Below are 113,695 nucleotides of genomic sequence, written 5' to 3'. Positions count from 1 at the left end.
CACCGGGGGCGAGGGTGTCGACGTCGCACTCGACGGCCTCGCCGCCGATCGTCACCGACGGGTCCGTCAGCGTGACGTTGCCGTCGTTGCGGACGGTGGCCTTCACGTGGAGGACGTCGTCGGCGGAGTCGACGTCGCCGGCGATGGCGGTCGTGGTGCTGCCGGCGGGGGCAGCGCTGATCTCGAGCGTCGCCGACGCTTCGGGGAACGTGAAGGACTTCCCTTTCGGCGTTGTCGCCGTCGCAGTGACCGTCGTGGACACCTCTCCGCGGTCGATGTCCTCCTGACTGAGGGTCTGAGGACCCGACTCACAGGTGATGCGAGCCGCGGACTCGATCACATCGTGATCACAGGTCGTCTCCAAGCCGTTGCCGAGCGTGAGTTGAAGGTTGCGTAGGCGGACGTTGCCCGAGTTCTCGACGGTCGTCGACCATGTCACGGTGTCTCCAGCCGACTTGTCGCCATTGCCGTCGTCATCGGCGAAGCGCGCGATCAACTCTGCTGCCCCTGCCGGCTCCTCTGGAATGGAGAACAGGGTCTTCGGAGACGTTGAAAGCAGATCGAGGATCGTGCCGTCGCCGTTCCCCAGGTATCGACCGTTCGTGGCGGCGGTCGGATGTTCCACTTGGAAAGTGAAGAACCCCTCGGACGTAACCACGGAGCGGAACCGGAGACATGCTGACCCGTCGCCCATCGAGATGCCTGTGATCGTGCTGCTCGTCGTCGACTGGGCGATGGGAACGCACGTACCGTCGATCGAGACGATGCCCGTCCTCCCCGGCGTCGGATACGTCACAGCTCCTGGGGCATCAGACTCCTCCGACCAGTAGCCACTCTTGATGCCGACGAAGGTCTTCTTGGTGGAGTTCTGCAATGGACCGGTGACGAAGCCGTCCTCAGCAGGTCGGACCGGGTTCGACTGGGGGGCTGCGACCGCCGCATCGCCGACGACGAGCAGACCCGCGAGGACCGCGGCTCCGGTGGTGGACAACAGGGTGCGTCTGCGCGTGCGGCGCATGCGGGACCTCCGACGGATCGACAACAAAACATCAGTATTCTACATCACACATGCATGTTCCATCACCGTGCCTGAATCAGCAGCGGAGGGCGCGGTGTTGGTTGGTCCCATGACCGTTCCGAACATCACGCTCAACGACGGACGCACGATCCCCCAGCTCGGCTTCGGCGTCTTCCAGATCGACCCCTCCGAGACGAAGGCCGCCACGCTCACGGCACTCGAGGTCGGCTACCGCCACATCGACACCGCAGAGATGTACGGCAACGAGAAGGAGGTCGGTGAGGCGATCGCCGAGTCGGGCATCCCCCGCGAGGAGGTCTTCGTCACCTCGAAGCTCAACAACGGCTTCCACGCCCCGCAGGCCGCGGCCGAGAACGGCAAGAAGTCGGCCGACCTGCTCGGTGGCTACACGGACCTGTTCCTCATCCACTGGCCGCTCCCGACCGTGAGCGACTTCGTCCCGACGTGGAAGGCGCTCGAGGAGCTCTACCACGCGGGAACCGCGCGGTCGATCGGGGTCAGCAACTTCCAGGCGCACCACCTGAACCGTCTCGCGGCGGAGACCACGATCACCCCGGCCGTCAACCAGATCGAGGTGCACCCGTACCTCGTGCAGGAGGACCTCCGCGCGTACGGGCAGGAGCACGGCATCGCCACCGAGGCCTGGTCCCCCATCGCACAGGGCCTCGTGCTCGACGACGAGACCATCACGCGCATCGCCCGCACCACCGGCAAGACCCCGGCGCAGGTCGTGCTGCGCTGGCACATCCAGCGGGGTGACATCGTCTTCCCGAAGTCGGTCACCCGCTCCCGTGTCGAGGAGAACTTCCAGATCTTCGACTTCGAGCTGTCCGACGAGGACATGACGGACATCACGACCCTCGACAAGGGCCACCGCACCGGTCCGGACCCGGACACGTTCGACTACGTCCCCGCCTGATCGATCGCACCGCGGAACAGCCCCGGCCCGTCGGCCGGGGCTGTTCCGCGTCCGGGCGCCGGCACGGGCGCCCCGTCCGGGGTGACACCGGACTGGAGGCCCGTCCCGGCTCCGAGATCAGGCTCGCACCCATGATGATTTCGTACTCCGCATGCGATATTCCCATCTGCTCGTGCGTCCCGCACGGGCAGGAAGGGAACCATGCCAACGATCAACCGAGCCACAGCAGGGGCCGCCTTCGGCCTCGTGCTGGCAACCGGCTTCGTCCCGGCGGCCGCGTCAGCCACGACGGCAGCGCCGGACGTCCCGTCGATCCCGGGTGCCACCGCTGCGCGCCCCATCGTCGACAGCCGCACGAACGTCTTCAGGGTCCAGGGCGCCACAGCTGCCGGTGAACGGGGCGGCAACCGCCTGTTCGTCACCGGCCAGGCGACCCCGGAGGCCGAGGTCACGAGCTCCGTCACCGGCGGCACCCTGGAGATCGTCGACGCGGAGGGCCACGTCCTGTGCACCGGCACCGCGACGACTGCGCGCCCGAACCTGTACTCCTGCGCGTTCGAGCCGCTGGTCTCCGGCCCGCAGACGATCACGGCCGCCGTCGTCGAGGAGAACGGCACGTTCAGCACCCCGGCCCAGGCCGAGCTCGATGCCCACGCCGCCACCCCGACCATCGACGCGGTCGAGCGCGACGGTGACGACCTCGTGGTCGCGGGCACCACGAACCGCCGCGCCGCGGTCCAGGCGTCCACCGACCGCTCGTCGGTCCTGCCACCACCGAGACCGGGTCGGACGGCGGCTTCCGGATCCGGGTCCCCGGCGGGGCGAGCACGGAGCGCGCCTTCTTCCGCACGGTGAACGACGCGATCCCGGCGAGCACGCCCGACCACGACCACTTCGCGGTGAGCGGCTGGGCGCTGGCGCAGACCGGCGACGACTCCGGCTCCGGTGGAGGCACGGGCTCGGGCTCGGGCTCGGGGAAGCCGGACCCGGGCGAGGCGACCGAGCCGGTCTACGACGTGACGAGCCCGTCGGACGGCGCGACGGTCGACACCGCGCAGCCGACCTTCACCGGGCACGGCCGTCCGCACGGTCGGGTCAGCGTCCTCGCCATGGGCGTCGAGCCTCTCGGCAGCACCACCGCGGACGCCGACGGCAACTGGTCGGTGAAGATCGGAGGGGCGCTGCACCTCGGTGACAACGGCATCGTCGTGGCGTTCGAGCAGCCGGACGGCACCTGGCAGAAGCGGGTCTTCCAGAGCGTCACCTGGGCTCCCGAGGCCACCGGGTTCAGCATCACCGCACCCGCCGACGGCGCCACCGTCTCCCGGTCGCGTCCGACCATCGAGGGGTCGACCGTCGGCTCGTACCGGCAGATCCTCGTCACGGACGAGACCAACTCGAGCGTCGCTTCCGGCGCGACGGACGCTGACGGTCACTTCCGCATCCCGTTCTCCGAAGACCTGACCGAAGGGCTGAACGAGTTCACCGTGCGGTACCAGGACGAGTCCGGACACTGGACGTCCACCCCGTACTCCCTCCGCTACGACTCCGGCGGAGGCGAGACGCCGGACCCCGGCGAGGGCGACGGCAGCGGGACCACCGAACCGGGCGAAAGCCCGGGCGCACCCGGTCCCGGCGAGGGTGACGGATCGGAGGACCCGGGCCCCGGCGACGGCTCCGGCTCCGGCTCCGGCTCCGGCTCCGGCTCCGGCGAGGAGACCCCCGCTCCGGCCGAGGTCGCCGTCAGCACCAGCCGACTCAGCGCGGGTGAGATCGTGGCCCACGTCTCCGGCGCCGCCGGCACCGAGGTGACGGCCACCGCGAACGGCGTCACGAAGCACGCCTCGATCGGTGACGACGGTACGGCGAGCGTCGTCCTGCCGGCACCCCGGGCGCTGACGACGACGGTGTACGTGACCTCGACGAACGGCGACCGCACGGCAGAACAGGACGTCGTCGTCGGCAACGGCGGCCACCCGTCCGACCAGCTCGCGGCCACGGTCGGGAACACGTCGGCCCTCGTCGGCAGCGCCGAGATCGACGTCTGGGGACTCCCCACGGGCATCGGCGGCCTGCAGGCGAGGGACGCGGACGGCTCGGTCCTCGCCTACAGCGCGATCCACGAGGACGGCACCGGCCACCTCACGGTCACCGGGCTGACGACCGGCGCCCACGTGGTCACCATCGCCGCGGGCGACCGCTCCACGAAGGTCACGGTCACGATCTGATCGACGCGGTCCGACGCCTCGTCACGGCGTTCTGACCGGACGACCCCGCTCCACCTGGTGGGAGCGGGGTCGTCCGCGTCCCGGCATGACGAGGCCGGGTGACTGCTCAGCGCGGGGCGACCGATGCCGTCACGGTGAACTTCGCCGTCCGCGTCACCTGACGAGTGGGACCCACCATGCGTTCGAGCACCGGGCGGTACCGCAGGTGCGAGTTCCACACGGTCCAGAGTTCGCCGCCCGGGCGCAACACCGAGGCCGCGTTCCGGAACATCGCCTCGGCTGCGTCCGTCGAGACGGTCGTGTCCGCGTGGAAGGGTGGATTGCACAGCACCAGGTCGGCGCTGTCCTCGTCGAGCTCGTCGCCAGCGTCGCTCCGCACGGTCCGGACGCGGTCCCCGACCCCGTTGACCGCAGCGGTCAGGCGGGTCGAGGCGATCGCCGCCGCAGACACGTCCGTGGCCACGACGCGCACCCGAGGGCGGGCGCGCGCGACGACGGTCGCGACCACCCCGTTGCCGCACCCGAGGTCGACGACGACCCGGGCCTCCGGCATCGCCGCTTCCGCGGCCTCCAGCAGGACCCGCGTCCCGATGTCGAGGGACGTGCCCGCGAAGACGCCGCCGTGGGCGGCGATCGTGATGTCGAGCTCGTCCTGGCGCACCTGACGCGGCCACGGGTCCGTGACCGCAGCGCGTTCGGCGGCCGCCCGCAGCGGGTCGGACGCGATGAGCAGGCGGGACTTGCCGCGCCCGCGGCTGGCGACGACCTCGCCGAACGACCGCCGGAGCACGTCGTTCTGCGTCAGCGTCATGTACTTGGTGCGTCCGCCGCAGAGCAGGACGACGTCCGGGGCCGCGAAGCGCGCGACCGCACGGGCGACCTCGTCGAGACGGTCGTGCGACTTGCTGAGCCGGAGGACGACGAGTCGGGCGTCGCGGAACGCCTCCTCGAAGTCCTCCGGGTGGTGGAACCCGCGGCGGCCGAAGGTGCCGGCGCTGGCCTCGAGGGCACGCTCGCCGACGAGCGAGTCCTGGACGACACGGACGTCGGAAGCGCCGTGCAGGGCGAGCACCCCGAGGGTCAACACCCCGTACCGGTCGTCCACCACCGTGACGGCGCCCGGGTGCCGGAGCGCATCGCCGTGCACGTGCGGGGCCTCGTCGAGGAGGAACCGGTCGGTCCCGTCGATCGCGATGAGGTCCGGGCCCTGCTCGCGGGCATGGCGCCGGAAGTGGTCGGCGAAGTCGAAGGACGGCACGGACCGAGAGTAGCTGCGATGCACTGGCAGTCCCGTTCCACGACCAGCGCCGAACGTGTCATCCGCCGATATACCACACGCGACAGCGCGGGGCCGGAGTCGTACGCTCGGAACACGCCCGGACCGCCCGGGCTCCGCAGCAGCGCGAGAGGGGCCGATGTTCGTAGCGCGACCCACCCCCGGGACGAAGACCCTGCTCCGTGACGTGGCACGCGAGCGTCTCCGTGCGGAGATCATCAGCGGGCGGCTCCGTCCCGGCGAGCGACTCGACGACGACGAACTCGCGGTACAGCTCGGCTGCTCGCGGACCCCGGTGCGCGAGGCCCTCGCGGACCTGGACCGACTCGGCCTCGTCGAACTGCGGGCGAACCGGTACACCCGGGTGGCCGTCCCGCGGGACGAGGACGTGCTCCCTGCACTGCAGGCACTCGGTCTGCTGCTCGGCGGGGTCGTGCGCCTCGCGGTCCCGACCCTGAGCGAACGGTCACGCTCCACGCTCTTCGACCGGCTCGGGGTCCTCCTCGACTGCATGCAGGAGCCGGGCTGGATGCCGACGGCGGACGCTGCGACGCCGGTCTACCGGACCTTCATCAGCGAATGCCACAACCCGATGCTGTCGGCGGCGCTGCTCGGCTCACTCGACGGTCTGACCTTCCGGCTGCGGAACGACCGGTTGCACGAGGCACTGCCCTGGGAGCACATCCGCAACGGCGTGGTCGCCCTGCGCATCGCCGTGGACGGGCGGGACGGGCGACTCGCGGAGCGTGCGACCTGGGCGGTGCACCTGCTGCCGGATCCGGACCGTGTGGAGCCTGCCGATGCCGAGGACGGATCCGTCCGCGGACCCGCGGAGCGCTGAGCATGTGCCAGGAGTGCATCCGTCAGGTCATCCGCACGATCCGCTCACGGCGTCGAGTTGCCGACCGGTGCATGCCCCGGGACGAGCACCCCACCGGCTCCGGTCAGTGCAGTGCGGCGCACAGCGCTGTCCGATCGCTCCGCGACACCACCCTTGACTGCTGACGCGGGTCGCCGGGAACGTGTCGATGTGTGGAGAGGGTTCGCGGCGGCGACTCGAGGACGTCAGGACGAGCGCTGCCCCGGCTCGGGTGGTCGCGCATGACGACCGACAGGGGACGGGTCCGTCACCGCCGTGCGAGGTCGAGCGCCGGCCTGCGGCGGCGCTCCCGCGCGAGGCAGTCGGTCCCGGTCAACGCTGCGGGCGGTAGAGCACGACCGCCGTGTTGCGCTGCGGACGCATGCCGGCTCGCAGGGGCACAGCGGCACCGGTGGTCGTCGCAGCGAACACCCGGGCACCGGGTCGACTGATGAGCTGGTCGGCGAGGGCACGCTCGAGCTCCCGCACCCGGGTCCGCAGCTGCGCGTTCTCGTTCTCGAGGTCGAGCACCCGGCGGATGCCCTCGAGGGACACGCCCTCGGACCCGAGCCGCGCGATCTCGCGGAGCTGCGTGATGTCGCGCATCGAGTACCGGCGGGACCCGCCGCGGGTGCGCCCCGGCACGACAAGCCCGAGCCGGTCGTACTGCCGCAGGGTCTGCGGGTGCATCTCGGCGAGTTCCGCCGCGACCGCGATCGCGAAGACGGGCGAGTTCTCGTCCATGTCGGTCATCGAGCGCTCCTTCCGTCGTGCCTGTCGTGTGGGACCGGGTGCGTGCCCGCGCCGCCGGTTCGGGCGGCGACACGGGATCACCCTGCCGGTCTGGAGGCTCGGTGCGGGTCCCTGACGGAGCCGGACCGAGCCTCCTGGCCGATCGTGCGCTGCGGTGCGCGGCTAGCCGCGCGCCCTGGCGAGGAGGTCCTCGCGGGGGTCCTCGTCCGGCAGGGCGTCCGCGAGGGCGTCGAGCGCCGCGCGTGCCTTGTCGGACAGGTGGGACGGGACGGCGACCTGCACGGTGGCGAGGAGGTCACCGGTGCCGTTCTTGCCCGGGACCCCACGACCCTTGACCCGGAGGACCCGACCCGAGGGCGTCCCCGGTGCGACCCGCAGCTTGACGGGCTCGCCGCCGAGGGTGGGCACCTGGATCGTCGCACCGAGCGCTGCCTCGATGAACGTCACGGGGACGTCCACGCGGAGGTTCTGCCCGTCGCGTTCGAACACCGGGTGCTTGCGGACGGAGACGGTGACCACCAGGTCGCCGGCCTCGCCGCCGTCGGGGCTCTGTTCCCCCCGACCGCGCAACCGGATCTTCTGCCCGTCGGCGACGCCCGCGGGGATGCGGACGTTCACCGGTCGGCCGTTGCCCTGGGCGAGCTTGACGGTGTCGCCGGCGATCGCGGTGGCGAAGTCGAGCGTGGTCGTCGCGGTGACGTCGCGCCCCTTCGTCGGTCCGCCGAAGCCCCGGAAGCCGCCGGTGTTCTGGCCGAAGCCACCGCCGCCGAACATGCCGCCGAGGATGTCCTCGAAGCCGCCGGCACCGCCGGAGCCGCCCTGCCCGAAACGGACGCGCTGTCCGCCACCGCCTCCGCCGAACATGCCGCCGAAGACGTCCTCGAAGCCGCCCTGACCGCCCGGCCCACCCGATGTGAACCGAGCTCCGGAGCCCATCGCACGGACCTGGTCGTACTCCTTGCGCTGCTCCTTGTCGGAGAGCACCGAGTACGCCTCGCTGATCTCCTTGAACTTCGACTCGGCAGCAGCGTCACCCGGGTTGGAGTCCGGGTGGTACTGCCGCGCGAGCTTCCGGTACGTCTTCTTCAGGTCAGCCTCGGAAGCGTCCTTGGACACCCCGAGCACTGCGTAGAAGTCCTTGTCGAACCAGTCCTGACTGGCCACGGCTCACCTCCCTTCCACCGTCGCCGACCCTCAGGCCGGCACCGCCACGGCGACCTTGGCCGCACGGAGCACGCGGTCACCGAGCTTGTAGCCCGGCTCCACGACGTCCGCCACGGTCTGGCCGGTCGCTCCCGGCGTGGGCAGCTGGACGATCGCCTCGTGCACGTTGGGGTCGAAGGTCTCGCCCTTCTCGCCGATCCGCACGAGCCCGAACTTGTCGAACCCGCTGCGGAGCTTCTGGGCGATGACCTGCATCGGTCCCTCGGCGAGGTCGCCGTGGGACTCGGCGCGGTTCAGGTCGTCGAGGGCCGGGAGCAGTGCACGCACGACCTCGGCGATGACGGCTTCGCGGTTGGCGTCCCGGTCACGCTCGACGCGCTTCCGGAAGTTCACGAGCTCGGCCTGGGCGCGGAGCATGTCCGTCCGCATCTCGCCGACGAGGTCGCGGTCGGACGGCGAGAGCCGGTCCTCGGCGATGCCGGTCGCTGCGTCGGCCAGGAGCGCCTCGTCCTCGGGGCTGAGGTCGTTCACCGGCGGGGCGTCCGTCGACACCTCGACGTCCGGACCCTCGGCCTCGATGAGGTCCTCGGCGCCGTCGACGTCAGCCGTCGCGCCGTCCTCGGAGCCCTCGGCCGGGTTGCCCTGCGCCTGGCCGCCCTGTGCCTGCCCACCCTGGGGGGCGGACCCGGCGGGCCCGGCGGAACCATCCGCCGGGCCGGAACCGGTCTGCCCACCGTCAGCCGAGCCTCCAGGCAGGTCGGCGCCGTCGTGCTGCGGGTCCTGCGGGTTCTCGTTGCTGGTGGTCATGTGTCCTACTTCTTGTCGTTGTCGTCGTCGTCCACGACCTCGGCGTCGACGATGTCCTCGTCGTCACCGGTGGTCTGGCCCTCGGCACCGGCGCCCGCACCCGCATCACCGGCGGCGTCAGCTGCCTGGCTCTGCGCGTAGATCGCCTGTCCGAGCTTGCCCTGCGACTCGTTGAGCTTGTCGAACGCGGTCTTCACGGCCTCGTCGTCCTCACCCGCGAGCGCGGACTTGAGACCGTCGACGTCGCCCTGGACCTCGGACTTGACGTCCGCGGGGAGCTTGTCGTCGTTCTCCTTGATGAGCTTCTCGATCGAGTAGACGAGCTGCTCGGCCTGGTTACGACGCTCGCTCGCCTCACGGCGGGCCTTGTCCTCGGCGGCGTGCTCCTCGGCCTCGCGGACCATGCGCTCGATGTCTTCCTTCGGCAGCGACGAGCCGCCGGAGATGACCATCGACTGCTCCTTGCCGGTGCCCTTGTCCTTCGCGGACACGTGCACGATGCCGTTGGCGTCGATGTCGAACGTGACCTCGATCTGCGGGATGCCCGCGGGTGCCGGCGCGATGCCGGTGAGCTCGAAGGTGCCGAGCGGCTTGTTGTCGCGGGTGAACTCACGCTCGCCCTGGAAGACCTGGATCGCGACCGACGGCTGGTTCGAGTCGGCGGTGGTGAAGGTCTCGCTGCGCTTGGTCGGGATCGCGGTGTTGCGGTCGATGAGCTTCGTCATCAGGCCACCCTTGGTCTCGATGCCGAGCGAGAGCGGGGTGACGTCGATGAGCAGGACGTCCTTGCGCTCGCCCTTCAGCACGCCGGCCTGCAGCGCCGCACCGACGGCGACGACCTCGTCCGGGTTCACACCCTGGTTCGGCGACTTGCCGCCGGTCAGCGACTTGACGACCTCGGCCACGGCGGGCATGCGGGTCGAACCACCGACGAGGACGACGTGCGCGATGTCGTTGACGCTGACACCCGCCTCCTTGATGACGTCGTTGAACGGCTTCTTCGTGCGGTCGAGCAGGTCGGAGGTCATCTGCTCGAACTGTGCGCGCGAGATGGTCTCGTCGAGGTTGAGCGGGCCGTCGGCGGTGAGCGTCAGGTACGGGAGCTGGATGCTCGCGCTGAGCTGGCTCGACAGCTCCTTCTTCGCCTGCTCGGCGGCCTCCTTGAGGCGCTGCTTCGCGATCTTGTCGGTCGACAGGTCGACGCCGTGCTCGTCCTTGAACTTCTTGACGAGGTGGTCGACGATCCGCTGGTCCCAGTCGTCGCCGCCGAGGCGGTTGTCACCGGAGGTCGCGCGGACCTGGATGGTGGAGAAGTCCTCGTCCTTGCCCACCTCGAGCAGGGAGACGTCGAACGTGCCACCGCCGAGGTCGAAGACCAGGATGAGCTCGTCTTCCTTGCCCTTGTCGAGGCCGTACGCGAGTGCCGCGGCGGTCGGCTCGTTGATGATGCGGAGGACGTTGAGGCCGGCGATCTCACCGGCGTCCTTCGTGGCCTGGCGCTCGGCGTCGTTGAAGTACGCCGGGACGGTGATGACCGCGTCGGTCACGTCCTCGCCGAGGTACTGCTCGGCGTCGCGCTTGAGCTTGCCGAGGGTACGGGCCGAGATCTCCTGCGGCGTGTAGCTCTTGCCGTCGATGTCGACCTTCCAGTCGGTACCGATGTGGCGCTTCACGCTCGCGATGGTGCGGTCGACGTTCGTGACGGCCTGGCGCTTCGCGGTCTCGCCGACGAGCACCTCGCCGTCCTTCGTGAACGCCACGATCGAGGGCGTCGTGCGGAGCCCCTCGGCGTTGGCGATGACGGTGGGCTCGCCGCCCTCGAGAACGGAGACGACGGAGTTGGTGGTTCCGAGGTCGATGCCTACTGCACGTCCCATGTGTTGGTGCTCCTTCGATCGGGTGTGGTCTCACTGAAGCCTGTCCGGACTTGCGTCCGCTGCGCTCAACTTTACTCCGACGTGCCTGGACGTCAAGTCGTCCGCACCGGAGTTGCGCCAAGAAGACTCAACCTTCGACCTGTGGAATTGATGTCTGACATGTGAGATAGCGCTACAGTGCTGTGAAACGACCGGTCCGTGCCGTGGACCGGCTGCCGAAGGAGGGGGCAACGTTGCCGAAGACCACCACCCGTCCCAGTCGCACGCTGTGCGCCGCCGTGCTCGCCGCGCTCGTCGCCGTGGGTCCGCTCACCACCGGCATGAGCGCGGCGAGCGCTGCAGAGGACGCGCCCGGAGCCGTGCCGGACGTCCCGCCCGGCACCAGGGTGCCGGAGACCCGGTCGTTGCTCAGCCTCGCGCCGCCGACGTCCGTCCAGGTGACCACGTCGCAGGCCGGCTTCACCGTGTACGCAGACGGCATCTGTTCGTTCGACTTCGCCTCCTGCCGCACGTGGTTCCAGGTGCTCGCAGCAGGCGTCGACAAGCGGAACGTCGCGACGAAGAACGGGTACTTCGTCCCCTGGCCGTCCGACTGGGCGCCGGGCACGACCCTCACCGGCTCCATCAGGTCGTACGGGGTCTCCATCCTCGGGTTCGGCTACTACAGCACCGGGACGACGTCCCTCGGGGACATCACGCGGCCGTACCCGGAGAAGGACATCACCGCTCGCGTGGCGAGCACGGACGACAGTGCACGGCGAGCCCGGATCACGGGCACCGCGACGCCCCTCGCCGAGATCCGTCGCGGCGGACAGCGGGTCGCGACGGCGGACGCCGACGGGAACTGGGAGGAGACCGTCGACGGTCTCCCCGTCGGCGACAGCACGTTCACGTACGAGCAGTACGTCGGCGGTTCCCGCCGTGACCAGACGACCGTGACGGTCCACATCGGTCAGCCGCAGCTCCCCGACGGCGGGGTGGCCGCGACGTCCTCGGCCGTGACCGAGATCGCCCGCGGGACCACCGAACGGGTGCCGTTCGCCGTCCGCGCGACCGGGACGATCACGCAGTACCGCACCGACGTCACACTCACCGCGCCCGAGGGCACCCACTTCGAAGCCGGCCAGGCGGTCACCGGACAGGCGCGATCGGGCACCGGTGCAGCCTGGGACACCGACCCCGATCTCGCCCTCGTCGACGTGCGGGTGACGAACAGCGGCCGGACACTCACCGGCCGCTTCGACAGCAGCGCCGTCCGCGGGTACCGGCGCACCGAGGGCAACCAGCAGCGGTGGCTCGCCGCGGTGACGGCGGACCGTGACGCCCCGCTCGGCGACGGGGCACTCGCGTACGCGCTCGACGGGACGACCGACCGCGGCACCACCGACATCCGGTCGTCGTCCCCCGTGCGGGTCGTCGGTCCGGAGGTGGTGGCCGGCCCGACGGTGCAGGGCCACTTCCCGGCGGACCTCTCCGCCTGGGCCTACCTGGACGGCACGGCGACCCCCGGCGCCGCCGTCATCGTGCGCCGGGGCACCGAGGAGATCGCCAGGACGACCGCCGCAGCCGGGACCGGGGCCTTCACCGTCGCCATCGACCCGGCGCGGGTCGGGTACGGAGCGGTCGGGCTGAGCGTGACCCAGGTCGTCGACGGTGCGGAGTCGGCAGCGACTCCGGTCACGCTCGACTACGGCCAGAACACGCCGACCTTCACCTCCCCGCTCGACCACGGCACGGTGCCGGCCGGCCGACTCCGCTTCACCGGCACGGGCAACGCCGGTGGACGCGTGCAGGTCGTCGGCACGGACTTCACCGACGACACCGCGATCGGCTCCGCCGCCGTCGTCGACGGCGCCTGGACCATCGAGAGCGACCTGCGGTTGCCCGCCGGCGACTACCAGTTCTGGGCGAACCAGCGGACGAGGGGCGGCAAGGTCGAGCTCGTCGGCATCAACGTGAAGGTGGAGCAGGGGCGACCGGCGGCACCGACCGCCGTCGGGCAGTTCCCGGACGACATCGCTCGATGGGCGTTCATCACCGGCCGTGCCGAGCCCGGCGCGACCGTCATCGTGCGCGACGCCGCCGGCCGGGAGGTCGGTCGGACACCCGTCGGGCCGTCCGGCTACTACACGCTCGGCATCGACCCGTCCGAGGTCGGTCACGGCACCGTCGTGCTCACCGTCACCCAGGAGGTCGGCTCCGTCGAGTCGGACGGCATCGACGTCTCGCTCGACTACGGCGACCTCGTGGCGCCGACCATCACGAGTCCCGCGGACGGTGCGACCGTGTCCGGCGCGAAAGGTCTCGTGATCCGTGGCACGGCGCTGCCCGGCTCGACGGTCGTCGTCACGGGCACCGACCAGTCGAACGACGCGCTGTTCGGGAGCACGGTCGCGACCGGAGGGACGTGGCAGGTGCAGTCGTCGATCGACCTCCCCGCCGGCCCGTACCAGTTCTGGGCCAGCCAGCGGACGAAGGGCGGGCGAGCGACGTTGACCGCGGTGAACGTCACAGTCACCCGCTGACCGGAGCGGGCGGGGCGTCGTCACCGCCCCGCCCGCTCTCCTGCTCCCTCGGACCGGAAGGACCCTCATGACCAGCATCCATCGCGCCCGCGCGGCCGTCGTCGCCACGGGCGTCGCGCTCCTCCTCGCCGGATGCTCGGCGGGCGGCCACGATGCACCCGCTCCGTCCGGCACCTCGTCGCCCCCGGCGCGCTCGTCGCCACCGCACACGCCGTCGTCCACGGCGTCCACCGGGCCGAGCAGCGCACCCGCCAGCGCCCCCTCCGATCGCGCCACGACGCCGCTCCCCCGGCCGGAGGTCGAGCGCGCAGAGGTGCCCTGCACGGACGGCCGCGCAGTCATCGCGGACCGGAACAACACCGAGCTGACGGTCGGCGACTGCGCGGACGTGGTCATCACGAGCAGCAACACCCTCGTGCACCTCGGCAGGGTCGAGCACCTGACGATCACCGGCGCGATCAACGGCGTCGACGTCGAGCGGGTGGCCCGGGTCACGATCACCGGCGACGGCAACGCCGTCCGGACGGGTTCACGGCCCCGTGTCGACGACTCCGGCGCGCACAACTCAGTCGAGCGGTGACCGTCAACGGCCCAGGCGGCCGGGATCCTCGCCGCGGGACGCCGGGGGTGTCGGCCGAGGACCGCTCCCGCTCCTGGGACGCTGCTGGAGGGGCCGACGACGCCGACGGGCCGCCCGGGCCGGGAGTGGCGGGACGGGCGGCGAGCCGCGGAGCGGTCGTCGGCGCAGCCACGACCTGGACACGGTTCGCCGTGCAGTTCGTCTCGCTCGCGGTGGTCGCCCGTCTCATCGGGCCCAGCGCCTACGGTTCGGCGGTGACCGCTCTCGTCGCGGTCACCGGAGCCGAGTTGATCCGATCCGGCGGCGTGACGTGGCTCATCGGTCGCACGCCACAGCTGACGGCCGGCACGACGCGGACGTTCCATCGTCTGTCCGTCGTCCTCGGTGTCGTGGCCGCAGGCGTCACGCTCGGCCTCGCAGTCGTCGTCCCGGCGTCCGCGCTGCCCGCCGGGGCCGTGACGCTGCCGCTCCTGGCCGTCGTGTTCCTCTGCGCGGGCTCGAGCGCCGTCCCCACCGCCCTGCTCGCCCGTGGGCAACGGTTCGGGACGATCGGGGGTGCCGAGGTCGGCGCAGCGGTGCTCTCCTGCGGTGTCGCGGTCACCGTGGCCCTCCGCGGCGGTGGTGCGTCGGCCCCGCTGCTCCAAGCCGCGGTCTACGCCGTCGTCCTGTGCGTGGCGATCCTCCTCCGTGCGCCGATCCCGGCGGCGCCGCGCGTGCCGCTCCGCGACCTGCGGGACGAACTCGGGTTCGCCGCCAACGCCACGGCCGTGCAGGCGATGGAGTGGCTGGCGCGGAGCGTGGACCGCGTGCTCGTCGCCGCGGCCTTCGGTCCGGTCGCCGCCGGTGTGTACGCGCAAGCGACGCAGCTCGTCCTGCTCCCGGTCGAGCAGGTCAACGGTCCCCTGCGGCGGGCAGCGATCCCCGCCCTCGCGCGACTCCTGCACGACCCGGCCCGTTTCCGCACCGGGTTCCGCACGGTCCTCACCGCTGCGTGCGTGACGATCTGGCCGGTGGTCGGCGTCCTCGCGGTGCTCGCGGAACCGCTGGTCGTGACGGTGTTCGGCGACGGATGGCGGGCATCGGCCGCGGCCTTCCGCCTGATGGTGCCGATGGCGATGGCACTCACCGTGACCAGCGTCACCACGTTCGCGGTCCTCGCCGGGGGCTCCGCCGCACGACTGACCGTGTGGGAGTGCGCCGTCAGCCGACCGACGACCGTCGTCGCGTACCTTCTCGGGGCGCGGTGGGGCGTGCACGGGGTCGCGGTCGCGGCGTCGATCGCCGGGCTGGTACTCGTCACCCCCGGGTTCCTCGTCGTCACCCGGACGACGGGGCTCCGCCTGGCGGACCTGGTCCGCCCGCTCCTCGAGCCGACGACCACGGCGCTGGTGTGCGGTGTGGCGGCGGTCGCAGTGCGGTGCCTCGTGCACGACGACCGGGCTGCGCTCGCCGTCGGGGCGGTGACGGCGGCGTGCACCTGGGTCGTGTGCGTCGCGGCCCTGCCCCGGACGCGGGGTCTGCTCCGGGACGTCGGGAGCGTGGTGCGCGCTCCGCGGTCGCGTGACCCTTGCGGCCTGGACGACCGGGCCGCTTGACGCCGGGAACGGCGTGGTCCGGGCACACGGTTCGAGACCGGTAGTCGCCCGGCGTCTCGCCGCGGCACGGCGCCCGAGTCCCGGCGGGCAGGAGGTCGCTCGGTCTCGCCGCGGCACGGCGCCCGAGTCCCGGCGGGCAGGAGGTCGCTCGGTCTCACGCGCGGCGGGGCTCGGTCAGCGGCAGTTGCGGACGTCCGGCCGTTCGGATGCAGCTCTCGGTGGGAGGGCCCCGAGCAGCACGGTCTCGAGCGCGTCCACGACCCGGTCGATGTCGTACCGCTGCGCGGTCTCCCGGCCAGCGGCAGCGAGTCGCGCTCGGAGGCCCGGATCGGACGCGACGCGGGTCATCGCGGCGGCGAGGGTGTCGGGGTCGCCGGGAACGACCAGGAGACCGTCGACGCCGTCCGACACCAGCTCGGCGGGTCCCCCGGCAGCGGTCGCGATGACGGGGCACGACGACGCCATCGCCTCGACGACGACCTGGGCGAAACCCTCGGGCTCGACACTCGCGTGCAACGCTGCGGTCGCCCTCGCGAGCTCCGCGGCGACGTCGTCGACCTGACCGACGAACTCGACGACGTCCTCCAGGTCGAGTCGCGTGACGAGGTCGCGGAGCTCGCCCTCGTGGGCGACGTCGTCGGGGAAGAGCGCCGAGCCGACCAGACGCACGCACGCGCCGTCCAGACCGCCTGTCGCCCGGCCCCGCGCGAGGGCTCGCAGGACGACGTCCTGGCCCTTCCCGCGCGCGATGCGCCCGACGAGGACGAACACCGGCCGGTGCGGCGCAGACCGGCGAGGAGCGTCGTCCACGGGGCGCGGCAGGGCGACGGGGCACGGCACGATCGACACGGGCCGGGACGCCGGAGGGCGGACGGACCGGGCGGTGGCCGCGGAGTTCGCCACGAGGCCGTGCGGGAGGACACGGAGTGCAGCCCGCAGCAGGCGCGCGTTCCGTCCCGCGTCCCGGCGTGTGCCCACCACGCTGTGCACGTGCGCGAGCACCGGCGTCCGGGCGAGACGGGCCGCGAGCGCACCGTAGACGTGGGCCTTCGCCGAGTGCGTCGTGACGAGTCCGACACCACGTCGACGCAAGAGCATGGCGACCCGGACCGCGACGGCGATCACGTCGACCACGTGCCGGGCGAGGGTGAGCACACCGGGGCGGCTCCTGCCGGTGTGCGCCCGGACGCCGCTCGTCAGGGGCACGACGACCGTGTCGACCCCGGCGGCCCGGAGGTCGCGTTCGAGGGGGCCGTGCTCGCCGAGCACGACCAGTGGACGGACACGTTCGACCGCACGGACGACCCGGAGCACGAACAGCTCGGCGCCGGACGGTTGCGCCGAGTGCGTCACGAACGCGACGACCGGCCGCACGTCACGGTCGTCATGACAGACCCGCTCCCTGCGGACCAGCCGGGAGGGACCGCCGGTCACGTTGCCGTCCACGAGGCGACCTCGGACCGGAAGTGGGCCACGTCGAACCGTTCGGCGTCGCGTCGACAGTCCGAAGGGTCCAGGCGCACCGCCCGCTCGACCGCGTCCGCGAGGGAGTCCGGGTCATGTCCGGGCAGGCACGCCCCGCTCCGCTCGGACGTCGACTCGCGCGCTCCACCCCGTGCGGCCACCACGACCGGGGTCCCCAGGGCCAGCGCCTCGACCGGCACGATGCCGAAGTCCTCGATCCCCGGGAACACGAGGACCGCAGCACGGTCGAACAAGCAGGCGAGCAGACGGTCGGACGGCGCGATGACGAAGTGGACCTCGACCGGAGCCGCAGTGGCGAGGGCGCGGAGTCGGTCCTCGTCCGGGCCGCAGCCGGCCACGACGACCGGTCGTCCCGTCGCTGCGCCGGCCGCGATCACGACGTCGAGTCGCTTGTAGGGCACGAACCGGGACGCTCCGAGGAGCGCGTCGGTCGGCACCGAGTCGAGCAGCGCCTGCTCGTCCTCGGTGAGGGACGATCGAGCGGCAGCTGCGGCGCGGATCCGCTGCAGGTCGACCGGCGGATGGAGCACCCGCGCGTCCACACCCCAGGCACGTCGGACCCGTTCCCGCACGAAGGCGCTGTTCACGGCCACCTCGATCAGGTCCGCACCGCGGCGCCGGTCGACGGCGCGGAACAGCGGCGCCACGGCCCGGACCGCCGGGGAAGCCCCACGGGCGTCGAGCTCCGGTGCCCACAGGTAGCGCGCCGGCGTGTGGACGTAGGCGAAGTGCCGTTCCGGCGGGACACCACGCACGCGGACGTGGTGGGCGAACAGGTGGGAACTGATGAGCGCCCAGTCGTACGCACCGTGCCGGCGGCCCTCGTACCGCCAGAGCGCCGGCATGAGCGGCAGCGCGGCGGCCTTCCGCCCGCGGAGCGGGGTCCGGGCGACAGCGCTCTCCCGCACACGTCCGGGTTCGTACCGGTCCGGGTGGTCGTTCCAGAGCGCGAGGATGTCGGCGCTCGGGTGGGTGGCGGCGAACGCGTCGAGTACCCGCTCGGCACCACCGGTCCGCTCGATCCACTCGTGCACGATCAGGCCGCGCCCGCTCATCCTGCTGCTCCCGTCGGCCCGGCCGGGACGGAGCGCAGGAGCAGGACGAGGCCGTCGACCGCGGTGTCAAGGGTGCGCGCCATGCGCCGGAAGGTCTCGGCGTCGCCGCCGACCGGGTCCGGTACGTCGTCGTCGGATCGCGCAGGCGACTCCGGTCGGCCACGCGCCAGGAGTTCGTGGACGGCGAGCGCGGGATCGATCCGTGATGCGTCGTCGCGGAGCCGGGCGGTCATGCGGATGACCTCGGCGACGGTGAAGACGCGCTGGAGCACGGCGGGCGCGACGTCGAGGACCGCGGACCGCTGTGCTCGTGTCATCGTCACCACAAGGTGCTGTCGTCGGAGCGCGTCCGCGGCGATCGGGTGCGCCCGGTGTCGTTCGAGCGCGGCGAGGTCGTCCGGGCGCACGAGTGCGCGGAGCATCGGGTCCGCCGGTGCACCCGGTGACGCATGGGTCCCGGCACTCGAGACCTCCACCCCGGGGTGTCGGGACCCGTGGCACCGCGACCGGAGGGTGAGCGCCGCGTACGGCGACCGGCAGACGTTCCCCTCGCAGACGAAGGTGATGCGCCACGTCGTCACGACCCCGCCCCCCGGTCGTCGTCCGGGCGCGAGCGTCGGGACCGCCGCGGGCTCTCGCTCATCGGGACGCTCGGTCGGTAGCCGCCGTAGCTCGCCGGACGGCCTCGTACCGGGACGCGGTTCGCGACGACCCCGAGCACGCGTGCGCCGACCGTGTCGAGGGTCGCGACCGCCTGCGCCATCTGCCCGTTCGTCACCCGCCCGTCGACCGACCCGACCAGGACGACCCCCGTCGCCATCGCGGCGAGGACGGCCGGGTCGGTGACCGGCAGGAGGGGTGGCGCGTCGATGACGACGTGCTCGTACTGCTCCCGCACGGTGGCCATGAGCAGTTCCATCTGCCGTGATGCGAGGAGTTCACTCGGGTTCGGTGGGACCCGTCCGGACGCGAGCACGCGCAGTCCGTGCTCGCCGACCGTCTGCACGGCGTCCTCGAGCTCGACCTGGTGGGCGAGCACCGTCGAGAGCCCGACCCGGCTCTCGATCCCGAGCTGGTCGGCCGTCGTCGGGCGTCGCAGGTCGGCGTCGACGAGGAGCACGTCGAGCCCGTTCTGCGCCATCACCAGCGCCAGGTTCACCGCGGTGGACGACTTGCCCTCCCCCGGGACGGCACTCGTGACGACGATGCTCTGCTGCCCGCCGTCGACGTTCGTGAAGGTCAGGTGCGTCCGCAGCTGCCGGAACGCCTCGGCCCGTTCGGAGTACCGGTTGCCGAGGTCGATGAGCGGCGACCGGGTCATGTCGTCGTCGACGGGGATCTCGGCGAGGACGGTCGTCGGTGCAGCGCGGCGGAGGGCGTCCACCGACCGGATCTTCGTGTCCACGGACCCCCGCAGGAGCGCGGTGCCGATGCCGGCCACGAGCCCGGCGAGGACCCCGAGGACGACGGCCACCGCCAACCGTGGGGAACTCGGGTCGTTCGGCGGTTCGGCGCGCTGGAAGAGCGCGAGGTGCACGAGCGGCGAGGCACCACGACCGGCGCGCTCGACCTCCGTGACCGCGTCGATGGTCTCCTGCGCGACGGCGTTCGCGAGCAAGGCGGCCGCGCGCGGGCGGTTCCGCGTCGCCGTGATGGTGAGGATGACGGTGTCGGCGTCCGCGACCGCGGAGACGGACCCGGCGAGGTCGCGGACGGAGGACGTGAGGCCGGCACGACGAGCGGCCGCGCGGAGCACACGCGGCGAGGTCGCGAGCTGTGCGTACGAGGTGACCCGGGCCTCCGAGAAGGTGCCGCCCTGGTTGAGGTCACTGACGGTCGCCCCGCCGACCGACACGAAGACCTTCGCCTGCGCCCGGTACTGCGGCGGTTGCAGCACCGCGGCGGCCACGCCGCAGGCGGCGCCGAGCACCACGAGCAGGACGACCCACCAGACGTACCGACGCACGACGTCGATGAACTGCGCAAGCGTCATGGACCCGCCCTCCGTAGGATGTGACGCCAACATACCCACCATCACACTCCACAGGTGTACATGTGACATTCGTAATCGGACTGCCGGTCGTCCTGCTCGCCGCCGTCGGGGCGGTGCGTGACCATCCGCGGGCGGTCGCGACGGCCCTCGGCGTCGGTGCGGGCCTCCCGGCCACCGCCGGAGCGGTCCTCGCCGGGCTCCCCGTCCCGCTCTTCACCTGCGTCACCCTCGTGGCGGTGGTCGCCGCCTGGCGACGGCCGGCCGTCCGTCCGGTCCCGGCGGCGCTGTGGGTCCTCGTGGCGTTCGCCGCCTGGTCGACGGTGATGACGGTCGTGGGTCCGTGGGCGTTCCACGGCACCCCGGTCCTGTTGCCGCGCGGCGGGGTCGACGAGCAGGTCCGCGCACCGTCGCCACTCACCTACACGACGAGCAACCTCGCACAGACGGTGTACCTGCTGACCGCCCTCGTCGCGAGCACCTTCCTCGCGCGGACGGGCACGGCCACCACCGCCCTCCGCACGGCGGCGTGGACCGGCGCGGGTGGCAGCGCGGTCCGCAGCACATTCGAGGCGGTCGGGATCGACCCGCTCGCGCCCGTCCTCGACACCCTCGCGGTGGACTACAGCCCGGCCGGTGACACCCGGTGGCGCGGGGTGTTCGCCGAGCCGAGCGAACTCGCGGCGTTCTCGATGGGTGTCAGCGCGTTCGCGATCGTCACTGCCGCACGTACCCGCGGCACCGAGCGCGTCGCCGCGGTGGCGCTGTCCGGCGTCGGGCTCTGCGACCTGCTCGCGTCGGCCTCCGGCACCGCGGTCGCCGCGAGCGCGATCGTCGGGCTCGCGGCCGTCGTGGTCGTCGTCGCACGCTTCCTCGCCTCCGGGGGCCGTGGAGCGCCGGCGATCGCGCTCGGGACCCTCGTGGTCGTCGGCGTCGCCGTGGCGGCAGGGGACCGGCTCCTCGGTCCGGTGCGGTCGCTCGTCGTCGACAAGGTCGGCAGCCAGTCCTTCGATGCGCGGTCCGCCGCCGACGCGATCGGCCTGCGGGTCGCGGTGGACAGCCTCGGGTTCGGCGTCGGGCTCGGTTCGGACCGCTCGTCGTCCTTCGTGGTGACGCTCCTGGCGACGACCGGGGTCGTCGGCCTCGGGCTCTTCGCCAGCGCGGTCACGGTCCTGCTCCGGAGCGCCCTGCGGGCCGGCTGTGGAGACACGCCGTGCGTCCCACCGGCCCGGTCACCCTGGTCGCGTCCCCCGACGCCCGGCCCGGTGGTCGCCGGTCTGCTCGCCCTGCTCGCGGCGAAGGCGGTCTCGACGCCGGACCTGTCGACCCCGCTCCTGTGGCTGCTGATCGCGGGGTGCCTCGGCGTCGGCCGACCACACGGAGCGGAGCACGGGATACGACATACGGATTCCGTGACACCGGAGCGCCCGATCGGCACGGTGTCGGGATGAGCACGGAGAAGTCGGCGGACGCCCCCGCGACCGGGACACCGGAACGCGGACGGGTGGCGACCGCTCCGGTGTTCCACGGCATCCAGGCCCTGCGGTTCGTGGCCGCGCTCCTGGTCGTCCTCGCGCACGTGCCCTCCTACCTACGCCACCAGCTCGGCGTCGCGGTCCCGGACGTCCCACTCGGCGCCGTCGGCGTGACCGTGTTCTTCGTCATCAGCGGCTTCGTCGCCACGGTCGTCACGAGTCGCCGGCCGCCGGTCGACTGGCGCGCGTTCCTCTGGCGGCGGGTGGTCCGCATCGTGCCCCTCGCGTGGACGATGACGACAGTCAAGCTCGCGGTCGCGGTGCTCGACCCCGACCAGCTCCAGCGGGCGACGCTCACACCGGCCTACGTCGTGCTGTCGTACGCGTTCCTGCCCGCCCGGGGCTCGGACGGCATCGTCCAGCCGCTGTGGACCGTGGCGTGGACGCTCTCGTTCGAGCTCCTCTTCTACCTGCTCGTCGCCGTCGCGCTCGCCTGGCGCACGGCGCCCCTCCGGGTCGTCACCCCGGTGTGCGTCGCCCTGGCGGTGGCGGGCGCGCTCCGGTCACCCACGGACTGGCCGGCGTGGCAGTTCCACGCGGACCCGATCGTCCTGTGCTTCCCGATCGGGATGGTCGTCGGCCGGTGGGCGACGGGTCGGGCGCAGCGCTCGGACGCCGGCGTCGTCGCCGGGCTCATGGTGTCGTGGGTCCTGACGGAGTGGGGACACGGGTCGTCGCTCGGCACGGTCCTGCTCCTGCCCGCGGCCGCAGTCGTCGTCGCCGGGGTCGCCGCCTCGGAACGCCGGACCGCGGCGGTGGTCGGCCGCGGCGTCCTGACACTGGGGGACGCGTCCTACGCGCTGTACCTGACCCATCCGCTCGTCGTCCCGGTCGCGGTCGCCGCCGTGGGGAGGGTGCTCGGTGACCGGGCCCTCGAGTGGCCGCGCATCGCGGTCGTCGCGCTCGTCGCGGTCGTCGCGGTGACGGCCGCGACCGTCGCCTCCGTCCTCGTGTGGTGGACCGTCGACCGTCCGGTCTTGCGCGCCCTGCGGCGGCTGCGGGCTCCCGCGCCGCCGGGACGACGCTCGGCCCGCTCCGGCAGTGGCGGGGGCCCGTCGTCCTGACGCGACGCTCGGGCTGCATCGACGGCCCGAGCGGACCCACTGCCGCACCGGGTGGTTCACCCGCGGTGCAGGTCGGCAGGACCGACGGGTGGCGCCTCCCGCCGGACGCCCCACCTGCGGAGCGCTCGCAGTCGCGCACCCCGAGCGCTCCGCGCGGCCCGATCGCGTTCGAGCGCCATCCCCAGCGTCGTGACGACGAGGAGTTCCACCCGCTGGACCAGGCTGACGAGGTGCCCGCGGTGCACGGCCGTGACCCGGACCGCGGCGTCGGCCCGGGCGAACTCGACGAGCGCGGCATGCGAGCGCGCGCTCGCACTGCCGACGTGGTGGACCTCGGCGCAGACCACCCGGAGCACCTCGATGCCGGCCCGGCGGGCGCGGCGGGAGAGGTCGGCGTCCTCCGCGTACAGGAAGAACCGCTCGTCGAACGGTCCGAGTCTGCGGAGCAGTCCGGCGTCGGCTGCGAGCGCGCCGCCACTGGCCTTGGCGACCGGGACCACGGCGGCACCCTGCGCCGCACCGGACACCGACTCCCGCACACGGTGTCGGGAGACCCAGCGCCGCACCAGTCGCTCGACGCTGGAGTCCCAGTCGATCACGGCGTCCGGGTCGAGTCGGCCGTCCGTCAGCACGGTGCCGGCGAGCAGCGCACGCGGGTGACGCTCCGCGGCACGGAGGAACGCGCGCAGCGCATCCGGCGTGAGTTCGGCATCGGGGTTGAGCAGGAGGACCCGGCCGGCCCGGACGACCTCCATCGCGGCGTTCACCGCGCGCCCGAAACCGACGTTCCGCCCGGTGCCGGTCCGCACGACCCCCGGGCCGGACGGCCCGAGCGGCGGGACCGACGGCACCGGACCGCCGTTGTCGACGAGCACGAGGCGGACGACGACCGCGGCACGGGACGCGGCCGTCACGACTGAGCCGACGCACCGCCGGAACAGCTCGGGATCGGCGTGGAAGAGGACGACGACCACGTCGAGGTCGGGCGTTCGGTGGTCCGTGGTGGCGTTCGACACCCGAGCAGGATACGCCGTGATGTACCACATGCCACCAACCGGTCGACGGCGGGTGGGTATCGTCGGCTCGTGCGATGGAGTCACGTCAACTGGCCGAGCGTCGGCTACGTGTCCCTCGAGGACGTCGACGGCTACCGCGACCACCTCGCCCGTCTCGTGCTGGACGCCCCGCCCACGGTCGCTGCCCTCGCCTCGGTGCAGTGGCGTGAGGCGGAGTTCGTCGCCTGGGAGCCGGAGGGGGACACGCTCCGCGCCGTGCTCGTGACCCGCAACGACGAGGTCCTCGACACCCCGGAGGGCCTCTGGCGCCGGTGGAACCACGCTCGGGTGACGCTCCGCTTCGGCGGTGTCGCGCTCGACCCGCCGGACACGGAGCCGCTTGACCTGCTGGCCGGCGACGTGCACGTCCTCCGCGGCGAACTCGCACACGTCGGCGACGCCGGGTGGGAGCTCCGACTCCTCGTCTCCCCCACCGGCGAGGTGGTGATCGTATTCGTCGACGTCGCCGTCGAGGTGCGGAGCGTCGACGAGTCCGTCCGCACCGACCTGGAGGCCCGACCCGCCCACGGCTGGCACGGCCCGTTGGCCGACGGCTGGCTCGAGTGGGCGACACCCGCGGTGCGCGCCGCGGGACACGGTGACGTCGGCGGGCTGGCGATGGCGCTCGACGGGTTCGCATGCGAGCCGGCCGACGTCGACGAGGTCGACCAGCGGTGGGGGTTCGCCCCGCTGCACGCGGCGGCCTGGTTCGACCGCGCCGACGCCGCAGCGGTCCTCCTCACCCGGGGCGCGCGGCCCGACCTGGCCGACGCCGAGGGCCGGACACCTCTGGTGCTCGCGGAGGAGCGCGGTGCGCGCCAGGTGGCGGCGCTCCTCGCGGATGCGGCCGACGGGCCGTCGCACGACCGCGACGACGGGACCACGGACGAGGGCCCCTGAACCGCAGGCGGGCCTCCCGGCCGGGACCCACCCGTCCCGTGGTCAGAGCGCGTTCGCGCGAGCCACTGCCCCGTACCAGTGCGCCGACGGCTTCGGCGTCCGCGCGAACGTCTTGCGGTCCCAGGCGACGAGCCCGAAGGTCGGGCGGTAGCCGGAGGCCCACTCGTAGTTGTCGAGCAGGGACCAGTGCTGGTAGCCGAGGACCTCGATGCCGTCCTCGATGCAGCGGTGGATGCCCTCGAGTGCGCCCTGTGTGTAGGCGACCCGGCGGGTGTCGTCCGCGGTGGCGATGCCGTTCTCGGTGATCATCAGCGGGACGTGGCCGGAGAGCTCCCACGCGCTGCGCAGGCCGTCGGCGGACGCCTCGGGGTAGAATTCCCACCCGGTCAGGGTCGTCTCGACGTCGTCGGCGACGGGCAGCGGACCCGAGGGGCCGATGAAGGTGCGGGTGTACGCCTGCACGCCGAGGAAGTCGTCGCCGGCGGCCTGCTCGAGGTACCAGTCGTCGCGCGGGTACCCGTACTCGCGGAGCATCTCCTCGGAGCCGGGCTCGCCGTTCGCGCGGAACGCCTGGGTCGCGATGGTCCAGCCGGACTGGATGCCGGGCACCTGGGACAGGACCTCGCGGGAGCGCTTGTGCGACGCGAGCAGTGCGTCGGCGACCCCGAGGTCGGGGTTCGGCAGGCCGTACGCGACGAGGTTCGAGGCGTCCTCTCCCCCGGCGAGCATCGCGGCGATGTTCGGCTCGTTGATCGTGCAGACGTAGCGCACGCCGTCCTGCACGACGGGGAGCGCGGCCTCGGTGTAGCGGGCGAACAGGTCGGCGGCGTCGTCCGCGCGCCAGAAGCCGTCGCGCTCGAACCAGCGCGGCACGGTGAAGTGCATGAGCGTGACGATCGGTTCGATGCCGGCCTCGTGACAGGCCTCGACCATGCGGCGGTAGTGGTCGATCTCGGCGCGGGACACGTGGCCGCGTTCGGGCTCGATGCGTGCCCACTCGATGCTGAACCGGTAGGAGTTCAGGCCGAGGTCGGCGGCGATGCGGATGTCCTCGCGGTAGCGGTGGTAGCTGTCCGCGGCGTCGCCGGAGGGTTCGACGATGGTGGTGTCGGGCTCGTGCTCGTGCATCCACCAGTTGCTGTTGACGTTGTTGCCCTCGATCTGGTGGGCGGCGGTGGCGGCACCCCAGAGGAAGCCGTCGGGGAACTGCAGCGTGGTGATGATGGGTCCTTTCAGGTGCGAGCCGGCGCGTGCCGGCCGAGGAAGTCGTCGAAGGCGGCGATGGTCGCGGCGGGGTTCTCGACGTGGGGGCCGTGGTAGCTGGTCGGGATGACCTCGTAGGAGGCGCCGGTGTCCTCCGCCATCTGCCGCTGCCACGGGATCGGCCATGCGCCGTCCCACTCGCCGTGCGCCACGAGGACCGGGAGCCCCGTGGCGCGGAGCTCGCCGGACGAGTCGGTGTGGTCCTCGAGGACGTGCCCGCCGGCGACGACGCTCAGCGGGCTCGTCGCGTCGAAGCGGTCGCGGACCATGCGGACGTCGTCGGGCAGCTCCTCGTCGGGGCGGTACGCCCAGAGCGGGTTCGTCGCGTCGAACAGCGTGCGGAGGTTGCCGCCGGTGTCGTGCAGGATCGTCAGCTCGGTGACCTTCCGGTACGGCCAGCCGTACGGACCGGAGCAGAACTGCACCACCGACCGGAACGACTGCGGCGACGCGATCGCGGCCTCGCGGGCGATCACCCCACCGAGCGAGTGTCCGATCAGGTGGACGGGTGCGCCGTCGTCGAGCAGTGCCGCGACCCGGACGACGTCGGCCGCTTCCTCGTCCAACGAGTAGTCGGACGGTGCGGTCGGTGCCACCGAGTCCGCCTGGCCGCGGCGGCTGATCGCGACAGCGGTCCAGCCGGCGTCACGCAGGAGCGGCATGAAGGTGCGCCAGTCCTCCTTCGAGCCGGTGTACCCGGGGACGACGAGCACGACGCCCTTCGACGGCCCGGAGGGGACGACGCGGTAGGCGGTCAGCCGGCCGACGGGCAGGTCGATGCCGACGACGTCGACGCCCTCGGGCGTGGGCAGGTGGCCGAACGGCGGGACGGACGGGAAGTCGAGCAACGTGGTCATGCGAGCAGTGTCCGCCGCGGGTTCGGCACCGCGTCCAGCAGCGCCACGGTGTAGTCGTCCTGCGGGTGCTGCAGCACCTCGGCCGTCCGGCCCCGCTCGACCACAGCGCCGTCGTGCAGCACCATGATGTCGTCGGTGATGAGCCGCGCGCTCAGCAGGTCGTGCGTGATGTAGAGGAGCGAGACGCCCCACTGCTCGCGCAGGTCCTCGAGCAGCGCGAGCACGCCGGCACGCAGCGTCACGTCGAGCATCGAGACGGGCTCGTCGGCGATGATCACCTGCGGGTCGCTCGCGAGCGCCCGGGCGATGACCACGCGCTGCCGCTGCCCGCCGGAGAGCTGGTGCGGGAGCTTCTGCGCGAACTGCTCGACCGGCGTCAGACCAACGGTCTCGAGGATCTCGAGCATCCGGCGACGAGCATCACGCCCGCGGAGTCCGGTGTAGTTCGCGATCGGCCGGGACAGGATGTACTCGACGGTGTGCAGCGGGTTGAGCGCCGCGTACGGGTCCTGGAACACCATCTGCACCTCGGAGCGCAGGTCCTTCAGGCCCCGTCGCCCGAGCTTCGCCACGTCGGTGTCGCCGAAGCACACCGTGCCGCTCGTCGGCGGCTCGACGCCGGTCAGCATCTTCGCGATGGTCGACTTGCCCGAGCCGGACTGCCCGACGAGGGCGAGCGACTGTCCGGGCTCGAGGGTGAACGAGACGTCGCGGACGGCCTGCACGGGCTGCTCGCCGCGGCGGGGTGCGGGATAGGTCTTGACGAGGTGGTCGACGACGATCGGGTTCTTCGCGGCGGAGCGCTCGCGGGAGCCGACGGTGGCGAACGACGACGTCGTCTCCTGACGGGAGACCGAGCGCTGCGAGCGGTCCGGGAACCCCGGCAGCGAGACGACCTCCGCGCGCGGGTCAGCGTAGTGCGACAGCAGCATCTTCGTGTAGTCGTCCTGGGGGTCGCGGAGGACCTCGAGCGACCGGCCGTCCTCGACGATCCGCCCCTCGTGCATGACGAGGACGCGCTCGGTCGCCTCGAGCACGATGCCGAGGTCGTGGCTGATGAGGATCGCCGTGAAGCCCTCAGAGCGCTGCAGCGCGATGATCGTGTCCATCACGGCGTGCTGCACGAGCACGTCGAGGGCCGTCGTCGGCTCGTCGAAGACCATGAGCTGCGGTTCGAGCGACAGCGCCAGCGCGATCGACACGCGCTGCCGCATGCCGCCGGAGAGCTCCCCCGGGTAGCGCGCGAGCATCGTCTCGGGCAGCTTCACCTTGCCGATCAGCTCGCGCATCCGGCCGTCCCACCGCTCGCGCGGCACGTGCCCGTGCGCTTTGAAGACGTCGATGAAGTGGTTGCGGATGGTGCGCACCGGGTTGAGCGCGTTCATCCCGGACTGCAGCACCATCGCGAAGCCGCCCTGGCGCTGCTGGCGGAGTGCTTCGTCGTCGAGGTCGCGGATGTCCGCTCCACCGAAGACGATGCTGCCCCCGTTGGTGCGCGCCGGCGGCTTCTGCAGCCGGGTGAGCGCGTAGCCGAGCGTCGACTTGCCGGATCCGGACTCGCCGACCAGACCCACGAACTCGCCCTTGCGCAGCGAGAAGGAGACGTGGTCGACGGCCTGGACGGCCGTCTGGCCGGCCGACTCGTAGACGACGGACAGGTCGCGGACGTCGAGCAGGACGTCCTGCTGGGTGGTGTCGGACGGGAGGCGCGTGGCGGCGCCGCCCCGCGCCTCCAGTCCGTCGGTGGTTGCGCCGCTCATGCGGTGACCTCCTTGCGCTTGCGGCGCGCGCCCTCGCGCAGCCGCGGGTTGGACACGGCGTCGACGCCGAAGTTGATGAGGGTGAGGCTCATCGCCAGGAGGGCGATGCAGAGACCCGGGGCGAACAGCAGGATCCACTGGCCCGTCAGGAGCGCGTTCGAGTTCTGCGCCCAGTAGAGGATCGTGCCCCAGCTGACGATCGACGAGTCCCCGAGTCCGAGGAACTCGAGCCCGGCCTCGGCGAGGATCGCGCTCGTCGCGGCACCGAAGAAGCTGCCGACGATCAAGCTCGTCATGTTCGGCAGGATCTCGCGGAAGACGATGCGCGTCGCACCGTCGCCGGAGAACTGCGCGGCGGTGACGAAGTCGCGGCTCCGCAGGGACTGCGTCTGACTGCGCAGGACGCGGGCGCCCCACGCCCAGCCGGTGACGACGATCACGGCGATGATCACCGCGATGCCGCCGTTCTGCAGGTACGCCGCGATGACGATCATGAGCGGCAGGCCGGGGATGACGAGGAAGAGGTTCACGATGAACCCGATGACCTCGGCGACCCAGCCGCGGATGTAGCCCCAGCTCAGGCCGATCGCGACGGCGACGAGCGTGGACAGGAAGCCCGCGACCGCGCCGACGAGCACGGAGACCCGGGCGCCGTAGATGAGCTGGGAGAGGACGTCCTCGCCGGCGGCGGTGGTGCCCATCCAGTGCGCCCACGTGGCGTCGGCGTTGCGCTCGAAGCCGTTCTGGCTCGCGCCGTACGGGGCGAGGAGCGGGGCGGCGATCGCCACGAGGACGAAGAAGCCGAGGATGCACAGGCCGATGCGGGCCTTGGTGTTGCTCCAGACGACGCCGAACTGGCGGGCGGCGGCGCGCCACTTGGACGGTGCCGTGGATGCTTCTCGTGTTCGAACTGCGACAGTGGTCATCGGCGCGTCCTCGGGTCCAGGACGCCGTACAGGACGTCCACGATGAAGTTGGCGATGAGCACCGACACGGTGATCATCAGGAAGAGGGCCTGCATGAGCGGGTAGTCCTGCCCGATCACGGCGTTGAACAGCAGGTAGCCGATGCCCGGGTAGCCGAACACCTGCTCGACCAGCACCGAGCCGCCGACCACGCCACCGAGCGCCAGGCCGAAGCCGGTCAGGTTCGGCAGGATCGCGTTGCGTGCGGCATACCGGACGGCGACCGTGCGACCACGGAGGCCGTTCGCCTCGGCGAAGGTGACGTAGTCGTCGCCGAGGGTGTTGATCATCGCGTTGCGCATGCCGATGATCCAGCCGCCCAGGCTCGTCACGAGGATCGTCACCGCCGGCAGGACCGCGTGCCGCAGGACGTCGCCGATGTACTCGCCGTTCCAGCCCGGGACGCTCGTCGCGGACGAGGCCCCGGTGGTCGGGAACCAGTGCAGCACGTAGCCGAGGAAGAACAGCAGCAGGAGCGCCGTCCAGAAGTACGGGAACGTCGACATGAAGGAGCCGGACAGGGTCGGGAGCGAGTCGAGCCAGGTGCCGCGCTTCCAGGCCGCGGCGACGCCGATCAGCGTGCCGATCACGAACGCCAGGATCGTGACGGTGCCGACGAGCACGAGCGTGTAGGGCAGGGCGCGGCCGACCAGCTCGCCGACGGGCTGCGGGTAGAACGTGTAGCTCGTCCCGAAGTCGAGGGTGACGACCTGGTGCAGGTAACTGACGTACTGGTCCCAGAGGTTGCCGCTGGGGACGCCGAGCTGGGCCTCGATGGCCTTCTTCGTGGCGTCGGTGACCGGGCCGTTCTGGCTGAGCTTGGCGAGCGCCGCGTCGGACGGGCTGCCCGGCATGAGACGCGGGAGCAGGAAGTTCAGCGTGACCGCGGCCCAGAGGGTCAGGACGAAGAGGACGAGTTTCTGGAGGACGTACTTCACTTGGCCTGCTCCTCCAGGATCGCCTTGCCTGCTGCACTGTCACGGAGCCGGAGCTTCGTGAAGATGAGCAGCGGTGCGGAGTCGTAGTTCTGTGGTGCCATGTACGGGTCCTCCGCGCTCGGCCAGCCGACGAACTTGCCGGTGTTGAACAGGCCCCAGAGCCCGCCGTGGTACATGCCGATCACGGGCAGGTCGTCGTACACGATCGCCTGCAGCTGGTTCAGGATCTGCTGCTGCTCGGCGCGGTCGGTCGTGCCGCGGTACTCGTCGAGCAGCTTCTGGGTGTCCGCGTTCTTGTACCGCTCGAAGTTGTTCACCGTCGACTTGCCGACCGGCTGGTAGAAGTCGCTCGACAGCAGCGAGTTGTAGGCCTGGAAGACGTCGCCGTTCCCCATGCCGCCCATCGCCATGTCGAACGTGCCGTTGTTGATGTTCTGCTGGTACCCGGCGGGCTGCGGCGCTTGGATCTGCACCTTCACGCCGATCTTCCCGAGGTCGCGCTGCACCTGCTGCGCGGCGCGGAGCCAGTCCGAGTACCCGTTCGCGGTCATCAGGTTGATCTCGAGCTGCTTGCCGTCCTTGACGAGCTTGCCGCCCTGCTGCTCGTACCCGGACTTCGCGAACTCGGCGAGGGCGCGATCGGCGTCCTGCGTGATCATGCCCTTGTCCGGGATTGACGGGTCGAGGTACCGCTCCTGGTTCGGCAGGATCAGGCCGGTCTGGCCGGCGGCGCTGAGGTTGCCCTCGGAGGCGGTCTCGGCGATGCCGTCCCGGTCGAGCGCGTACGAGATGCCCTTGCGCACGTTGACGTCGTCGTACGGCGCCTTCGTCAGGTTGGGGATGAGCCCGATCACGCCACCGGCCGGGAACCACCACGTGTTGTCGGGCGACGCGGCACCCCAGGTGCCCTTGACGTCCGAGATGAACGAGTACGCCCAGTCGTAGCCGCGCGTGACGGTGTCGAGCTGCGTGTTCGTCGCGGGGAGCACGAGGTGCTTGATCGCGATCTCGTCGGCCTGCCAGTACGTGGGGTTCTTGTCCATCGAGTACTGCTGGTCGGAGTAGTTGCCGAGCACGAACGGGCCGGTGCCGACCGGGTTCGGGTCGCGCCACGTGACCGGGTCCTTCACCCCGCCGTAGTGGTGCTCGGGGAGGATGTAGGTCGCGCCGATGATGTTGAGGCTCGGCACGTCCTCGCCCTTGAGGTGGAAGACGAGATGGTCGCCGTCCCGCTCGATGCGGTCGATGTGCTGCCAGGCACCCTTGACGTCCATCGCGGGGAACTTCTTGAGCAGGTCGAACGTGAAGACGACGTCCTCGGGGGTGAAGGGCGTTCCGTCGGACCACTCGACGCCCTTACGGATCGTCATGTCGATCGTCCGCGCGTCCGGCAGCTCCCACGAGCTCGCGAGCCACGGGGTGCCCGTGCCGTCGAGGGGGTTGATCTCGATGAGCGGCTCGTACATCCACTTGCTCGCGGTGCGGGCGTTCGGGATGTACGGGTTGAAGTTGCGGTCGAACAGCGGGTTGCCGCGGTCCGCGTTGATGAGCATCGTGTCCTTGCCGATGCTCGGATCCGGCTGGGAGCGGACCTGGATGCTGCAGCCGGTGGCCACGAGGGCCACGACGGCGAGGCCGGCGATGGCGGCGGCGATGCGGCCGCGGCGGCGGGTCGGTGTGCGCTGGCTGCGCGGTCCGTCCGGGCGCGGGTCGCGGGGCCCGCGCGTGCGCTGTGGGGGAAGCGTCATTGCTCGGTCGACCTCCGTGTCGAGTGTGTGCTGCGCTCAATGTATGCGCTTACATCACGCCGCGCAAGTACGCCGTTCCCACTCGGGGTGCCACATCCACACCGATCTGGCCGGTCAGAGCGACGGCGGGCAGCTCTCACGGAGGAGCACCTCGACCGGCAGCCGGACGGCCCGCGGCGGCCCCTCACGCGAGTCCAACCGGTCGACGATCGCCCGGACGGCGGCCCGCCCGAGGTCGCCCATCGGCTGGTGCACCGTCGTCAGGCGCGGTGAGGAGAACCGACCGGCGTCGATCCCGTCGAACCCGGTCACGACCACGTCGTCCGGCACCCGCAGCCCACGCGCGAGCACGGCGTCGAGCACGCCGAGCGCCGACTGGTCGTTCGAGCACACGATCGCCCGCGGCACCCGCTCGTCGAGCAGGGTCCGGGCGAGTTCGCGGGCCCGGACCCGTCCGAAGTCCCCGTGCACGGTGCGGACCGCGGTCGGGTCGAGTCCGTGGTCCTCGAGCGCGCGGCGGAACCCGGCCGTCCGCTCCTGGTCGTCCGGGGAGTCGACCGGCCCGGCCACGTAGGCGATCGACCGGATGCCGAGGCGCCCGATCACGTGGGCGCCGAGGGTCCGCATGCCGGCGGCGTTGTCGACGCTGATCGAGTCGAACCCCCGTGAACGCCGGTCGTCCGCCAGCACCACGACGGGGATGCGGCGGGCGACGTGCTCGAGCAGTTCGTCGGGCACCGTCTGCGCGAGGACCGCCAGGCCGTCCACACGCCCGGCGACGTCGTTGACGATGACGTCCCGGGACGGCCCACGACCGGCCGCGACCATGAGCGCCAGACCACGCTGCCACGCCTCGGTCTCGGCACCGCGGAGCACCTCGTCGAAGTACAGGTTCGAGGACGTCGGCTGGGTCACGTGCCGCCGGTCGTCGACCACCCGCACGCCACCGTCGGTGACGACGTCCGGCCGCTCGTCGGGGACGACGTCGAAGCCGGGCAACAGCAGGCCCACCACCCCGGTCCGGCGACCGGCCAGCGCGCGGGCGTTCCCCGACGGCACGTACCCGAGCGACCGGATCGCCGCCTGCACCCGGTCGCGCGTGCCCTCGCGGACGGCGTCCGGGGTGCGGAGGACCCGGGAGACGGTCGCGATCGAGACACCGGCCGCGGAGGCGACGTCGTAGACCGTGGGAGGTGCGGTGCGCTGCGGGCCCACGCCGGTCCTCCCTCGCGATCGGAGCCGTGGGCGAGCCGCCCGACGACGCCGACCATCCTAGGCAGCCCGGCTTCCTCCGGACGTGCCGGAAGGGTCTTGCGGACGGAGGCGGGCAGGACGACACTGGCCCGACCATCCGGAGAAGGGACGAGCAGATGTCACAGTCGACACCGTCCGGGCGCAGGGACGCGCACCGGCTCTCCAGCGACGAGGCCGAGGTGCGGGAAGCCCTCCTCGAGCACGACGCCGACCCGCACCTGTCGTGGGTGACCGCGCAGCTCGACGGGACGGAGGAGCGCCCGCTCGTCGAGTGACGGCTGCCGTCGGGACGGGCCGCGTCAGGCCCGTCCCGCTCCCGCGTCGAGCCGCTCCGGCGCGCCGACGATCGCCATGCCGGCACCACGGAGGCGTCGTCCCTCCTGGGCGATGAAGCCCAGCAGGCGGTCGTTCGTGCCGGCCACGTGCGCTGCGACGAGGTCCGCCGCGCGGTCGGCGTCGCCCCGCTGCACCGCGTCGAGGATGTCGCTGTGCTCCTGCCAGGCGGCGTCGCGCGCCTCCGGGGTCCGGACCTCGATCCACCGGGTGCGTTCGAGCCGGGTGAGGGCGTCCGCGACGGCGTCCGTGATGAACCGGTTGCCGCCGAGGGCCGCGAGGTCGAGGTGGAACGTCGAGCCCATCCGGATGCCGGCCTGCTGGTCCGGCGTCGGGCGGAGGGCGTCGAGGTGTGCGCGGACGGCGTCGAGGGCGTCCGGCTGGGCGCGGGCGACCGCGAGGCGCGCCGCGGCGGGCTCGAGCACCCCGCGGAGTTCGGCGAGCGAGGCGATCTCGCCGAGGTCGATCGGCGTGACCGTCCACGAGCGGCCCTCGTGCAGGATGAGCCCCTCCCGCTCGAGCCGCGACAGCGCTGCCCGCACCGGGGTGCGCGAGGCGTGGAAGCGCGCTTCGAGGCCGCGCTCCGAGATCCGCTCCCCCGGCGCGATGTCGAGCGTCAGGATCGCGGCGCGGAGGTTGTCGTAGAGCTGGGCCGTCTGCGACACGGGCGCTGCGTCGGTCGGTTCGGTCACGGGCACCCAGCGTAGTGGCCTCGTGCGCGTTGGTATACCGTTCCGGTACACCAGCCGAGACGGAGGCCACGTGACCCGCACCCCCGCCCGAGCGTGGACGATGCTCGGGCTCGGCGTCGCCGCGCAGGCCGCCGGCACGCTCGTCGTGACCGCACCCGCCCTCCTCATCCCGCACCTGCACGCGCAGGGGCTGTCCCTGACCCAGGCCGGTCTGCTGGCCGCCGCTCCCACCGCGGGCATGGTCCTCACGCTCATCGCCTGGGGAGCGGTCACCGACCGCACCGGCGAGCGCGTCGTCATCGCGGGCGGCCTCGTCCTCACCACCCTCGCGGTCGCCGGGGCATGGGTCGCCGGGGACGACCCGGCACTGCTCGGGGTCGCGTTCCTGCTCGCCGGCATGACGAGCGCCTCGACCAACGCGGCGAGCGGCCGGGTGGTGGTCGGCTGGTTCCCGAAGGACCGGCGCGGCCTCGCGATGGGGATCCGGCAGATGTCGCAGCCGCTCGGCGTGACGCTGGCCGCGGTCACGGTGCCGACGCTCGCCGAGGCGTCCGGCGTCCGGGCCGCGCTCGTCCTGCCGGTCGTGCTGTGCGCGGTGCTCGCGGTGGCCTGCACGCTCGGGATCGTCGATCCACCTCGCCCGCCTGCGGCAGCCGCCGGCCCGGCCGCCGAGAACCCCTACCGGTCGACGGGGTTCCTCTGGCGCATCCACGCGGTGTCGGTCCTGCTCGTGGTGCCGCAGTTCACGCTGTCCACGTACGGCCTGGTGTGGCTCGTGACGCTCGGGTGGTCGACGGCTGCTGCGGGCCTCCTGGTCGGCGCGTCCCAGTTCGTCGGGGCGGTCGGTCGGATCCTGGTCGGGGTGTGGAGCGACCGCGTCGGCTCCCGTGTCGGCCCGTTGCGCGTCGTGGCCGTCTCGGCGGCGGCGGTGATGGCGGTCCTCGCGCTCGTCGACGTGGCGCACCTGCCGGCCGCCGCGGTCGTCCTCGTCGTGGCGACGAGCGTCACGGTGGCCGACAACGGGCTCGCGTACACGTCGGTCGCCGAGGCCGCCGGTCCCCGGTGGTCTGGCCGGGCCCTCGGCGCGCAGAACACCGGGCAGTTCATCGCGGCGAGCGCCGTCGGCCCGGGCATCGGCGCCCTGGTCGGACTGGTCGGGTTCGCGGGGTCGTTCCTGCTGGTCGCGGCGCTGCCGGTGTTGGCCCTCCCGCTCGTGCCGCGGGTGGACCGCTCGCACGACTGACGTCCCGCGCCGGTCGTGTGACGGGGTGGCGGACGGACGGGAGGCTCGTGGCGGCGCCGCCACGAGCCTCCCGTCCGTCGCCGCGGCCGGTCAGGCCCCGGGGACCTCCGGTCCGGTGCGCCAACGCAGCAGCGCGGCGGTCGGGCCACCGCCGGGCAGCGCCGCGGCGTTGGCGTACACGACCTCGGCGTCGGTGAGCAGTGCGGCGCGGACGAGCCCGACCGCCGCCGGGACGGGTCCGAGCACCGCTGCACCGAGCGCCTGCTCCGGGGCGGTCGCGATCCAGGGCGCGGCGTCGAGGGCCAGGACCGTGCGGTCGGCGAACCCGGCGGGGTCGAGGACGACGACGGACGGCTGCGCCTGCTGGAGCGCCTCGACGACCGGGCCGAGCCCCGCGGCGACCTCGCCGTCACCGCGTCCCTCGTGGGTGCGGAGGAGGTCCTCGACGTCGTGTCGGCGCTGGGCGACGACCCGGGCGAGCGCGATGTCGACGTGCTCGCGGACGCCGTCCTCCGACGCGTCCGACGCCCGCGGGTCGATCGGCACCTCGGAGAGCAGCGGCGCGGTCGCCTTGGTCTTCGACAGCTCGGCGATGAGCAGCTGGCGCGCCCGGATGTCCCCGGCGACGACGATCAGGCGTGGTGCCAGCCGGTCGACGGCGTCCTGCACGGCGGCGGCCACCTCGGACTCGTTCTGTCGCCAGAGTTCCTCGGTGTGGTGCTGCCAGCGCAGGTGCGACCAGCCGCCGCCCTGGAACTTGTGGAGCGTGTCGGTGCGGCCCTCGACCTCCTGCTCCTCGCGCTGGTCGGGGTGGTCGACGTGCCCGAGCCGGTAGGCGCGGTAGCCGCCGCCACCACGGCCGACCTCGACGACGAGGAACGGGACGTCGAGCGGGCGGTGCGCCAGGAGCGGCACGAGGTCGGGCACGGCGCCGTGGCCGACGGACTCGGGTCCGTGCATGTGCCCGGGCAGCAGGTCACTGAGCACGAGCTCGCCGTCGTGCACCAGGACGTAGCGGCTGACCGGCGCAGGCACCCCGGGCGTCTCCTCGAGCTCGGCCATCACGGTGTCGATGACGTCGGCGTCGGCACCCGCGGCGCGGAGGGCGTCCTCGGCCTTCCGGCGCTGCAGGGCGGCGAGGTGCTGCGGGTCCTCGCGGTCCCCGGAGGCGTCGACGTACGCCCAGGTCCACGTGCCGCCGGTGGCGAGCCGCGTGCCGAGCGAACGTCCCTCGTCGGTGGCCTCGTTCGCGGTGACGGGCACGGTCAGGCCTCCTCGTCCGTGTTCGGCAGGTCCGCGGTGTCGCTCCCGCCGTCGGCCGCCGAGGCGTTCGACGACGTGACGTCGGCCGACGCGCCGGGGTCGGCCTCCGAGGACGTCGTGTACACCGTCGCATCGGCGCCGTCTCCGCCGCCGTCCGGCTGCTCGGCGGCGACGCCGTCCGGGTCGTCGGCGGCGTCGACGTCGGTCGAGTCGTCGACGAGCGCGCCCTCCAGGTCGCCGTCGTAGCCCGATGCCCGGACGGTCTCGGCGTCGTCGGTGTCGTCCGGGACCGGCTCGGACTGGCGGAACTCCTCGACGTGGGCGTTGCTGCCGTGTCCCTGGACGATGCTCTGCGCCTCGTGCGCGAGCTGGTCGTCGAGCTCCGGGTTGTGGGTGGTGTTCCCGCGTTCGCTCATCGTTGCTCCTCTCGTGGGCGTCCCACGCTCCGCGACCGCACCTGACCCCGGTCCCAGGTGCGTGCCGCGTCCTGTGGTTGGCTTGTCGCTGCACCCGATCGACGACGCACCGGGACGACGGCATCGATGCCGTCCCGGCCGCCGCCGCTCGCCACACCCGTCCCGAGCGCCCCGAGCGCGGGGCACCACGGAAGGACTGGTCGAGGTTGACCGACGCCGCACTCGACGACCTGCACGCGACGACGCCGGGTTCGGCGACACGACTGGCGCCGCGCGCCTGGCTGCACACGGACGCGCCGTCCCTGTCGCTCGCCGGGGAGTGGGACTTCCGCTGGTCGCCCGTCGCCGACGCCCCCGCCTTCGACGACCCGGACGGGTGGGGCACCCTCCCGGTGCCGTCGCACTGGGTCCTGCACGGCCACGGGTCGCCGAGCTACACGAACGTGCAGTACCCCTTCCCCATCGATGCCCCGCACCCGCCGGACGAGAACCCGACCGGTGACCACCGCCGGACCTTCACCGTGCCGGGCTCCTTCGACGGCGCCGCGCGGGTGCTCCTCCGTTTCGACGGTGTCGAGTCGCACTTCCGGGTGTGGCTCAACGGGCAGGAGGTCGGGTGGTCGACGGGCTCCCGGCTCGCGACGGAGTTCGACGTCACCGAGCTGCTCGTGCCCGGGGACAACGAGCTCCGGGTCCGCGTGCACCAGTGGTCGGCGGCGTCGTACCTGGAGGACCAGGACCAGTGGTGGCTCCCCGGGATCTTCCGTGACGTCACCCTGCTCGCGCGCCCGGTGGCACCGATCGACGACGTGTTCGTGCGCGCCGACTGGTCCGCCGTCCTCGGTGACCGGGCGAGCGCCGGGACCACCGGGTCCGGCCGCCCCGCGACGGGCACCGGGACGATCACGGTGCCGAGCATCGAGGCGACGTTCCCGGTGCGCTTCCGGGTGCCCGAGCTCGACGTCGACGTCACCTGGGCCTCCGCCGAGGACGTCGCACCGGTGACCGTCGAGGGCGTCGAGCCGTGGAGCGCCGAGGTCCCCCGCCTGTACGACGCCACGATGTCGACCGCGGGTGAGACGATCGCGCTCCGGCTCGGCTTCCGCACCGTGCAGATCGTCGGCGACCGCTTCCTCGTCAACGGCGAGCGGGTCGTCTTCCACGGTGTGAACCGGCACGAGACGCACCCCGAGCGCGGGCGGGTGTTCGACGAGGCCCACGCCCGCGCGGACTTGGCGCTCATGAAGCGCAGCAACGTCAACGCGATCCGCACCTCGCACTACCCGCCGCACCCGCGTGTGCTCGACCTCGCCGACGAGCTCGGGTTCTGGGTCGTCCTGGAGTGCGACCTCGAGACGCACGGCTTCGAGTTCCTCGGCTGGCAGGGCAACCCGTCGGACGACCCCGCGTGGGAGGACGCGTACCTCGACCGCATCGCCCGGACCGTCGAGCGGGACAAGAACCACCCGTCGATCGTGATGTGGTCGCTCGGCAACGAGTCCGGCACGGGCCGCAACCTCGCCGCCATGTCGCGATGGGTGCACGCCCGCGACGCCGAACGCCCCGTGCACTACGAGGGCGACTACACGGGCGCGTACACCGACGTGTACTCGCGGATGTACCCGACGCTGCAGGAGACCGAGTCGATCGGCGGCGGCCCGGCCACGCCCCTGCTCGGCTGCGGACCCGCCGAGGCGGCACGCCAGCGGTCGAAGCCCTTCATCCACTGCGAGTACGTGCACGCGATGGGCAACGGCCCGGGCCAGATCGCCGAGTACGAGGCCCTGGTCGACCGGTACCCACGCCTGCACGGCGGCTTCGTGTGGGAGTGGCGTGACCACGGGCTCCTCGCGCACACCGCCGACGGCACCCCCTACTACGCCTACGGCGGCGACCACCACGAGGTCGTGCACGACGGCAACTTCGTGATGGACGGCCTCGTGCTGCCGGACGACACCCCCACGCCAGGCCTCGCCGAGTTCGCGGCCGTGGTCGCGCCGGTGCGGCTGTCCGTCTCCCCGCTCGGCGGTGGGACGGCCGCGGGCGGCGGCACCGTGCTCGTCGAGAACCGGTACCACTCCGCGTCCACCGCGGGTCTCCGGTTCACCTGGACGCTGTCGCGGAACGGCGTCGTCGAGGCGTCCGGGAGGCTCGCCCCCGGTGTCGTCGCCGCGCGGGGGTCCGCCACGGTGCCGGTCCCGGCGGAGGTGCTCGCCGCGGCTGCCGCGGGCGCGACGCCGACGCACGCACCCGACGCGGGCGCGTCGGAAGTGGCCTCGCTCGCCGCCGGGGACGAGCTGTGGTTCGAGGTGGTGGCGGAGCTCGCCGGGCCGACGGCCTGGGCGGACACCGGCCACATCGTCGCACGCACCCAGACGCTCGTGGCGACCGGTCCCGACCGGGTGGTCCGACCCTCCCGCACGGGCTGGGAGGGCGACCGTCTCGGGGACGCGACCTTCACCGCTCGTGGCGACCTCGCCTCCCTCAAGGGGCACGCCGTCGCCGGCCCGCGCCTCGAACTGTGGCGCGCACCCACGGACAACGACCGCGGCGCCTCCCAGGGTGGGTACGAGACGGCGGACCCGGTGCTCACCGGCGGGGTCGGCGATCCCGATGCGCCCTCCTCTGCGTCCCGGTGGGAGGCCCGCGGGCTCGACCGTCTGACGCACCGACTCGTGTCCGTGGCACGGACCGACGACGGCCTCGTGCAGCGGGTCCGCGTCGCGGCGGCGAACAGCGGGGCCGGCGTCGAGGTGACGCACCGGTGGACCCTGACCGACGCCGGACTGCTCCTGCGGACCGATGCGGTGCCGTTCGGCGGGTGGGACGTCACCTGGCCGCGGGTCGGGGTCCGCATCGACCTGCCGGTGGAGCTGCTGTCCGAGACCGCGACGTGGTTCGGCACCGGGCCGGACGAGTCGTACGCGGACTCCTCGCACGCCGCGCGCGTCGGACGCTTCGAGGCGCCCGTGTCCGCGATGACGACGCGGTACTCGATGCCGCAGGAGACCGGGCACCGGCCGGAACTGCGGACGCTGACGGTCGGTCCGTTCACGGTGTCGACCGTGCCGGACCCGGCGACGGGGCACCGCGCCGGGTTCACCCTGACGCCGTGGACCGCGCAGCAGGTCGGGCGTGCCGGGCACCCGCACGAGTTGCCGACGCCGGACGCGCTGTACCTGTACCTCGACGACGCGCAGCACGGCCTCGGCAGCCGCGCGTGCGGGCTCGACGTGCTGCCGGAGCACCAGCTGTGGCCGAGCGCCCGGAGCTGGAGCGTGCTGCTGGCGTAGGCCGGCCGGCCGGCCGGGCCGGGCCGGCCCGGCGCCCCGCGGCGCCGGCCGTACCAGCCCAACAGGAACCCGTCCGAACCAGGGGATCCCCTGGTTCGGACGGGTTCCTGTTGTGCGCAGCCGAACGGCACCGCGCAGCCGCCGCGCGTGCGGGGCCGCCGCGCCACGGCGCAGCCGCTGCGCGCCGCGGCTCAGCCGCGCGCGAGCGCCTCGGCGGCCGCGGGGTCCGCGCCGTCGAGGAACTGCGTCAGGCGCTCGGGCTCGCCGGGTTCGTCGATCGCCTCGGCCGCGCGGCGCAGGGCGAACAGGGACCGCAGGACGCCCCGGTTCGGCTCGTGCGACCACGGCACCGGCCCGGCACCACGCCAGCCGGCCTTCCGGAGCGCGTCGAGGCCGCGGTGGTAGCCGACCCGGGCGTACGCGTAGGACTCGAGCGTGGCGCCGCGCTCCCACGCCTCGTCGGCGAGCAGCGCCCACGCCAGGCTCGACGACGGGTGCGACACCACCACCGAGGAGACGGGCGCGTTCGACCGGAGGAGCGCGTCCACCTCGGGTTCGGCGGGCAGCAGGGTCTCGGGGTTCGTCGAGGGGTTCGGGAGCAGGTTGTCCGGCATGCCCGCCACGCTACTTGAGCCGTCGCCTACTTCAGCGGGTCGTTGCCCCAGTTCATGAGCGAGTAGCGCCACTTGGTGTCGGTCGCGTCGCCCGAGGGCCGCTGCTCCGAGTGCCGGGCGACGTACCCGACGACCTTGCGCATGTGTGCGTAGTCCTCGTCGGTGAGGTCGCCCTGCTTCTTCTGCAGGATCGCCACGATGTGCCGGCCGGACTCGTGCCCGGTGGACTCGGTCGCGCCGTCCTTCTTCTGCCCGACGGACTTCGACTCGTCGGTGTCCAGCCACTTCTCGAGCTGGGACGCGGTCATGTTCACCGCGTCGTGGAAGTCGTCCCGCGTCTGCTTCTCGTCGTCAGCCATGCCGGACATCTTGCGCGCGCCGACTGCACGGCCGTACGGTGAGGCGTACCCCGTCATCGCTCCGGGGTCGCGGTGCGGGACGACCGGCCGACGGCACGGGCGACGGCCACGGGGATCCCCGACGGAAACGGTGCGGCATTGCGCGAGATCACCGGCACTGCGCCGCAGCAGCAGCTGTCCCTGCGCTGACACCGTGACCTCGCCCGCCCACCGGTGGGACCGCCGCCCGAGCGGCTGACGGTGTCGTGCGCCCGCACGATCTCCGGAGGCATCCGCATGCCCATCAGTCCGTCCGTCGTCCTGCACGACGTCTCCTTCGCGTGGCCCGACGGCACCGTCGCGCTCGACCGCATCACCGCCGCGTTCGGTCGCGGCCGCACCGGTCTGGTCGGCCGGAACGGAGCCGGCAAGTCGACCCTCGTCCGCCTCGTCACCGGTCAGCTCGTCCCCACCGCCGGTTCCGTCGAGACGACGGGGGCCGTGGACCACCTGCCGCAGCGGCTCGTCGGAGCCGCACCGCACCTCCCGTCCGGAGCAGGCACCGCCGTGCCGTCCGGTCTGGAGGCCCGTCCCGGCCCTCCGCGGACCGTCGCGGACCTGCTCGGGGTCGGTGCGCAGGTCACGGCGCTCCGTGCCGTCCTCGCCGGGAACGCGACGCCGGACGACTTCGAGGTGGTCGGCGAGGACTGGGACGTCGAGGACCGGGCCGGAGCGGCCTTGGCCGCCCTCGACCTCGGTCCGCGAGCGACTCTCGGCGCTGCCGACCTCGACCGCCCCGTCGGGACGCTGTCGGGCGGTCAGGCGGTGCTCGTCGCGGTCGCGGGGATCCGTCTCCGCGCGCGTCCGATCGCGTTCCTCGACGAGCCGACGAACAACCTCGACCGCCGAGCGCGGGCGGCCCTGCTCGCGCTGATCGACGACTGGCGCGGCACACTCGTCGTCGTGAGCCACGACCGGGAACTCCTGGAGCACGTCGACGAGGTCGTCGAGCTCCGCGACGGCGCTCTGACCGTGTTCGGCGGCACGTTCTCGGCGTACGAGGAGCACCTCGCCGTGCAGCAGGCCGCCGTCGAACGGGAGGTCCGGGTCGCCGAGCAGCGGTACCGTGCCGAGAAGCGGCAGCGGATCGAGGCCGAGACCTCCATCGCGCGACGTGCGAAGGCAGGGGCCGCGTCCGCCACGTCCATGCCGAAGATCCTGGCGAACGAGCGGCGGAAGCAGGCTGAGGCGACCGCCGGGCGGCTCCGGTCCGGACATGCGTCGGCCGAGGCGGTGGCGTCCGCGACGGTACGGGAGGCCGGCCGCCGGGTCCGACAGGACGAGACACTGCACGTCGAGTTGCCCGACCCCGGCGTGGCCGCGTCGCGGCGGATCGCGACGATCACCGTGCGCGGTCGGGACGCGGTCGTGCAGGGACCCGAGCGCCTCGCCCTCGTCGGCGACAACGGCGTCGGCAAGACGACCCTGTTGGAACAGCTCGTCGGGCTCACGACGGCACGGGAACACCCGCTCCCCGACACCGGCGCGGTCGCCCACACCGACCGGGTCGGGTACCTCCCGCAGCAGAAGGACACCCTCGACGACGACGCGACGGTCCTCGAGAACGTGCAACGCGCAGCGCCGGCCGTCCCGGTGCCAGAGCTGCGGAACCGGCTCGCGAGGCTGCTCGTCCGCGGGGACACCGTCGACCGGCCGGCGGGATCGTTGTCCGGCGGGGAGCGCTTCCGGGTCGCACTGGCCGGTCTCGTCCTCGCGGATCCGCCGCCGCACCTGCTCGTGCTCGACGAGCCGACGAACGACCTCGACCTGTCGAGCGTCGACCAGCTCGTCGCGGCCCTCCGGTCGTTCCGCGGTGCGCTCGTCGTGGTGAGTCACGACGAGCGGTTCCTCGGGGGACTCGGGCTGACGTCGCGGATCGAACTCGGCTGAGGCTCGACCGGCGGACCGGGCGGGCCGGCCTCGGCCACGCGGCGTCGCGGGACGCTCGCGTGGCCGAGGCTCGTCGTGGCAGCGCCGTCAGCGTCGCCGCGACGGCCGGATCGACAGCATCTCGACCGTGCCACGCTCCGGCAGCTCGACCACGGTGCGGACCGCGTCGGCGACGTCCTCCGGCGCGAGGTAGTAGTCCGTGTCGTACTCCTCACCGAGCTTCTCGGTGAGGGCCCGCTGCATGTCCGAGTCGGTGCGGCCCGGGTGCACGCTCGACACCCGCACGCCGTTCGCGCGTTCCTCCTCGCGCAGGGCGTCCGTGAAGGCCCGGAGCGCGAACTTCGACGCCGCGTAGACCCCGCCGCCCGGACCGGCCGTGAAGCCGGCGCCGCTGTTGATCGTCACGACGAGACCGCGGGCGGCACGGAGGCCGGGCATCGCCACGCGGGTCAGTTCCGCGACCGCGAAGACGTTCGTGGCGAAGACGGCCTCCCAGGTGTCCCGCGGGGTGTCCGCGATGCGGGTGCCCTGCTCGACGCCGGCGGAGTGCACGAGCACGTCGATCCAGCTCGGCACGGCCGGCAGGTCCCCGGCGCCCAAGTCGCCGACGAAGGGCTCCGCGCTCGGCAGCTCGGCGACGACGGCGGCGACCGCGTCGGCGTCGCGCCCGCCGACGAGCACGTGGTGCGTCCGGCCCAGGTCGGCCGCGATCGCACGGCCGATGCCGCGGGTCGCTCCGGTGACGAGCGCGACCGGACGGTCGTTCGCGGCGGTGGGGACGGAGACGGGAGGCTCGGTGTCGGTCACGCAGGCAAGCCTACGGAACCGTCACCGAGCCTCCCGGACAGGACGCGCTCGCGCGCTGTGCTCACTCGTCCTTGGTCTCGCCGGCGCTCTGCCGGATGCGGATGCCCTGGAGGACGTCCTCGGCGCGCTTCTCGTCCTGCTTCTCGGTCTGTCGGGTGTCGCGCTCGGGGAGCTGGATGTCCTCCTCCGCCTTGATGCCGGCCTGCAGCTCGCGGCCGCGCTCGATCTCGGCGTCGAACTCGGCTCCGAAGAGCAGTGCGTTGTTCGTGATCCAGATCCAGAGGAGGAAGACGATCACACCACCGAGCGAGCCGTACGTGGCGTTGTAGTTCGAGAAGTTCCCGACGTAGAACCCGAAGCCGACGCTCGCGATGATCCAGATGAGCAGCGCGAGGACCGACCCGCCGCTGACCCACGTGAACTTCGGCTGCTTGACGTTCGGCGACCAGTAGTAGAGCACCGCGACGATGACGATCGCGATGACGAGCAGGATCGGCCACTGCACGATGGACAGCACCAGCGCTGCGGCGTCGCCGAGTCCGATGAGGTCGCCGAAGCTGCGGGCGAGCGGCCCGGACACGAGGGCCAGCAGACCGATGACGAGCAGGACCACGGTTGTCAGCGTGACGCCGAGCATGGTCGGACGGAGCTTCCAGATCGGGCGGCCCTCACGCACGTTGTAGATGCGGTTCATCGCGCGGCCGAACGCGCCGACGTAGCCGGAGGCCGACCACAGGGCGCCGAGGAGACCGACGATGAACGTGACCGGCGCCGCGGGCGAACGGACCAGGCCCTCGACGGGGCCCTGCAGGAGGTTCGCGACGTCCTGGGAGCCGATGTTGCCGATGACCTGCAGGAGGGTCTTGATGGTCGCCTGCGGGTCGCCGAACAGACCGAGGATGGACACGACCGCCAGCAGTCCCGGGAAGAGCGCGAGCACGGAGTAGTACGTCAGGCCGGCCGCGAGGTCCGTGCACTGGTCGCTGGTGAACTCCCGGAGGGTCTTCTTCAGCGTGTAGACGAACGTCGGCTTCGTCAGGTCGGTGGGTGAGTCCGGCTTGCGCGGGTCGTCCGCCGCCGGCTTCTCTGCTTCCTTCGCCATGGTCAGCCCTTCGCCGCCTTCTTCATCCGCTTGATCGACTTCCCCGCCCACTTCGCGTCCTTCTTCCGACGCTTCTCCGCGGCTTCGCGCTCCTGGTACACCGGGTTGCCCGTCGGGTCCTTGCGTGCGAAGACGGGGACGCCCTTCGACTTGCCGTCCTTGCCGACCTTCACCGGCTTGAACACCGGCACGGGGGCGGGCTCGCGGAGCGCCGCGAGGCGACCGGCGGGGGTGTTCCCGATCCGGACGCCCACGACGATCGCCGCGACACCGGCCGCGGCCGTCATCGCGACCGCGACGAGGGGCGTCGGGTCGTGGTGCCAGCGCTGCTTGGTCTTCGCGACGGCCAGGCGCGTGCGCGCGGGCACGTCCGCCTTCTGCCGGATGCGGTCCACCGTCTCGGTGATCCGCTCCCGGGTGCGCACGTTCGCGAGCTCGAGCTCGGGGAGGGAGTCGTTGGGCATGCATCCTGAGTACACGCTCCGGACCGAGCGCACTCGCGGAACGCGCTCCGGTGGAGTCGTCGATCCGTCGATCCGTCGATCGCAGCCGCCGCCCGCCCGCCAGCACGTCCGGCAACGCGTCCAGCAGAACCGGCCTACCGTCCCCGTCATGCTGTTCCGGGACGTCGCAGAGGGCATCCACCGCCTCGAGCTCGCACACACCAACACCTACCTGGTCGAGACCGGGGACCGACTGCTCGTCGTCGACGCCGGGCTGCCCGCGGTCTGGCCGCACCTGCAGCTCGCCGTGCACGACCTCGGGTACGCCCCCGACCGGGTGGAGGCCCTGCTGCTCACGCACGGGCACTTCGACCACGTCGGCACGGCCGCCCGGATGCACCGCGACTGGGGCACCCCCGTGTACGTCCACCCGGGCGACCGGGACCTCGCCGCGCACCCGTACTCGTACCGGCCGGCGGTGAACCGGTTCGGCTTCGTCCTGACGCACCCGGGCGGACTGCGGCCCCTCGGACGGATGCTGCTGGCGGGTGCCGCGACGGTCGACGGCATCGACGAGGTCGAGCTCATGGAGTCCCGCGCCGAGACCCCGGGGAACCCCTGGATCATCGAGACGCCCGGTCACACGGACGGACACGTCGCGCTGCACTTCGCCGACCGGGACGCCGTCATCGTCGGGGATGCCCTCGTCACGCTCGACCCCTACACCGGCGGCATCGGTCCGCGGATCGTCGCGCCGGCGGCCACGGCGGACGTCGACACCGCGGTGGCGTCGCTCGACCTGCTCGTCGACACCGAGGCGCGGCACGTCCTGCCCGGGCACGGGCCGTCGTGGTCCCGCGGTGTCCGCGCGGCCGTCGAGCAGGCGCGCCGGGTGGCCGGCGCGGCCTGACGCGCGCGGGTCAGTGCGTGAAGGCGAACCCGATCAGGGCCATCGTCACGACGGCACCCGCGACGTAGTTGATCCAGAGGAACCGCTTCCACCCCGCGTTCGCTGCCTCGGCCCCGGCATCGGTGACGTTCCACCACGGCAGCACGTTGAGCGCGTACGGCACGACGACGACCGCCGCGATCGGCCCCGGGAACGCCGAGAACAGCAGCGCGACGCCGGCGACGAGGTACGCCACGAAGGCCAGCCGCACGGTCGCCCGGGCCCCGATGACGGTCGCCACGGACCCGATCCCCGCGGCCCGGTCGGCGAGCACGTCCTGCACCGCTCCGAACGCGTGCGAGGCCACGCCCCACAGGAAGAACGCGACGCACACGGCGACGAGCTGCCCGGTCCAGTGCGGCCCGGCGAGCGCGAGTCCGAACACGGCGGGTGAGACGAAGTGTGTGGACGAGGTGAGCGAGTCGAGGAACGGCTTCTCCTTGAACCGCAGCCCCGGTGCCGAGTAGGCGACGACCGCGAACACGCTCACCGCGAGGACGAGCCACGACCACGGTCCGTTCCCACTGGCGGCCCCGAGCAGCGCGAGCGCGACGAGGAACGGCACGTTCGTGACCACGACGGCCCACAGCGTGGCTCGGTGCACGCTCCGGTCGAGCAGCGCGCCCTCGACCCCGCCCTTGCGCGGGTTGCGCAGGTCGGACTCGTAGTCGAACACGTCGTTGATGCCGTACATCGCCAGGTTGTACGGCACGAGGAAGTACACGACCCCGACGAGGAACGCGACGAGCGAGAACCCGCCCCCGCCCGCGATGCCGACGCCGCTGCCGAGCAGGTAGGCGGCCCCGAACGGGTACGCGGTGTTCACCCAGCTGATCGGGCGCGACGAGACGAACAGGGCGCGGAGGGTGGACGGCCTGGAGGCGCTGCTCGCGGTCATGGGGTGTCCTCCGGGGAGCGGGACGGCTGGGACGGGCGTTCCGACCGTACCGGTCGGTCGAGCAGGACCCAGCAGCTCGGCAGCAGCAGGACCGCCCCGATCGCGTAGGCGAGGTCCTCGACGGGGAACAGCCCCACCCGTGCACCGAGGACGAGCGCCGGGTCGTAGGCGACGATGCCCAGCCCGACGATCACGTTGTTGAAGACGCAGGTCATGACGATCAGCGCGACACCGGCCACGACGGCGCTGACCACCGCGGCGCGACGACCGCGCGACCCGGACGGTGCGCCCGTGCCGTCACCGGCGGCCGCCCGCACCGACCGGGTGCCGCCCCGGGTCCGGCGTGCGGTCACCACTCCCGCGACGACCGCGACGAGCACCGCGGTCCCGAGGAACGGCACCGCGAGGAGCGCGTACGTGCCGGCCCCGGTCACGCCGGATCCCCCGTCCGGCGGCGGCCGGTGGTGGCCCCGCGCCCGGTGTCCTCCGGGCCGACGGCCTCGCGACCGGCGGCACCGCGACGCTCGTCCGGGTCGCCCGGCCCGGCGCGTCGCGTCGCGAGCCGGTCGACGACGGGCCGCACGGCACCGAACAGGTCCATCGTCGTCCAGCACAGCAGGACCAGGAAGAAGAACTCCTCGAGCGGGACCTCCGGGGCGAGGAGCACGCCCGTCAGCACCGGCGTCGTGCCGATGAAGAAGATCCCGAGGTGCACGCCGGCGACGTCCCACACCATGAAGAACACGAGCCCGATCGCCATGACCACGGCGGCGCGCAGCGGGGCATGCCAGAAGAACAGCCGGTGGCGGGCGTCGAGCACCGCGACCCCGGCGATCGAGACGAGCAGGCCGGCCAGGTACAGCCCCGGCATCAGCCCGTCGTCCGGAGCGGCGGTGCGTCGGCGGACCGCGGGAGCGGGGTCGGCAACGGCTCGGTCGAGGTGTCCCCGTGGATCCGCTTGAGCAGGACCTCGGCGCTGATGAGGCACATCGGCAGGCCGATGCCCGGGATCGTCGAGGCGCCGACGTAGTAGAGCCCGCCGACCTTCGTGGACGCGTTCTTCTCGCGGAAGAACGCACTCTGCGTCAGGGTGTGGGCCGGGCCGAGCATCGAGCCGTTCCAGGCGTTGAGGTCGTCGGCGAAGTCCTGCGGCCCGATCGTCCGGCGGACGAGGATCCGGTCGCGCAGGTCCGCGACACCGGACCGTTCGGCGATGACGTCGATCGCGCGGTCTGCGATGGCCTCGACCTCGGCGTCCCCCGCGCCGTCGATCCCGCCCTTGCCGATGGAGACGTCGGCGGGCAGCGGCACGAGGACGAACAGGTTGCTCTGCCCCTCGGGCGCGACCGAGTCGTCGGTGAGCGAGGGCGCACAGACGTAGATCGAGGCCGGGTCCGGGACGTGCCGGTCCGCCCCGAAGATCGCGCCGAAGTTCGCCTTCCAGTCCGCGGTGAACACCAGCGTGTGGTGCAGCAGCCCGGGGACCTCGCCCTCGACGCCGAGGTAGACGAGGACGGCCGAGGGACCGGGGTCGCGCTTCTGCCAGTGCTCCGCGTCGTGCGTCCGGTGCTCCTGCTCGAGGAGCTCCATCTCGGTGTGCCGGAGGTCCGCCGCGCTGACGACGAGGTCGGCGTGCTCGACGTGCTCCGCGCCGTCCTGGTCGTGCCATGCGACGCCGGTGGCCTGGCCGTCGTCGACCACGATGCGGGACACGGTGGCGCCGGTGGTGATCGTCGCGCCCTCGGCGCGTGCGACCCGCTCGACGGCGGAGATGAGCGCGCTGATGCCGCCCTTCGGGTAGAGCACACCGTCGGCGAGGTCGAGGTGGCTCATCAGGTGGTACATGCTCGGCGCCGCGTAGGGGCTCGTGCCGAGGAACACCGCCGGGTACCCGAGGATCTGCCACAGCCGTCGGTCCCGTACGGCGGACGCGGCGAACGAGGACAGCGGCTGGACGAGCAGGCGGGCGAGCTTGCCCACCCGCTTCAGGACGTCGGGGGCCGCGAGCTTCGTGAGGTCCTGGAACGTGCCGTACAGGAACCGGCGGACGGCCATCTCGTACGTGTCGGCCGCGGAGTCGAGGTACTTCGCCATCCTGGCGCCGGCACCGGGCTCGATCGACTCGAACAGCGCGATGTTCTCCTCGCGCGAGGCCCGCAGGTCGATCGGCTCGTCGTGCCCCTCGGTGTAGACGCGGTACCCGGGGTCCAGCACCTGGAGGTCGAGCTGCTCGTCGGCACTCGTGTCGAGCAGCCGGAAGAAGTGGTCGAAGACCTCGGGCATGAGGTACCAGCTCGGGCCGGTGTCGAACCGGAAGCCGTCCTGCTCCCACGAGCCGGCACGACCGCCGAGCTGGGTGCGCTGCTCGAGGACGGTCACGGCGAAACCGTCCCGGGCGAGCAGGGCGGCGGCGGCGAGGCCGCTGATCCCGCCGCCGATGACGACGGCCCGGCGGACGGGCACGGCCCGTCCCGGAGTCGGTCCGGTCGTCGGACGGGAGGCGGTGGTCGGGCTCATGACGAGCCTCCAGTCTGCGGGGCGGGTGATGCGGTGACGGGCGGTGCGGTCCGGGCGGACAGCGTGCCCCGCCGGGCGAGGACGCGCGCGGCGAGGCGGGCCTTGACGGGGTTCGGGACGCGGACGCGCGAGGTGACGAGCCGGTCCGCCGGGGTGGCGGCGATGCGGTCGTTGAGTTCCTGGAACAGGGCGTGGGCGAGGGCGACCGCGGGGCGGGCGTCCTTCGGCAGGAGCGGCACGGTGCGGGCGGCGCGGTCGAGGTCGGCCTGGACGTCGGCGACGAGCCGGTCCTTCGTGGCCTCGTCGAAGCTGCGGACGTCGACGCCGGGGAAGTACGAGCGGCCGAGCACCTCGAAGTCGGCGTGCAGGTCGCGGAGGAAGTTGACCTTCTGGAACGCGGCCCCGAGGGCGCGGGCCCCGTCGACGAGCACGGCGTCGTCGAAGGTCGGTCGTCCGGCCCGGTACACGAAGGCGCGGAGGCACATCAGCCCGACGACCTCGGCCGAGCCGTACACGTAGGTGTCCAAGGACGCCTGGTCGTGCTCGGTCTGCTCGAGGTCCATCCGCATCGACGCGAAGAACGGCCGGGTGAGTTCCGGCCCGAAGCCGGTCGTCCGGGCGGTCCGCGCGAAGGCGTGGACGACGGGGTTGACCGAGAAGCCGAGGTCCATCGCCCGCTCGGTGTCCTGCTCGAGTTCGTCGAGGACCGTCCGCGCGAGCGCAGGTGCGAGTCCGGCCTCGGTCGCGGGGCCGTCCACGACCTCGTCGGCGACCCGGACGAGGGCGTAGACGTTCCGGATGTGCTCGCGGGTGTCCTTCGTGAGCAGTCGGCTGGCGAGGCCGAACGACGTCGAGTACCGGCTGATGACGACGCTCGAGGCGGCCTCGGCGGTGGCGTCGTAGAGCGGGAGGCGGTCCGGGGTGGTGCTCGACGTCACCGGACGCGCTCCACGAGCTCGGTGACGAGCCCCGCGAGTCGCGCGCCGAGCTCGTCCGGCAGTGCGGCCAGCTCGGCGCGGGCCAGTGCGGTGTGCTCGCGGATGTGGTCGAGGGCCGCGTCGCGCGCGCCGCACTCGACGAGGAGGGCGCGGAGCCCCGCGGCCCGCTCCTCGGTGAGGTCGGGGTCGCCGAGGTAGGGCGCCAGCTCCGGCCAGCAGTCGGTCGTCGCCGCGTAGGCGATGAGCATGGTGCGCTTGCCCTCGCGGAGGTCCCCGATCGCGGTCTTGCCGGTCGAGCCCTCGTTGCCGAAGACCCCGAGCAGGTCGTCGACGATCTGGTACGCGATGCCGATCTCGCGGCCGAACGCCCCGAGCGAGGCGACGACGATCTCGGGCGCCCCGGCGAGCACGGCGCCGGACTGCAGCGGCGCCTCGAAGCTGTACACACTCGTCTTCGCGCGTTCCATCTGGAGCACCTCGGCAACGGTCGGCATGACGCCGAGCGCGAGGTCGACGTCGGCCATCTCCCCCGCGGCGCTGGCGAACACGGCGTCGTCGAACAGGTCGAGCAGCCGGGAGCGTCGGGCACCGGTGACGCCGCTCGCCTCGATGAAGCGCGGGGCGGCCGCGAGCGCGAGGTCACCGGCGATGACGGCAGCGCTCGTCCCGCGGTGCTCGGCGGTCGGCAGCGGGAGCCCGCCGGTCGTCGCGGTGTCGCGGAACGACCCGGCCACGTTCGGCCGACCGCGGCGGGACCAGTCGCGGTCGATGACGTCGTCGTGCACGACGAGCGCGGTGTGCAGCAACTCGTACGCGGCGGCGACCTGCGCGGCAGCGCGGATGTCATCACCCCCGAGGGCCGTGTACGAGGTGAGCACCATGCGCGGCCGGAAGCGCTTGCCGCCCATGCTCGCCTTGCGGAGGACGCGCCACAGTTCCTCGGACGGACGGCCGAACGCGGCGGCCCGGGCGCTCGACGCCGTGAAGAAGTGCTCCAGGCACTCGTCCACCAGCGCGAGGTCGATGTGCGCCACGGTGGCCGCTTCCTCGGTCATTGGCCTAATCTATCGAGGCAGATGAGCCTTTTCCCGGAAACCGTTGTCCTGCTCGACGAAGACCGTACCCCGATCGGTACTGCCGACAAGTTCACGGTGCACACAGACCACACGCCCCTCCACCTCGCGTTCAGCTGCCACGTGCAGAACGCGGCCGGTGACGTGCTCGTCACGCGTCGCGCCCTCGTCAAGAAGACGTGGCCGGGCGTGTGGACGAACTCGTTCTGCGGGCACCCCGGCCCGGACGAGTCCTTCGAGGACGCCATCGCCCGGCGCGCCGACCGGGAACTCGGGCTCGCGGTGCACAGCGTCGAGCTGGTGCTGCCGGACTTCCGCTACCGCGCGGTCGACGCCTCCGGGATCGTCGAGAACGAGGTCTGCCCGGTGTTCCGTGCCGTGGCCGACGCCGATCCGCAGCCAGCGGACGACGAGGTGTCCGAGTGGGTGTGGCTGTCGGAGGAGAAGCTCCGCCAGGCCGTCACCGCCGCGCCCTTCGCGTTCAGCCCGTGGCTCGGGTGGCAGCTCGCCGAACTGCCGCTCGACGCACTCGCCCGGCGGTAGCCCAGACCCGGACGACCGGTCCGACCCGGACGACCCGTCCGGCCCGCACGGCGGTGTCGTCGGCCCCACCGGCACGGACACCGCGTCGCCGCGCGCCCCGCGACGGCGCAGCGGCGCGGTGACACCCCGTGCCGACGACCCACCATGAGCGCGCCTGACCCGCGGACCGACGCCGAGCCGGCCGGGAGGCGCGGGTCGGCACCGCCACGCGCCTCCCGGCCAGGGCCGCCGCACCCCTCAGCTGGCACGCACCCGGGAGCCGTGCATAATGATCTGGCTCGGGATGTGAACGTGCACATGGGCGTGCTGCGGGCCCGAGCGGGAGAGAGCAACGATGGCGACCACGCGGGCAGAGCAGCCGCGGTCCCCCAGCATCCGTGACGTCGCGCGGGTGGCTGGCGTCTCGCACCAGACCGTCTCGCGGGTGCTGAACAACTCTGACGCGATCCGGGCCGAGACCCGTGACCGGGTCGTGGCCGCCATGGAGGAGCTGCAGTACCGGCCGAACCGTGCCGCCCGCGCCCTCGTCACGAGCCGGACGCGGACGATCGGCGTCCTCACCGCGCAGCGGTCGCACTACGGCCCGACCGTGACCCTGCAGGCCATCGAGGACGCGGCGGTGCTCCGCGGGTACTCCGTGACGACCGCGAACATCGCCGAACCGACCGACGCGGCCGTCCGCGACGGGCTCGGGCACCTCCTCGACCAGGACGTCGAGGGCATCGTCGTCATCGCCCCGCAGCAGCGGGTGTTCGACCTCATCGAGGAACTCGGCGTCCGCACCCCGTACGTGACGATGCGCTCGAGCGTCGGCGAGGACCCGACGGCGCTCTGGGTCGACCAGATGGAGGGCGCCCGACTCGCCACCGCCCACCTCCTCGACCTGGGCCATGAGTACGTCCGGCACATCGCGGGACCCCAGGACTGGATCGAGGCGGACGCGCGGATGCAGGGCTTCCTGCGCGAGATGTCCGATCGCGACAAGCCCGTCCAGCCCCCGGTCCTCGGCGACTGGACGGCGGACTTCGGCTACCACGCGGGCCGCGAACTGCTCCGGTACCGGGACTGCACCGCGGTGTTCTGCTCGAACGACGCGATGGCGCTCGGCGTGATGCACGCCGCTCGTTCGTACGGGCTCGACGTCCCCGGCGACCTGTCCGTGGTCGGCTACGACGACATCCCGGAGGCGAAGCACTTCTGGCCGCCGCTGACCACCGTGCAGGTCGACTTCGCCGAGCTCGGACGCCGGAGCGTGGACATCCTGCTGCCGAGCGCGGACGACCTGCTCCGCCCGATCGACATCGTCCCGCAGCTCGTCGTCCGCGGCTCGACTGGGGCACCACGGCACCGCTGAACCGATCGGTCTGTCCCCAGCCCGAGGGGCGTCCGAGCCGCTGCGCGCGGAAGTGCCCGCAGCGTTACCGAATCGCGACCGGTCCGAATTGACAGCCCGGGCGCGCCTGTGCGTAGGATTACCTCCGTTCCTCGATGTGACCGTTCACATGGCCCGTCACACGGGGGACACCCGGACGCGACAACGAAGTCCGCACGCACCCTCGTGCCCTTCGGATGCCGCAGCTGTTCCACCGAAGGACTGCCGCATCGCAGCGGCAGAAGGAGATGCACCGTGGCGTCAACCCCACAGGGTCACGACCCGATCGCGAGCGGGTTCGAGACCCGTTCGATCACCGCTCCCGAGACGATCCTCGAGATGCGTTCCATCACCAAGGAGTTCCCTGGTGTGAAGGCGCTGTCCGACGTCTCGCTGAGCGTCCGCGCCGGCGAGATCCACGCGATCTGCGGCGAGAACGGCGCTGGCAAGTCCACGCTGATGAAGGTGCTGTCGGGCGTCTACCCGTACGGCACGTACGAGGGCGAGATCGTCTACGAGGGCGAGGAAGTCCGCTTCTCGAACATCAAGCAGTCCGAGCAGGCCGGCATCGTCATCATCCACCAGGAGCTGGCGCTCATCCCGGAGCTCTCCATCACGGAGAACCTGTTCCTCGGCAACGAGCCGGGCCGCTTCGGTCGGATCGACTGGACCGCCGCGCAGCTCCGCGCGCAGGACCTGCTCGCTCGCGTCGGCCTGGCGGACGACCCGGACACGCAGATCAAGAACATCGGTGTCGGCAAGCAGCAGCTCGTCGAGATCGCCAAGGCCCTGCACAAGGACGTCAAGCTCCTCATCCTCGACGAGCCGACCGCCGCGCTGAACGAGAACGACTCCCAGCACCTCCTCGACCTCATCGTCGGGTTGAAGGCCAAGGGCATCTCGAGCATCATCATCAGCCACAAGCTCAACGAGATCGAGCAGATCGCCGACGAGATCACGATCATCCGTGACGGCAAGACCATCGAGACGCTCAACGTCAAGGCGGACGGCGTCAACGAGGACCGCATCATCCGCGGCATGGTCGGCCGGTCGCTCGAGTCCCGCTTCCCGGACCGCACCCCGAAGATCGGCGAGACGTTCTTCGAGGTCCGCAACTGGACCGTGCAGCACCCGCTCGACTCGTCGCGCCTGGTCTGCAAGGGCTCGAACTTCCACGTCCGCCGGGGCGAGATCGTCGGCTTCGCGGGCCTGATGGGCGCCGGTCGCACCGAGCTCGCGATGAGCCTGTTCGGTCGCTCGTACGGCACCTGGCTCGACGGCCAGATCATCAAGGACGGCCGCGAGATCAAGGTCACGAACGTCCAGCAGGCGATCGACAACGGCCTCGGCTACGTGTCGGAGGACCGCAAGGCCCTCGGCCTGAACCTGCTCGACACCGTGAAGCGCTCGACGGTGGCCGCCGACCTGAAGAAGATCTCCAAGGGCGGGGTCGTCGACTCCCTCGAGGAGTACTCGGTCGCCGAGAAGTACCGGAAGATGCTCCGCACGAAGGTGCCCTCGGTCGAGGACAACGTCGGCAAGCTCTCCGGCGGCAACCAGCAGAAGGTCGTCCTGTCGAAGTGGATGTTCACCGACCCCGACCTGCTCATCCTCGACGAGCCCACCCGCGGCATCGACGTCGGTGCGAAGTTCGAGATCTACGGGATCATCCAGCAGCTCGCGGCCGAGGGGAAGGGCATCATCCTCATCTCGTCCGAGCTCCCCGAACTCCTCGGTCTCTCCGACCGGATCTACACCATCTTCGAGGGCCAGATCACCGCTGACCTCCCGGCCGAACAGGCCGATCCAGAAACGCTCATGCGCAGCATGACGTCCGCGCGGAAGGGCGCCACCGTCTCATGAACAACCTGAAGCTGCTCTTCGGCAAGGGCAACAGCATCGGCCAGTACGGCATGGTCATCGCGCTCATCGCGATCCTGGTCTTCTTCTCGGTCACGACGAACGGGCTCATCCTCGAGCCGACGAACGTGATCAACCTGTTCCTGCAGTACTCCTACATCCTCATCCTGGCGCTGGGGATGGTCATGGTGATCATCGCCGGCCACATCGACCTGTCGGTCGGTTCGGTCGCGGCGGTCGTCGGCATCGTCGTGGCGCAGTCCATGGCGGTCTGGAACTTCCCGGTCTGGGCGGCGATCATCCTCGGCCTCGCCGTCGGTGCACTCATCGGTGCCTGGCAGGGCTTCTGGGTGGCGTTCGTGAAGGTCCCGGCCTTCATCGTGACCCTCGCGGGCCAGCTCATCTTCCGCGGTGCGAACCAGATCATCGGCTCGTCCACCTCGGTCCCCGTCCCGGACGCGTACACGCCGATCGGTGCCGGCTTCCTCGGTGACTTCGGTCCCGACTTCGGCTTCAGCAACGGCACGCTCCTGATCGGGCTCGCCACGATCATCGCGCTCATCGTCATCGAGGCCCGCGGCCGTGCCCGCCGCAAGAAGATGCACGCCGACGTCCCGCCGCTGTGGGTCTCGATCACCCGCACGGGCATCCTCGTCGCCGTCACGCTCTTCGCGACCTACCTGTTCGCCGCCGGCCCGGTCGGCACCTCGGTCCCGATCGTCGCGATCATCCTCGGTGTCCTGACGATCGTCTACGGCTTCGTCACGAAGAACACGATCTTCGGCCGCCAGGTCTACGCCGTCGGTGGCAACGCCAACGCCGCCGTCCTGTCCGGTGTCTCCGCGAAGAAGGTCAACTTCTTCGTCATGATGAACATGTCGGTCCTCGCCGCGATCGCCGGCATGGTCTTCGTCGGCTACTCGGGCGCCTCGGGCCCCGCGGACGGCACCGGCTGGGAGCTCGACGCGATCGCGGCCGTGTTCGTCGGTGGTGCCGCCGTCGCCGGTGGTGTCGGCACGATCTCCGGCTCGATCATCGGTGGTCTCGTGATGGCGCTGCTGTCCAACGGCCTGCAGCTCATGGGCCTCGAGTCGAACAAGGTCCAGATCATCCGCGGTCTCGTCCTGCTCGTCGCCGTCGCCTTCGACGTCTACTCGAAGTCGCAGGGCCGCCCGTCGCTGATCGGCGGCATGATGCGGCAGTTCCAGCGCAAGGACACCGAAGAGAACACGGTCGGTGCGCAGCAGCCGCGCTCGATCGAGGACCAGCCTGACAAGGTCACCCTCCCCTAGCTCGGGACGCCCGGCGGTCGGGTGACCGACCGCCGGGCCCCCGGTACGACCCATCCACCACAGCGGGGCCCCGGCCCCACCTCCTCAACGAAGAGAAAGCAATCACATGCGCAACAAGATCGTCGCCGGCGTCAGCCTGGCGCTCATCGCAGGCCTCGCCCTCAGCGGCTGCTCGGCCCGTGGCGGTTCCGACTCGGGCGACTCGGGCTCCGGCTCCGGCTCGAGCTCGACCATCAAGAAGGGCGACCTCATCGGCGTCGCCCTCCCGGCGAAGACCTCGCAGAACTGGGTCCTCGCGGGCGCCGCGTTCAAGAAGTCGATCGAGGAAGCCGGCTTCAAGGCCGACATCCAGTACGCGAACGCCGGCAGCCCGGTCCCGGACCAGCAGTCGCAGATCTCGGGCATGGTCACCAAGGGTGCCAAGGCCGTCATCATCGGCGCCGCGGACGGTTCGCAGCTCGGCTCGCAGGTCAAGGCCGCCAAGGCCGCCGGTGCGACCGTCATCGCCTGGGACCGCAACATCCTGAACACCGAGAACGTCGACTACTACGTCGCGTTCAACAACTTCAAGGTCGGCCAGCTCCAGGCGCAGGCGCTCCTCAAGGGCCTCGAGGAGAAGAAGGGCGACAAGCCGTACAACGTCGAGCTCTTCGCCGGCTCCGCGGACGACGCCAACGCCACCGTGTTCTTCAACGGCGCGATGGACGTCCTGCAGCCGAAGATCGACGACGGCACGCTCAAGGTCACGTCGGGTCAGACCACGTTCGCCAAGGTGAACACGCAGGGCTGGCTCGCGCAGAAGGCCCAGTCGCGCATGACGGACCTCCTGGCGCAGTACTACACCGGTGACACGGAGCTCGACGGCGTCCTCTCCCCGAACGACACCCTGGCCCGCGCCATCCTCACCGCGACGAAGGCCGCCGGCAAGGACAACCCCGTCGTGACCGGTCAGGACTCCGAGACCGCGTCGATCCCGCTCATCATGCAGGGCACGCAGTACTCGACCATCTACAAGAACACCACCGACGAGGCCCAGGCCGCGATCGATCTGGTGTCCGACCTGGCCGACGGCAAGAAGCCGGAGACCGTGAAGGACAAGAACAACGACAACGGCAAGAAGATCGTCCCCACCGTCGAGCTGACCCCGGTCCTCGTCACCAAGGACAACGCCGTCGAGGCCTACAAGAACGACGCGACGCTCTCCGAGCTCGCCAAGAAGGGCTGAGCCTCCCCGGTTCCAGCAGAAGGGCCCCGTCGCGTCAGCGACGGGGCCCTTCCTCGTTCCCGCCCGCGCCACCGCGTTCCCGTGCGCCGGCCTGGAGGTCCGCCCCGCGCCTCCAGGCCGGTCCGGCTCGGTGTGCCCGTGCGCCGGTAGCGTGTCCCCGTGGCCGAGCGTGAGGTGATGGAGGTGCGGGCGGTCCTCGCGCTCCTCGAACCGGTGTTCCGCGAGATGCTCCGTGCGGACGAGCTGCGCTCGACCCGCTTCCACCTCGCCCCCATCGACGATCCGTGGGGGCACGCCCTCCAGCCCGACGACCTGGTCGAGACGAACAGCGCGGTGGTGTGGTGGCGGATCGTCGGCGAGCGCGGAGCGTCCGGTGGGCTCCGGCTCGACGACGGACCCGAGATGACGGCCCGCTGCGTGCAGAGTGACCTGCAGGACTTCATCGCCGAGAGCCGCTTCGGCTGCGGCGAGTTCCGCGGGCCGCGCGACCTCCCCTGAATGCTCGCCCGCATAGCCCTGGAGGCCCGCCCCGCGCCTCCAGGACAGGGCCCCGGTCCGACGCTCGGCGCGTCGGTCAGCGGACGGCGAGCAGCGCCCCATGCGGGCGCGGGCGGGCCGTCCCGGCTGTCCGGGTGTGGAGCTCGACGACCGTGAACCCGGCGGCGCGCACCTCGTCGGCCAGCGTGTCCGGCGGCCAGCGGTACGCGGTCGTCACCGCGTGGTCGAACGGCTCCACGCGGTCCCCGGTGAAGAAGCCCACGAGCAACCCGCCACCCGGCCGGAGGACCCGCGCCGCCTCCGCCAACGGCCGACCGATGCCCGCCGGGCCGTGGTGGACGAGCGAGTACCAGGCGAGCACGCCGGCGAAGTGCTCGTCCTCGTACGGCAGCTCGTCGATGCTCCCCCGGTCGTAGCGAGCGCTCGGGTAGGTCCGTCGTGCGTGCTCGACGAACGCCGGCACCTGGTCCAGGCCGACGACGTCGACTCCGCGGCCGGCGAGGTGGACGGTCCAGTGGCCGGGGCCGCACCCGGCGTCGAGGACCGGGCCACCGAGTCCCGCCGCCCACGTGGTGACGAGGTGGACGTCGGCGGGGTGCACCGATGCCATCGTGCCGAGCTGCTCGGTGTACTCAGCCGCGCGACGGCCGTACGCGTCCCGGACGGAGCCGGTGTCGGCCTCCGAGCCGTTGGCCATGCTCAGTCGCGCCGCTGCATCGCCGACAGGCGCTCGTTGTACGCGTCGAGCTCGGCGTCGCCGTCCCGTTCGGCCTGGCGGTCCTTCCGCTTCGCGGTGCGCTCGTCCGACCGCACCCAGTTGCGTACGACGATGAGCACGACGAACACCATCGGCAGCTCGGAGGCACCCCACGCGATGCCGCCGCCGGTGTGCTGGTCGTCGAGCAGTGCTGCGTCGTCCGTCTGCCCGAGGGCGTGGAACCAGTCGATCGCGTACACCGACTGCGAGGTCATCACCGCGACGCCGAAGAACGCGTGGAAGGCCAGGGTCGCGAGCAGGGCGATGATGAGGATCGGGTACTGCGGGCGCTGCGGGCCCGGGTCGATGCCGACGAACACCCAGAAGAACAGGTAGCCGCTCAGGACGAAGTGCACGATCATCACGATGTGCCACTCGTGGGACTGCATGGCGTACTCGAACGCCGGCGTGAAGTAGAACACCACGAGGGACCCGGCGAAGACCACACCGGCCACGGCGGGCTTCGCGAGGAACTGCATCCACCGCGAGTGCACGAACAGCATGAGCCACTCGCGTGCGCCGCGGGACCCGTCGTTCCGTACCGGCAGGGTCCGCAGCGCGAGGAGCACCGGACCGCCGAGCACGAGCGGCAGCGGGACGAACATCATGAGCAGCATGTGCTGCACCATGTGCGACGAGAAGTGGATCATGCCGTAGACGGCCGGTCCCCCGGAGGTCGTCCAGATGAACACGGCGCAGCCGACGAGCCAGGCGATGGTCCGGCCGACCGGCCAGGAGTCACCGCGCTGCTTGAGCTTGCGGACGCTCCACAGGTACCAGCCGGCGCCGACCAGGGCGAGCGCGAGCCACATCCAGTCGATGTGCCAGTGCGACAGGTAGGTCTGCATCGTCTGCTCGGGCGGGTACGGGTACCCGATGAGCCCGGAGCGGGTGTCGGCCCCGGTCTCCGGCGTCTGCGGGATCGGCGGCTGGCTGCGGGCGACGGCGACCGAGACGCCGATCGCGACGGCCATGAACACGATCTCGGCCAGGGCGAAGCGGACGAACAGCCGGCGGTCGGTCGGGGCGCGGAGCAGCCCGGGCACGAGCTTGCGGCGCTGCACGACCCCGGCGATCCCGAGGAGCACGAGGATCGCGGCCTTCGTCGTGATGAGCCAGCCGTAGGGCGTCGTGACGAGGTCGAGCGGCCCGGTCAGCCGGAGCTGCGCGTTGACGATGCCGGAGAACGCCACGGCGGCGAACGCCCACCCGGCGAGCGTGGAGTACCGGGCGACGACCCGTCCGGTGGCGCCCTTCGTCCGGACGCGCAGGAGCACGACGGCGACGAGTCCACCGGCCCAGACGCACACGCCGAGCAGGTGCACGGCGAGCGAGTTGACGGCGTTGGCGTGCTCGAGCGACCCGGCGGCGTGGCCGGACAGCGCGAGCGGCAGCAGGGCGAACAACGACGCGACCGTGGCGACGGCGAGGGTCGTGGCCCGGGTGGCGAACGCGGCGACGAGCGTGGCGATGAGCACGGCCGCGGCGGACACCACGAGCGACTGCCCGATCTCGACCTGGAACGCGAAGAGCAGGAAGTTACGGGCGAAGACGGGGCTCGTCAGCGGGACGCCGAGGGTGTTCGCCCCGGTCAGGACGATCCCGGCGACGGCGGCGAGGAACCAGACCGACCCGGAGATCGCCGCCCACCGAGCGGCCCGGTGCTGCACGGAGGACATCGCCCCGTGGTCGGCCTTCTGCGCGGGCAGCGCGAACGCGGCGACGATGAGGAGCCCGACGGTCAGCGCCGCGACCCCGTCGTGCACACCGCGGGCGGCGACGAGACCGAACTGCACGACGTCGCCGGCGGAGACGAGCTGCTGGTTCGCGGTGAACGCACCGGTGATCGTCATCCCGAGGAGCGCGCACGCCACGATGAGTGGAACGGCGATCACGAGGACGGTCGCGACGGTGGACGTGCGGGTGGTGACGGGCGCGGCGTCCGGTGCCGGGCCTCCCGGTCGGGAGGCGGTGTCCGGACGACCTGCGGCGTCGGGGTGGGGCTGGGGTGACGTGACGGCCATACCTGTCTCGGGTCGGTTCCGTCCGCGGTCCGCGGACCCTCCATCGTAGGCGCGCGGGTCTGGACGCGCGAGGGCAGGATGCTGCGCGGCGTCCCGGGGCCACCCCCGTACGCTCGGGCGGGTGACGACGACGACAGAGTTCGACGACCAGGACCGGTTCGACCACGTGCTCGGCGCGGTCGCCGCCGTGCTGGACCCGTCGCTCGACGTCCTCGACGCCATGACCCGGGCGGTCGACGCATGCGTGCGGTGGACCGGGTCCGCCGAGGCGGGGATCGTCCTGGCCGACCGGTCCGGCGTCCTGCACGTGATCGCCTCGACGAGCGAGCGGGGCATCGACGCCGAGGAAGCCCAGCTCGGCACGACCGAGGGGTCGTGTCTGGACTGCTACCGGACTGGCGGGACGATCGACGTCCCGGACGTCTCCACGAAGGCCGCGGAATGGCCGACCTTCGTGCAGACCATGAGCGACCGCGGACTGATCGGCACCTTCGCCGAGCCCATCCGGCTGCGGACCGCGACCATCGGGTGCCTGTGCGTCTTCGCGGACCACGACCGGGGACACGACGACCAGGACGTCGTGATGATCCAGTTGCTCGCCGACGCGGCCTCCGCGGCTCTGGCACGCCACCGCGCGCAGGGGACGCAACGGACGCTCGACGAGCAGATCGCGGACGCCCTGGAGGCCCGGGTGCTGCTCGAACAGGCCAAGGGCGCGTTGGCGTACCGACGGGACGTCCAGATCGACGAGGCCTTCCGCGTCCTCCGGGACGGTGCCGGACGCACCGGCCGCGGTCTGCGCGACGTCGCCGCGGACGTCATCCAGCACGGGGCCGACCTGCGCGAGCTCGCCTGACGGTCAGCCCCGGTCCCCCTCAGATCGAGACGGTCCGCTCGACGACCTGCCGCGCGGTCTCCGCGAGCGGCACCTGGTGGGACCGCGCGTAGGACCGGAGCAGCCCGAACGCCTGGTCCATGTCGACCTCGTGCGTCTGCGCGAGGAACCCCTTCGCCTGCTCGATGACCACCCGGCTGTCGAGCGCCCGCTGGAGCTGGTCGCGCGCGATGGTGGCCCGCTCGAGTCCGCGCTGCTGCAGGATGCTGATGGTCGCGACGTCCGTCAGCGCCTGCGCGGCGACGATGTCGTCGTCGCCCAGCGCACCCGGCCGCTCGCGGTAGAGGTTCATCGAGCCGAGCGTCTCGTCCCGCAGGCGGAGCGGGATGGCGTGCACCGACGCGTACCCGAACCGCTCCGACGCCGCTGCGAACGTGGGCCACCGTCTGCGCAACTCGGCGGAACTGCCCACGGTGACGACCCGCCGGGTGCGGTAGGCCTCGACGCAGGGACCTTCGCCGGCGTCGAGCTGCATGACGCCGACGAGGTTGCTCCGCTCGCTGGTCGACGCGACCAACTCGAGTTCGTCGGTCCGGGTCGCGAGCATGATGCCGGCCGCGGTGACGTCGAAGAGTTCCGCTGCCTTCCCCACCAGCATCTGGAGCAGTTCGATGACGTCGTAGTCGTCGACGAGGGTGTCGGCGAGGGTGACGAACGTGTCGACGAGGCGTTGCTCTCTGCTCTGCGTCATCAGCGGTCTTCTTTCCGTGCGGGGTCGGTTGTGCGTGGGTCTCGGAAGTCGATGCGCCGCTCGATGACAGCTTCGGCGATGGCGCGGAGGTGCTGCCCGTCCGCGAACGCGCGTGCACGGAGGACCAGCAGCGCGTTCTCCGGAGTGAGGCCCAGCTGGGCGACCACCATGCCGGTCGCCTGGTGCACGTGACGCCCGGACGAATGTGTGACGGAGACGGCAGAGGTAGCGATTCCGCCTTCGAGGTCACGCGTCGTCGTGTACAGGACACGGAGCGCGGCCAGCCCGGCGAGCAGCTTCGCCTCGGAGAGCTCGGCGGGTGCGAGCGGCTGGGTCTCGAGTCGGTACAGCGTCACGGCGCCGATGTCGAAGGTGCCGACGGAGAGCGGGAACGAGAGCAACCCGGCCCATCCCGTCGCCCGCAGGGCCGCACGGGTGGACGGCCATTCGTCGTCGGTCGTCTCGCTCAGGTCGTAGGCGAGGACGGGAGCCCCACTCCGCAGCGCCGACCAGCCCGGGCCCTCTCCGAGGAGCACCTGCTGTTCGTCCGACTCCGCGGCTCGCGGATCAGAGGCGGCGATCACGGCGCTGCCGAAGGGCCGACCGAGCGTGGAGAGCGCGGCGCCGGCCACCGGGAGGACGTCGACGAACGCACCCGCCAGGGCGTCGTCGTCGCCGCCCTGGAGGCGACGGGCCGCGTCGGTGAAGGAACTCATCGTCGGCCCCGGGCGAGGGAGCCCGTGGGTGTGGTGGTGGTGGTCATGGGTATCAGCGCTCCTGCGAGAAGTGGCTGCAGCGCGGGGGCTGGGTGCTGAAGCGGACACCTTCAGCCTAGTCGCGCGGACTCCACCCACTCCGAGGTGCGCTCGGTTAGCGTTCCGGTAGCCCCAGACCCCGGCCGCTCGATCCACCAGATCCATGGCGAACAGCTGGAGCATCCTGTGCGCACATCACGTCGTCCCCCGTCCGCCGCGCGTCCCGTCGTCCGGCGCGCGAGCCTCCGTCGCACCGGCCGTGCTCGCCTGCGCCGCGTCGCCGTCCGCCTGGTCGGGTCGGTCGTCGGCCGTCGTGGGACCGCATCGGACCAGGACCGCTGCCCGCGGATGCTGCACGGGCACCGCTGCCAGCTCCGTGAGGGCCACCCCGACTTCCACGCGGTCGACGACGGCTCGATCCGGATGCGCTGGCACGACCGCACCCTGCCCACCGACGACTGGGTCCTCGACGCCTTCGAGTCCTGACGGGGCACGGGCCGACCACTAGGCTTCCAGCGTGCTGCTCTCCGACCGCGACATCGCCGCCCAGCTCGACCAGGGCCGGATCGGCCTCGACCCGTACGACGCCTCGCTCGTGCAGCCGTCGAGCATCGACGTGCGGCTCGACAAGTACTTCCGGCTGTTCGACAACCACAAGTACCCCCACATCGACCCTGCCGAGGACCAGCCCGAGCTCACCCGCCTGGTCGAGACCGACCCGGACGAGGCGTTCGTCCTGCACCCGGGTGAGTTCGTGCTCGGGTCGACCTTCGAGGTGGTCTCGCTGCCGGACGACATCGCCGCACGACTCGAGGGCAAGAGCTCGCTCGGCCGTCTGGGGCTCCTCACGCACTCGACGGCGGGCTTCATCGACCCGGGGTTCTCCGGACACGTGACCCTCGAGCTCTCGAACGTGGCGACGCTGCCCATCAAGCTGTGGCCCGGCATGAAGATCGGGCAGCTCTGCTTCTTCCAGCTGTCGAGCCCGGCCGAGAAGCCGTACGGATCCGCCGAGTACCAGTCGCGGTACCAGGGACAGCGCGGGCCGACTCCGTCCCGGTCGGCTCTGAACTTCCACCGCGCGGACGTCTCGGCGCGCCCTTAGTTCGCACTACACAACTCTCCGCGGGATCTTCCTTCCGGCTGCGCTCTGACAGCCATATGCTGAGCAAGATTCGGAACAGCCGAGTCGACTTGGGGAGGGCCCGGCAATGCAAGTCCGCACGCTGCGTGTAAGAAACTTTCGAGGCGCCCGACAGGGCCATGTTGACTTTTCCGGCGATGCGCTATTAGTTGGCGGGAATGCGGCAGGCAAGTCGACGATCTGCGAAGCTCTGGACCTCGCTCTGGGCGCGGAGAGACTCATGCGCCGACCGCCAATCGACGAACACGATTTCTACGCCTCCGCATACTTGGATGACGACGGGGTACCAACCGAGATCGAGGTACATGTAGTTCTGACGAATCTCAGCCCGGAAGCGGAGCGTAGGTTCGCGAACCATTTGCGTAAGTGGAATCCGGAAACCTCAGAATTCGCCGACGAGACCGCAGACGCCGACGGAGGACTAACAGACGAGCAACTAACAAGCCTCCCGTGGGCACTTCCCGTCCTCTTTGTCGGTCGCTACAACCTGGACGAGGACGACTTCGAAGGAGCAACGTTCTTCTCACATCCCATCCGCCCCGGGCGTGAGGATGAATTGGGCGGTGGCCGTCGGTCGTTCACGCGCGAAGACAAACGCTATTGTGGATTTCTGTATCTTCGACCCAATCGCACCGGCCGGAAAGCCCTGAGCTTCGAGCGCGGCTCGCTCCTCGACACGATATTCCGGCTCGAAGACAGTAGTCAGCTTTCCCTCTGGGAAACCCTACGAGCTTCACTCTCCGCGATCGAGGTCGCAGACGAATCTAAACTCGGAGGAATAGTAAAATCGGTGCACGAGCGTCTAGCAAATTTTGTCGCTTTAACGCCCGGCAACGCCGCCGTTACTGCCCGCGCCTCAGATTTAACTCGTGCGAACATTAGAGAGACCATGCGACTCTTCATGGCCACCGCACCCGGGGACATTCCAGTGCCATTCGATCGACTCAGCACTGGCACGTTGAACCTGATCGTCTTTGGACTACTGACTTACATCGCCGAACTGCGCGGCAATGAATCCGTTATCTTCGCACTTGAAGAGCCCGAGATAGCTATTCCCCCGCACTCTCAGAGACGTCTCGTCGATTTTGTGAAACGCCGCATGGGGCAAGCTATTATCACTTCCCACTCTCCGTACGTGATCGAGCGCTTCGACCCTGATCAGATTCTCGTACTGACTCGTGATACCGGCGGACACCTACTGGGCAGTTCAATCGCCCTACCCCCCGATTTCAAAGAGAAACGTTATCGCGAGAATCGTCGACAGTTCGCCGAAGCGATCCTAGCCGCAGGCGTCCTCGTAGTCGAAGGTTCCACCGAAGCCTCGGTCTTTCCAGTTGTTGCAGATGTGATGGACGCTGATCCATCTGAGGATTTTGTACATCCGGACCTACTCGGCCTTTCGATACTCGATGCCAACAACGACGTCTCCGTACCGCTCTATGCACCCGTCTTCAAGGGCATGGGTAAGCGCGTTTACGGAATCCACGATAGGCCGACAGAGCCGCTGAGCGAAGACCTGATGACGAAGACCGAACAATTCGACGAATACCAGGAAATCGACCAATCAGGAGTCGAGGATCTCCTCATCGCAGAGCTTCCGACCGAGGTAAAGCTGAGGTTCCTGTTGAAAGCGCAGGAATTCGCCGACTACCCGTCGGGCTCAGCTTTGGACGCCGACAGCACAGCTTCAACGGTAGACAAGACCCTGCGAAAGGTCTTGAAGAGCCGCAAGGGGGCGAACTATGGGTACGCGGCTCGACTGGTGAGTGAAGCTACGAAAGTCAGTGAGTTGCCTCAGTCGTATGTTGAGTTGCTGCGTCTCATTCACCAGGACCTCACTCAGGCAGGCAACGGAGCGCAGATTGAATTCGCACGTGACGCCAGTTCTGATAACCGGAACGTTGATGACCCCACCGTCGATGACCGAGAACAACAAATCTCTCGGACGCCGGATGTTGCGTCGCGCAGTTCCGTAGAGCGCCCTGATAGTGGCGCACCTGATGCCGATGCCGATGCCGATGCCGATGCTTGACCTTGATGAAAGCCGCGAGCGAATCCTTGCCTCCGACGGCCACATCGTAATTCAAGGTGGGCCTGGATGCGGCAAGACCACCATTGCGCTACTCAAGGCTAGCAATAGCGCTTCGCTCCTGCCCCTAGAATCGTATGTTTTGTTCCTCAGCTTCTCTCGCGCGGCGGTCCGACAAGTGCAGGATCGGATGAAGGATCTCGTGATTGACGACGTTGCCGCCCATCTCGAGATCCGAACATTCCACTCGATCTTCATCGAAATCGTCCTAGCTCATGCGCGCCTGATCAACGGTAAGGAGCCTCGCATTGTCTGGCCGGACGAGGAAAAGCGCGAGCAATCTATATGGGGCAAAGATTGGCCGTCGCGGATAGGACTACTACGGCAGGACGGAACGCTTTTTTTCTCAGATCTTGCCGCCACTGTCGCAACCATATTCGAACGGTTTCCCGGCATCGCCGCGTTATACAGCGCCAGATACCCCTTCGTGTTCGTTGACGAGTTTCAAGACACAGATGAGGGGCAGTGGCGCGTGATCCTGGCTCTCAGTAAGGCGAGTACCGTCGTTTGTTTAGCTGATCCCGACCAGCGGATATTTGACTATATTCCCGGCGTGGATGAAAGCCGTCTTCCCCTCGCCATCGATGCACTAGGAGCCGAAGTCTTCGACTTAGGTGGCGACAACCACCGAAGCCCTAACAGCCAAATCCTGCACTTTGCAAACTCCGTTTTGAAGAATCTTCCTTGTGCGTATTCGGACGACGTCAAGGAAGTGCTTTACTACAGCGGTACGCCGGACGCGTCGATTCACCTCCAAGTTCAACAACTGTTGAACTCCGGAAATGAAACAGTGGCGGTGCTTACAAGAACGAACTCTGGTGCAGTTTCTGCCTCAGACGCCATTGCAAGTTTGCGTACTGTAAGCAACACGCTAACCCTGCCGCCAATCGAGCACCAGCTGTACTGGGATCCAGCCCTCGCCGCAGCTGCAGGACTGGTGGTGGCTTCGATATTAGAGTGGCCACTCCTTGAGCGTGCCACGGGAATCGACGCTACATTGCGGCTGGTGGGTGACTATTTCCGCATCAAAGCAGCCGGTGGCAATTTGGGGGCGGCAAAAACTGTTCCCAAGGTTGAAAGAGCTCGGGACGCGATCGCGAGTGGGAGACGTCCTCGCTCCGGGCTGGGATCCCGCCTCTGGGAAAACTACTCATTCGTCACGGCGTATGGTGGTGTCGCAACAGTCGACTGGCAAGTAGCGCTTGCTCAGTTGATCGGCGCGGCAGAGTTGTTGGAGGTTCAGCGACAGGCCCGCTTAGTGAAATTACTCAAAGCCACCGACGCGCTCTCTTGGATTCTTGCTGAAGTCTGGGATGGAGAGCGGGGCTATCGCCGTGCAGCAGAAACGCTAGCGGAGACTTTCGCCGATGATGTCGTTTCCGACTCGGACCCCAATCAATCTGCCGTTAGTGTCATGACAATGCACAAGTCGAAGGGAAAGGAGTTCGACGCCACTATCATCGTGGAGGGCAGGTATTCCAGGCCCCTCGTCAAGATCGGGGATAAGGACGAGAGCGCAGATCGTCGCCTGCTTCGAGTGGCAATTACACGGGCGAAGCGGCAAGTCATTTTCGTTCGCCCCGCAGGCACCCCCTCCTTCGTGCCCGACTCACTCTAAGTCCAGCAACGTGCGGCATGGCGGGCCTGTCCACAACGCCGAACCTACTCGGAAGCGCTCAAGCCAGACGCGGCGATGGTGCTTGGCCTCAACAGGGGGACCACCACAGCAGGTTCTCCACAGGGTGACTGGTCCCACTCGTAAGGCTTTGGCACCCATGAGACCATCTGATCATGGAACGTTCGTGGGATTTTGGTGACGTCAACTGTTTTTGCCTTGAGCGCATGGACGCACACGGCGATCATTTAGTTTGCCTCAACTGTGGATTTATTCTGCTGCCCGAAGCGGTAGAGCAATATGTTGATCGTGTTTTCTACACGCATCACCCGCGACGTTAGCTCAGCCTACGCGATCTCGAAACGCCGATCGTGCCGCTGGACCCAAGGAGCCTTTCCATGTCCGGTGTGCCTCACACTATCTGGCAATATCCGAGATAACCTAGTTGCGTGCTTCTCGAATCCAGTCTAATTCTTCACGAGACGTCGGAACCAGGTATGGAATAGCAATGGATGTATGTCGCCGAACACGAGTAACATTTGTGTTCAACCAAAGAAAGAGGTCCGTGAGCGGTCTACCAGGATGAACGAGCCCCCACCCTTCGACGTCGCTGCCATCCGATTCGAGCAAATGGATACTGCCACCGTCCATTACGAACATAGCCGTCATGCGCCTGTCGAGGACCACGAGCATATCTAATGAAGGCAGCCTTCTCCCTGAATCTGTTGCACCAGCTGGCAGGAGGGGAGCATCCGCAAGTCGCTTTAGGATTGACTCGGTACTGATGTCGCTTTCGATTGCGATAGCGAAGTACGGTAGTGACATCACGTATCTATCGATATCTACTGGATTACCGTATACCTCGTCACCCTGCAGCGGCCGGGGCCGTATCTGACGTATCTGTTGGCCTTTCGTAAGAATGTCTTGCAGCGAAGCGCTGTTCAGTTTGGACTTAACTTCCCCTACCGCCGATACCCCCTCAGCTAAATAAAGACCAGAGGCGTCGATCGGGTACGCAAATGGCTGGTCGCTATTTGACACGACGACATCGAGTTGTGGACTGCGGTGACCGAATTGATCGATGACCTCCCCAGTCCCTACGTCGAAGACCCGCTGGAGGTGCCCACGTAGGAATGTTCTAACAGCCCCTTCAACCACATCCCCTTTGATTCCACGATGGTCGAAACTTGCACGCGCTTCGTCCAAGGCAAGACGCAGTTTTTGCTCGTTCACGTCGAATAGTGCGCCAAGTCGTTCCCTTTGGCTTAAAGCGTCAGCGCTCTGCCTAGTCATACGCTGATCCTTTCATGTCGGAGGGTGGGGAGGGTGACCGTGCTTCCTCTTCACTTCGCTTGAACGGGAGATCGTTGAGTGGAAACGCTCAGGCAGCGTCTCGTACATCATGAGGGGCGTGCTAGTCCCGGACAAGGGCGGGCTCTGCGGAACGAGGAACGGCAGGCACTCGGCCGACCGTCGCTCGGGTCAAATCCGTTTGTTTGGATAGCCGCCGCCGGGAGAGTTTCGGCCCCTCTATCGGTGAGTTGCTGGTATTCGGGTCGTCAGTCCCCGTGCACGATGCACACCGCATCGAGGTCGAGCGACGCCTCGAGGGCCGCGGTGACCCCGGCCTCACCGTCTGCGCCGAGCGGTGTGACGGTGTCGACCCACCACAGCGGGACGGACATCGCCGGGGCGTCCGGCAGGAGTCGGGTGACCTCGTCCAGGGAATCCACCCGACGGACCCCGAGCACCGTGATCACCGGGTGCGTCGCGTCACGGCAGACCTGCGTCATCGGGCCGTCGTCGAGTGCACGGACGCCCCAGGAGTCGTCGTGCAGGAGCAGGGCTTCGGCCACGTCGCGGACCTCGACCGGGCCGCGACACAGCAGGGTCACCTCACGCGGCACCCTGCGACCCCTGCCCGCCGTGCTGCATGGCGTGCGCCCCGAGTGCACCGTCGTCGTGGGCCGGGTCCAGCGGAGCCCCGCCGACGAGCTGCAGGAAGCGGTCCTCGTCGATGCGGTCGAGGAACGACTCGAGTGCGGTCCAGCCGTCCTCGAAGCGGACGACGAGGCCTTCGCCGACCTCGCCGGCGAAGGTCTCGGTCGTGGTGCGGACCGGCGGCCATTCGCCGCGGCGGTCGAGGAATCGGGTGGCCTCGGGGCCGACGATCACCGCGAGCGGCTCCGGCTCGCCGTACGAGACCGCGCGGACCAGGTGGTCGGCGTCCCCGCGGCGCTGCATGACGACGCCGAACACCGGCTCGACGTCGCTCGCGACCCGGCGCACGGCGTCCAGCAGGCGGCCGGCGAGACCGGGGTCGGTGCCACCCTCGGGCACCGTGAGCACCGCGGACATCGTCTCGACGACGACCCCGTCGGTCAGGTGCGCCGTCATCGTGGCGGAGATGCCGTCGCCGACGGCGTAGGACGTGCTGATGCCCGGCGACTCGTGCTTCGCGTACTGCGTGACGACCCAACGGTCCCAGGCAGAGGTGAGCGGCTCGGAGGTACCCCACCGTGTCGGGCAGGTGTCGACGGCGGCGCAGAGTGCCTCGATCGCGGAACCGATGTCCACCGACCGCTCGTCGTGGTGGCGGAGGGTGAGGTCGATGCTGATCTGCCGGACCGAGCCCAGGGCATCCCGGTGCTCCGGTGACGGGTCGCCGAGCAGTTCCGGTCCGTGCTCCGCGAAGTCCTCGATGCCGGCGGCGCGCACGCCGGTCCGCGCGTCGCGGAGTTCGCCGTCGGACCCCCGGACCGCCCATGCGGCACCGTGGGTGCCGAGCGCGTGCCGGAGGGCGGGGGTGAGCGCAGCCTCCGGGCCGGTCCGCAGGACCACCGTGCGCCCGGAGGCGGACGCACGACGCAGCAGCGAGTCGAAGGACTCGGTGAGCCACACCACCGGGGCGCTCGAATCCACGACGATGGCCGGTCCGACGACATCGTCGATGAGGGGATGCCTGACCATCCGGTTCCTCCTCGGGTCGGTCGTGCTGGACGCGTTCGATCTCCCTGGACGGTACACACGGCGTCCCGGAGTGTCCGTCGGGAACGGCGGCTCACAGCGGAGAGACAGGGGCAGACGGGAGGCCCGGATCGCGCCCGCCCCGCGGCTCGCGGGAGCGCTCGGCTGGCATCCAGCGGATCATCCGCTAGGCTGGTGCGGTCCCGTTCGACGGGATGCGCGAGTGTAGTTCAATGGTAGAACTCCAGCTTCCCAAGCTGGTAGCGCGGGTTCGATTCCCGTCACTCGCTCCAGTTCTCCCTCACGGTCTCCCTGGCCCCGATCCTCCTGCGAGTCGGCCGGGTGCCCGCCCCGTGATCGCTGTCATGCGGTCGCATGAGTACCGCGTCTGTGGCACGGTCAGGGGGGCTCGGAGGGTGCGCGTGCAGGAACAACGACGGACGATCGTCATCACCGCGGTGGTCACCGCCGCGGTCTTCCTCGGATCGTTCGGGGTGCAGCAGGTGTTCGCGAACGAGTCGGTGTACGGCACGTGCAACCTGATCACCTCGAGCTGCAGGGACGTCCCGTTGGACACGCTCGAGCTCGTCGCCGGCTACCGCTGGACGGCGTCGTCCACCGACGTGGTCGAGTCCTCCGCGAACCTCCGCGACGCGTTCAACACGGTCGAGCGCGTCACGGGCGTCATCGAGTTCCAGGGCGGCAGCGAGGGCGTGAGTCTCGGTGAGGGCTCGTCATGGCCAGCACACGACGAGCCCGCACGGAGTCCTGCGGACGGAGTGGCCACGCTGAAGCGGCTCGGGGCGACCCACATCGAGACGATGCGCAACCGCGACCACCTGGTCGTCCTGCGCGGGACGACCGGGCATTCGCAGCTCGTGTACGTGGACGGCATCGTCGACGAGTGATCGCCGAAGGGCGCTCAGGCGCTGCGAGGACGCAGTGCCAGGCTGCTCGAAGCCGACGTCGCGGGCTGTCCCGGACCAGCTCCGATCGACCGGTGGTCTCCGACCCGGGTCCGGTCACGCCGCCCGGGGACACCGGCGATGCGGACAGACTCCCGATCGGACGGCGGGCGCTCCGGAAGGTCTCGGGGCGATGTGAGCCCTAGCCTGATCGCATGGCCGTCCACGTACCTGGCTCCCCGGACCACGTCGTCATCGGCGGCGGTGTCGTCGGTGCGGCCACAGCCCGGACGCTCGCCTCCCGCGGCGAGCGCGTCCTGCTCGTGGAACAACACGACCGCGGGCACGAGCACGGCTCCTCACACGGAGCGACGCGGATCTTCCGGATGGGCTACACCGAGCCGGACTACGTCACCCTCACGCAGCGCGCCTGGGACGCCTGGGCAGCGCTCGAAGCAGCGTCCGGTCGGACCCTGCTCGACCGCACCGGGGCCGTCGACCACGGTCGGCCCGAGGTCATCGACGCGATCGCGCACGCACTCGAGCGTGCTGGCGTTCCGTTCGAACGGCTCGACCTCGACGAGGCCGCGGCTCGCTGGCCGGGACTGGCGTTCGAGGGTCATGTGCTCGCGCACGGCACCGCCGGCCGGATCCGGTCTGCCGAGACGGTCGAGGCGTTGCTCGACCTGGCCGCGTCCGACGGAGCGGCCCTCCGCTTCGGGGTCCGGGTGACGGGGCTGGACGACCACGGCGACACCGTGACCGTCCACCTCGACGACGGCACTGCGGTGACGACACCGAGCGTCGTGGCGGCCGTCGGTTCCTGGGCGCCCACGCTGGTCGGCGAGTTGTTCGCCGGACGTGGGGCGGGCCTCCCGGCCATCCGCGTGACGCAGGAGCAGCCCGCCCACTTCCCCAGCCACCTGCCGGACGAGGCGTGGCCGTCCTTCGTCCACTACCCGCTCGACGGCGGGGACGTGTACGGCCTGCTGACGCCGGGCGAGGGCGTGAAGGTCGGGTTCCACGGCATCGGACCGGTGGTCGACCCGGACGCTCGCGACCGGACACCGGTCGCCGCCGAGGTCGAGCGGCTGCAGGCGTACGTGGCCCGGTTCGTCCCGGGCGTCGATGCCTCGGCTCCCGCGCTGATCAGCTGCCTGTACGACAACTCGCCGAGCGACGACTTCGTGATGGACCGCCGCGGACCGCTGACCGTCGCGACCGGGTTCTCCGGGCATGGGTTCAAGTTCGCGCCGGTGCTCGGGGAGATGCTCGCGGACCTGGCGACCGGTGGGGTGCCGCACCCGCGGTTCGCGCTCTGAGCCGTCTGCTCGGGTACCGCCGTGCGTCAGCTCTGCTCGTGGTCCGCGCGCTCCGGGTCGTCCTGGGAGTCGTGGCGCCGGTCCTGCATGAGCTCCTTCGTGCGGAGCAGCCGGAGCGCCGTCACGAGCACCAGGCCGCCGAGGACGTTGAACAGCAGCGTGTAGCCGAACCACCCGAGCCATTGCCCGTAGGTGATGTCCTCCCCGGCCTGGATCGCCCCGAACACCATCAACGAGTCCAGGATCGAGTGGAAGAGCTGGAGGCCGGCGAGCAGGAACCCGCCCGCGACGGCGGCCACGAGCTTCGCCGGGACCGAGTCCGTGCCCTGCTGCATGCGCGTCATCAGGGTGATGGTGCTGCCGCCGAGGACGGCGAGCACGATGCTCTGCAGGCCGAACGGCGCGTCGATGAAGTGTCGGGCCGACTCCGCCAGGGTGACGTGCCACTGCGGGAACGCCTGCACGACGAGCCACATGAAGACCCAGCCGCCCGCCAGGTTCGCCAGGAGGGTGCCGCCCCAGAGCCTCACGAGCTGCATCACGGTCCCCTCACGGGCGACCACGGCGGCGACCGGCATGAGGAAGTTCTCGGTGAAGAGCTCGCTGTGTGCCAGGTGCAGGGCGATGAAGCCGATGCCGAACGCGAGTCCGGCGAGCAGGTGACTGTCGGTCTCGGTGAGGACCGCCAGGTACGCCATGACGCCGAGGCCGACCTCGAGGCCGCCGAAGAAGCCCGTGATGAGGACGGCGCGGGTCGTCCGCTGGAGCCGTTCGGCGCCCTCCTCGATGGTCGCGTCGAAGGACTCGGCGAGTTCGTCCTCCACGGGGGCGTCGGTGGAGCCGAGTTCGCGGCGTCGGTCGTCGGTCATGACGGCAACGGTAGGCGGAGGGTGATGTGCGCGGTGCCGAGGGGTACGCGGATCATCACATGCACGGTTCTCCACAAGTCCCCTGGCGAGCTCGTGTGGGCAACTACCGTTCGGGGATGCGGGTGGGACTCTACGTCGACGGCTTCAACCTCTACTACGGCGGTAGGGGCCTCTGCGGACGCGCTTCAACCGGGTGGAGGTGGCTCGACCTCCGCTCCTTCGGTGAACGGCTCGTGGCCCGATCTGGATGGCGCGGTGCGGTTCTGGAGCGCGTGGTCTTCTGCACAGCGCGTATCAGCGGTGTCGGGAACGTCAGCGGGCAGCGTGATCAAGACACCTACCTCAGGGCCCTTGCTGCGGCGCGGAGCGTCGACGAGCTTGCTTTCGGGAACTTCGTGACCCGCGTGACAGCAGCGCCACTCGCCGTTCCGGACCGCCGTGGCCGCCCGACACTCGCCCGCTCGGACTGGCCCGTACAAGTGAAGGACGCAGACGGGGCGGACGTCCCAGGCGCATCGTTCATCGTGTCGGTCGCCCGGCGTGAGGAGAAGGGGTCGGACGTCAACGTTGCCTCCCACCTCCTCATCGACGTGCTCGACGGGCGCGTCGACGCCGCCATCGTCGTCAGCAACGACAGCGATCTGGCCTTCCCGGTGGCGCATGCCCGGACCCTCGTTCAGGTCGGCATGGTCAACCCGACCCCGGGCCCGACGGCCGGACGGCTGCGTGGGGACTCCGCCGCCGGTGTCGGTGGGCACTGGTGGTACACCTTGCGGCCGGAGGACTTCAGGGATGTCCAACTGCCAGAAGAGGTCGGGCGGCTTTGGCGCCCTACCGGTTGGTGACACTCGTGATGTGTGTCATACTGGAGCCACCCACCCGGCGCCTCTGGCGCCGGGTCTTCCTTTTCTCCACCGTGCGCCCCAGCGCGAGATCGGGCCCCTCGGCGCCGGTAGCGTGTCGCCATGCGCGTCGTCATCGCACCGGACTCCTTCAAGGGCACCGCGTCCGCGGCTGACATCGCCGAGGCCGTCGCGGCGGGCTGGCGGACCGAACGTCCCGACGACGAACTCGTCCTCCTGCCGATGGCCGACGGCGGGGAGGGCACGATCGACGCCTTCGCCGCCGCCGTTCCCGGGAGTGAGCGCGTGCCGGTGCGGGTGACCGGGCCGGACGACCGTCCCGTCGAGTCCTCCTGGCTCCGGCTGCCGGACGGCCGCGCGGTCGTCGAACTCGCGGCGACGAGCGGGCTCGGTCTGCTCGACGAGCCGGAGCCCGACTCCGCGCACACGACCGGCTTCGGGCAGGCGGTGGCGGCCGCGCTCGACGCCGGGGCGACCGGCCTCCTGCTCGGCATCGGAGGCAGCGCCTCGACGGACGGCGGGGTCGGGGGGCTCCGGGCGCTCGGACTCGGGATCGCGCTGGACGACAGCGCCGACGCCGACGCCACGAACGCCACCGGCGGCACCCTGCTCGACCACGTGGCCGCGGTCGACCGCACGTCGCTGCGACCGCTCCCCCCGCTCGGCGTCACCGTCCTCAGCGACGTGACGTCACCGTTGCTCGGTCCTGCAGGCGCAGCCGCCGTGTTCGGCCCGCAGAAGGGCGTGACCCCCGACCGCGTTCCCGTGCACGAGACACGTCTCGCCCGCTGGGCAGCGCACTTCCCCGAGGTCGACCCGGCGACACCGGGTGCCGGGTCCGCCGGTGGGACGGGATTCGGTCTCCTCGCGTGGGGCGCACGTGTCGGGAGCGGCGCGGGAGCGGTCGCGGAGGCGCTCGGCCTCGCGGACGCCGTGGCTGCCGCCGACCTCGTGGTGACCGGCGAGGGGCGTTTCGACGGGCAGACCGCGGCCGGCAAGACCCCGACGGTGGTCACGGCGATCGCGGCCGCTGCCGGGACGCCGGTCGCGCTCGTCGCGGGTGACGTCGCTGCCCGCCTGGACGGGTTCTCGATCGCGGCCTCGCTCACGGTCATCGCCACGCAGACCACGGGCGAGCCCGACGATGCACTCCGCGACCCGCTGCGCTTCGCGCGCATCGCCGGCGAGCGGATGGCGCGCGCCCAGGGCTGACCACGACGCAGTCGGACATGCCGGCGCCCGGCCGACGCCCGCGCTCGCCCGCGCCCGCGCTCACGTCCGGGTGAGCGAGCAGCCGCAGCACGAGCGGAGGGACCACGGGTCAGGAGCTGACCCCGAGCGCGACAGCGAGCGACGGCCACGACGCGCGCGACGCGCGCACAGACGGACGGGAGGCCCGGTACCAGCTGGCACCGGGCCTCCCGTCCGTCATCCGCCGCTACCCGAGCCGGCTCCGACGGCGCCGCACGACCGCGACGGTCGCGGTGATCCCGGCGCCGAGCAGCACGAGCGCTCCGGCGACGAGGCCCCAGCGGGCCGGGTCGACGTCGGACCCGGTGGAGGCCAGGCCACCCCAGCGGCCGGGCTCGGCGGGTGCGCGTCCGGCGTCCGCTGCGGGCCGGGCGAGGACCCGGAACGCGGCGCTCACCGTGACCGCCGACGTCGCACCGCGCGCCTGCACCTCGTGGGCACCGGGCCGTGCTGCCGACGGGACCGTGAAGGTGCCGCTGAGCACGCCGTCGGCGTTCGCGGTCACCGTGCCGAGCGCGAGGGGCGTGCTGTGCAGGGTGAGGGTGACGCGCTCGTTCGGTGCGAAGCCGCTGCCGGAGTAGCCGACGACGGTGCCCTCGGTGCCGGCCTCGGCGAGGAGCCGGAACTCCGGCGCCCACGAACCGTGGCCGCCGCCGTGCCCCGGACTGCCGTTGCCGGAGCCGCCGCCGTTGCCGGAGCCGCCGCCGTTGCCGCCCCCGTTCCCGGAGCCGCCGCCGTTCCCGCCGCCGTTGCCCCCGCCGTTGCCGGGGACGACCACCTGGAAGGCCACGGTCGCCAGGGTCTCCGACCGGTCACCGATCGCCGAGACGCTGTGGCTGCCCGGACGGCCCGGAGCCGTGACGTCGAAGGCGACCGATCCATCGGCTGCGACGACCGCGGTGGTGCCGACGGACTCCCCGTCGACGCTGACCGTGACCGTCTCCCCCGCGGCGAACCCGGCACCCGTGACGTGCACGGCGGCCCGCGGACGGACCCCCGACCCGGCCGAGGTGGTGAGCGTCGGCGTCCACACCGGCGCCGCCGCGATCTCGACCGGGGTCCGCACGCTCGCGCTGCCGGTGCCGTCGTCGACCGTGACCACGGCGTCTCGGCTGCCCGCCGTCGCGTAGGTGTGCGCACCGGTCACGGTCGCGATGCCGTCGGCGACCGTCACCGTCGCGGTCTCGAGCGGTGACCCGTCACCCCAGTTCACGGTCGCGGTCGTCGTCCCGGTCCCGATCGTGCCGCCGGTGGCGGTCGCGAGCGTGCCCGAGACCTCCTCGCCGGCGGTCCCGCTCAGGCGTGCGCCGGCCGTGGCCGCGAGCGCCGTGGTGGGCACCCGGGTGCCGTTCGTCGCGATCGCGAAGACGTGGATCCGTCCTGCGCTCGACGGCGAGCCGGTCTGGGTCGGCAGGGTGATCGACACGGCCTGCTTGCCGGCGGGCACGGTGGTGACCGGGGTCGCGAAGACACCCGCCGCCACTCCGTCGCTGCCGTTCAGCCCGACGGTGCGGTGGTCGCTCGTCGCGACGACCGTGTTCCCGAAGCGCGGCGCCGCGAGCGAGGCCGTCCAGTCGCCGAACTCGATCGGCAGGTCGGCGGTGGTGCCGTCCGAGTACCGGATCGTGCCGACGGTCTGCTGCGCCCGCTCGTTGGCGGTGCCGATGACGGCGAGCTCGGTGATGTCCGTGCCCGTCGGGACCGGGATGGTCTGGCCGTTCCCGGTCGCGTTGTCCGGCTCGCCGGGGTCCACGGCGGGCAGGTCGAACGTCAGGTCGGTCCCCGGCACGGTGTTCGTCGCGCCCTGGACGAACCCGTCGGCGGCGAGCGCCGAGCGGGAGAACCCGCGGCCGCCGAAGTCGCAGTTCGCGGCCTGGCCCGGGTCACCGATGCAGACGTTGTCGAACGCGCCCTGGAGGCTCGGTGCGGTCCGCGAGACCGTCACCGGGACGTCGGTGCTCGCCATCTCCGTGCCGGAGCGGACGACGACGTGGACGGTGTGCTCGCCGGCCGTCGTGAACGTGTGCTCGCCGGGCACTTCCCAGGCACCGAGCGCCGACTTCGTCGGCGTCACCTGCTGGGGTTCCGACCCGTCCTGCCAGTCGACCGTCACCGTGTAGTCGGACGCCTCCGTGCCCGGCCCGGTGATCGCGGCGAGGTCGCCCGTGAACGACTGCCCGACCTCCGCGGTGAGCCCGGGCGTCGGTTCGACGGCGAACGCACTGGTGGTCTTGCTGCTGTCGGCGAGGAGTTCGACCTCCCCGATCGACGGCGCCTTCCCCGTGCTCGTCCCGGTGACCGACAGGCGGTACCAGGTCAGCGCCGCCGGCTGGGCGATCGTGGTCGGGCGGGTCTGGAGCGGTGCGTCGAAGGTGCTCTTCGCGACCGTCGACAGCGGTACCCAGGTGGTGCCGTCACTCGATCCCTCGAGCTTCCACGAGGTCGGCTGTGCGCCGCTCGCCGCGGTGGTGACCGTGTACTGGTCGACGGTCACCGGACCCTGCGAGGACTTCCACGTGATCGCCGGGGTGGCGCTCGAGAAGGTCGTCGCGGTGAGGGACTCGTCGTCGGTGAGGGCACCGACGACGGTGTCGTCGTCACTCGTCGTGACGCCGAACCCGGGGGTGGTGGCGTCGACGAGCGGCTTCGGTGCGACGGCCGGGGCGTCGAGCCCCTCGGCACCCTGCGTCTTGCCGGCGCCCCAGTTCGACGGCGTCGACCCCATGCGGAAGTCGAGCGTGCCGCCCTTCGCGATGGCGGACTGCGCGATGACCGCACGGTCCAGGGGCTTCCCGTCGAACGAGGCCGACTGCACGTAGACGTCCTGCGCGCTGTTGCCCGCCGCGTTCACGCGCAGGTCACCACCGGGCAGGTGCACGGTCGCCTGCGAGAAGAGCGGCGACCCGATCGTGTACTGGCCGGAGCCCTGGGCGAGCGGGTACAGGCCGAGCGCGGAGAACACGAACCACGACGACATCTCGCCGTTGTCCTCGTCACCGGTGTAGCCCTGCCCGATGTCGCTGCCGACGAACAGCCGGCGCATGCTCTCGCGGACGACCTGCTGCGTGAGCGAGGGGTCACCCGCGGCTGCCGCGATGTAGGGGATGTGGTGCGAGACCTGGTTGCTCATGCCGAGCTGGCCCATCCGGACCGAGCGCGCCTCGAGCATCTCGTGGATCTGTCCGCCGTAGGAGCCGACGTTCTCGGCCGTCTCCGGGGTGGCGTAGAACTCCTTGAGCTTCGCGATGAGCTGCTCGTCCCCGCCGTACAGGCCGGCGAGGCCCTGCACGTCGAACGGGGCGTGGAACGCGAAGTTCCAGCCGTCGGTCTCGGTGAAGGCGCCGCCCCACTCGGCCGGGTCGAACTCGTCCGCCGGGACCTCGAAGGACCCGTCGGCGTTCCGACCCTGGAAGAACTGGGCCTCCGCGTCGAACAGGTTGACGTAGTCCTCCGCCCGGTCGTCGAGGTAGGCGGCCGCGGCTTCGAGTTCCTCGACGCGGTCGGCCGGCGTGGCCGGGTCCTCCGCCAACGCCGCGGCCATCTTCGCCAGGCCGAAGTCGTTGATGGTGCCCTCGAGACCCCACGAGACGCTCTCGTGGAACGAGTCCGGCACGTAGCCGAGGAAGGCGGACTGGTCGAGCGCCTTGCGTCCGGCGCCGGAGACGTCGGTCGAGACGGTCGTTGCGTTCTTGTACCCGGCGTCGAAGGCCTCGAGCGCGGTCTTCGTGTCCACCGCACCGTCGAGGTACGCGGTCGCGAAGGCGACGTCGGAGCTCGTGCCGGTCATCAGGTCGGCGTAGCCCGGCGAGGACCAGCGCGGCGTCCATCCGCCGTCGCGGTACTGCTGGACGAACCCGTCGACGAGCTCCTGCGCGACGTCCGGGTAGAGCATCGAGTAGAGCGGCCAGACCGTGCGGTAGGTGTCCCAGAAGCCGTTGTTCACGTAGACCTTGCCGGCCTTCACGACGGCGTTCGTCGTGGTGGCGGTCGCCGCACCCTTCGGGGCGACGTTCGGGCTGGCGTGCTCCCAGACGGGTGCCCCGGCGGTGCCGGTGTTCTCGTGCTGCGAGTTCGGGTAGAGGTTCATCCGGTAGAGCGAGCCGTAGAGCGCCTGGAGCTGCGTGTCGCTCGCGGCGGACTGCGGCACGGTGACGACACCGAGCCGCTCGTTCCACTGGGCGGCGGCGGCCTGCTGGACCTGCTCGAACGACTTGCCGGAGAGCTCGAGGTCGGCGTTGTGCCGCGCCTGGTCGAGGGAGATGAACGAGGTGGCGAGGCGGAGCTCTACGACGTGGTCGCCGGTCAGCCCGGAGAACGAGGCGTAGCGGGCGCTGCTGCGGTCGCCCGCGGCGGTGCCGGTGCCGGACGGGTCCGTGTCGAACCGACCGGCGAAGAACATCCGCGTGGCTCCGACGGACAGGCCGGAGCCGCCCTCGGTCCACCCGGTCACGGTGCCGTCGTCGCCCATCGTGATCGAGGTGCGCTCGTCGGAGCCGACGTTGTCGAGGACGACGCTGCCGCTGCTCGCCGGGAAGGCGAACCGGAGCACGGCGCCGTGGTCGCTCGGGGTGACCTCGGCCACCGTCCCGGACGTGGTCTTCACGGAGTACAGGTCCGGTCGGGCGACCTCGTCGGCGTGGTCGAACGCGAGTCCACGGGAATCGAGGGAGGCGTTCGGCGTCGTGCCCGACGTCGACGGCATGATCGCGAGCTGGTTGCGGTCACCCATCCACGGGCTCGGCTCGTGGGAGATGCCGATGCCCTGGAGGCGCGGCAGGTTGTCGGCGTCGTTGTCGGACTGCCACGAGTACTCCCACGACTGGCTCGACGCGTCCGTCATCGGCGTCCAGAAGTTGAAGCCGTTCGGGACGGCCGCGGCGGGGATGTTGTTGCCCCGCGAGAAGCCGCCGGAGGAGTTCGTGCCGCGGCGGGTGTCGACGTAGTCCGTCAGGCTCGAGCCGTCGATGCGCTCGGCCGCCGGGTCGATGCGGATGTCGTCCACCCAGCCCTGGAACTTCGTCGACGCGCTGGTGCCCGCGGCGTCGTCGTCGTACGTGAACAGCACCTTGTCGACGGTCTTGCCGGCGAGTGCGCCGAGCGGGATCCGGATCGAGTTCCACTGGTCGACGAAGAAGACCTTGCCGGCACCGAGGGCCTCCGCCGAGACGCGGTTGCCGTTCTCATCGGTGACCTGCGGGTCCGCGGACACGAGCGAGCCGTCGCTGAGCTGCAGGTCGACCGCGGCGTAGGTCGCCGGGTAGGCGGTGTCCCCGTTCAGCTCGGGGAAGAGCTTGTAGCTGAGCTCGCTGTCCGCGGTGATCGGCATCGCGACGTCGTCGTAGAGGACGTTCGTGGCACTGGCCCCACCGGTGCCGACGTGGGCGCCCGCGTACCGGAGTGCCTTGGTCCCGCTGAAGCCGACGGTCGAGCGGATGTTCAGCCCGGACACCGGACCGCCGCCGACCTGCGTGACCATCGGGCTGGGCGGGGGCGGGGTGGTGGACCCGTCGGAGATGCTCCAGTCGGCGAGCTGCGTGATGCCGTCACCGCTGTTCTGCGTGATGCGGAGACGGTACCGGTCGTACGAGCCGGGCGTGGCCGCGGTGTACTCGTTCGTCTCCCCGCGACCGGCGAAGGTCTGCCCGGCCTGCGTGTCCACCGTGGTCCACGTCGTGCCGTCGGTGGAGCCCTCGAGCGTCCACGCCGCCGGGTCGCGGCCGGGGGCGTCGTTGGCGCTGGTGAGCGAGTACGCCCGGAGCGTCTCCGGCTGGTCGAGCCGGTACGTGATGACGCCGGTGTTCCGGAAGGCGAGCCACTTCGAGTCCGCGTTCCCGTCGGCCAGGGCGGCGGCGACCTCGTTCGGCGGGTTCTCGGCGTCGGCGGTGACGCTCGTGACGTGCCCGAGGAGGCTCCCGGGCGGCAGCGTCGACCCGGTGACGGTCGTCGACGGCGTGAGCGGGGTGTTCGCGAGCGGTGCCGGGTCACCCGCCTCGAACGAGGTGGTGAAGGGCCCGGACGCGGCCTGCGCCGGGACCGCCCCGAGGAGTGCGCCGGACGCGGCGAGCGCCGCCCCGAGCACGACGGCCGTGGCGCGGGTCCCGAACCCGCTCCGGCCGCTGATCTGCTGCATGGTCCGGCTGCGCCGGGAACCGAATGACGACATCGTCACCTTCCGTGGTTGGGGAGGAGTGACGCCGCGTCGACCATGACAGCGTTGTCACACCGGACGTTTCTAACGGTTCGGTGTGAGTCGTGTCAAGGAACACCCAGGAAACCGGACGACCGTACGATGACGAGGTGAGCACCGAGCGACCGACGCTGCGCGCCGTCGCCGAGCGCTCGGGCGTCAGCATGAAGACCGTGTCGCGCGTGGTGAACGGCGAGCGGTACGTGGCCGCCGACACCGCGGCCCGGGTCCTGACCGTTGCCGCCGAGCTCGGGTTCCGGCCGAACACGCTCGCCCGCGAGTTCCGTGCCGGCGCGCGGTCCGCCACCGTCGGACTCGTCACCGGCGACGTCGCGAACCCCTTCTACTCACGCATCGCGCGGGGCGCCGAGCGCGCGCTCCGAGAACCGGGGCTGAGCCTGCTCTCCACCTCGAACGACGAGGACGCCGACCGGGAGCGCACCCTCGTGGCGCAGCTCGTCGAACGCCGCGTCAGCGGCCTGCTCGTCGTGTCCGCCGACGACGACCACTCCCTGATCGCTCGTGAACGGACACTCGGCACGCCCGTGGTGTTCCTCGACCGCGCACCGGCGGACGTCGACGCCGACACGGTCGTCCTCGACAACGCCGGCGGCATCCGGACCGCGGTCGAGCACCTGCTCGAGCGTGGACACCGCCGCATCGGCCTGGTCGGTGACCTCAGCCGCCTGTCGACCCACCGCGAGCGCGTGCACGCCTTCGGCGACGCCATGCGGGCCGTCGGTGTGCCGGACTGGCAACGATGGGTCCGCAGCGACTCGCACGACCTCGACGAGGCTTCCCGCGCCGTCCGCGACCTGGTGGACGGCCAGGAGGCACCGACCGCGATCGTCACCACGAACAACCGCATCACGACCGGGGCACTCCGCGCGCTCGTCGACCGGACCGATCGACCGGCCCTCGTCGGGTTCGACGACTTCGACCTCGCGGACGTCCTCGGCATCACGGTCATCGCACACGAGCCGGATGCGATGGGGCGGGTCGGCGCCGAGGAGCTCCTCGCCCGCATCGCCGGCGACGACGGTCCCCCGCGCCACCACGTGCAGCCGGTGCGGCTGGTCGTCCGCGCGTCCAGCAGCACGGCCCGCTGACGGCCCCGGCTCCCTGACGGCTCCGGCCCGCTGACGGCACGGCTCCGGGACGACTCCGACCCGAGGGCCGCTCCAGCCCACCGGGACGGCTCCGGCCCGCTGACCCCGGGCACGAGGGGTGCTCCGTCCGTACCTGTCTCAGGTCGGGCGACGGGGGCAGGATCGACGGTGGGCCGCACCCGGCCCGCCATCCCCACCCCATCCCACCCCACGAGGAGACCCTTGCGCACCGTCAACGCGTACGCGGCACCGTCCGCGACCGAGCCGCTCGTCAAGACCACCATCGAGCGCCGCGACCTCCTGCCCGGCGACGTCATGATCGACATCGCCTACGCCGGCATCTGCCACTCCGACATCCACACCGTCCGCGGCGAGTGGGGCGGCATCGAGTACCCGCAGGTCGTCGGCCATGAGATCGTCGGTCACGTCACCGAGGTCGGTTCGGAGGTCACGAAGTACGCCGTCGGCGACCTCGTCGGTGTCGGCTGCATGGTGAACTCCTGCCGCGAGTGCGAGCAGTGCCTCGCCGGCCAGGAGCAGTACTGCCTGAAGGGCAACACCGGCACCTACGCCTCGGTCGACCGCGCCGACGGCACCATCACGCAGGGCGGCTACTCGCAGGCCGTCGTCGTCGACCAGGACTTCGTCCTCCGCGTCCCCGAGTCGCTCGACATCGAGCGGGTCGCGCCGCTGCTCTGCGCCGGCATCACCCTGTACTCGCCGCTCCGGCACTGGAACGCCGGACCGGGCATGCAGGTCGCGATCGTCGGCCTCGGCGGACTCGGCCACATGGGCGTGAAGATCGCCGCCGCCCTCGGCGCCGAGGTCACCGTCCTGTCGCAGACCACCTCCAAGAAGGAGGACTCGCTGAAGTTCGGCGCGAAGGCCCACCACGCGACGAAGGACCCGCAGACGTTCGAGGAGCTCCGCGGCTCGTTCGACCTCATCATCAACACCGTCTCGGCGAAGATCGACATGGCCGCACACCTGGGCCTGCTCAAGGTCGACGGCACGATGGTCAACGTCGGTGCGCCGTCCGAGCCGCTCGAGGTCCCCGCGTTCGCGCTGCTCCCGGGCCGCCGCAGCTGGGCGGGCTCGTCGATCGGCGGCATCCGCGAGACCCAGGAGATGCTCGACTTCTGCGCCGAGCACGGCATCCTGCCGGAGACCGAGCTCATCAGCGCCGACCAGGTGAACGAGGCATACGAGCGCGTCCTCAGCTCGGACGTCCGCTACCGCTTCGTCATCGACGCCGCGACGCTCGCCTGACGCCGCCGCCCCTCCCGTCCGGCGGTCGCCAGCCGGGGCGCGCCGGACGGGAGGCCCGCCACCAGCTGGTGACGGGCCTCCCGTCCGTCCCCCGTCCCGTGGCGATCCTGACCGGGACCTCCGTAAGACGCCCCGAAGGTCCACGGAACGCCGTCGATCGGGGCACACCGCGCCGAGCGGCTCGCATCCGAGCGCTGCACCGAGAGAGGGTGGGACCATGACGACACCGGAGTCCCCGGCGCCCACCGGCGCGATCGTCGCCGTGTCGGGCACCGACACCGGTGGCGCGATCCAGGACCTCGCCGGCATGTACGCCGGACGGTCCTGGTACTCCTCGCCGATCGACCGGACGTACTGGTACAAGTACGTCGGCGTCGGTGACGACCGGATGAGCATCCGACGCTCGCAGATGCACGGCCACCTCCGCGGCGACGTCGCCGTCGAGGGCGAGGTCGTCGTGCAGTGGATCGACGCCGGTCGTGCCCGCGTGGACGTCGGCCGGGACGAGGTCCGGATGCAGCCGGGCGTCCCGACCCTGTTCCCGATCGAGCAACGCTTCGAGATGGAGTACGAGGACTGGGACCAGCGCCTCGTCCACCTGCGCCGCGACCTCGTGCTCGACGTCGCGGCCGAGCAGTTCCTGGTCGACGGGACCCTCGCGTTCGATCGCAGCACGCCGCCGACGGCAGCGGCCGTCGAGTTCTGGCGCGGCTCCGTCGCCGCCGCCGTCCGCGCCCTGCGGACCGAGGGCTCCTCGTCGCTCGCGTGGCACGAGGCCCAGCGTGACGTCGCGCGTTCCCTGTTCGGGCTGTACCGGTTCCAGGGCGAGGCCCAGCCGGACGGCTACGGTGAGCGCCGCAACGCCCGGCTGCGCGCCGCGGTCGAGTTCCTGCACGAGCACGCCGGCGAGCCCCTGAGCGTGTCGGACATCGCCCGCGCCGCCGACCTGAGCGTCCGGGCGCTGCAGGAGTCGTTCCAGCGGACGCTCGACCGCACCCCGATGAACTACCTGCGCGAGGTCCGCCTGCGGCACGTCCGGGCGGACCTGCTCGCGGCGGAGCCGGGGTCGGCCTCGGTCGCGGAGATCGCCTCGCGGTGGGGCTTCAGCCACATGGGACGGTTCTCCGGGGAGTACCTGAACCGGTTCGGCGAGTACCCACGGCAGACGCTGCGGCACTGACCCGGCGCGTGGGTCAGCCGACCTCGTCGCCGGTCGGCAGCGCACTGCACCAGTCGATCGCGGTCCCGGCGAGGGACGCCTCGAGCGCCCCCGAGGTCGCGTCGACCACGCTGACGAGCGCCCCGCCGGACGACTGCGTCGCCACGGCGACGAACTGCCCGTTCGGCGACGGACAGACCGCGGTGATGCTCGCGTCGTCCGGCACGGTCACCCCGAGCCGGGAGGCCCGTGCTCCGTCCACCCGGACGATGCGCGCGTCGAGGGTCCCGTCCGCGCGGACCGACCCCACCACCCGCAGGTAGACGCCCTCCGCGATCGGCGCGATCCGACCGAGGTAGGTCGAGTCGGTGCTGGCCGCCGGTGCCGGCAGGTCGGTGCGGTCGCCGTCCGTCAGGTCGAGTTGGACGATGCCGTTGCCGGTCTCGACGACGGCGGTCGTGCCGGAGCCGACGAAACCGTGCAGGTAGGTGGCCGAGCCCAGCCGGACGGCGTCGTTCCGGCCGCTCATGTCGACGAGCACCAGGTCGTCGGTGCCCGTCCGGACGAGGGCGCTCGCGGTCCGGGGCACGTACGCCCACTGCGCGACCGAGATCGGCGTCGCGCCGGCGGTCGGGGTGCCGTCGGCCGCGACCGGTTCGGGCTGGTGGGTGCCGGTGAGGTCGACGACGTACAGACCGACGTCCTCGGAGCGACCGGATGACGTGTCGGCGTACACGAACCCGAACGAGGAGCCGTCGTCGGCCGCGTGCAGGGCCTTCGCGGAGCCGCGGGAGCTCGGCATCGACAGGCGCTCGACGGGGACGGCGTCGTCCTGCACTCCGCCGGCGAGCGGCACGACGTCGATCGCCGAGCCGCCGTCGCGGTCGTCGCGGAGCACGACGAGGGAGCGGGCGAGGACGGCGTACTCCCGGATGCCCCGCGCGCGGTACACGGTCTCCGCCCCGGCTGCGTCGAGGCCCCGGCGCACGATGCTGTCCGGCCCGCCGTCCGTCCCCGGCACGACGGCCAGGACGTCCGTGCTGCCGGTGCGGATCGTGGTGCGCAGTTCCGACGTGGCCGCCTGGCCGGGCGCCCGTACCCCGCGGACCGTGAGCGTGTACTCGCGGTCGTAGGCGAGCGGGCCGGCGAACTCGACGGCGACGGTGTTGCCGCTCGACGTGACCGAGAACGGTGCCGCGGGGCGGACGCGCACGGCGGACGCCGGCACCTGCTGCACGGCCTGGTTCGCGGTGAGGATGACGCGCTGCGCCGGCCGGGTGACGAGGTCACCGGCGTCGTACGACACCGACCGCAGCCGTGGGCCCTGCTGTGACCCCACCACGGCTGCGAGCGCGGCGATGACGGCGAGCACCAGGACGGTGGCGACGAACCGGCGGCGGAAGCGGTGGGTGACCGGGCGCCGGGGACGGGACTCAGTACTCATACGGGTCCGAGGGCTGGTCGACCGGGGTGACGTCCGCCGCCCGGATGACGAGACGGGCGTCCGAGGCGGTGTCCGGGTTCGCGGCGAGCGCGCCCTCGACCCGGACCCACGCGCCCTCGTCCGGCACGTCGTCGTCGGTCGTCACGCCGATGCCGACCGGTTGGGCGTCGACCGCGCAGCAGCTGACGACGAAGCGCGTGAGGGTGAACGATCCGTCGTCGCCCGGGACGACGAACCCGGTCAGGGTGAGCTTGCGACCGACGAGCGCGGTGGTGTCGGTCGTCTGCCGGATGAGCGCCGCCCAGTCCTTCACGCCGTACTCGGACGTGTCGACGGACTCGCTGCCGAGGAGCGTCACCGGGGCACCGGCTCCCGTCGCGTCGGACAGCGACGCCGACCCGACGCTCCGCTGCTGGGCGGTCCGGGCGGACAGCGTCGTGGGTGGCAGGACGAGCATCGCGACGACGGTGCCGACCGTGACGAGGGCCGCGACGGACCCGAGCACCACGTGCAGGAGGCGTCCACCGCCGGCCGGTCGCGGCTCCGGGTCCCCGTCGTGGGCGTGCGCGCCGTGTCGGGCGACCACGACGAGCCCTGCGATCGACGCGGGCACGGCGACGGCGGCGAGCACGAGGGTGAACGTGGCGTAGCGGGGGTTGATGTACAGGTCGAGGTGGTCGGCGATGCCGAGCCAGAGGGTGCCGACCGCGACGGCCAGCACCGAACCGAGGCCGAGCAGGGTGCGACGCAACACGGTGCGCTCAGACGAGGACATTCATCACCAACCCGACGGTCGCGGCGAACAGGACGCAGACGACGGCGAGCAGCACCAGGAAGCGTGCCCGGAACGTCGTGCGGAGGAGCGCGATCATCTTGACGTCGATGATCGGCCCGATGATGAGGAACGCCGTGATCGAGCCCGGCAGGAACGTCGACGCGAAGGACAGCGCGAAGAAGGCGTCGACGTTGGAGCACAGCGACACGGTCATCGCCAGCAGGATCATGGCGAGCACGGACAGCACCGGGTTCGCCCCGACCGCGACGAGGGCGCTCCGCGGGACGGCGACCTGGATCGCGGCGGCGAGACCGGCGCCGACGAACAGTGCCGGCATCATCGTCGCGGTCTCACCGCCGAAGTGCGACGCGCTCTCCCGCCATTTGTCCCGGACCGGCGGGGCGCCGACGGCTGCGCGGCACCGGGCCTCGAAGGCGGGGAGCAGCAGGTCTGCGGGCCGGCGGTGCGCGGCGACGATCCAGCCGACGAGGTTCGCGACGACGAAGCCGCCGACGATGCGGGCGGGGAGGATCCACCCGGACCACCCGAACGCCTGCGCGGTGCTGATGATGACGAGCGGGTTGAGGATGGGCGCCGCGACGAGGAACGTGACCGCCTCGGCCGGGGTGAACCCGCGGAGCATGAGGCCGCGGGCGAGCGGGACGTTGCCGCACTCACACACCGGGAAGAGCATGCCGATCAGGGAGATCACGGCTCGGCGCGGGATCGGGCGTGTCGGCAGGATCCGCTCGAGGACGCCGTGCGGGACCCACACCTCGACGACGATCGACAGGACGATGCCGAGCACCACGAACGGCAGGGACTCGACGACGACGCTGATGGCGAGCGTCAGGAAGTCCTGCAGGACGTCGGGCAGCCCCGCGGTGCCGACCGCCGGGGAGACGATGCGGACGGCGAGCAGCGCCACGACGGCGGCGAGCACCAGACCGGGACCGGTGAGGCTGCGGGAGCGCGTCGTGACGGGGCGGGCGCGGGTGCTCGTCACCCGGACAGGATAGGCGAACCGGTCAGCGCGGAGCCGAGAGCCCGTCGACGTGCCGTTCGAGCACGCCCACCGCCCGGTCCCCCTCCGCGCCGGGCTCGAGTCGGGCGGCGTGCATCGCGAGGCCGTCGATGAGGGCGTGCAGCCGGTGGGCCTCGTACGCGCGGTCCCCCTCGGGCACCCCGAGCATCACGAGGACGCGCTCGCACCACTCGCGCATGTCGGCGACGACCCGGTCGAGCGTCGGTCGGAGCTCCCGGTCGGTCAGCGCGGCGTTCCCGAGCGCCAGGTAGACGTCGAGCTCGACCACGCGCTCGGCGTCGAGCGGCAGCAGTTCGACGAGCACGGCCCGGACGCGCTCGCGGACCGGCAGGTCGTCCGGGATGGCGGCGATGCGCTCGCGCGTGCGGTCGAAGACGAGCGCGATGGCGTGTTCGCGGAGACTCGCCTGGGTCGGGAACACGTAGCGGACGGTGCTCGGGGGCAGTCCGGCCTCGGCGGCGACGTTGCGGACGGACAGCGCGCCGAGCCCGTCGCGGGCGAGGACCCGGTGCGCGGCCTCGGAGACGGTCCGACGGCGTTCCTCGAGGTCGATGCTGCGCGCCATCCAGCAATGTTCGCACAGTCGTGCGACTTCGTGCTAGAACTGGGGGTCGTGAAGTCGTACGCTCGTACGACTTCGGATCGGAGGAACACATGGCATGGGTCGTCCTGGTGCTGTCCGGCGTGCTCGAGGCCGTCTGGGCCACCGCACTCGGCGCGTCGAACGGGTTCAAGAAGGTGGTGCCGACGATCGTCTTCGTCGCCGGCATGGCCCTGAGCATGGTCGGGCTGGCGATCGCCATGAAGACGATCCCGGTCGGCACCGCCTACGCCGTGTGGGTCGGCATCGGGGCGTCACTGACCGTCCTCGTCGCGATCGCCCGGCGACAGGAGGCCGCGTCGACCGCCCGCATCGCCCTCGTCCTCGGCCTGGTCGCCTGCGTCGTCGGCCTCAAGGTGGTGAGCTGATGGCCTGGGTCGTCCTGTTCGTCAGCGCGGCGTTCGAGACCGTCTGGGCGACCGCCCTCGGCGAGAGTGACGGGTTCACCCGTCTCGGCCCGACGCTCGTCTTCGCCGTCACGATCGTCCTGAGCCTCGGAGCGTTCGGGTACGTGCTCCGGCACATCCCGATCAGCACCGCCTACGCCGTGTGGACCGGTACCGGCGCGGCCCTCACCGTGCTGTGGGGCATGGCGACGGGCGCCGAGCCCGTCACCGTCCTGCGCGTGGTGTTCATCGCGGGCATCGTCGGCTGTGTCGTGGGCCTCAAGCTCGTCCCCGCCCGCCCGGCCACGCCGCGCGGGCCGCGCGGAGGCTCGGCCCGGCGGACACCCACGCCGGTCCAGGAGGCGGACACAGCCCGCTGAGCCGAGGCTCGGCCCGGCGGACACCCACGCAGCGGGGTCAGACCGACGCGCCCGTCCACTCGTCGAGCGCGGCCACATGGTCGGCACCGGCGGTGCCGGTCGCCCGCGCGGCCGCCACGCGCTCGAGGTGCGTCGGCGGGTTCGCCGGCACGTGTTCGGGGCGGTCGGCCTCGTTGATGCGGCGGAGCTCCGGCACGATGTCCTCGGCCAGGATGTCGATCTGCTCGAGCACGGTCTTGAGCGGCAGCCCGGCGTGGTCGATGAGGAACAGCTGGCGCTGGTAGTGCCCGACGTGGTCCTTCATCGCGGCGTACCGGTCGATGACCTGCTGCGGCGAACCGACCGTGAGCGGCGTCTGCGCGGTGAAGTCCTCCATCGACGGGCCGTGGCCGTACACCGGGGCGTTGTCGAAGTACGGGCGGAACTCGTTCCACGCGTCCTGCGAGTTCTTGCGTGCGAAGAACTGCCCGCCGAGCCCGACGATCGCCTGGTCCGCGCGACCGTGGCCGTGGTGCTCGTAGCGCTGCCGGTAGAGGCCGACCATCTGCTCGGTGTGCTGGATCGGCCAGAAGATGTTGTTGTGGAAGAAGCCGTCACCGTAGTACGCGGCCTGCTCGGCGATCTCCGGGGTTCGGATCGACCCGTGCCAGACGAACGGCGCGACGCCGTCGAGCGGACGCGGAGTCGAGGTGAAGCCCTGCAGGGGCGTCCGGAACTGCCCCTGCCAGTTGACGACCTCGTTCTCCCACAGCTGGCGGATGAGCGCGTAGTTCTCCACCGCCAGGTTCAGGCCCTGTCGGATGTCCTTGCCGAACCAGGGGTAGACGGGGCCGGTGTTGCCACGGCCCGTCATGAGGTCCATGCGGCCGTCAGAGATGACCTGGAGCATCGCGTACTCCTCGGCGATGCGCACCGGGTCGTTCGTCGTGACGAGGGTCGTCGACGTCGAGAGGGTGATGTCCTTCGTCACGCCGGCGAGGTACCCGAGCATCGTCGTCGGGCTCGAGGCGACGAACGGCGGGTTGTGGTGTTCACCGGTCGCGAAGACGTCGAGACCGGCCTGGTCCGCGTGCTGCGCGATCGTGAGGATGTCCCGGACGCGCTGGGTGTCGTCCGGCGTGGTCCCCGTGGTGGGGTCGGTCGTGACGTCACTGACCGTGAAGATCCCGAACTGCATAATGGGCCGCCTCCGTCGTCTGCTGGCTTCCGCCTTGTTCTATGCGTTTGCATCGAATTGACGGGTACAACGTAGCGCACGGCGGGGCATTCCCGCCAGGTCGGACGTGCCGACCGGGAGGCTCGGGGGGCCTCAGACGCGGACGGCCGGACCGTCCGGAGCGGTCGTGCGCGGCACGGTGTGCATGCCGTCCGCGAGCCAGACCACGGTGATGACGGCGAGGACGCTGGCTGACGAGGCCATCCGACCGGCGAGGAGCATCGCCTCGTGGTCGCCGCCGGTCGTCCCCACCGCCAGGGCGACCACGCCGACGAGGACCGTCGCCGCTGCCGCGAGCAGCAGCACGACCGTGACGACCCGGCGCGGGCCGCGACGACCGTCACGGTCCCCGCGCGTGCCCCGGTCGACGGCCGGTCCCACCGCCCGGACGAGCCCGAGCCAGAACAGGGCGACCGCACACGCGCCGATGATGTCGCTCACCCGGTGCCAGCCGTAGACCACCGTCTGGTTCGCCACGAAGACGGCGTACACGGCGCCGACCACCAGGACCACCGGGCGGAGACGCCGCGGCGTGACCATGAGCACGGCGAAGAGCGCGGCCAGTGCGATGGTGGCGTGCCCGGACGGGAAGGAGTTCGGCGTCGTCGACTGAGCGATCTCCGGGCGCTCGGCGATACGCTTGAGCAACGTCGAGGTCGCCGCGGACGCGAGCACCACGAAGCCCGCTCCGAGCCCCACGGCGAGCCGTCTGCGTGCGAACGCGACGGCGGCGATCACGACGACCAACAGCAGGATCACCGGGACCGAGATGACGTTGAGGGCGGTGTCCGACCCGAACAGGTCGGACTCGCGGACACCGCCGAGTGCGGCGTCCTCGATCCGCTGCCCCGTCGGCGTCAGCACCGCGACCGCGTAGACGGAAGGCACGATCACGAACCCCAGAGCCGCGAGCAGCGCCCACCGGAACCGCCGGGACACGCTCGGTCCACGTCCCTCGTCGCGGGACACCGGCGCGGTGCGCTCGGGGGTCCGGATCACGGGCATCGTCCTCCTCGGAGTGATCGTCGTCGGCCTCGTCGTCCGCCTGCTGGGCGGAAAGCGATTCGGTCGGTCGGGGTCCGACACGATACCGTTGCAGCGCCCGTCCGGAGCTGGGAACGCCGGTCTCCGGAGCGGGGCCGCAGCCGTCCTGCAGCGCGTGTCCGGACAGCACGCCTCCGGACAGCGTGACACAGGTCGTGGCGGCGGGCAGTCGTACAGCGCGATCGTCGCGCAGGAAGAGGAGACCGAAGTGGCCATCAAGGAACCGGGCATCACCGCCTCGCCGAACCGCGCCCTGGCGATGACCGCCGGGACGCTGTTCGCGATCTGGGGCTTCCTGGGCTTCTTCTTCGCCCAGGACAACGGTGGGCAGTTCTTCGGCCGTGAGGGCGGGTTCCTCTGGAACGCCTTCATGCTCAACCCGGCGCTGTGCACGATCTGGGCGCTCTTCGCCGCCGCGTTCTTCATCGTCGGCCTCGGCAACACGGTCGGGTCCCGCTCGGTCAACCTGGTCATCGGTGTCCTGCTGCTCGTGCTCGCCGTCTACGGCTTCGTGTTCTCGGCCACCTCGGCGAACGTCCTCGCACTGAACACGACGGACAACGTCTTCCACGCGATCGTCGGCGTCGTCCTCGTGCTCACCGCACTGGGTGCCGACAAGGAGAACCTCCGCGCGCTGCGAGCGGCCCGCGCCTGACCCACAGCTCCGTCACGACGCCCGTCTGCCGATCCGGCAGGCGGGCGTCGTCGTCTGCGCGACCGAGATGCTCGGGAACGTCAGGAGTCGGCGGGCTCCGGGGCCTCGAGCTGGGTCGCGACGACGCGGGGTGACTCGGACATGAACCGGCGCACGTCCAGGTCGACGATGATGTCGGCCGGTCGGAGCGGCCGCGTCAGGTACAGCCCGTCCAGCGACGTCAAGCGGGACAGCGCCACGTACGTCTGACCCGCGCTGAACACCCGGTTGCCGAGGTCCACCACGGCGCGGTCGTACGTGCTGCCCTGCGACTTGTGGATCGTGACCGCCCAGGCCAGGCGGAGGGGGAACTGCTGGAACTCCCCGACGGTGTCCTTCTTGAGTTCCTTCTTGTCCGGGTCGTAGGAGTACTTGAACTTCTCCCACACCGAGGGCTGCACTTCGAAGTCCTCGCCGTCGACGCTGACCCACACCGTGTCCCGGATGCTCCGCACGATGCCGAGCGTGCCGTTCACCCAGCGCTGGTCCGGGTCGTTGCGGAGGAACATGACGTGCGCGCCCGGCTTGAGCTCGAGCGCCTCGTCGGCCGGGAAGTTCCGCCCGCCGAAGTCGCCGTTGACGTCGGCTCTGGCGGTCTTCGTCTTGCCGGGCAGCCGGGCGAGGGCGGCCTTGTTGATCCGCGCCACGGTGTCGTTCCGCGTGGCGAGGGTGATGGCGTCGTCCGGGGCGGGGCGGGCACCGGCGGCGTTGAGCTGCCCGGCGACGTCAGCGGTGACGCGCCCGTGGCGGACGGCCGTGAGCATGGCGGCGAAGGCGTCGTCGCGCTGGCGGTGCACCGTCGCGAGCTCGATGATGTGCAGCTCGGCCTCGAGCCACACCTTCGCGTCGAAGAACCACATCGACCGGTAGTGGTCGGTGAAGTAGGCACGCTCGTCGCCGTCACCGGGTACCGGCGGCAGCTGGTAGGGGTCGCCGAACATCACGACCTGCACGCCGCCGAACGCCTCGGACTGCCGGCCCCGGGCCTTGCGCAACGACCGGTCCATCGCGTCGAGCAGGTCGGCGTTCACCATGGAGACCTCGTCGATGACCAGGGTGTCGATGGTGTTGAGGAGCTTCCGGGTGTCCGGTCCCTGCCGCAGTTCGGCGTCGGCGATGAGACCGATCGGCAGACGGAAGAGTGAATGGATGGTCTGTCCGCCGACGTTCAGGGCGGCGACCCCGGTCGGCGCGCAGATGACCACCTGCTTCCCGGTGTGCCACGACAGGTGGTTCAGCAGCGTCGACTTGCCGGTGCCGGCGCGGCCGGTGATGAAGACGTGGTCGCGGGTCGACTCGATGTACTCGAACACGGCCCGCTGTTCGGCGGAGAGCTCGACGCTCACGGCGTGCTCGACCCGCTCGGGACGCCACTGACGACGTCGGTGGTCGCAGGACGCGCCGAGGCCTCGGACGGGCGGACCGCGCGCGGTCCCGCCGGGTCGTCCCCACCGGTCCGCTCCCCCTGACGCAGGCGCACGATCCCGACCGCCACCACCGTCACGACCACGAGCACCCCGGCGACGATCAGCACGGCACCGGCCCGCGCCTGGTCGACGAGCGGGTCCGGCCCCCACGTGCGGCCCATCGCCCCGAACCACGAGGCCTGCAGCAGCCCGAGCGGCCCCCGCATCGCGATCCCGAGCGACACCGCGCCCGCGGCGACCACGACCGCTCCGGCGGTGCGCACCAGGAACGCCGCGGTCGACGGCCGGCTGGCACCGATCGCGACCGGCGTGAGGAGCGTGGGGACCGCCAGGAGGCCGACGACGAGGAAGACGAGGTCCACGACGGTACGGCCCATCGCGTCGCTGACCGACCACCGGAGCACGTCGGTCGCCGCGTACGCCCACCAGATGCCGGCGAGCAGCAGGAACGCCGGGAACGGCTGGACGAGGTACCGGACGACGGCGTTGTCGACGAGGACCGCTGTCCACTCGCGGACGCCGGCGCTGTCGTCGTCCCGCGGCAGGACGGCCGCGCGGATGAGCTGGACGGGCGCCGCCGCCCAGACGAGTGCGGGCACGACGAGGCCGAGCAGCACGTGCGCACCGACGTTCGCCGACAACAGGTACCGGTCGTAGGTGTGCAACGAGCCCGAGGTCGCGACGACGAGCGCAAGGACCGCGAGGCCGGCGGCGACGGAGCATCGGACCGGCCAGGCCCGACCCCGTCGGCGCAGCCGGACGATCCCGGCGGCGTACGCCGCGACGAGCAGCACCGCCGCCATGAGCCAGAACAGGTCGACGTTCCAGTTCGTCAGCCACCCCCAGGCGCCGGGCGCGGCGGGGAGCCGGTCGTCGGTCAGGATCTCGGCCGGGGTCGGGTCGCTGGTCTTGCTCAGTGCGAGCTGTCCCGCCGGGGTCGCGGTCCGGCCGAGTGCGGCGGCGAAACCGGAGGCGACCCCCATCACGGCGAGCTCGACGACCACGAGGGTCCAGAACGGTCGGACACGGGTGGGGCTGGTGGTGAGCGACGCGATGACGCGACGGCGGTGCACGGCGCCGATGACCCCCATCGCGACGATGGCACCCACCTTGACGAGCACGAGCACGCCGTACGGGCTGCCGAGCTCGTCGAACGCCCCGATCCGGATCTGCGCGGAGACGACACCGGAGACCGCCACGAGCACGAAGCAGCCGAGGGCGACGCTCGAGTACCGGCCGACCACGGCGGCGAGACGTGCACCCGGCAGGCGGTCCCGGACGAGCACGAGCATGACGAGGCCGCCGACCCAGAGCGCGGCGCCGACGAGGTGCAGTCCGAGTGCGGTGACCGCGGCGTCGTGGCTGGCGGTGCCGGCCGCGTGCCCCTGCTGCGTGAGCGGGACGAGGCCGATGAGCGACACGGCGGTGGTGAGCGCGACCATCCCCCGGGAACGCACCGCGAAGCACAGCACCGTGACGACGGCCGCGACGAGCACGGTGGTCAGCCAGGCGAGCCCGAGGTCGGTCCCGGTGAGGAACACCCCCATCGACTGCCCGAAGCCGGCGTCGAGACTGACGGCACCGCCCGCGACGCTGAGGTAGGTGAAGAACGTGGTGACGGCGGCGGTCACGGTCCAGACGCCCGCGGCACCGGCGGCCACGTCGATCGCGCGGTCCCACTCCGGCGCGGTCCGGGACAGGCCGATGGTGGCGAGGGCGAGTCCGCCGATGGTCACGGCCGCCGACAGGTCGACGAGCATGCGCGCGAGCGGCAGCCCGAAGCGGACCACCGCTCCGGGGTCGGCGATGAGCGCGGCATCGGCTCCACCACCGACGACGAGCGCCACGAGCAGGGACACGAACGCCGCGAGCAGCAGGACGCCGGGGCCGGCGATGCGCGCGATGCGGTTCACCCGTCAAGCCTAGGCGCTGCCCCACCTGCACCGACGACCACCGTCGGCACGCTGTGGGAACGACGGAAGGGACGGCGCGGACGCCGTCCCTTCCGTGGAGTTGTGGGGTCTTACTTGACCGCAGCCTTGAGCTTGCTGCCGGCGCTGACCTTGACCGAGTCGCTCGCGGCGATCTCGATGGCCTCACCCGTCTGCGGGTTGCGGCCGGTGCGTGCGGCGCGGTGGGTCTTCTCGAAGGCGATCCAGCCGGGGATCGTGACCTTGGTGTCGTCCGCGACGGACTTGCCGACGACGGCGAAGAGCGCGTCGACGACGCCGTTGACGGTGGCCTGGCTCTGGCCGGACTCGGCGGCGACGGCAGCGACGAGCTCGGTGCGGTTCAGTGACTTGTCAGCCATTGGATGTCCTCCTCGGACTTCTTGCGTATGGGTCGGACGCGGACGTCCGGATGCCCGGGACGGTTGTCCCGTGCTGCGGATCCGGCAGGCCGAGGGCCCGTGGAACCGGTGATGAACCTACCAGCCGGTACCGGGGTTTCCCGTCGACTCGCCCCGATTTCCGGGCCTGTGGAGCAGCGGGAGGGGCTGGAGGGGCCGGTGTGACGATCGATGCACGCACGGATGCCCCTCCCGGGCACCTCCCGGACGACGACGCCCCCACGACCTCGGGAGGTCGCGGGGGCGTCGGGGGTGCTGGTGCTTACCAGGAGCTCTTCGTGATGCCCGGCAGCTCGCCACGGTGCGCCATGTCGCGGAAGCGGACACGGCTGATGCCGAACTCACCGAGGTGGCCACGGGGGCGGCCGTCGATGGCGTCGCGGTTGCGGTAGCGGACCGGCGAGGCGTCGCGCGGCAGCTTCTGCAGGCCGACGCGGGCGGCCTCGCGGGACTCGTCGGTGCCGTTCGGGTCCACGAGGGCCTTCTTCAGCTCGAGGCGACGCTCGGCGTACCGCTCGATGACGACGGCGCGCTGGTTGTTCTTCGCGATCTTGCTCTTCTTCGCCATGACTCAGCGCTCCTCACGGAAGTCGACGTGCTTGCGGATGACCGGGTCGTACTTCTTCAGCACGAGACGGTCGGGGTTGTTCCGGCGGTTCTTCTTGGTCACGTACGTGAACCCGGTACCCGCGGTGGAACGGAGCTTGATGATCGGACGGATGTCCTGACCCTTCTTGGCCATCAGATCTTCTCCCCACGGGCGAGGATGCTCGCCACGACGGACTCGATGCCACGAGCGTCGATCACCTTGATGCCCTTGGCGCTGACGTTGAGCGTCACGTTACGACGCAGCGACGGCACGTAGTAGGTCTTCTTCTGCACGTTCGGGTCGAAGCGACGCTTCGTCCGACGGTGCGAGTGCGAGATGGCGTGTCCGAAGCCGGGAACGGCGCCGGTCACCTGGCACACTGCAGCCATGGTTTCCTCCTGATGAATACCGTGCAGCCGGTCGGCTGCACCCAAGGTCACTTGCCTGGCGCGCACGCGCTGCGCCACCGGAGGTGGTTGAGCGAGGGGGTGTGCGCACCGCCCAGACCGGCGTGCCGACCGTCGACGACCTGATCGGACCGTTCGGTCCGACCGGGCCGGGAGGCTCGGATCCGGCACCACGCGACCGCGGCGTTCGCGACGGTCGGAGGGCAGAACAACGGGCGCTCCGCGCAGGCGCGGAGAACCAGCCGCCCACGTTACGCGACCGCCGGGCGCGTCGCAAGCCGGGCCTCCCGTCCGCACCCGTCGGCGAGCACCGGTCCCGGCCAGCCGTGCTCAGCGCCGCAGACCGGACGGCGGCAGGAGCAGCCCGCGTTCCTGCCGGACCCAGTAGAGCCCGGTCGCCCGCCGCTCGGCCCTGGTCGCGAAGCGGTACCGGAAGACCCGCGCCCGCACCCACCGCGGCCGCCGCCCGTCGAACGGGTCGTGGCGGAGCAGTCGGAGCGTCTGCCGGTCGGCCTCGAGCAACCGCAGCACGAACACCCGGAACCACCCGTCGTCCGCTCCGAGTGCCAGGAACCACATGAGCCAGTCGAGCCGGAGGTGGTAGGGCGCGAACTGGGCCGGACGGCGCCGTGGGTCACCGGGCTTCCCCTTGAACTCGTAGGGCAGCCAGTCGCCCTCGTCCGGGTCCTCTGCAAGGGTCCCCTCGACGATGACCTCGTCCCGCTCCTGCGTCACGCTGCCGAAGGCACCGTAGGCGTTGGCGAGGTGCCACCGGTTGAAGGACGCGTTCATGAGCTGCCGCCGCGACACCAGGTTCTTCGCCGAGGGCCAGGACAGCACGAGCAGGAGCAGGCCGACCACGACCGTCAGCCCCACGAACCACGCCGGGGTCGCGGACGGACCGGCCTCCGCGACGTCCCGGAGGAACGGCAGCACCGTCGCGACGGAACGGTCGTCGATCGCGGCGAACGTCAGCACCAGGGTGATCCAGTTGAGCCAGGCGAAGTTGCCCGTGACGACGAGCCACACCTGGGTGAGCAGGACGAGCGCCGCGGCGATCGAGGCGACCGGCTGCGGGGCGAAGAGCAGGAACGGGACGCCGAGCTGGACGACGTGGCTGCCGAGGGTCTCCAGTCGGTGCACGGGCCGGGGCAGCAGGTGCGCCGTCCGGGACATCGGGTTCGGCATCGGCTGCGTCTCGTGGTGGTAGTACAGCGCCGTCAGGTCCCGCCATGACCGGTCGCCGCGCATCTTGATCATCCCGGCGCCGAACTCGAGCCGGAACACCAGCCACCGGATCGCGACGAGGACGACGATCGGCGGCGCGACCTCGTCCGAGCCGAGGAACGCGACGACGAACAACGACTCGAGCAGGAGCGACTCCCACCCGAACCCGTAGAAGGTCTGTCCGACGTCGGAGATGGACATGTAGGCGAGCCAGAGCAGCAGGAAGCAGAGGACCGGCACCCACGCCGGCCCCCGTTGCGGCAGCCCGACGACGATGCCGGCCGACAGGACGGCGCCGCCCCCGGCGAGGATCCGCAGGCGCCGGTCGGTGTACCGCCACCACCGCCAGACGACGGGCAGGGTCCGCGCGTACCGCCGCTCCATGAACCGCGGGACGGGGAGCATTCCCCGTTCACCGAGGAGCGCCGGGAACTGCGCGACGGCGGACAGGAACGCCAGGCACGCGATCGCCGCCACGCCGCGCTGGAGCACGAAGCGGGCGACGTCGTAGTCCTCCGCGCCAGCCCAACTCGTCCACGTCTGCAGGTCCACGGGCCGGAGGCTACGCGGGCGGTGCCGCGGGGAGGTCCGGGACCGCGCAGTCCGGCCGGAGCGAGGTCGATCAGGGGCCGCTGCGCAGCACGGCCGACACGGCGCGCATCGCGCGAGCAACGGCGTCGACCGTGACGACGCTGGCCGCATCGCCCACGTCGCAGGTCGCCCCACCGACGAGCATCGTCCGGATGGTCGCCACGCACATCGAGACGAGCGTGAACGCGGTCGCGTCGCGCTCGTGTGTTGCGATGCCGCGCCGTTGCAGCAGCCGCGCGACGGACGCCGTGGCGTTCTGCTTCGACGCCTTCCACAAGGACCGGTACTCGTCGAGGAGCTGCGGGTAACGGCGGAACACCTCATGGCGGAGCTCGTCTTCGGGGTCGGCTACCTGGTTCCCGAAGGCGGCGAGGACCACGGCCGAGACCGCCGCAGCGACGTCAGCAGGAAGGTCGTCCACCTCGTCGTCGGTGAGCATGCGCTCCTGGGCCGGCTGGAGGCCCACGATGGCTGCTTCCTTGCTGGAGAAGTAGTTGAAGAACGAGCGTGGAGAGATGTCGGCTGCGCGCGCGATCCCCTCGACGGTCACTCCCTCGAGACCGTGCTCGAGACTGCCGACCTGCGCGGCGCGGATGATCCGCTGTCGGGTCGCGGCCCGCTTCCGCTCGCGCAGGCCGACCGGGGAGGTCACAGCAGACCGGCGAGGAGCCGCGCGAGCTCCTCGAGATCGTGGTGCGGCCACGATCCGAGTCGCTCCCGGAACGCACTGCGTGCACTGTCGCGGATGCTCTGGATGCGGTCGGTCGCGGTCGGGGTCGCACGGATGACGACCGCTCGTCGATCGTCGACGTGACGTTCTCGTGTGATCAGCCCCGACGACTCCAGGTGGCTCAGTTGCCGGCTGAGCGCCGCCTTGTCGACGCCGAGCGCGTCCGCGAGGTCGCCGGCGCCGCTGCTGCCGACGACCACGAGCTCGACCAGGACGCGGTACCCGGCCGGCTGCAGGTTCATCTGCGCCGCCTGCTCGCGCATGCCCTGGCGGGACAGCGCGAAGATCGCCATGAACTGTCGTTCGATGCGGATGAACGCGTCGTCGGCGTCCGTGGTCGTCGGGTCGGCCGCGGCTGCCGCCGCGGCCTCGGCCGACCGAGTGTCCTCCGCCACCAGGTCAGCGTCGGGCACGACGCACGCTCCGCGCAGGGGACTCGCCGTTCCCCACCGTCGGGTTGGACCCGGTCACGGTGCCGATGCCGGCGAAGTCCTCGGCCGCGCCGGCGGCCGGTCCGGCGTCGGTCGAGCGCTCGGCGACGGTCTTCGTGGTGAGCGGCACGTTCGGCATGAAGACGATCGCGAGGACGAGCAGGACCGCGATCGGGGCGGCGATGAGGAAGATCTCCGCCACGCCCTGGCCGTACGCCGACTCGATGATCTGGCGTACCCCCTTCGGGAGCGAGCTGACGGCGGGGATGCTGCCGGACGACAGCTCCTCCGCGACTGCGGCGCCCTTCGCGCCCAGCGCAGTGATCGCCTTGGTCAGTGCTTCCTGCTTGTCGCTGATCGCGTCGGCCACGCGGGTCCCGAGGACCGTTCCGAGGACCGAGACGCCGATCGCACCACCCAGGGAGCGGAAGAAGGCGACACCGGAGGACGCAGCGCCGATGTTCCTCGGTTCGGTCGTGTTCTGCACGACCAGGACGAGGTTCTGCATCACGAGTCCGACGCCGCTCCCCATCACGAACATGTAGACCGCGACGATGACGTAGGGCGTGTCGTACGCGATCGTCCCCATGAGGCCGAGACCGACGACGAGCGCGATCGATCCGATGAGCATGATCGACTTCCACCTGCCCGTCTTCGTGACCAGGCTGCCACCGACGGTGGAGGCGATGAGCAGCCCGGCGATCATCGGGATCGTCAGCAGACCCGACTGCGTCGGGGTCGCGCCACGAGCGAGCTGCATGTACTGCGCCAGGTAGACGGTCGCGCCGAACATCGCGATGCCGACGGCGATGGAACCGATGACGGCCATCGTGAAGGTGCGGTTCCGGAAGAGCGTCATCGGGATGATCGGCTCCGCCGCCCGGAGCTCGACGACGACGGTGGCCGCGAGCAGGACGGCCGAACCGATGACCATCACGAACGAGGTGGGAGAGACCCAGTCGAAGTTCTTCCCGGCGAGCGTGACCCAGATGAGCAGGAGCGAGACGCCGCCCGCGATGGTCGTGATGCCGAGGTAGTCGATGGAGACCTTGCGCTCCGGGAGCGTGCGCAGCTTCAGGGTGACCTGCAGCAGGATGATCGCCGCGACCGCGAAGGGCACCCCCACGAAGAAGTTCCAGCGCCACCCGAGCGTGTCGGTGAGGAGACCGCCGAACAGCGGGCCACCGACGGTGCCGACGGCCATCACCGCGCCGAAGTAACCGCCGTAGCGGCCGCGCTCTCGCGGGCTGATGATGTCGGCCAGGATGATCTGGCTCAGTGCGGTGAGACCACCGGCACCGAGGCCCTGCACGACTCGGAACGTGATGAGCGTGCCGGGGTTCTCCGAGAACCCCGCGAGCGCAGAGCCGAGGACGAAGATCACGAGCGAGAGCTGGATGAGCAGCTTGCGGTTGAAGAGGTCGGCGAGCTTGCCCCAGACCGGCGTCGAGACGGTCGTGGCGAGGAGCGTCGAGGTGACGACCCACGTGTAGGCGCTCTCGCCGCCGCCGAGGTCACCGATGATCTTCGGCAGCGACGTGCTGACGACGGTCGACGCGAGGATCGCGACGAACATGCCGAGCAGGAGCCCGGACAGCGCTTCGAGGACCTGCCGGTGCGACATGGCACCGGGCTCGGTCGGGGGCAGCGATGCGGCTGCGGTTCCAGGACGGGACAACGGGACTCCAGGGCAGGCGAGGGATGCCACGCTGCATCCGGATGATTGACGACGGTCAACTATGCCAGATGGTTGAACAATGTCAAGTACGAGCCGGAGTCGACGGCATCACGGCTTCGACTGCGTGGTCGCGACGAGTCTCGACAGCCGGTCGGGTAGCGACCGTTCCTCGGGCGGCGCGCCCCACGGATGAGCAACGCGCAGCACACCAGCATCGCTCCCGGAGAACCAGCGAAGTCGCACCGAGGACGGCTGGTGGCGGACATCCAGCGGACACGAGCACGACGATCCCGGTCAGGGCGAGCGGGATGCCCGTGAGCAAGGCCACCCGATCGGCGACTCCCGGCTGCTGCGCATCGTTCGTCGACTCAGGACCGGTGCGTGAGGGTGGACGCCCACCGTCCGCGCCCCCACCAGAGCTGCGACGCAACCTGTCGGAGGACGCCAGCGCGAGGCCGGGAATCCGACGTGTGATCGCCATGACCGAGCACTTCCTGCCGACCGCCGCGTGCACCACGGCGGTGCGGCCAGGTGGCACGGCAGCCGGACGCGTCACTCGCCCGACGCGGGACACCACCCGCGCTCGACCCGGGTCACACGAACGCTCGGCGGCCGTCCGGGCGGCGGCGGACGGCGTGACCGCGACGGGACGGTAGGCGCCCGGCGGACGACCGGCTAGACGCCGTCCGTCGGACGCGGCGCGAGCGCCTGCAGGATGAGCGCACCGAGCTCCCGCGGCACCGTGAGCATCGGCCAGTGCCCGGCGTGCAGCCCGACGATCTCGAGCTCCTCGGTCGCGACGAGTTCCGCGGCCCAGGCCTGGTGGTCGGCGACCATGCCGGCCAGCTCGTCCACCGCGATCTCGCACGTGATCACCGTCGCCGGGATCCGGTGCCGGGCGGGGTCCGTGTAGTGGAAGCGGTCGGAGGCGACCCGCGCGGGCTCGGGGACCGCCCGGCGCTCGAGGTCCGCCCGGACCGCCGGCGTCATGTCCCGCACGGTCGCCGGTTCCCAGACGTCCCAGGACGGCAGCGGGAGGCGTCCGTCGACGACCGGCAGCTCGTCGTTGACGCAGCCGCCCTCGGGACCCGGGAACGTGTCGACGTACACCAGGTGCCGCACGCGGTCCGGGCGGCGGTCGGCGGCCGTGAAGGCGAGCGGACCCGCGCCGGAGTGGCCGACGAGCACCACGGGTTCCGGAGCGGCGTCGAGGCGGCGGACGAGGTCGGTCACCTGCTCGTCGAGCGTCTCCCCGGAGCGGGTCACCGCGTCGACGCTGTGGCCGGCGGCGCGGAGGACCGGGACGACGTCGTCCCACGCGCTCGCGTCGAGCCAGAACCCGGGCACCAGGATGACGTGCATGTCGCGGAGACTACGCGCCACCGCGGTCAGCGGCACGGGCCGTGCACGCGTCGCACTCGCCGAAGACGTCGACCACGTGGCTGGCGTTCGAGAAGCCGTTCGCCGCGGCCGTCGCACGCGCCCACTCCTCCACCGGGTCCGCCTGGATCTCGACCGTCCGGCCGCACACCCGGCAGATGAGGTGGTGGTGGTGCTTGTCCGTCGTGCACGCCCGGTACAGCGATTCGCCGTCCTGCTGCAGCGAGTCCGCGTCGCCGTCGTTCGCGAGGTCGGAGAGCGCCCGGTACACGGTCGCGAGGCCGATCGTCGACCCGCTGTCGCGCAGGTGCGCGTGCAGCGCCTGCGCGCTGACGAACCCCTCGGTCTCGGAGAGGGCGCCGCGGACCGCTTCGCGCTGCCAGGTGTTGCGTCGTGGCTTCTGCACGGCGTTCATGCTGTGACCCCTTCCTTCGTGGTGGCCGGGAGGCTCGTCCCGCCACCGGTCTGCTGCTCGCGGTCCGTCACCCGGTCGCGTCCCCGGCGTTCCCGCCGGGCGCCGATGACCCGACAGACGACCCAGATGAGGAACGAGATGGTCGTCACGTACGGGCTGATCGGCAGGCCGCCGCCCAGTGCCAGCAGGATGCCGCCGACCACCGACGTCACCGCGAACACGACGGAGAGCAGCGGGACCAGCACCGGGTTGACCGTGACCCGCAGGGCCGCGGCCGCCGGGGTGACGAGGAGCGAGAGCACGAGGAGCGCCCCGACGATCTGCACGGACACCGCCGTGGCCAGGCCGAGCACGAGCATGAACACGAGCCCGAGCGTGCGGACCGGGATCCCGGCGGCGGCTGCGACGTCCGGGTCGACGGACGAGAACATCAGCGGGCGCCAGATCACGACGAGGGTGACGACCACGACGGCCGAGATGAGCACGAGGAACCCGAGCTGCGGGTTGTCGACGGACACGATCTGGCCGGTGAGCAGGCCGAACTTGTTCGCCGCCCGGCCCTTGTACAGCGCCAGGCAGAGGATCCCGAGGCCGAGGCCGAACGGCATGAGCACCGCGATGATCGAGTTGCGGTCGCGTGCCCGACTGCCGAGCAGCCCGATGAGCAGCGCGGCGACGAGCGACCCCACCACCGAGCCGCTGACGACGTTGACGCCGAGCAGGAGGGACGCACTGGCACCGGCGAAGGACAGCTCGCTGATCCCGTGCACGGCGAAGGGCATGTTCCGGGCGACGACGAACGGCCCGATGAGCCCGCCGACGACACCGAGCACGGCGCCCGCGAGGATCGAGTTCCGCACGAGCACGAGCAGCTCGCCGTAGTCCTGGAACGAGAAGACGGTCGACCAGACGTCCATCAGAACCGCCCTTCGTCCGGGCCGACCCCGTGCGGGGCTGGTTCACAGTGGTGGTGGCCGACGCCCGCGGTGTCGTGCGCGTCGCTCGCACCGACGATGACGATCCGGCCCATCGTGCGGACGACGTCGACGGGGGTGCCGTACAGGTCGCTGAGTACGTCGGCGCGGAGGACCTCGTCAGGGGCGCCGATCCGGAAGCGTCCGCCGGCGATGTAGAGCACCCGGTCGACGACGTCGAGGATCGGGTTGACGTCGTGGGTGACGAACAGCACCGCGGCGCCCTGCTGACGGCGCTGCCGGTCGATGAGCTCGGTGACACCGCGCTGGTGCCGGAGGTCGAGCGAGATGAGGGGTTCGTCGCACAGCAGGAGCGCGGGGTCGGCGGCGATCGCCTGCCCGACGCGGGTGCGCTGCTGCTCGCCGCCCGACAGCTCGGCGACGGGTGCGTCGGCGAACTCGGTGGCGCCGACCTCGTCGACGATCCGGTCGATGCGCTCGCGTTCGGCCTTCCGCTCGGGTCGGAGGCCCCAGCGGTGCCCGGTCACGCCCTGCGCGATCATGTCGCGGGCACGCAGGGGGGTGCCGGACTCCATGAGCCGCTGCTGCGGGATGTACCCGATCTTCCGGTGCCCCCGGCGGACCGGTCGTCCGAGGAACGACATCGAACCGCTCGTCAGACGCTGCTGGCCGAGCACGGTCCGGAGCAGCGAGGTCTTGCCCGCACCGTTCGGCCCGAGGACCGCGACGAACTCACCCGGTGCCACGTCCAGGTCGAGGCCGTCCCAGAGCGCGCGGCTCCCGTACGACAGCCCGGCCTGGCGGAGCGCGAGCACAGCGGGACCGCCACTGCGCGCGGCAGTGGCGGTCCGGTTCGGCTCCTGGACCGTCGTCACTTCGTCAGTGCCGCCTGCACCGCGTCGATGTTCGCCTGCTGCCACGAGACGTAATCCTCCCCCTTCGGGAGCGTCTCCGTCACACCGACCACCGGGACACCGGCGTCCTCGGCGGCCTTCTGGACCTGTTCGGTCTCCGGGCTGGAGGTCTGCTCGTTGACGGCGAGGAGCTCCGCACCGCCGTCCGTGAAGAGCTTGAGCGTGTCGTTGAGCGCTGCCGGCGGGACGTCGTCACCCTCCTCGATCGCCTCGGAGAAGTCGTCGGGCGTGACGTTGTCGAGGCCCATCGCGTCGAACAGGTAGCCCGGCACCGGCTCGGTGTACGCCACCTTGTCCCCGTCGACGGTCTTCGCGATGTCGGCGGTCTGCGACTCGAGGTCCTGCAGCTTCTCGGTGAGTGCGTCGGCGTTCGTCGCGAACGTGCTCTTGTCCGCTCCGTCGAGGTCGCTGAGGCGCTTCGCGACCTCGTCGACGAGCTTCACCATGGCCGGGTAGCTGTAGAAGACGTGCTCGTTGAACTCGTCGGAGCCGCCCGAGTCGAGCCCGGACACGTCGACGGCGTTGATCAGGTCGGCCTCCGTGTTCGACGACTTCGCGAGCGTCGTCATGAAGTCGTCGTAGCCGCCGCCGTTCTCGATGAGCAGGTCGGCCTTGGACACGGCGAGCTGCGTCTTCGCGCTCGACTCGAACGAGTGCGGGTCCTGGGACGGGTCCTCGAGGATGCTCGTCACGTCGACGTGGTCGCCGCCGATGGTCTCGACGATCGAGCCGTAGACGTTCGTCGAGGTGACGACGCGGATCGTGCCGTCGCTGCTGTCGTCGGACGGCGTGGAGGAGGTGGCGCAGCCGGTCAGGGCGAGCGCGGCGGCGCCGGCGACGAGCGGCAGGGCGAGGAGGCGGCGGGAGTGCATGGGAAGGACGCTAGCGCCAGGTGATAACGATTGTCAAAAGCGTGAGTGCCGGGCGGTCCACGGACCGACGGGAGGCCCGTCACCAGCTGGTGACGGGCCTCCCGGTGGGCGGTCCCGGCGGCTACGGCTTGGTCGCCGCGTCGATCGAGTTCTCGGCGATCGTGTCCTCCTCGCGCCCCGGGGTGCGGAGGTTCCACTTCTTGATCACGAAACTGAAGAGGAAGTAGTAGACGACCGCGTACGCCAGGCCGATCGGGATGAGCCAGATCGCCCCGTCCGCCTTGCCGAAGTTGAGCACGTAGTCGATCGCCCCCGCCGAGAACGAGAACCCGTCGTTGATGCCGAGGGCGTTCACCAGCGCGAGCGATGTCCCGGTGAGCACCGCGTGGATGACGTAGAGCGGGAACGCCACGAACATGAACGAGTACTCGAGCGGCTCGGTGATGCCGGTGACGAACGACGTCAGCGCGGCCGAGAGCATGATGCCGCCGACGAGCTTGCGGTTCTGCGGCTTGGCGTTCCGCCAGATCGCCAGGGCACCGGCCGGGAGCGCGAACATCATGATCGGGAAGAAGCCGGTCTGGAAGATGCCCGCCGTCGGGTCGCCCGCGAGGAAGCGCGGGATGTCACCGTGGACGATCGTGCCGTCGGCGCCGGTGAAGCTGCCGAGCTGGAACCACGGGAAGAAGTTGAGCAGCTGGTGCAGGCCGACCGGGATGAGCATGCGGTTGACGAACCCGAACACGCCACCACCGAGGACGGCGTTGTCCGCGACGGTCTGCCCGGCCCAGGTGAGCGCGATGTCGAAGTACCGGTAGAAGAACGACATGACCACGGCGATGACCAGCGCGGCGGCGGCGGTCATGATCGGCACGAGACGACGGCCCGAGAAGAACCCGAGGAAGTCGGGCATCTTCGTCCGGTGGAAGCGCTGCCACAGGACCGCGGAGACGAGGCCCATCACGATGCCGCCGAGGACACCGAAGTTGATGGTGGCCTGGTCGCCGTTCGCGTCCTCGACACCGGCGAGCACGATCGGCGACATGGCCGCGAACACCTGGTACATGACCATGTAGCCGACGACCGCGGCGAGTGCCGTCGTGCCGTCCGACTTCTTCGCCCAACCGATCGCGATGCCGACCGCGAAGAGCAACGGGAGCCAGGTGAAGACACCGTTGCCCGCCGCGGCGATGATCGTCGCGCCCTGCTCGAAGCCCGGGATCGCGCCGAGCATGTCGGACTGACCGAGGCGGAGGAGGATGCCGGCCGCGGGCATGACCGCGATCGGGAGGAGCAGACTGCGGCCGAGCCGCTGGGCGTTGGCGAAGAGCTTGCTCTGCTTCTTCGGCGTCTTCTTCTCCGGCACGTCCGTGGGGGCAGCGGTGCTCATCGGCGGTCCTCTCGTCATCGGGTGGAGCTGGTCGGGGTGAGTTGAGTCGTGTGGTCGGCGCAGGTACCCTCGGCAGTGTCGCCAGGCCCGGTCCTGTCCGGTCATGACCAGTTCGTAGTGTCGATGACCACGACGGCCGTGTCAACCTGTGGGCGAACCCGTAACGAGGAGGAAACAGATGGCCGACATCAAGGCAGCCGACATCATCGCCGCACTCGGCGGAACCGACAACATCGACGAGGTCGAGGGCTGCATCACGCGCCTGCGCGTCGAGGTCGAGGACGGCGACCTCGTCGACAAGGACGCCCTCAAGGCTGCCGGCGCCCAGGCCGTCGTCGGCGGCGGCACCGGCTGGCAGGTCATCGTCGGCCCGATCGCGGACAACCTCGCCCAGGACATCCAGGACGAACTGTGACGGTCGTCCGCACGCCGTTCGCCGGACCGGTCGTCGCACTCGCCGACGTGCCGGACCCGGTGTTCGCCGAGCAGCTCGTCGGCGCGGGGGTCGCGGTCGACCCGTCCGCCGTGACGGGCACGGTGACCGCGGTGGCCCCGGTCGACGGGACCATCGTCAAGCTGCACCCGCACGCGTTCGCCCTGCAGGGTGCGGCGGGGACCGACGTCCTCGTGCACGTCGGCATCGACACGGTCAAGCTCAAGGGCGAGGGCTTCGAGCTGCTCGCCACCGAGGGGGACACCGTCGCGGCCGGTGACCCCGTCGTGCGCTTCGACCCGTCGGCGATCATCGCCGCGGGCTACTCCCCCGTCGTGCCGGTCGTCGTGCTCGGGTCCACGCCGGACTCGGTCCCCCAGGGCGCGGTCGGCACCGACGTCGCGGCCGGCGACGGCCTGTTCGAGGTCTGACGGCCGTCGGGCAGGCCGGGGTTCTCCGACGATCGTCGTCACCCCCCGGGGACGCGTCCGGTCAGGCGATCGCCCGCGCGGCCGTGACCTCCATCTGCACCCGGTACCGGTCCGACCGGTACCAGCTGCGCGCGTGCTCGACCGGCCGCGTGCCCGAGTAGGACACCCGGTCGAACTCGAGCAAGGGCGCCCCCGTCCGCGTCCCGAGGAGCGTCGCCACCTCGTCCGCAGCGGGGTTCGCCGCGACCGTCTGCTGCGCCCGGTCGATCGGGTGCCCGTACACGTCGGCCGCGATCGAGTAGACCGACCCTGACAGGTCGTGTTCGAGCAGCCCGGGGAACACCGCCGCGGCGAGCCAGGCGTCGTCGACGGACACCGGTGCGCCGTCCGCCATCCGCAGCCGCTTGAGGTGGTACGCGGCCTCACCCTCGGCCAGCCGGAGCGCGGCGATCGTCGCGGCCGGAGGCACCCGCTCCTCACGGACGAGCACCACCGTCGTCGGCACGTGCCCCATCGCCCGCATCTCCTCGGTGAACGACGCCAGGTGCAGCGTCGACTGCATCGGGCGGTGCGCGACGAACGTGCCCTTGCCACGGACGCGCTCGAGGTGCCCCTCGTTCACGAGCTGCCCGAGGGCCTCCCGTACCGTGATGCGGGAGACGCCGTACTCGGCGATGAGCTGGCGCTCGGAGGGGATCGCCGCGCCGGGCGCGAGGCGGTTCGTGATGAGGTCGAGCAGGATCCGCCGCAACTGCTGGTGCTTCGGTTCAGCACCCTCGGTGATGCGGCGGGACAAGCGGACTCCTCGGGCTGCGGCGGTGGTCCTGTGCGGACATGACCAGTGCCCTCACAGTACCGTCCGACGCTGCGCGGTCCAACGGGGCACGGTCCCACGGCGACGCGGCGCGCGGCCGCGGCCCGGGCTACGCGTTGGCGATGAGCCAGTCGAGCTGCATCCGCGTCAGTTCGCGGTCGCTCCAGGCCTGGCACTCGGTGCCGCCCGGCCCCGTAGCGGCCGACGGGCCCTGCCACACCTGCGTCAGGCCGACGCGGGCGAGCACCCGTGCGGAGGCGGGGTTGTTCGTGAGGACCCGGGCCGTCACCGGCAGCTCGGGGTGGACGTGCTGTGCGGCGTCGACCGCGGCCCGCGCCAGCTCGGTCGCGTAGCCGTGCCCGTGGTGCTCCGGGAGGAGCCGGTACCCGAGGTTCCACACGCCGCCGGCGGTGCGGTCGACCCCGCCGAGCCCGATGAAGGCCCGGGAGTCGGCAGCACGCGCGACCCACGAACCGAGTCCGTACCGCACCCGACCGCCGATCTTCCGCTGCACGAGGTCCTCGGTGTCGGCCCGGGAGGTGTGCCGCCCGGAGGGGAGGTGGGTCCAGGTGCGGGCGTCCGAGAAGAGGCCGTGCACCGCGTCGATGTCCGCGGGCGTCACGGGGGTGAGCACCAGGCGACCCGTCCGGATCTCCTGCTGCGGGAGGAGCAGCTGGTGGACCATTGGACGATCTTCCCCCGCGCCGCCGACAACGACGTGAACGGCACACCACGACCGCGTGACCCGGACCGAGCGGGACCGGCGCCCGGGCGGGACGGCGTGCTCGCGAAGTCAGTCCAGCAGGAGCGCCGGCTCCTCGAGCACCGAGGCGACGTCGTGCACGAAGCGCGAGGCCACGTCGCCGTCGACGACACGGTGGTCGAACGAGGCGCCGATCGTGGTCACCATCCGGGACCGGACGTCCCCGTCGACGACCCAGGGCTTCGGCTTGATCGTGCCCATCGCGACGATGGCGACCTCGCCCGGGTTGAGGATCGGCGTCCCCGTGTCCATGCCGAAGACACCGATGTTCGTGATCGTGATCGTGCCGTCGGCCATCTGCGCGGGGCTCGTCTTGCCGTCGCGCGCGGTCAGGGTCATCTCCTCGATCGCCTTGGCGAGCTCGAGGAGCGACATGTCCTGGGCGTCCTTGATGTTCGGCACGAGGAGGCCGCGCGGGGTGGCCGCGGCGAACCCGAGGTTCACGAAGTGGTGGACGATGATCTCGCGGTCGGTCCACGAGGAGTTCACCGAACGGTTGCGGCGGACGGCCCAGATCACGGCCTTCGCCATGATGAGCAGCGGCGACACCTTCACCCCGGCGAACGTCGGCGATTCCTTGAGGCGCTTGACGAACTCCATCGTGCGGGTCGCGTCGACGTCCACGAAGAGCGACACGTGCGGCGCGGTGAACGCCGAGGTCGTCATCGCGGTCGCGATGGCCTTCCGCACGCCCTTCACCGGGATGGTCTCCTGGCGGACCCCACCCCACTCGGGCGTCTCGATGTTGCGGAACACGCTGGCCTGCTTCGCGTGCCGGATCACGTCGTCCCGCGTGACCTCGCCGGCGAGCCCGGTGGGGACGACCGTCGTCAGGTCGACGTCCAGGTCCTTCGCGAGCTTCCGGATCGGCGGCTTCGCCATGACCTGCAGCGCCGAGCCGCTCGGCATCGTCGGGCGGGCGGGGCGCCGGCCCTGCGCGGCGACGGCGTCGGCGGTGGTGGCCTCGCCGTCGTCGGTCACCAGGTCGAGGTCGGCCTCCCGACTGGAGGCCCGGCTCGCCTGCGCCGCGGCCGCTGCGGCCCGGCGGGCGCCCGGCTTGCGGCGGGACGGTGCGGAAGTCGCGGACCCGTAGCCGACGAGGACGGCGCCGGAGCCCTCGTCCGTGCCGACCACGCCGGCGTCGACGGCGACCTGTGCGAACGCGGCGGGGGCCGTCGGTGCGGCGGGAGGGGCCGGGGCAGCAGCGGGCGCGGCGCAGGCGAGCCGGGCCTCCAGTCGGGAGGCCGACCTCGACCTGGTGACCGACGACGGCGAGGCCACCACCGCCGACGCCGTCGCCGCGCAGGGCCGG

General features: G+C 71.1%; 105 protein-coding genes and 1 tRNA gene (1 of these 106 cut by a window edge). 40 read left to right on the top strand and 66 right to left on the bottom strand.

Annotated elements, in window-relative coordinates; all coding sequences use genetic code 11:
* A protein-coding gene (locus DEI91_RS03620) for a hypothetical protein (protein ID WP_146244195.1) crosses the window boundary here: on the bottom strand, positions 1-262 show its beginning. It extends 2,879 nt beyond the left edge of the window; 262 of the gene's 3,141 nt are visible here — the first part of the coding sequence; the start codon lies at positions 260-262; the stop codon falls past the left edge of the window.
* Positions 263-404: 142 nt separating this feature from the next.
* Here DEI91_RS03620 and DEI91_RS15895 point away from each other — a divergent pair, with 142 nt between their 5' ends.
* The 4 genes from DEI91_RS15895 to DEI91_RS16150 all read left to right on the top strand — a co-directional run bounded on the left by DEI91_RS15895 (position 405) and on the right by DEI91_RS16150 (position 4,186).
* Entirely contained in the window at positions 405-830 is a 426-nt protein-coding gene (locus tag DEI91_RS15895) for a hypothetical protein (RefSeq protein WP_146244194.1), read from the top strand.
* A gap of 297 nt (positions 831-1,127) precedes the next feature.
* Positions 1,128-1,958: an aldo/keto reductase gene (locus tag DEI91_RS03615; RefSeq protein ID WP_111050968.1), complete on the top strand. Its 831-nt coding sequence runs from the start codon at positions 1,128-1,130 to the stop codon at positions 1,956-1,958.
* 201 nt (positions 1,959-2,159) lie between these two features.
* Positions 2,160-2,813, top strand: coding sequence for a hypothetical protein (locus DEI91_RS03610; RefSeq protein ID WP_146244193.1), 654 nt, complete (start codon positions 2,160-2,162; stop codon positions 2,811-2,813).
* Positions 2,810-4,186 carry a hypothetical protein gene (locus DEI91_RS16150; protein WP_181439464.1) on the top strand — a complete coding sequence of 459 codons (1,377 nt, stop codon included), beginning with the start codon at positions 2,810-2,812 and terminating at the stop codon, positions 4,184-4,186. The genes DEI91_RS03610 and DEI91_RS16150 overlap by 4 nt, the downstream gene beginning before the upstream one ends.
* Positions 4,187-4,292: 106 nt before the next feature.
* On the opposite strand, the gene DEI91_RS03600 is transcribed toward DEI91_RS16150, so the two are convergent.
* The gene (locus tag DEI91_RS03600; RefSeq protein WP_258374280.1) at positions 4,293-5,444 is read right to left on the bottom strand and encodes a class I SAM-dependent methyltransferase; all 1,152 of its coding nucleotides are present in this window, start codon (positions 5,442-5,444) and stop codon (positions 4,293-4,295) included.
* Between the two features lie 157 nt (positions 5,445-5,601).
* Between DEI91_RS03600 and DEI91_RS03595 the strand changes: the two genes are divergently transcribed.
* Positions 5,602-6,303: a GntR family transcriptional regulator gene (locus tag DEI91_RS03595; protein ID WP_111051291.1), complete on the top strand. Its 702-nt coding sequence runs from the start codon at positions 5,602-5,604 to the stop codon at positions 6,301-6,303.
* 351 nt (positions 6,304-6,654) lie between these two features.
* On the opposite strand, the gene DEI91_RS03590 is transcribed toward DEI91_RS03595, so the two are convergent.
* The 4 genes from DEI91_RS03590 to dnaK all read right to left on the bottom strand — a co-directional run bounded on the left by DEI91_RS03590 (position 6,655) and on the right by dnaK (position 10,922).
* Complete coding sequence (locus DEI91_RS03590; protein ID WP_110823945.1) at positions 6,655-7,065, bottom strand: heat shock protein transcriptional repressor HspR; 411 nt, start codon at positions 7,063-7,065, stop codon at positions 6,655-6,657.
* A gap of 171 nt (positions 7,066-7,236) precedes the next feature.
* Complete coding sequence (locus DEI91_RS03585; RefSeq protein WP_111050965.1) at positions 7,237-8,238, bottom strand: DnaJ C-terminal domain-containing protein; 1,002 nt, start codon at positions 8,236-8,238, stop codon at positions 7,237-7,239.
* 30 nt (positions 8,239-8,268) lie between these two features.
* Positions 8,269-9,045, bottom strand: a complete 777-nt coding sequence (locus tag DEI91_RS15890; protein ID WP_146244192.1) for a nucleotide exchange factor GrpE — start codon at positions 9,043-9,045, stop codon at positions 8,269-8,271.
* Between the two features lie 5 nt (positions 9,046-9,050).
* Positions 9,051-10,922 carry a molecular chaperone DnaK gene (gene dnaK, locus DEI91_RS03575; RefSeq protein ID WP_111050964.1) on the bottom strand — a complete coding sequence of 624 codons (1,872 nt, stop codon included), beginning with the start codon at positions 10,920-10,922 and terminating at the stop codon, positions 9,051-9,053.
* Positions 10,923-11,155: 233 nt separating this feature from the next.
* Between dnaK and DEI91_RS03570 the strand changes: the two genes are divergently transcribed.
* From DEI91_RS03570 to DEI91_RS03560, 3 genes are all read left to right on the top strand, one after another.
* Positions 11,156-13,447, top strand: a complete 2,292-nt coding sequence (locus DEI91_RS03570; protein ID WP_146244191.1) for an Ig-like domain-containing protein — start codon at positions 11,156-11,158, stop codon at positions 13,445-13,447.
* A 67-nt stretch (positions 13,448-13,514) separates the two neighbouring features.
* Complete coding sequence (locus DEI91_RS03565) at positions 13,515-14,027, top strand: DUF3060 domain-containing protein (RefSeq protein ID WP_111050962.1); 513 nt, start codon at positions 13,515-13,517, stop codon at positions 14,025-14,027.
* A 191-nt stretch (positions 14,028-14,218) separates the two neighbouring features.
* Positions 14,219-15,622, top strand: a complete 1,404-nt coding sequence (locus DEI91_RS03560) for an oligosaccharide flippase family protein (RefSeq protein ID WP_181439463.1) — start codon at positions 14,219-14,221, stop codon at positions 15,620-15,622.
* A gap of 174 nt (positions 15,623-15,796) precedes the next feature.
* Here DEI91_RS03560 and DEI91_RS03555 read toward each other — a convergent pair whose 3' ends face one another.
* Genes DEI91_RS03555 through DEI91_RS03540 form a run of 4 tightly spaced genes read right to left on the bottom strand, consistent with a single transcriptional unit; the run spans position 15,797 to position 20,155 of the window.
* Positions 15,797-16,996 (bottom strand): glycosyltransferase, encoded by a 1,200-nt coding sequence (locus DEI91_RS03555; RefSeq protein WP_146244190.1) that lies wholly within the window; start codon positions 16,994-16,996, stop codon positions 15,797-15,799.
* A gap of 56 nt (positions 16,997-17,052) precedes the next feature.
* Complete coding sequence (locus DEI91_RS03550; RefSeq protein ID WP_111050959.1) at positions 17,053-18,162, bottom strand: glycosyltransferase; 1,110 nt, start codon at positions 18,160-18,162, stop codon at positions 17,053-17,055.
* A complete protein-coding gene (locus DEI91_RS03545; protein ID WP_111050958.1) occupies positions 18,159-18,743 on the bottom strand; it encodes a hypothetical protein in 585 nt (194 codons plus the stop codon). The genes DEI91_RS03550 and DEI91_RS03545 overlap by 4 nt, the downstream gene beginning before the upstream one ends.
* Complete coding sequence (locus DEI91_RS03540) at positions 18,740-20,155, bottom strand: polysaccharide biosynthesis tyrosine autokinase (protein ID WP_181439462.1); 1,416 nt, start codon at positions 20,153-20,155, stop codon at positions 18,740-18,742. Before DEI91_RS03540 ends, DEI91_RS03545 begins: the two co-directional genes overlap by 4 nt.
* A 62-nt stretch (positions 20,156-20,217) precedes the next feature.
* Between DEI91_RS03540 and DEI91_RS03535 the strand changes: the two genes are divergently transcribed.
* Positions 20,218-21,603 (top strand): hypothetical protein, encoded by a 1,386-nt coding sequence (locus DEI91_RS03535; protein WP_146244189.1) that lies wholly within the window; start codon positions 20,218-20,220, stop codon positions 21,601-21,603.
* Positions 21,600-22,751 carry an acyltransferase gene (locus tag DEI91_RS03530; protein ID WP_111050955.1) on the top strand — a complete coding sequence of 384 codons (1,152 nt, stop codon included), beginning with the start codon at positions 21,600-21,602 and terminating at the stop codon, positions 22,749-22,751. Before DEI91_RS03535 ends, DEI91_RS03530 begins: the two co-directional genes overlap by 4 nt.
* A gap of 56 nt (positions 22,752-22,807) precedes the next feature.
* Here DEI91_RS03530 and DEI91_RS03525 read toward each other — a convergent pair whose 3' ends face one another.
* A complete protein-coding gene (locus DEI91_RS03525) occupies positions 22,808-23,767 on the bottom strand; it encodes a glycosyltransferase (protein WP_181439461.1) in 960 nt (319 codons plus the stop codon).
* A gap of 69 nt (positions 23,768-23,836) precedes the next feature.
* Between DEI91_RS03525 and DEI91_RS03520 the strand changes: the two genes are divergently transcribed.
* Positions 23,837-24,706, top strand: a complete 870-nt coding sequence (locus DEI91_RS03520) for an ankyrin repeat domain-containing protein (protein WP_111050953.1) — start codon at positions 23,837-23,839, stop codon at positions 24,704-24,706.
* A 42-nt stretch (positions 24,707-24,748) separates the two neighbouring features.
* Here DEI91_RS03520 and DEI91_RS03515 read toward each other — a convergent pair whose 3' ends face one another.
* The 7 genes from DEI91_RS03515 to DEI91_RS03485 all read right to left on the bottom strand — a co-directional run bounded on the left by DEI91_RS03515 (position 24,749) and on the right by DEI91_RS03485 (position 33,452).
* Complete coding sequence (locus tag DEI91_RS03515) at positions 24,749-25,930, bottom strand: glycoside hydrolase family 1 protein (protein ID WP_111051289.1); 1,182 nt, start codon at positions 25,928-25,930, stop codon at positions 24,749-24,751.
* An 8-nt stretch (positions 25,931-25,938) separates the two neighbouring features.
* On the bottom strand, positions 25,939-26,826 hold the full coding sequence (locus tag DEI91_RS03510) for an alpha/beta fold hydrolase (RefSeq protein WP_111050952.1): 888 nt from the start codon (positions 26,824-26,826) through the stop codon (positions 25,939-25,941).
* Positions 26,823-28,586 (bottom strand): ABC transporter ATP-binding protein, encoded by a 1,764-nt coding sequence (locus tag DEI91_RS03505; RefSeq protein ID WP_258374279.1) that lies wholly within the window; start codon positions 28,584-28,586, stop codon positions 26,823-26,825. The genes DEI91_RS03510 and DEI91_RS03505 overlap by 4 nt, the downstream gene beginning before the upstream one ends.
* Positions 28,583-29,512 (bottom strand): ABC transporter permease, encoded by a 930-nt coding sequence (locus DEI91_RS03500; RefSeq protein ID WP_111050951.1) that lies wholly within the window; start codon positions 29,510-29,512, stop codon positions 28,583-28,585. Before DEI91_RS03500 ends, DEI91_RS03505 begins: the two co-directional genes overlap by 4 nt.
* Entirely contained in the window at positions 29,509-30,489 is a 981-nt protein-coding gene (locus tag DEI91_RS03495) for an ABC transporter permease (protein ID WP_111050950.1), read from the bottom strand. The genes DEI91_RS03500 and DEI91_RS03495 overlap by 4 nt, the downstream gene beginning before the upstream one ends.
* Positions 30,486-32,237, bottom strand: coding sequence for an ABC transporter substrate-binding protein (locus DEI91_RS03490; protein ID WP_258374278.1), 1,752 nt, complete (start codon positions 32,235-32,237; stop codon positions 30,486-30,488). The genes DEI91_RS03495 and DEI91_RS03490 overlap by 4 nt, the downstream gene beginning before the upstream one ends.
* Before the next feature lie 114 nt (positions 32,238-32,351).
* Positions 32,352-33,452, bottom strand: a complete 1,101-nt coding sequence (locus DEI91_RS03485) for a LacI family DNA-binding transcriptional regulator (protein WP_111050949.1) — start codon at positions 33,450-33,452, stop codon at positions 32,352-32,354.
* Positions 33,453-33,607: 155 nt separating this feature from the next.
* Between DEI91_RS03485 and DEI91_RS16145 the strand changes: the two genes are divergently transcribed.
* On the top strand, positions 33,608-33,766 hold the full coding sequence (locus DEI91_RS16145; protein WP_181439460.1) for a hypothetical protein: 159 nt from the start codon (positions 33,608-33,610) through the stop codon (positions 33,764-33,766).
* A gap of 24 nt (positions 33,767-33,790) precedes the next feature.
* Here the strand turns inward: DEI91_RS16145 and DEI91_RS03475 are convergent, their stop codons facing one another.
* Positions 33,791-34,516 carry a GntR family transcriptional regulator gene (locus tag DEI91_RS03475; RefSeq protein ID WP_111050947.1) on the bottom strand — a complete coding sequence of 242 codons (726 nt, stop codon included), beginning with the start codon at positions 34,514-34,516 and terminating at the stop codon, positions 33,791-33,793.
* A gap of 100 nt (positions 34,517-34,616) precedes the next feature.
* Between DEI91_RS03475 and DEI91_RS03470 the strand changes: the two genes are divergently transcribed.
* On the top strand, positions 34,617-35,759 hold the full coding sequence (locus tag DEI91_RS03470; RefSeq protein ID WP_111051286.1) for an MFS transporter: 1,143 nt from the start codon (positions 34,617-34,619) through the stop codon (positions 35,757-35,759).
* A gap of 90 nt (positions 35,760-35,849) precedes the next feature.
* Here the strand turns inward: DEI91_RS03470 and DEI91_RS03465 are convergent, their stop codons facing one another.
* Entirely contained in the window at positions 35,850-37,022 is a 1,173-nt protein-coding gene (locus DEI91_RS03465) for a Vms1/Ankzf1 family peptidyl-tRNA hydrolase (protein WP_111050946.1), read from the bottom strand.
* Positions 37,023-37,024: 2 nt separating this feature from the next.
* Entirely contained in the window at positions 37,025-37,438 is a 414-nt protein-coding gene (locus DEI91_RS03460; RefSeq protein ID WP_111050945.1) for a hypothetical protein, read from the bottom strand.
* A gap of 206 nt (positions 37,439-37,644) precedes the next feature.
* On the opposite strand from DEI91_RS03460, the gene DEI91_RS03455 reads away from it, so the two are divergent.
* A complete protein-coding gene (locus tag DEI91_RS03455) occupies positions 37,645-40,731 on the top strand; it encodes a glycoside hydrolase family 2 TIM barrel-domain containing protein (RefSeq protein ID WP_111050944.1) in 3,087 nt (1,028 codons plus the stop codon).
* A 191-nt stretch (positions 40,732-40,922) separates the two neighbouring features.
* Here DEI91_RS03455 and DEI91_RS03450 read toward each other — a convergent pair whose 3' ends face one another.
* Positions 40,923-41,345 (bottom strand): DUF3151 domain-containing protein, encoded by a 423-nt coding sequence (locus DEI91_RS03450; RefSeq protein WP_111051285.1) that lies wholly within the window; start codon positions 41,343-41,345, stop codon positions 40,923-40,925.
* Between the two features lie 26 nt (positions 41,346-41,371).
* Positions 41,372-41,704, bottom strand: coding sequence for a DUF3140 domain-containing protein (locus DEI91_RS03445; RefSeq protein ID WP_111051284.1), 333 nt, complete (start codon positions 41,702-41,704; stop codon positions 41,372-41,374).
* Positions 41,705-41,980: 276 nt separating this feature from the next.
* On the opposite strand from DEI91_RS03445, the gene DEI91_RS03440 reads away from it, so the two are divergent.
* Positions 41,981-43,633 (top strand): ABC-F family ATP-binding cassette domain-containing protein, encoded by a 1,653-nt coding sequence (locus tag DEI91_RS03440; RefSeq protein WP_111051283.1) that lies wholly within the window; start codon positions 41,981-41,983, stop codon positions 43,631-43,633.
* A gap of 87 nt (positions 43,634-43,720) precedes the next feature.
* Here DEI91_RS03440 and DEI91_RS03435 read toward each other — a convergent pair whose 3' ends face one another.
* The 3 genes from DEI91_RS03435 to DEI91_RS03425 form a co-directional block, all read right to left on the bottom strand.
* Positions 43,721-44,440, bottom strand: a complete 720-nt coding sequence (locus tag DEI91_RS03435) for an SDR family oxidoreductase (RefSeq protein WP_111050943.1) — start codon at positions 44,438-44,440, stop codon at positions 43,721-43,723.
* A 61-nt stretch (positions 44,441-44,501) separates the two neighbouring features.
* Positions 44,502-45,542 (bottom strand): YihY/virulence factor BrkB family protein, encoded by a 1,041-nt coding sequence (locus DEI91_RS03430; protein ID WP_111050942.1) that lies wholly within the window; start codon positions 45,540-45,542, stop codon positions 44,502-44,504.
* A gap of 2 nt (positions 45,543-45,544) precedes the next feature.
* A complete protein-coding gene (locus tag DEI91_RS03425; protein ID WP_111050941.1) occupies positions 45,545-46,006 on the bottom strand; it encodes a hypothetical protein in 462 nt (153 codons plus the stop codon).
* A 148-nt stretch (positions 46,007-46,154) separates the two neighbouring features.
* Here DEI91_RS03425 and DEI91_RS03420 point away from each other — a divergent pair, with 148 nt between their 5' ends.
* On the top strand, positions 46,155-46,895 hold the full coding sequence (locus DEI91_RS03420; RefSeq protein WP_181439459.1) for an MBL fold metallo-hydrolase: 741 nt from the start codon (positions 46,155-46,157) through the stop codon (positions 46,893-46,895).
* A 10-nt stretch (positions 46,896-46,905) separates the two neighbouring features.
* Here the strand turns inward: DEI91_RS03420 and DEI91_RS03415 are convergent, their stop codons facing one another.
* Genes DEI91_RS03415 through DEI91_RS03390 form a run of 6 tightly spaced genes read right to left on the bottom strand, consistent with a single transcriptional unit; the run spans position 46,906 to position 52,342 of the window.
* Positions 46,906-47,832 (bottom strand): prenyltransferase, encoded by a 927-nt coding sequence (locus tag DEI91_RS03415; protein ID WP_111050940.1) that lies wholly within the window; start codon positions 47,830-47,832, stop codon positions 46,906-46,908.
* The gene (locus DEI91_RS03410; RefSeq protein ID WP_111050939.1) at positions 47,829-48,266 is read right to left on the bottom strand and encodes a lycopene cyclase domain-containing protein; all 438 of its coding nucleotides are present in this window, start codon (positions 48,264-48,266) and stop codon (positions 47,829-47,831) included. Before DEI91_RS03410 ends, DEI91_RS03415 begins: the two co-directional genes overlap by 4 nt.
* Positions 48,263-48,703 carry a lycopene cyclase domain-containing protein gene (locus DEI91_RS03405; protein WP_111050938.1) on the bottom strand — a complete coding sequence of 147 codons (441 nt, stop codon included), beginning with the start codon at positions 48,701-48,703 and terminating at the stop codon, positions 48,263-48,265. Before DEI91_RS03405 ends, DEI91_RS03410 begins: the two co-directional genes overlap by 4 nt.
* On the bottom strand, positions 48,703-50,349 hold the full coding sequence (gene crtI, locus DEI91_RS03400) for a phytoene desaturase family protein (protein WP_181439458.1): 1,647 nt from the start codon (positions 50,347-50,349) through the stop codon (positions 48,703-48,705). The genes DEI91_RS03405 and crtI overlap by 1 nt, the downstream gene beginning before the upstream one ends.
* The gene (locus tag DEI91_RS03395) at positions 50,346-51,287 is read right to left on the bottom strand and encodes a phytoene/squalene synthase family protein (protein WP_111050937.1); all 942 of its coding nucleotides are present in this window, start codon (positions 51,285-51,287) and stop codon (positions 50,346-50,348) included. The genes crtI and DEI91_RS03395 overlap by 4 nt, the downstream gene beginning before the upstream one ends.
* The gene (locus DEI91_RS03390; protein WP_111050936.1) at positions 51,284-52,342 is read right to left on the bottom strand and encodes a polyprenyl synthetase family protein; all 1,059 of its coding nucleotides are present in this window, start codon (positions 52,340-52,342) and stop codon (positions 51,284-51,286) included. Before DEI91_RS03390 ends, DEI91_RS03395 begins: the two co-directional genes overlap by 4 nt.
* Positions 52,343-52,363: 21 nt before the next feature.
* Between DEI91_RS03390 and idi the strand changes: the two genes are divergently transcribed.
* From idi to DEI91_RS03360, 6 genes are all read left to right on the top strand, one after another.
* The gene (gene idi, locus DEI91_RS03385; RefSeq protein ID WP_111050935.1) at positions 52,364-52,903 is read left to right on the top strand and encodes an isopentenyl-diphosphate Delta-isomerase; all 540 of its coding nucleotides are present in this window, start codon (positions 52,364-52,366) and stop codon (positions 52,901-52,903) included.
* A 334-nt stretch (positions 52,904-53,237) separates the two neighbouring features.
* Positions 53,238-54,257, top strand: coding sequence for a LacI family DNA-binding transcriptional regulator (locus DEI91_RS03380; protein ID WP_111050934.1), 1,020 nt, complete (start codon positions 53,238-53,240; stop codon positions 54,255-54,257).
* Positions 54,258-54,614: 357 nt separating this feature from the next.
* Positions 54,615-56,138 (top strand): multiple monosaccharide ABC transporter ATP-binding protein, encoded by a 1,524-nt coding sequence (mmsA, locus tag DEI91_RS03375; protein ID WP_181439489.1) that lies wholly within the window; start codon positions 54,615-54,617, stop codon positions 56,136-56,138.
* Positions 56,135-57,427 carry a multiple monosaccharide ABC transporter permease gene (mmsB, locus tag DEI91_RS03370; RefSeq protein ID WP_111050933.1) on the top strand — a complete coding sequence of 431 codons (1,293 nt, stop codon included), beginning with the start codon at positions 56,135-56,137 and terminating at the stop codon, positions 57,425-57,427. The genes mmsA and mmsB overlap by 4 nt, the downstream gene beginning before the upstream one ends.
* A gap of 106 nt (positions 57,428-57,533) precedes the next feature.
* Positions 57,534-58,652 (top strand): sugar-binding protein, encoded by a 1,119-nt coding sequence (locus tag DEI91_RS03365; protein WP_111050932.1) that lies wholly within the window; start codon positions 57,534-57,536, stop codon positions 58,650-58,652.
* 159 nt (positions 58,653-58,811) lie between these two features.
* Positions 58,812-59,150, top strand: a complete 339-nt coding sequence (locus DEI91_RS03360) for a hypothetical protein (RefSeq protein WP_111050931.1) — start codon at positions 58,812-58,814, stop codon at positions 59,148-59,150.
* A 76-nt stretch (positions 59,151-59,226) separates the two neighbouring features.
* Here the strand turns inward: DEI91_RS03360 and DEI91_RS03355 are convergent, their stop codons facing one another.
* Positions 59,227-59,847 carry a class I SAM-dependent methyltransferase gene (locus tag DEI91_RS03355; protein WP_111050930.1) on the bottom strand — a complete coding sequence of 207 codons (621 nt, stop codon included), beginning with the start codon at positions 59,845-59,847 and terminating at the stop codon, positions 59,227-59,229.
* A gap of 2 nt (positions 59,848-59,849) precedes the next feature.
* Positions 59,850-61,931 carry a cytochrome c oxidase assembly protein gene (locus DEI91_RS03350; protein ID WP_111050929.1) on the bottom strand — a complete coding sequence of 694 codons (2,082 nt, stop codon included), beginning with the start codon at positions 61,929-61,931 and terminating at the stop codon, positions 59,850-59,852.
* A gap of 121 nt (positions 61,932-62,052) precedes the next feature.
* Between DEI91_RS03350 and DEI91_RS03345 the strand changes: the two genes are divergently transcribed.
* Positions 62,053-62,787, top strand: coding sequence for a GAF and ANTAR domain-containing protein (locus DEI91_RS03345; protein WP_111050928.1), 735 nt, complete (start codon positions 62,053-62,055; stop codon positions 62,785-62,787).
* A gap of 19 nt (positions 62,788-62,806) precedes the next feature.
* Here the strand turns inward: DEI91_RS03345 and DEI91_RS03340 are convergent, their stop codons facing one another.
* Entirely contained in the window at positions 62,807-63,517 is a 711-nt protein-coding gene (locus tag DEI91_RS03340) for a GAF and ANTAR domain-containing protein (protein ID WP_111050927.1), read from the bottom strand.
* A complete protein-coding gene (locus tag DEI91_RS03335; protein ID WP_181439457.1) occupies positions 63,517-64,233 on the bottom strand; it encodes a GAF and ANTAR domain-containing protein in 717 nt (238 codons plus the stop codon). The genes DEI91_RS03340 and DEI91_RS03335 overlap by 1 nt, the downstream gene beginning before the upstream one ends.
* A 225-nt stretch (positions 64,234-64,458) precedes the next feature.
* Here DEI91_RS03335 and DEI91_RS15885 point away from each other — a divergent pair, with 225 nt between their 5' ends.
* The 4 genes from DEI91_RS15885 (at position 64,459) to DEI91_RS03320 (ending at position 69,123) form a co-directional block, all read left to right on the top strand.
* On the top strand, positions 64,459-64,758 hold the full coding sequence (locus tag DEI91_RS15885) for a hypothetical protein (protein WP_110890648.1): 300 nt from the start codon (positions 64,459-64,461) through the stop codon (positions 64,756-64,758).
* Between the two features lie 31 nt (positions 64,759-64,789).
* Positions 64,790-65,377: a dCTP deaminase gene (gene dcd / locus DEI91_RS03330; protein ID WP_111050925.1), complete on the top strand. Its 588-nt coding sequence runs from the start codon at positions 64,790-64,792 to the stop codon at positions 65,375-65,377.
* A gap of 106 nt (positions 65,378-65,483) precedes the next feature.
* Positions 65,484-67,448: an ATP-dependent endonuclease gene (locus DEI91_RS03325; RefSeq protein WP_111050924.1), complete on the top strand. Its 1,965-nt coding sequence runs from the start codon at positions 65,484-65,486 to the stop codon at positions 67,446-67,448.
* Positions 67,405-69,123, top strand: a complete 1,719-nt coding sequence (locus DEI91_RS03320) for a UvrD-helicase domain-containing protein (RefSeq protein ID WP_111050923.1) — start codon at positions 67,405-67,407, stop codon at positions 69,121-69,123. The genes DEI91_RS03325 and DEI91_RS03320 overlap by 44 nt, the downstream gene beginning before the upstream one ends.
* A gap of 438 nt (positions 69,124-69,561) precedes the next feature.
* Here the strand turns inward: DEI91_RS03320 and DEI91_RS16445 are convergent, their stop codons facing one another.
* The 3 genes from DEI91_RS16445 to DEI91_RS03310 form a co-directional block, all read right to left on the bottom strand.
* Entirely contained in the window at positions 69,562-70,413 is an 852-nt protein-coding gene (locus tag DEI91_RS16445; protein ID WP_146244187.1) for a DUF6602 domain-containing protein, read from the bottom strand.
* Between the two features lie 266 nt (positions 70,414-70,679).
* Positions 70,680-71,015 (bottom strand): hypothetical protein, encoded by a 336-nt coding sequence (locus DEI91_RS03315; protein ID WP_110890645.1) that lies wholly within the window; start codon positions 71,013-71,015, stop codon positions 70,680-70,682.
* A gap of 1 nt (position 71,016) precedes the next feature.
* Positions 71,017-72,090, bottom strand: coding sequence for a DUF6177 family protein (locus DEI91_RS03310; protein WP_111050922.1), 1,074 nt, complete (start codon positions 72,088-72,090; stop codon positions 71,017-71,019).
* Between the two features lie 216 nt (positions 72,091-72,306).
* Here DEI91_RS03310 and DEI91_RS03305 point away from each other — a divergent pair.
* The 3 genes from DEI91_RS03305 (at position 72,307) to DEI91_RS03295 (ending at position 74,314) form a co-directional block, all read left to right on the top strand.
* Positions 72,307-72,380, top strand: a tRNA-Gly gene (locus DEI91_RS03305).
* A gap of 129 nt (positions 72,381-72,509) precedes the next feature.
* Positions 72,510-72,995 carry a hypothetical protein gene (locus DEI91_RS03300; RefSeq protein ID WP_146244186.1) on the top strand — a complete coding sequence of 162 codons (486 nt, stop codon included), beginning with the start codon at positions 72,510-72,512 and terminating at the stop codon, positions 72,993-72,995.
* Positions 72,996-73,207: 212 nt separating this feature from the next.
* A complete protein-coding gene (locus DEI91_RS03295) occupies positions 73,208-74,314 on the top strand; it encodes an FAD-dependent oxidoreductase (RefSeq protein WP_111050920.1) in 1,107 nt (368 codons plus the stop codon).
* Positions 74,315-74,340: 26 nt separating this feature from the next.
* On the opposite strand, the gene DEI91_RS03290 is transcribed toward DEI91_RS03295, so the two are convergent.
* On the bottom strand, positions 74,341-75,183 hold the full coding sequence (locus DEI91_RS03290) for a formate/nitrite transporter family protein (RefSeq protein WP_111050919.1): 843 nt from the start codon (positions 75,181-75,183) through the stop codon (positions 74,341-74,343).
* Positions 75,184-75,299: 116 nt separating this feature from the next.
* Here DEI91_RS03290 and DEI91_RS03285 point away from each other — a divergent pair, with 116 nt between their 5' ends.
* Both DEI91_RS03285 and DEI91_RS03280 read left to right on the top strand, forming a co-directional pair.
* Positions 75,300-76,028, top strand: coding sequence for an NYN domain-containing protein (locus DEI91_RS03285; protein ID WP_111050918.1), 729 nt, complete (start codon positions 75,300-75,302; stop codon positions 76,026-76,028).
* 120 nt (positions 76,029-76,148) lie between these two features.
* On the top strand, positions 76,149-77,258 hold the full coding sequence (locus DEI91_RS03280) for a glycerate kinase (RefSeq protein ID WP_111050917.1): 1,110 nt from the start codon (positions 76,149-76,151) through the stop codon (positions 77,256-77,258).
* A 226-nt stretch (positions 77,259-77,484) separates the two neighbouring features.
* On the opposite strand, the gene DEI91_RS03275 is transcribed toward DEI91_RS03280, so the two are convergent.
* Positions 77,485-83,427 carry a GH92 family glycosyl hydrolase gene (locus DEI91_RS03275; RefSeq protein ID WP_181439456.1) on the bottom strand — a complete coding sequence of 1,981 codons (5,943 nt, stop codon included), beginning with the start codon at positions 83,425-83,427 and terminating at the stop codon, positions 77,485-77,487.
* A 167-nt stretch (positions 83,428-83,594) separates the two neighbouring features.
* On the opposite strand from DEI91_RS03275, the gene DEI91_RS03270 reads away from it, so the two are divergent.
* The 3 genes from DEI91_RS03270 (at position 83,595) to DEI91_RS03260 (ending at position 87,042) form a co-directional block, all read left to right on the top strand.
* On the top strand, positions 83,595-84,593 hold the full coding sequence (locus tag DEI91_RS03270; protein WP_220038039.1) for a LacI family DNA-binding transcriptional regulator: 999 nt from the start codon (positions 83,595-83,597) through the stop codon (positions 84,591-84,593).
* A 222-nt stretch (positions 84,594-84,815) separates the two neighbouring features.
* A complete protein-coding gene (locus tag DEI91_RS03265; protein ID WP_111050916.1) occupies positions 84,816-85,862 on the top strand; it encodes an NAD(P)-dependent alcohol dehydrogenase in 1,047 nt (348 codons plus the stop codon).
* A 217-nt stretch (positions 85,863-86,079) separates the two neighbouring features.
* Positions 86,080-87,042: a helix-turn-helix transcriptional regulator gene (locus tag DEI91_RS03260; protein WP_111050915.1), complete on the top strand. Its 963-nt coding sequence runs from the start codon at positions 86,080-86,082 to the stop codon at positions 87,040-87,042.
* Between the two features lie 13 nt (positions 87,043-87,055).
* Here the strand turns inward: DEI91_RS03260 and DEI91_RS03255 are convergent, their stop codons facing one another.
* Genes DEI91_RS03255 through DEI91_RS03240 form a run of 4 tightly spaced genes read right to left on the bottom strand, consistent with a single transcriptional unit; the run spans position 87,056 to position 90,850 of the window.
* Positions 87,056-88,465: a hypothetical protein gene (locus tag DEI91_RS03255; RefSeq protein WP_146244185.1), complete on the bottom strand. Its 1,410-nt coding sequence runs from the start codon at positions 88,463-88,465 to the stop codon at positions 87,056-87,058.
* Positions 88,455-89,219, bottom strand: coding sequence for a TIGR03943 family putative permease subunit (locus DEI91_RS03250; RefSeq protein WP_220038038.1), 765 nt, complete (start codon positions 89,217-89,219; stop codon positions 88,455-88,457). The genes DEI91_RS03255 and DEI91_RS03250 overlap by 11 nt, the downstream gene beginning before the upstream one ends.
* A 7-nt stretch (positions 89,220-89,226) precedes the next feature.
* Positions 89,227-90,246 (bottom strand): permease, encoded by a 1,020-nt coding sequence (locus DEI91_RS03245; RefSeq protein WP_181439455.1) that lies wholly within the window; start codon positions 90,244-90,246, stop codon positions 89,227-89,229.
* A 22-nt stretch (positions 90,247-90,268) separates the two neighbouring features.
* Positions 90,269-90,850, bottom strand: a complete 582-nt coding sequence (locus DEI91_RS03240) for a TetR/AcrR family transcriptional regulator (protein ID WP_111050912.1) — start codon at positions 90,848-90,850, stop codon at positions 90,269-90,271.
* Between the two features lie 89 nt (positions 90,851-90,939).
* Between DEI91_RS03240 and DEI91_RS03235 the strand changes: the two genes are divergently transcribed.
* Together DEI91_RS03235 and DEI91_RS03230 are read left to right on the top strand one after the other, a co-directional pair.
* Positions 90,940-91,254 (top strand): multidrug efflux SMR transporter, encoded by a 315-nt coding sequence (locus DEI91_RS03235; protein ID WP_111050911.1) that lies wholly within the window; start codon positions 90,940-90,942, stop codon positions 91,252-91,254.
* The gene (locus tag DEI91_RS03230) at positions 91,254-91,652 is read left to right on the top strand and encodes a multidrug efflux SMR transporter (protein ID WP_111050910.1); all 399 of its coding nucleotides are present in this window, start codon (positions 91,254-91,256) and stop codon (positions 91,650-91,652) included. Before DEI91_RS03235 ends, DEI91_RS03230 begins: the two co-directional genes overlap by 1 nt.
* 37 nt (positions 91,653-91,689) lie before the next feature.
* On the opposite strand, the gene DEI91_RS03225 is transcribed toward DEI91_RS03230, so the two are convergent.
* Together DEI91_RS03225 and DEI91_RS03220 are read right to left on the bottom strand one after the other, a co-directional pair.
* Complete coding sequence (locus tag DEI91_RS03225) at positions 91,690-92,829, bottom strand: CE1758 family FMN-dependent luciferase-like monooxygenase (RefSeq protein ID WP_111050909.1); 1,140 nt, start codon at positions 92,827-92,829, stop codon at positions 91,690-91,692.
* A 132-nt stretch (positions 92,830-92,961) separates the two neighbouring features.
* A complete protein-coding gene (locus DEI91_RS03220; protein WP_111050908.1) occupies positions 92,962-93,873 on the bottom strand; it encodes a phosphatase PAP2 family protein in 912 nt (303 codons plus the stop codon).
* A 154-nt stretch (positions 93,874-94,027) separates the two neighbouring features.
* On the opposite strand from DEI91_RS03220, the gene DEI91_RS03215 reads away from it, so the two are divergent.
* On the top strand, positions 94,028-94,567 hold the full coding sequence (locus tag DEI91_RS03215) for a DUF4383 domain-containing protein (protein WP_146244184.1): 540 nt from the start codon (positions 94,028-94,030) through the stop codon (positions 94,565-94,567).
* A gap of 80 nt (positions 94,568-94,647) precedes the next feature.
* Here the strand turns inward: DEI91_RS03215 and DEI91_RS03210 are convergent, their stop codons facing one another.
* The 16 genes from DEI91_RS03210 to DEI91_RS03130 all read right to left on the bottom strand — a co-directional run bounded on the left by DEI91_RS03210 (position 94,648) and on the right by DEI91_RS03130 (position 109,942).
* Entirely contained in the window at positions 94,648-95,952 is a 1,305-nt protein-coding gene (locus tag DEI91_RS03210; protein ID WP_111050906.1) for an ATP-dependent RecD-like DNA helicase, read from the bottom strand.
* Entirely contained in the window at positions 95,949-97,946 is a 1,998-nt protein-coding gene (locus tag DEI91_RS03205; protein ID WP_111050905.1) for a cytochrome c oxidase assembly protein, read from the bottom strand. The genes DEI91_RS03210 and DEI91_RS03205 overlap by 4 nt, the downstream gene beginning before the upstream one ends.
* A 110-nt stretch (positions 97,947-98,056) precedes the next feature.
* Positions 98,057-98,344 (bottom strand): HU family DNA-binding protein, encoded by a 288-nt coding sequence (locus tag DEI91_RS03200; protein WP_111050904.1) that lies wholly within the window; start codon positions 98,342-98,344, stop codon positions 98,057-98,059.
* Between the two features lie 301 nt (positions 98,345-98,645).
* Complete coding sequence (gene rpsN, locus DEI91_RS03195) at positions 98,646-98,951, bottom strand: 30S ribosomal protein S14 (RefSeq protein WP_111050903.1); 306 nt, start codon at positions 98,949-98,951, stop codon at positions 98,646-98,648.
* 3 nt (positions 98,952-98,954) lie between these two features.
* Positions 98,955-99,125 carry a 50S ribosomal protein L33 gene (gene rpmG / locus DEI91_RS03190; protein WP_017886456.1) on the bottom strand — a complete coding sequence of 57 codons (171 nt, stop codon included), beginning with the start codon at positions 99,123-99,125 and terminating at the stop codon, positions 98,955-98,957.
* Entirely contained in the window at positions 99,125-99,361 is a 237-nt protein-coding gene (gene rpmB / locus DEI91_RS03185; protein WP_111050902.1) for a 50S ribosomal protein L28, read from the bottom strand. The genes rpmG and rpmB overlap by 1 nt, the downstream gene beginning before the upstream one ends.
* Before the next feature lie 348 nt (positions 99,362-99,709).
* On the bottom strand, positions 99,710-101,158 hold the full coding sequence (locus DEI91_RS03180; RefSeq protein ID WP_258374277.1) for a lipase maturation factor family protein: 1,449 nt from the start codon (positions 101,156-101,158) through the stop codon (positions 99,710-99,712).
* Between the two features lie 70 nt (positions 101,159-101,228).
* A complete protein-coding gene (locus DEI91_RS03175) occupies positions 101,229-101,849 on the bottom strand; it encodes a TetR/AcrR family transcriptional regulator (RefSeq protein ID WP_181439452.1) in 621 nt (206 codons plus the stop codon).
* A complete protein-coding gene (locus DEI91_RS03170; RefSeq protein WP_146244183.1) occupies positions 101,846-102,322 on the bottom strand; it encodes a MarR family winged helix-turn-helix transcriptional regulator in 477 nt (158 codons plus the stop codon). Before DEI91_RS03170 ends, DEI91_RS03175 begins: the two co-directional genes overlap by 4 nt.
* A 4-nt stretch (positions 102,323-102,326) precedes the next feature.
* Positions 102,327-103,982, bottom strand: a complete 1,656-nt coding sequence (locus DEI91_RS03165) for an MDR family MFS transporter (RefSeq protein WP_111050898.1) — start codon at positions 103,980-103,982, stop codon at positions 102,327-102,329.
* Positions 103,983-104,711: 729 nt separating this feature from the next.
* Positions 104,712-105,398, bottom strand: coding sequence for an alpha/beta fold hydrolase (locus DEI91_RS03155; protein ID WP_111050896.1), 687 nt, complete (start codon positions 105,396-105,398; stop codon positions 104,712-104,714).
* A gap of 10 nt (positions 105,399-105,408) precedes the next feature.
* Positions 105,409-105,831: a Fur family transcriptional regulator gene (locus DEI91_RS03150; RefSeq protein WP_111050895.1), complete on the bottom strand. Its 423-nt coding sequence runs from the start codon at positions 105,829-105,831 to the stop codon at positions 105,409-105,411.
* Positions 105,828-106,748, bottom strand: a complete 921-nt coding sequence (locus DEI91_RS03145) for a metal ABC transporter permease (RefSeq protein WP_111050894.1) — start codon at positions 106,746-106,748, stop codon at positions 105,828-105,830. Before DEI91_RS03145 ends, DEI91_RS03150 begins: the two co-directional genes overlap by 4 nt.
* Positions 106,748-107,641 carry a metal ABC transporter ATP-binding protein gene (locus DEI91_RS03140; RefSeq protein ID WP_110890619.1) on the bottom strand — a complete coding sequence of 298 codons (894 nt, stop codon included), beginning with the start codon at positions 107,639-107,641 and terminating at the stop codon, positions 106,748-106,750. Before DEI91_RS03140 ends, DEI91_RS03145 begins: the two co-directional genes overlap by 1 nt.
* Positions 107,638-108,552 (bottom strand): metal ABC transporter solute-binding protein, Zn/Mn family, encoded by a 915-nt coding sequence (locus DEI91_RS03135; protein ID WP_111050893.1) that lies wholly within the window; start codon positions 108,550-108,552, stop codon positions 107,638-107,640. The genes DEI91_RS03140 and DEI91_RS03135 overlap by 4 nt, the downstream gene beginning before the upstream one ends.
* A 121-nt stretch (positions 108,553-108,673) precedes the next feature.
* Entirely contained in the window at positions 108,674-109,942 is a 1,269-nt protein-coding gene (locus DEI91_RS03130; protein WP_111050892.1) for a PTS transporter subunit EIIC, read from the bottom strand.
* Positions 109,943-110,120: 178 nt separating this feature from the next.
* On the opposite strand from DEI91_RS03130, the gene DEI91_RS03125 reads away from it, so the two are divergent.
* Positions 110,121-110,357: a glucose PTS transporter subunit EIIB gene (locus tag DEI91_RS03125; protein ID WP_110823137.1), complete on the top strand. Its 237-nt coding sequence runs from the start codon at positions 110,121-110,123 to the stop codon at positions 110,355-110,357.
* The gene (locus tag DEI91_RS03120; RefSeq protein ID WP_111050891.1) at positions 110,354-110,806 is read left to right on the top strand and encodes a PTS glucose transporter subunit IIA; all 453 of its coding nucleotides are present in this window, start codon (positions 110,354-110,356) and stop codon (positions 110,804-110,806) included. Before DEI91_RS03125 ends, DEI91_RS03120 begins: the two co-directional genes overlap by 4 nt.
* A gap of 61 nt (positions 110,807-110,867) precedes the next feature.
* Here the strand turns inward: DEI91_RS03120 and DEI91_RS03115 are convergent, their stop codons facing one another.
* From DEI91_RS03115 to DEI91_RS03105, 3 genes are all read right to left on the bottom strand, one after another.
* Complete coding sequence (locus DEI91_RS03115) at positions 110,868-111,602, bottom strand: GntR family transcriptional regulator (protein WP_111050890.1); 735 nt, start codon at positions 111,600-111,602, stop codon at positions 110,868-110,870.
* 127 nt (positions 111,603-111,729) lie between these two features.
* Complete coding sequence (locus DEI91_RS03110; protein ID WP_111050889.1) at positions 111,730-112,305, bottom strand: GNAT family N-acetyltransferase; 576 nt, start codon at positions 112,303-112,305, stop codon at positions 111,730-111,732.
* A gap of 108 nt (positions 112,306-112,413) precedes the next feature.
* Positions 112,414-113,695, bottom strand: a 1,282-nt coding sequence (locus DEI91_RS03105; RefSeq protein WP_258374276.1) for a dihydrolipoamide acetyltransferase family protein, incomplete at its 5' end; no start/stop codon positions are given.

Origin of the sequence: Curtobacterium sp. MCBD17_032 (assembly GCF_003234855.1) — a bacterium.
GTDB lineage: Bacteria > Actinomycetota > Actinomycetes > Actinomycetales > Microbacteriaceae > Curtobacterium.
The sequence above is the reverse complement of the archived record's forward strand: the minus strand, read 5'-3'. Positions and strand labels throughout refer to the sequence as shown.

Excerpts from the sequence above, each read along its gene's own strand:
- DEI91_RS03615 (WP_111050968.1), top strand. The coding sequence starts at position 1,128 with ATGACCGTTCCGAACATCACGCTCAACGACGGACGCACGATCCCCCAG.
- DEI91_RS03610 (WP_146244193.1), top strand. The coding sequence starts at position 2,160 with ATGCCAACGATCAACCGAGCCACAGCAGGGGCCGCCTTCGGCCTCGTG.
- DEI91_RS03595 (WP_111051291.1), top strand. The coding sequence starts at position 5,602 with ATGTTCGTAGCGCGACCCACCCCCGGGACGAAGACCCTGCTCCGTGAC.
- DEI91_RS03590 (WP_110823945.1), bottom strand. The coding sequence starts at position 7,065 with ATGGACGAGAACTCGCCCGTCTTCGCGATCGCGGTCGCGGCGGAACTC.
- DEI91_RS15890 (WP_146244192.1), bottom strand. The coding sequence starts at position 9,045 with ATGACCACCAGCAACGAGAACCCGCAGGACCCGCAGCACGACGGCGCC.
- dnaK (WP_111050964.1), bottom strand. The coding sequence starts at position 10,922 with ATGGGACGTGCAGTAGGCATCGACCTCGGAACCACCAACTCCGTCGTC.
- DEI91_RS03565 (WP_111050962.1), top strand. The coding sequence starts at position 13,515 with ATGACCAGCATCCATCGCGCCCGCGCGGCCGTCGTCGCCACGGGCGTC.
- DEI91_RS03550 (WP_111050959.1), bottom strand. The coding sequence starts at position 18,162 with ATGAGCGGGCGCGGCCTGATCGTGCACGAGTGGATCGAGCGGACCGGT.
- DEI91_RS03540 (WP_181439462.1), bottom strand. The coding sequence starts at position 20,155 with ATGACGCTTGCGCAGTTCATCGACGTCGTGCGTCGGTACGTCTGGTGG.
- DEI91_RS03530 (WP_111050955.1), top strand. The coding sequence starts at position 21,600 with ATGAGCACGGAGAAGTCGGCGGACGCCCCCGCGACCGGGACACCGGAA.
- DEI91_RS03510 (WP_111050952.1), bottom strand. The coding sequence starts at position 26,826 with ATGACCACGTTGCTCGACTTCCCGTCCGTCCCGCCGTTCGGCCACCTG.
- DEI91_RS03505 (WP_258374279.1), bottom strand. The coding sequence starts at position 28,586 with ATGAGCGGCGCAACCACCGACGGACTGGAGGCGCGGGGCGGCGCCGCC.
- DEI91_RS03500 (WP_111050951.1), bottom strand. The coding sequence starts at position 29,512 with ATGACCACTGTCGCAGTTCGAACACGAGAAGCATCCACGGCACCGTCC.
- DEI91_RS03490 (WP_258374278.1), bottom strand. The coding sequence starts at position 32,237 with ATGACGCTTCCCCCACAGCGCACGCGCGGGCCCCGCGACCCGCGCCCG.
- DEI91_RS16145 (WP_181439460.1), top strand. The coding sequence starts at position 33,608 with ATGTCACAGTCGACACCGTCCGGGCGCAGGGACGCGCACCGGCTCTCC.
- DEI91_RS03470 (WP_111051286.1), top strand. The coding sequence starts at position 34,617 with ATGCTCGGGCTCGGCGTCGCCGCGCAGGCCGCCGGCACGCTCGTCGTG.
- DEI91_RS03460 (WP_111050945.1), bottom strand. The coding sequence starts at position 37,438 with ATGAGCGAACGCGGGAACACCACCCACAACCCGGAGCTCGACGACCAG.
- DEI91_RS03450 (WP_111051285.1), bottom strand. The coding sequence starts at position 41,345 with ATGCCGGACAACCTGCTCCCGAACCCCTCGACGAACCCCGAGACCCTG.
- DEI91_RS03445 (WP_111051284.1), bottom strand. The coding sequence starts at position 41,704 with ATGGCTGACGACGAGAAGCAGACGCGGGACGACTTCCACGACGCGGTG.
- DEI91_RS03440 (WP_111051283.1), top strand. The coding sequence starts at position 41,981 with ATGCCCATCAGTCCGTCCGTCGTCCTGCACGACGTCTCCTTCGCGTGG.
- DEI91_RS03430 (WP_111050942.1), bottom strand. The coding sequence starts at position 45,542 with ATGGCGAAGGAAGCAGAGAAGCCGGCGGCGGACGACCCGCGCAAGCCG.
- DEI91_RS03425 (WP_111050941.1), bottom strand. The coding sequence starts at position 46,006 with ATGCCCAACGACTCCCTCCCCGAGCTCGAGCTCGCGAACGTGCGCACC.
- DEI91_RS03420 (WP_181439459.1), top strand. The coding sequence starts at position 46,155 with ATGCTGTTCCGGGACGTCGCAGAGGGCATCCACCGCCTCGAGCTCGCA.
- DEI91_RS03415 (WP_111050940.1), bottom strand. The coding sequence starts at position 47,832 with ATGACCGCGAGCAGCGCCTCCAGGCCGTCCACCCTCCGCGCCCTGTTC.
- DEI91_RS03405 (WP_111050938.1), bottom strand. The coding sequence starts at position 48,703 with ATGCCGGGGCTGTACCTGGCCGGCCTGCTCGTCTCGATCGCCGGGGTC.
- crtI (WP_181439458.1), bottom strand. The coding sequence starts at position 50,349 with ATGAGCCCGACCACCGCCTCCCGTCCGACGACCGGACCGACTCCGGGA.
- DEI91_RS03390 (WP_111050936.1), bottom strand. The coding sequence starts at position 52,342 with ATGACCGAGGAAGCGGCCACCGTGGCGCACATCGACCTCGCGCTGGTG.
- idi (WP_111050935.1), top strand. The coding sequence starts at position 52,364 with ATGAGCCTTTTCCCGGAAACCGTTGTCCTGCTCGACGAAGACCGTACC.
- DEI91_RS03380 (WP_111050934.1), top strand. The coding sequence starts at position 53,238 with ATGGCGACCACGCGGGCAGAGCAGCCGCGGTCCCCCAGCATCCGTGAC.
- mmsA (WP_181439489.1), top strand. The coding sequence starts at position 54,615 with ATGCGTTCCATCACCAAGGAGTTCCCTGGTGTGAAGGCGCTGTCCGAC.
- mmsB (WP_111050933.1), top strand. The coding sequence starts at position 56,135 with ATGAACAACCTGAAGCTGCTCTTCGGCAAGGGCAACAGCATCGGCCAG.
- DEI91_RS03365 (WP_111050932.1), top strand. The coding sequence starts at position 57,534 with ATGCGCAACAAGATCGTCGCCGGCGTCAGCCTGGCGCTCATCGCAGGC.
- DEI91_RS03355 (WP_111050930.1), bottom strand. The coding sequence starts at position 59,847 with ATGGCCAACGGCTCGGAGGCCGACACCGGCTCCGTCCGGGACGCGTAC.
- DEI91_RS03350 (WP_111050929.1), bottom strand. The coding sequence starts at position 61,931 with ATGGCCGTCACGTCACCCCAGCCCCACCCCGACGCCGCAGGTCGTCCG.
- DEI91_RS03340 (WP_111050927.1), bottom strand. The coding sequence starts at position 63,517 with ATGACGCAGAGCAGAGAGCAACGCCTCGTCGACACGTTCGTCACCCTC.
- DEI91_RS03335 (WP_181439457.1), bottom strand. The coding sequence starts at position 64,233 with ATGAGTTCCTTCACCGACGCGGCCCGTCGCCTCCAGGGCGGCGACGAC.
- DEI91_RS03325 (WP_111050924.1), top strand. The coding sequence starts at position 65,484 with ATGCAAGTCCGCACGCTGCGTGTAAGAAACTTTCGAGGCGCCCGACAG.
- DEI91_RS16445 (WP_146244187.1), bottom strand. The coding sequence starts at position 70,413 with ATGACTAGGCAGAGCGCTGACGCTTTAAGCCAAAGGGAACGACTTGGC.
- DEI91_RS03310 (WP_111050922.1), bottom strand. The coding sequence starts at position 72,090 with ATGGTCAGGCATCCCCTCATCGACGATGTCGTCGGACCGGCCATCGTC.
- DEI91_RS03295 (WP_111050920.1), top strand. The coding sequence starts at position 73,208 with ATGGCCGTCCACGTACCTGGCTCCCCGGACCACGTCGTCATCGGCGGC.
- DEI91_RS03290 (WP_111050919.1), bottom strand. The coding sequence starts at position 75,183 with ATGACCGACGACCGACGCCGCGAACTCGGCTCCACCGACGCCCCCGTG.
- DEI91_RS03285 (WP_111050918.1), top strand. The coding sequence starts at position 75,300 with ATGCGGGTGGGACTCTACGTCGACGGCTTCAACCTCTACTACGGCGGT.
- DEI91_RS03280 (WP_111050917.1), top strand. The coding sequence starts at position 76,149 with ATGCGCGTCGTCATCGCACCGGACTCCTTCAAGGGCACCGCGTCCGCG.
- DEI91_RS03275 (WP_181439456.1), bottom strand. The coding sequence starts at position 83,427 with ATGCAGCAGATCAGCGGCCGGAGCGGGTTCGGGACCCGCGCCACGGCC.
- DEI91_RS03260 (WP_111050915.1), top strand. The coding sequence starts at position 86,080 with ATGACGACACCGGAGTCCCCGGCGCCCACCGGCGCGATCGTCGCCGTG.
- DEI91_RS03255 (WP_146244185.1), bottom strand. The coding sequence starts at position 88,465 with ATGAGTACTGAGTCCCGTCCCCGGCGCCCGGTCACCCACCGCTTCCGC.
- DEI91_RS03240 (WP_111050912.1), bottom strand. The coding sequence starts at position 90,850 with ATGGCGCGCAGCATCGACCTCGAGGAACGCCGTCGGACCGTCTCCGAG.
- DEI91_RS03235 (WP_111050911.1), top strand. The coding sequence starts at position 90,940 with ATGGCATGGGTCGTCCTGGTGCTGTCCGGCGTGCTCGAGGCCGTCTGG.
- DEI91_RS03230 (WP_111050910.1), top strand. The coding sequence starts at position 91,254 with ATGGCCTGGGTCGTCCTGTTCGTCAGCGCGGCGTTCGAGACCGTCTGG.
- DEI91_RS03225 (WP_111050909.1), bottom strand. The coding sequence starts at position 92,829 with ATGCAGTTCGGGATCTTCACGGTCAGTGACGTCACGACCGACCCCACC.
- DEI91_RS03220 (WP_111050908.1), bottom strand. The coding sequence starts at position 93,873 with ATGCCCGTGATCCGGACCCCCGAGCGCACCGCGCCGGTGTCCCGCGAC.
- DEI91_RS03200 (WP_111050904.1), bottom strand. The coding sequence starts at position 98,344 with ATGGCTGACAAGTCACTGAACCGCACCGAGCTCGTCGCTGCCGTCGCC.
- rpsN (WP_111050903.1), bottom strand. The coding sequence starts at position 98,951 with ATGGCGAAGAAGAGCAAGATCGCGAAGAACAACCAGCGCGCCGTCGTC.
- rpmG (WP_017886456.1), bottom strand. The coding sequence starts at position 99,125 with ATGGCCAAGAAGGGTCAGGACATCCGTCCGATCATCAAGCTCCGTTCC.
- rpmB (WP_111050902.1), bottom strand. The coding sequence starts at position 99,361 with ATGGCTGCAGTGTGCCAGGTGACCGGCGCCGTTCCCGGCTTCGGACAC.
- DEI91_RS03165 (WP_111050898.1), bottom strand. The coding sequence starts at position 103,982 with ATGTCGCACCGGCAGGTCCTCGAAGCGCTGTCCGGGCTCCTGCTCGGC.
- DEI91_RS03155 (WP_111050896.1), bottom strand. The coding sequence starts at position 105,398 with ATGCACGTCATCCTGGTGCCCGGGTTCTGGCTCGACGCGAGCGCGTGG.
- DEI91_RS03150 (WP_111050895.1), bottom strand. The coding sequence starts at position 105,831 with ATGAACGCCGTGCAGAAGCCACGACGCAACACCTGGCAGCGCGAAGCG.
- DEI91_RS03145 (WP_111050894.1), bottom strand. The coding sequence starts at position 106,748 with ATGGACGTCTGGTCGACCGTCTTCTCGTTCCAGGACTACGGCGAGCTG.
- DEI91_RS03135 (WP_111050893.1), bottom strand. The coding sequence starts at position 108,552 with ATGCACTCCCGCCGCCTCCTCGCCCTGCCGCTCGTCGCCGGCGCCGCC.
- DEI91_RS03130 (WP_111050892.1), bottom strand. The coding sequence starts at position 109,942 with ATGAGCACCGCTGCCCCCACGGACGTGCCGGAGAAGAAGACGCCGAAG.
- DEI91_RS03125 (WP_110823137.1), top strand. The coding sequence starts at position 110,121 with ATGGCCGACATCAAGGCAGCCGACATCATCGCCGCACTCGGCGGAACC.
- DEI91_RS03110 (WP_111050889.1), bottom strand. The coding sequence starts at position 112,305 with ATGGTCCACCAGCTGCTCCTCCCGCAGCAGGAGATCCGGACGGGTCGC.